Annotated in this window: 108 protein-coding genes, 3 tRNA genes, 2 pseudogenes and 1 riboswitch (2 of these 114 only partly in view); of the genes and pseudogenes, 55 read left to right on the forward strand and 58 right to left on the reverse strand. The window is 62.0% G+C overall.

Features of this window, described 5'->3' with window-relative positions; genetic code table 11:
- A protein-coding gene (locus tag ELX51_RS02455) for an ATP-binding protein (protein ID WP_164854716.1) crosses the window boundary here: on the forward strand, nt 1-535 show its 3' end. The gene continues 680 nt to the left of window position 1, outside the view; only the last 535 of its 1,215 coding nucleotides appear in the window; its start codon lies off the left edge, out of view; the stop codon is at nt 533-535.
- Between the two features lie 172 nt (nt 536-707).
- Here ELX51_RS02455 and ELX51_RS02460 read toward each other — a convergent pair whose 3' ends face one another.
- Nucleotides 708-1,283, reverse strand: a complete 576-nt coding sequence (locus ELX51_RS02460) for a GcrA family cell cycle regulator (RefSeq protein ID WP_127752020.1) — start codon at nt 1,281-1,283, stop codon at nt 708-710.
- A 372-nt stretch (nt 1,284-1,655) separates the two neighbouring features.
- Here ELX51_RS02460 and ELX51_RS02465 point away from each other — a divergent pair, with 372 nt between their 5' ends.
- From ELX51_RS02465 to ELX51_RS19895, 5 genes are all read left to right on the forward strand, one after another.
- On the forward strand, nt 1,656-2,855 hold the full coding sequence (locus tag ELX51_RS02465) for an aspartate aminotransferase family protein (RefSeq protein WP_127752021.1): 1,200 nt from the start codon (nt 1,656-1,658) through the stop codon (nt 2,853-2,855).
- Between the two features lie 40 nt (nt 2,856-2,895).
- Nucleotides 2,896-3,822: an ornithine carbamoyltransferase gene (gene argF / locus ELX51_RS02470; protein WP_127752022.1), complete on the forward strand. Its 927-nt coding sequence runs from the start codon at nt 2,896-2,898 to the stop codon at nt 3,820-3,822.
- A gap of 185 nt (nt 3,823-4,007) precedes the next feature.
- On the forward strand, nt 4,008-4,994 hold the full coding sequence (locus ELX51_RS02475; RefSeq protein ID WP_248305311.1) for an Hsp33 family molecular chaperone: 987 nt from the start codon (nt 4,008-4,010) through the stop codon (nt 4,992-4,994).
- 143 nt (nt 4,995-5,137) lie between these two features.
- Nucleotides 5,138-7,000 carry a glycosyltransferase gene (locus ELX51_RS02480; RefSeq protein ID WP_127752024.1) on the forward strand — a complete coding sequence of 621 codons (1,863 nt, stop codon included), beginning with the start codon at nt 5,138-5,140 and terminating at the stop codon, nt 6,998-7,000.
- A 197-nt stretch (nt 7,001-7,197) separates the two neighbouring features.
- Entirely contained in the window at nt 7,198-7,371 is a 174-nt protein-coding gene (locus ELX51_RS19895) for a hypothetical protein (protein WP_164854717.1), read from the forward strand.
- Between the two features lie 116 nt (nt 7,372-7,487).
- Here ELX51_RS19895 and ELX51_RS02485 read toward each other — a convergent pair whose 3' ends face one another.
- From ELX51_RS02485 to ELX51_RS02500, 4 genes are all read right to left on the reverse strand, one after another.
- Nucleotides 7,488-9,035: a tripartite tricarboxylate transporter permease gene (locus tag ELX51_RS02485; protein WP_127752025.1), complete on the reverse strand. Its 1,548-nt coding sequence runs from the start codon at nt 9,033-9,035 to the stop codon at nt 7,488-7,490.
- Nucleotides 9,036-9,050: 15 nt separating this feature from the next.
- Nucleotides 9,051-9,536, reverse strand: coding sequence for a tripartite tricarboxylate transporter TctB family protein (locus tag ELX51_RS02490; protein WP_127752026.1), 486 nt, complete (start codon nt 9,534-9,536; stop codon nt 9,051-9,053).
- Nucleotides 9,533-10,477: a tripartite tricarboxylate transporter substrate-binding protein gene (locus ELX51_RS02495; protein WP_127752027.1), complete on the reverse strand. Its 945-nt coding sequence runs from the start codon at nt 10,475-10,477 to the stop codon at nt 9,533-9,535. Before ELX51_RS02495 ends, ELX51_RS02490 begins: the two co-directional genes overlap by 4 nt.
- Nucleotides 10,478-10,632: 155 nt before the next feature.
- Nucleotides 10,633-11,268 carry an SGNH/GDSL hydrolase family protein gene (locus ELX51_RS02500; RefSeq protein ID WP_164854718.1) on the reverse strand — a complete coding sequence of 212 codons (636 nt, stop codon included), beginning with the start codon at nt 11,266-11,268 and terminating at the stop codon, nt 10,633-10,635.
- Between the two features lie 210 nt (nt 11,269-11,478).
- Between ELX51_RS02500 and ELX51_RS02505 the strand changes: the two genes are divergently transcribed.
- Both ELX51_RS02505 and ELX51_RS02510 read left to right on the forward strand, forming a co-directional pair.
- The gene (locus ELX51_RS02505; protein WP_127752029.1) at nt 11,479-11,697 is read left to right on the forward strand and encodes a hypothetical protein; all 219 of its coding nucleotides are present in this window, start codon (nt 11,479-11,481) and stop codon (nt 11,695-11,697) included.
- Nucleotides 11,698-11,827: 130 nt separating this feature from the next.
- Complete coding sequence (locus tag ELX51_RS02510; protein ID WP_127752030.1) at nt 11,828-12,973, forward strand: glycosyltransferase family 87 protein; 1,146 nt, start codon at nt 11,828-11,830, stop codon at nt 12,971-12,973.
- Here the strand turns inward: ELX51_RS02510 and ELX51_RS02515 are convergent.
- The 8 genes from ELX51_RS02515 to ELX51_RS02550 all read right to left on the reverse strand — a co-directional run bounded on the left by ELX51_RS02515 (nt 12,886) and on the right by ELX51_RS02550 (nt 22,109).
- Nucleotides 12,886-14,541, reverse strand: a complete 1,656-nt coding sequence (locus tag ELX51_RS02515; protein ID WP_206524688.1) for a hypothetical protein — start codon at nt 14,539-14,541, stop codon at nt 12,886-12,888. The genes ELX51_RS02510 and ELX51_RS02515 overlap by 88 nt on opposite strands.
- The gene (locus tag ELX51_RS02520; protein WP_127752031.1) at nt 14,538-16,073 is read right to left on the reverse strand and encodes a hypothetical protein; all 1,536 of its coding nucleotides are present in this window, start codon (nt 16,071-16,073) and stop codon (nt 14,538-14,540) included. Before ELX51_RS02520 ends, ELX51_RS02515 begins: the two co-directional genes overlap by 4 nt.
- Complete coding sequence (locus tag ELX51_RS02525; RefSeq protein WP_127752032.1) at nt 16,073-17,704, reverse strand: hypothetical protein; 1,632 nt, start codon at nt 17,702-17,704, stop codon at nt 16,073-16,075. Before ELX51_RS02525 ends, ELX51_RS02520 begins: the two co-directional genes overlap by 1 nt.
- 1 nt (nt 17,705) lies before the next feature.
- The gene (locus tag ELX51_RS02530) at nt 17,706-18,446 is read right to left on the reverse strand and encodes an SDR family oxidoreductase (protein WP_127752033.1); all 741 of its coding nucleotides are present in this window, start codon (nt 18,444-18,446) and stop codon (nt 17,706-17,708) included.
- A 4-nt stretch (nt 18,447-18,450) separates the two neighbouring features.
- Nucleotides 18,451-19,779, reverse strand: coding sequence for an FAD-binding oxidoreductase (locus ELX51_RS02535; protein WP_248305227.1), 1,329 nt, complete (start codon nt 19,777-19,779; stop codon nt 18,451-18,453).
- Nucleotides 19,776-20,174: a GtrA family protein gene (locus ELX51_RS02540; protein WP_127752035.1), complete on the reverse strand. Its 399-nt coding sequence runs from the start codon at nt 20,172-20,174 to the stop codon at nt 19,776-19,778. Before ELX51_RS02540 ends, ELX51_RS02535 begins: the two co-directional genes overlap by 4 nt.
- A 66-nt stretch (nt 20,175-20,240) precedes the next feature.
- Entirely contained in the window at nt 20,241-21,788 is a 1,548-nt protein-coding gene (locus ELX51_RS02545; protein WP_348983127.1) for a UbiA family prenyltransferase, read from the reverse strand.
- Between the two features lie 247 nt (nt 21,789-22,035).
- Nucleotides 22,036-22,109 (reverse strand) — tRNA-Gly (locus tag ELX51_RS02550).
- A 134-nt stretch (nt 22,110-22,243) separates the two neighbouring features.
- Here ELX51_RS02550 and ELX51_RS02555 point away from each other — a divergent pair.
- The gene (locus ELX51_RS02555) at nt 22,244-22,495 is read left to right on the forward strand and encodes a GlsB/YeaQ/YmgE family stress response membrane protein (protein ID WP_127752036.1); all 252 of its coding nucleotides are present in this window, start codon (nt 22,244-22,246) and stop codon (nt 22,493-22,495) included.
- Nucleotides 22,496-22,518: 23 nt separating this feature from the next.
- Nucleotides 22,519-23,049: a YidB family protein gene (locus ELX51_RS02560; RefSeq protein WP_127752037.1), complete on the forward strand. Its 531-nt coding sequence runs from the start codon at nt 22,519-22,521 to the stop codon at nt 23,047-23,049.
- Nucleotides 23,050-23,091: 42 nt separating this feature from the next.
- On the opposite strand, the gene ELX51_RS02565 is transcribed toward ELX51_RS02560, so the two are convergent.
- Entirely contained in the window at nt 23,092-24,201 is a 1,110-nt protein-coding gene (locus tag ELX51_RS02565; protein ID WP_127752038.1) for a 2'-deoxycytidine 5'-triphosphate deaminase, read from the reverse strand.
- A gap of 62 nt (nt 24,202-24,263) precedes the next feature.
- Nucleotides 24,264-24,340: riboswitch (SAM riboswitch) on the forward strand.
- A 35-nt stretch (nt 24,341-24,375) separates the two neighbouring features.
- Between ELX51_RS02565 and metZ the strand changes: the two genes are divergently transcribed.
- Together metZ and ELX51_RS02575 are read left to right on the forward strand one after the other, a co-directional pair.
- A complete protein-coding gene (gene metZ / locus ELX51_RS02570) occupies nt 24,376-25,581 on the forward strand; it encodes an O-succinylhomoserine sulfhydrylase (RefSeq protein ID WP_127752039.1) in 1,206 nt (401 codons plus the stop codon).
- Entirely contained in the window at nt 25,582-26,409 is an 828-nt protein-coding gene (locus ELX51_RS02575) for a transporter substrate-binding domain-containing protein (protein ID WP_127752040.1), read from the forward strand.
- Here ELX51_RS02575 and ELX51_RS02580 read toward each other — a convergent pair.
- Nucleotides 26,348-26,926, reverse strand: coding sequence for a hypothetical protein (locus tag ELX51_RS02580; protein WP_127752041.1), 579 nt, complete (start codon nt 26,924-26,926; stop codon nt 26,348-26,350). The genes ELX51_RS02575 and ELX51_RS02580 overlap by 62 nt on opposite strands.
- 138 nt (nt 26,927-27,064) lie before the next feature.
- Here ELX51_RS02580 and ELX51_RS02585 point away from each other — a divergent pair, with 138 nt between their 5' ends.
- Nucleotides 27,065-28,687 (forward strand): lysine--tRNA ligase, encoded by a 1,623-nt coding sequence (locus ELX51_RS02585; protein WP_127752042.1) that lies wholly within the window; start codon nt 27,065-27,067, stop codon nt 28,685-28,687.
- 79 nt (nt 28,688-28,766) lie between these two features.
- Here ELX51_RS02585 and ELX51_RS02590 read toward each other — a convergent pair whose 3' ends face one another.
- The gene (locus tag ELX51_RS02590; RefSeq protein ID WP_127752043.1) at nt 28,767-29,408 is read right to left on the reverse strand and encodes a helix-turn-helix transcriptional regulator; all 642 of its coding nucleotides are present in this window, start codon (nt 29,406-29,408) and stop codon (nt 28,767-28,769) included.
- 131 nt (nt 29,409-29,539) lie between these two features.
- Between ELX51_RS02590 and ELX51_RS02595 the strand changes: the two genes are divergently transcribed.
- Nucleotides 29,540-29,893 carry a DUF952 domain-containing protein gene (locus tag ELX51_RS02595; RefSeq protein ID WP_127752044.1) on the forward strand — a complete coding sequence of 118 codons (354 nt, stop codon included), beginning with the start codon at nt 29,540-29,542 and terminating at the stop codon, nt 29,891-29,893.
- Complete coding sequence (locus ELX51_RS02600) at nt 29,890-30,999, forward strand: quinone-dependent dihydroorotate dehydrogenase (protein ID WP_127752045.1); 1,110 nt, start codon at nt 29,890-29,892, stop codon at nt 30,997-30,999. The genes ELX51_RS02595 and ELX51_RS02600 overlap by 4 nt, the downstream gene beginning before the upstream one ends.
- Here the strand turns inward: ELX51_RS02600 and ELX51_RS02605 are convergent.
- The 3 genes from ELX51_RS02605 to ELX51_RS02615 form a co-directional block, all read right to left on the reverse strand.
- Nucleotides 30,996-32,351 carry an MATE family efflux transporter gene (locus ELX51_RS02605; RefSeq protein ID WP_127752046.1) on the reverse strand — a complete coding sequence of 452 codons (1,356 nt, stop codon included), beginning with the start codon at nt 32,349-32,351 and terminating at the stop codon, nt 30,996-30,998. The two genes, ELX51_RS02600 and ELX51_RS02605, sit on opposite strands and share 4 nt — an antisense overlap.
- Nucleotides 32,352-32,442: 91 nt before the next feature.
- On the reverse strand, nt 32,443-33,111 hold the full coding sequence (locus ELX51_RS02610; RefSeq protein ID WP_127752047.1) for a hypothetical protein: 669 nt from the start codon (nt 33,109-33,111) through the stop codon (nt 32,443-32,445).
- Nucleotides 33,108-33,455, reverse strand: coding sequence for a DUF6460 domain-containing protein (locus ELX51_RS02615; RefSeq protein WP_164854675.1), 348 nt, complete (start codon nt 33,453-33,455; stop codon nt 33,108-33,110). Before ELX51_RS02615 ends, ELX51_RS02610 begins: the two co-directional genes overlap by 4 nt.
- Before the next feature lie 24 nt (nt 33,456-33,479).
- Here ELX51_RS02615 and ELX51_RS02620 point away from each other — a divergent pair, with 24 nt between their 5' ends.
- Nucleotides 33,480-36,005 carry a ligase-associated DNA damage response DEXH box helicase gene (locus ELX51_RS02620; protein ID WP_248305228.1) on the forward strand — a complete coding sequence of 842 codons (2,526 nt, stop codon included), beginning with the start codon at nt 33,480-33,482 and terminating at the stop codon, nt 36,003-36,005.
- A gap of 44 nt (nt 36,006-36,049) precedes the next feature.
- Nucleotides 36,050-36,757, forward strand: coding sequence for a ligase-associated DNA damage response endonuclease PdeM (gene pdeM, locus ELX51_RS02625; protein ID WP_164854719.1), 708 nt, complete (start codon nt 36,050-36,052; stop codon nt 36,755-36,757).
- 1 nt (nt 36,758) lies between these two features.
- Here the strand turns inward: pdeM and ELX51_RS02630 are convergent, their stop codons facing one another.
- The 3 genes from ELX51_RS02630 to ELX51_RS02640 all read right to left on the reverse strand — a co-directional run bounded on the left by ELX51_RS02630 (nt 36,759) and on the right by ELX51_RS02640 (nt 42,175).
- On the reverse strand, nt 36,759-37,520 hold the full coding sequence (locus tag ELX51_RS02630) for a TIGR02186 family protein (RefSeq protein WP_127752051.1): 762 nt from the start codon (nt 37,518-37,520) through the stop codon (nt 36,759-36,761).
- A complete protein-coding gene (locus ELX51_RS02635; RefSeq protein WP_127752052.1) occupies nt 37,517-38,443 on the reverse strand; it encodes a sulfite exporter TauE/SafE family protein in 927 nt (308 codons plus the stop codon). Before ELX51_RS02635 ends, ELX51_RS02630 begins: the two co-directional genes overlap by 4 nt.
- Before the next feature lie 141 nt (nt 38,444-38,584).
- Nucleotides 38,585-42,175 carry a peptidoglycan-binding protein gene (locus ELX51_RS02640; protein ID WP_164854720.1) on the reverse strand — a complete coding sequence of 1,197 codons (3,591 nt, stop codon included), beginning with the start codon at nt 42,173-42,175 and terminating at the stop codon, nt 38,585-38,587.
- Between the two features lie 183 nt (nt 42,176-42,358).
- Between ELX51_RS02640 and ELX51_RS02645 the strand changes: the two genes are divergently transcribed.
- Entirely contained in the window at nt 42,359-43,030 is a 672-nt protein-coding gene (locus ELX51_RS02645; protein ID WP_127752054.1) for a response regulator transcription factor, read from the forward strand.
- Nucleotides 43,031-43,037: 7 nt separating this feature from the next.
- On the opposite strand, the gene ELX51_RS02650 is transcribed toward ELX51_RS02645, so the two are convergent.
- Complete coding sequence (locus ELX51_RS02650; RefSeq protein WP_127752055.1) at nt 43,038-44,660, reverse strand: PAS-domain containing protein; 1,623 nt, start codon at nt 44,658-44,660, stop codon at nt 43,038-43,040.
- Between the two features lie 131 nt (nt 44,661-44,791).
- On the opposite strand from ELX51_RS02650, the gene mscL reads away from it, so the two are divergent.
- Both mscL and ELX51_RS02660 read left to right on the forward strand, forming a co-directional pair.
- On the forward strand, nt 44,792-45,235 hold the full coding sequence (mscL, locus tag ELX51_RS02655; RefSeq protein ID WP_127755153.1) for a large conductance mechanosensitive channel protein MscL: 444 nt from the start codon (nt 44,792-44,794) through the stop codon (nt 45,233-45,235).
- 227 nt (nt 45,236-45,462) lie between these two features.
- Nucleotides 45,463-46,098, forward strand: a complete 636-nt coding sequence (locus tag ELX51_RS02660) for a LuxR C-terminal-related transcriptional regulator (protein WP_127752056.1) — start codon at nt 45,463-45,465, stop codon at nt 46,096-46,098.
- Nucleotides 46,099-46,253: 155 nt separating this feature from the next.
- Here the strand turns inward: ELX51_RS02660 and ELX51_RS02665 are convergent, their stop codons facing one another.
- From ELX51_RS02665 to hemA, 3 genes are all read right to left on the reverse strand, one after another.
- Nucleotides 46,254-46,814: a lipocalin family protein gene (locus ELX51_RS02665; protein ID WP_164854721.1), complete on the reverse strand. Its 561-nt coding sequence runs from the start codon at nt 46,812-46,814 to the stop codon at nt 46,254-46,256.
- Between the two features lie 133 nt (nt 46,815-46,947).
- Nucleotides 46,948-47,718 carry an NAD(P)-binding domain-containing protein gene (locus ELX51_RS02670; protein WP_282567571.1) on the reverse strand — a complete coding sequence of 257 codons (771 nt, stop codon included), beginning with the start codon at nt 47,716-47,718 and terminating at the stop codon, nt 46,948-46,950.
- A gap of 117 nt (nt 47,719-47,835) precedes the next feature.
- On the reverse strand, nt 47,836-49,116 hold the full coding sequence (hemA, locus tag ELX51_RS02675; protein ID WP_127752059.1) for a 5-aminolevulinate synthase: 1,281 nt from the start codon (nt 49,114-49,116) through the stop codon (nt 47,836-47,838).
- A 344-nt stretch (nt 49,117-49,460) separates the two neighbouring features.
- Between hemA and ELX51_RS02680 the strand changes: the two genes are divergently transcribed.
- The 3 genes from ELX51_RS02680 (at nt 49,461) to ELX51_RS02690 (ending at nt 52,296) form a co-directional block, all read left to right on the forward strand.
- The gene (locus tag ELX51_RS02680) at nt 49,461-50,789 is read left to right on the forward strand and encodes a hypothetical protein (RefSeq protein ID WP_127752060.1); all 1,329 of its coding nucleotides are present in this window, start codon (nt 49,461-49,463) and stop codon (nt 50,787-50,789) included.
- Entirely contained in the window at nt 50,782-51,552 is a 771-nt protein-coding gene (locus ELX51_RS02685; protein ID WP_127752061.1) for an SDR family oxidoreductase, read from the forward strand. Before ELX51_RS02680 ends, ELX51_RS02685 begins: the two co-directional genes overlap by 8 nt.
- A 78-nt stretch (nt 51,553-51,630) precedes the next feature.
- The gene (locus ELX51_RS02690) at nt 51,631-52,296 is read left to right on the forward strand and encodes an OmpA family protein (protein ID WP_127752062.1); all 666 of its coding nucleotides are present in this window, start codon (nt 51,631-51,633) and stop codon (nt 52,294-52,296) included.
- 42 nt (nt 52,297-52,338) lie between these two features.
- Here the strand turns inward: ELX51_RS02690 and ELX51_RS02695 are convergent, their stop codons facing one another.
- Entirely contained in the window at nt 52,339-52,638 is a 300-nt protein-coding gene (locus ELX51_RS02695) for a hypothetical protein (protein WP_127752063.1), read from the reverse strand.
- A gap of 147 nt (nt 52,639-52,785) precedes the next feature.
- Between ELX51_RS02695 and ELX51_RS02700 the strand changes: the two genes are divergently transcribed.
- Nucleotides 52,786-53,175, forward strand: a complete 390-nt coding sequence (locus ELX51_RS02700) for a PRC-barrel domain-containing protein (RefSeq protein ID WP_127752064.1) — start codon at nt 52,786-52,788, stop codon at nt 53,173-53,175.
- A 120-nt stretch (nt 53,176-53,295) separates the two neighbouring features.
- On the opposite strand, the pseudogene ELX51_RS20235 reads toward ELX51_RS02700, so the two are convergent.
- Nucleotides 53,296-53,403, reverse strand: a pseudogene (locus ELX51_RS20235) (DUF2934 domain-containing protein); the annotation flags it as partial.
- 319 nt (nt 53,404-53,722) lie between these two features.
- Between ELX51_RS20235 and ELX51_RS02710 the strand changes: the two are divergent.
- Nucleotides 53,723-55,405 carry an ABC transporter transmembrane domain-containing protein gene (locus ELX51_RS02710; RefSeq protein ID WP_248305229.1) on the forward strand — a complete coding sequence of 561 codons (1,683 nt, stop codon included), beginning with the start codon at nt 53,723-53,725 and terminating at the stop codon, nt 55,403-55,405.
- 122 nt (nt 55,406-55,527) lie between these two features.
- Nucleotides 55,528-57,900: a Wzz/FepE/Etk N-terminal domain-containing protein gene (locus ELX51_RS02715; RefSeq protein WP_164854722.1), complete on the forward strand. Its 2,373-nt coding sequence runs from the start codon at nt 55,528-55,530 to the stop codon at nt 57,898-57,900.
- Between the two features lie 27 nt (nt 57,901-57,927).
- On the opposite strand, the gene ELX51_RS02720 is transcribed toward ELX51_RS02715, so the two are convergent.
- Nucleotides 57,928-59,022, reverse strand: a complete 1,095-nt coding sequence (locus ELX51_RS02720) for a nucleotidyltransferase family protein (RefSeq protein ID WP_164854723.1) — start codon at nt 59,020-59,022, stop codon at nt 57,928-57,930.
- A gap of 373 nt (nt 59,023-59,395) precedes the next feature.
- Here ELX51_RS02720 and ELX51_RS02730 point away from each other — a divergent pair, with 373 nt between their 5' ends.
- From ELX51_RS02730 to ELX51_RS02760, 7 genes are all read left to right on the forward strand, one after another.
- Nucleotides 59,396-59,698 carry a PqqD family protein gene (locus ELX51_RS02730; RefSeq protein ID WP_164854724.1) on the forward strand — a complete coding sequence of 101 codons (303 nt, stop codon included), beginning with the start codon at nt 59,396-59,398 and terminating at the stop codon, nt 59,696-59,698.
- A gap of 16 nt (nt 59,699-59,714) precedes the next feature.
- Nucleotides 59,715-60,131 carry a lasso peptide biosynthesis B2 protein gene (locus tag ELX51_RS02735; RefSeq protein ID WP_164854725.1) on the forward strand — a complete coding sequence of 139 codons (417 nt, stop codon included), beginning with the start codon at nt 59,715-59,717 and terminating at the stop codon, nt 60,129-60,131.
- Nucleotides 60,128-61,996, forward strand: a complete 1,869-nt coding sequence (locus ELX51_RS02740) for an asparagine synthase-related protein (protein ID WP_127752071.1) — start codon at nt 60,128-60,130, stop codon at nt 61,994-61,996. Before ELX51_RS02735 ends, ELX51_RS02740 begins: the two co-directional genes overlap by 4 nt.
- Nucleotides 61,993-62,949 carry a serine kinase gene (locus tag ELX51_RS02745; protein WP_127752072.1) on the forward strand — a complete coding sequence of 319 codons (957 nt, stop codon included), beginning with the start codon at nt 61,993-61,995 and terminating at the stop codon, nt 62,947-62,949. The genes ELX51_RS02740 and ELX51_RS02745 overlap by 4 nt, the downstream gene beginning before the upstream one ends.
- A gap of 107 nt (nt 62,950-63,056) precedes the next feature.
- The gene (locus ELX51_RS02750) at nt 63,057-64,289 is read left to right on the forward strand and encodes a polysaccharide biosynthesis/export family protein (protein WP_248305312.1); all 1,233 of its coding nucleotides are present in this window, start codon (nt 63,057-63,059) and stop codon (nt 64,287-64,289) included.
- 23 nt (nt 64,290-64,312) lie between these two features.
- Complete coding sequence (locus ELX51_RS02755) at nt 64,313-65,083, forward strand: family 16 glycosylhydrolase (RefSeq protein WP_127752074.1); 771 nt, start codon at nt 64,313-64,315, stop codon at nt 65,081-65,083.
- Between the two features lie 11 nt (nt 65,084-65,094).
- A complete protein-coding gene (locus ELX51_RS02760; protein WP_248305230.1) occupies nt 65,095-66,102 on the forward strand; it encodes a glycosyltransferase family A protein in 1,008 nt (335 codons plus the stop codon).
- Here the strand turns inward: ELX51_RS02760 and ELX51_RS02765 are convergent.
- The 6 genes from ELX51_RS02765 to ELX51_RS02790 form a co-directional block, all read right to left on the reverse strand.
- Nucleotides 66,090-67,340, reverse strand: a complete 1,251-nt coding sequence (locus tag ELX51_RS02765) for an O-antigen ligase family protein (RefSeq protein ID WP_127752076.1) — start codon at nt 67,338-67,340, stop codon at nt 66,090-66,092. The two genes, ELX51_RS02760 and ELX51_RS02765, sit on opposite strands and share 13 nt — an antisense overlap.
- Nucleotides 67,341-67,349: 9 nt before the next feature.
- Nucleotides 67,350-68,327 (reverse strand): glycosyltransferase family 2 protein, encoded by a 978-nt coding sequence (locus ELX51_RS02770; protein ID WP_164854726.1) that lies wholly within the window; start codon nt 68,325-68,327, stop codon nt 67,350-67,352.
- A gap of 37 nt (nt 68,328-68,364) precedes the next feature.
- Nucleotides 68,365-69,030 carry a sugar transferase gene (locus tag ELX51_RS02775; RefSeq protein WP_127752078.1) on the reverse strand — a complete coding sequence of 222 codons (666 nt, stop codon included), beginning with the start codon at nt 69,028-69,030 and terminating at the stop codon, nt 68,365-68,367.
- Between the two features lie 354 nt (nt 69,031-69,384).
- The gene (locus ELX51_RS02780) at nt 69,385-70,323 is read right to left on the reverse strand and encodes a glycosyltransferase (protein ID WP_127752079.1); all 939 of its coding nucleotides are present in this window, start codon (nt 70,321-70,323) and stop codon (nt 69,385-69,387) included.
- The gene (locus ELX51_RS02785; protein ID WP_127752080.1) at nt 70,320-71,474 is read right to left on the reverse strand and encodes a glycosyl transferase family 1; all 1,155 of its coding nucleotides are present in this window, start codon (nt 71,472-71,474) and stop codon (nt 70,320-70,322) included. The genes ELX51_RS02780 and ELX51_RS02785 overlap by 4 nt, the downstream gene beginning before the upstream one ends.
- A 128-nt stretch (nt 71,475-71,602) precedes the next feature.
- Nucleotides 71,603-71,788 (reverse strand): DUF3606 domain-containing protein, encoded by a 186-nt coding sequence (locus ELX51_RS02790; protein ID WP_127752081.1) that lies wholly within the window; start codon nt 71,786-71,788, stop codon nt 71,603-71,605.
- Nucleotides 71,789-71,950: 162 nt separating this feature from the next.
- Between ELX51_RS02790 and ELX51_RS02795 the strand changes: the two genes are divergently transcribed.
- Entirely contained in the window at nt 71,951-72,625 is a 675-nt protein-coding gene (locus ELX51_RS02795; protein ID WP_127752082.1) for a dienelactone hydrolase family protein, read from the forward strand.
- Nucleotides 72,622-73,125, forward strand: coding sequence for a hypothetical protein (locus tag ELX51_RS02800; RefSeq protein ID WP_127752083.1), 504 nt, complete (start codon nt 72,622-72,624; stop codon nt 73,123-73,125). Before ELX51_RS02795 ends, ELX51_RS02800 begins: the two co-directional genes overlap by 4 nt.
- Before the next feature lie 226 nt (nt 73,126-73,351).
- On the opposite strand, the gene rnhA is transcribed toward ELX51_RS02800, so the two are convergent.
- The 3 genes from rnhA to ELX51_RS02815 form a co-directional block, all read right to left on the reverse strand.
- Nucleotides 73,352-73,948: a ribonuclease HI gene (gene rnhA, locus ELX51_RS02805; RefSeq protein ID WP_127752084.1), complete on the reverse strand. Its 597-nt coding sequence runs from the start codon at nt 73,946-73,948 to the stop codon at nt 73,352-73,354.
- Between the two features lie 141 nt (nt 73,949-74,089).
- Nucleotides 74,090-75,154: an AAA family ATPase gene (locus ELX51_RS02810; RefSeq protein ID WP_127752085.1), complete on the reverse strand. Its 1,065-nt coding sequence runs from the start codon at nt 75,152-75,154 to the stop codon at nt 74,090-74,092.
- 2 nt (nt 75,155-75,156) lie between these two features.
- Nucleotides 75,157-75,657, reverse strand: a complete 501-nt coding sequence (locus tag ELX51_RS02815; protein ID WP_127752086.1) for a hypothetical protein — start codon at nt 75,655-75,657, stop codon at nt 75,157-75,159.
- A 506-nt stretch (nt 75,658-76,163) separates the two neighbouring features.
- Here ELX51_RS02815 and ELX51_RS02820 point away from each other — a divergent pair.
- Nucleotides 76,164-77,573: a serine protease gene (locus ELX51_RS02820; protein WP_127752087.1), complete on the forward strand. Its 1,410-nt coding sequence runs from the start codon at nt 76,164-76,166 to the stop codon at nt 77,571-77,573.
- Nucleotides 77,574-77,634: 61 nt separating this feature from the next.
- Complete coding sequence (locus ELX51_RS02825; RefSeq protein ID WP_164854728.1) at nt 77,635-78,900, forward strand: DUF3883 domain-containing protein; 1,266 nt, start codon at nt 77,635-77,637, stop codon at nt 78,898-78,900.
- Here the strand turns inward: ELX51_RS02825 and ELX51_RS02830 are convergent.
- The 4 genes from ELX51_RS02830 to ELX51_RS02845 all read right to left on the reverse strand — a co-directional run bounded on the left by ELX51_RS02830 (nt 78,897) and on the right by ELX51_RS02845 (nt 85,680).
- Nucleotides 78,897-79,541 carry a recombinase family protein gene (locus ELX51_RS02830; RefSeq protein ID WP_127752089.1) on the reverse strand — a complete coding sequence of 215 codons (645 nt, stop codon included), beginning with the start codon at nt 79,539-79,541 and terminating at the stop codon, nt 78,897-78,899. The two genes, ELX51_RS02825 and ELX51_RS02830, sit on opposite strands and share 4 nt — an antisense overlap.
- 240 nt (nt 79,542-79,781) lie before the next feature.
- Nucleotides 79,782-83,681: a hypothetical protein gene (locus ELX51_RS02835; RefSeq protein WP_127752090.1), complete on the reverse strand. Its 3,900-nt coding sequence runs from the start codon at nt 83,679-83,681 to the stop codon at nt 79,782-79,784.
- Between the two features lie 140 nt (nt 83,682-83,821).
- Entirely contained in the window at nt 83,822-85,525 is a 1,704-nt protein-coding gene (locus tag ELX51_RS02840; protein WP_206524689.1) for a DUF6538 domain-containing protein, read from the reverse strand.
- 80 nt (nt 85,526-85,605) lie between these two features.
- A tRNA-Thr gene (locus tag ELX51_RS02845) sits at nt 85,606-85,680 on the reverse strand.
- A 397-nt stretch (nt 85,681-86,077) separates the two neighbouring features.
- Here ELX51_RS02845 and murA point away from each other — a divergent pair.
- The gene (gene murA, locus ELX51_RS02850) at nt 86,078-87,370 is read left to right on the forward strand and encodes a UDP-N-acetylglucosamine 1-carboxyvinyltransferase (RefSeq protein ID WP_127752091.1); all 1,293 of its coding nucleotides are present in this window, start codon (nt 86,078-86,080) and stop codon (nt 87,368-87,370) included.
- A 51-nt stretch (nt 87,371-87,421) separates the two neighbouring features.
- Here the strand turns inward: murA and ELX51_RS02855 are convergent, their stop codons facing one another.
- Nucleotides 87,422-87,925, reverse strand: a complete 504-nt coding sequence (locus ELX51_RS02855) for a hypothetical protein (protein ID WP_127752092.1) — start codon at nt 87,923-87,925, stop codon at nt 87,422-87,424.
- Nucleotides 87,926-88,100: 175 nt separating this feature from the next.
- On the opposite strand from ELX51_RS02855, the gene ELX51_RS02860 reads away from it, so the two are divergent.
- The 8 genes and pseudogenes from ELX51_RS02860 (at nt 88,101) to ELX51_RS02890 (ending at nt 92,140) form a co-directional block, all read left to right on the forward strand.
- Entirely contained in the window at nt 88,101-88,532 is a 432-nt protein-coding gene (locus ELX51_RS02860) for a DUF2948 family protein (RefSeq protein WP_127752093.1), read from the forward strand.
- 15 nt (nt 88,533-88,547) lie between these two features.
- Nucleotides 88,548-89,840 (forward strand): histidinol dehydrogenase, encoded by a 1,293-nt coding sequence (hisD, locus tag ELX51_RS02865; protein ID WP_127752094.1) that lies wholly within the window; start codon nt 88,548-88,550, stop codon nt 89,838-89,840.
- Nucleotides 89,841-89,848: 8 nt separating this feature from the next.
- Nucleotides 89,849-90,322, forward strand: a pseudogene (locus ELX51_RS20240) (UPF0262 family protein); the annotation flags it as partial.
- Nucleotides 90,320-90,808: an arsenate reductase ArsC gene (locus tag ELX51_RS20245; RefSeq protein WP_282567579.1), complete on the forward strand. Its 489-nt coding sequence runs from the start codon at nt 90,320-90,322 to the stop codon at nt 90,806-90,808. The pseudogene ELX51_RS20240 and the gene ELX51_RS20245, both read left to right, overlap by 3 nt.
- Before the next feature lie 76 nt (nt 90,809-90,884).
- Nucleotides 90,885-91,103: a translation initiation factor IF-1 gene (gene infA, locus ELX51_RS02875; RefSeq protein ID WP_127752095.1), complete on the forward strand. Its 219-nt coding sequence runs from the start codon at nt 90,885-90,887 to the stop codon at nt 91,101-91,103.
- Between the two features lie 9 nt (nt 91,104-91,112).
- Complete coding sequence (locus tag ELX51_RS02880; RefSeq protein WP_127752096.1) at nt 91,113-91,751, forward strand: Maf family nucleotide pyrophosphatase; 639 nt, start codon at nt 91,113-91,115, stop codon at nt 91,749-91,751.
- A complete protein-coding gene (yacG, locus tag ELX51_RS02885) occupies nt 91,751-91,957 on the forward strand; it encodes a DNA gyrase inhibitor YacG (protein WP_127752097.1) in 207 nt (68 codons plus the stop codon). Before ELX51_RS02880 ends, yacG begins: the two co-directional genes overlap by 1 nt.
- 107 nt (nt 91,958-92,064) lie before the next feature.
- A tRNA-Phe gene (locus ELX51_RS02890) sits at nt 92,065-92,140 on the forward strand.
- Nucleotides 92,141-92,495: 355 nt separating this feature from the next.
- Here the strand turns inward: ELX51_RS02890 and ELX51_RS02895 are convergent.
- From ELX51_RS02895 to ELX51_RS02905, 3 genes are all read right to left on the reverse strand, one after another.
- Nucleotides 92,496-93,083, reverse strand: a complete 588-nt coding sequence (locus ELX51_RS02895) for a DUF308 domain-containing protein (protein ID WP_127752098.1) — start codon at nt 93,081-93,083, stop codon at nt 92,496-92,498.
- A 776-nt stretch (nt 93,084-93,859) separates the two neighbouring features.
- Entirely contained in the window at nt 93,860-95,224 is a 1,365-nt protein-coding gene (locus tag ELX51_RS02900) for a HAMP domain-containing sensor histidine kinase (protein ID WP_127752099.1), read from the reverse strand.
- Nucleotides 95,224-95,892: a response regulator transcription factor gene (locus ELX51_RS02905; RefSeq protein ID WP_127752100.1), complete on the reverse strand. Its 669-nt coding sequence runs from the start codon at nt 95,890-95,892 to the stop codon at nt 95,224-95,226. The genes ELX51_RS02900 and ELX51_RS02905 overlap by 1 nt, the downstream gene beginning before the upstream one ends.
- A gap of 439 nt (nt 95,893-96,331) precedes the next feature.
- Here ELX51_RS02905 and ELX51_RS02910 point away from each other — a divergent pair, with 439 nt between their 5' ends.
- From ELX51_RS02910 to ELX51_RS02920, 3 genes are all read left to right on the forward strand, one after another.
- Complete coding sequence (locus ELX51_RS02910) at nt 96,332-96,712, forward strand: hypothetical protein (protein WP_127752101.1); 381 nt, start codon at nt 96,332-96,334, stop codon at nt 96,710-96,712.
- A 120-nt stretch (nt 96,713-96,832) separates the two neighbouring features.
- Nucleotides 96,833-98,233, forward strand: a complete 1,401-nt coding sequence (locus ELX51_RS02915) for an FAD-containing oxidoreductase (protein ID WP_127752102.1) — start codon at nt 96,833-96,835, stop codon at nt 98,231-98,233.
- Nucleotides 98,234-98,330: 97 nt separating this feature from the next.
- Nucleotides 98,331-98,756: an organic hydroperoxide resistance protein gene (locus tag ELX51_RS02920; protein WP_127752103.1), complete on the forward strand. Its 426-nt coding sequence runs from the start codon at nt 98,331-98,333 to the stop codon at nt 98,754-98,756.
- Between the two features lie 188 nt (nt 98,757-98,944).
- Here ELX51_RS02920 and ELX51_RS02925 read toward each other — a convergent pair whose 3' ends face one another.
- Genes ELX51_RS02925 through ELX51_RS02945 form a run of 5 tightly spaced genes read right to left on the reverse strand, consistent with a single transcriptional unit; the run spans nt 98,945 to nt 101,918 of the window.
- Nucleotides 98,945-99,730 (reverse strand): sulfite exporter TauE/SafE family protein, encoded by a 786-nt coding sequence (locus ELX51_RS02925; protein WP_127752104.1) that lies wholly within the window; start codon nt 99,728-99,730, stop codon nt 98,945-98,947.
- 13 nt (nt 99,731-99,743) lie between these two features.
- The gene (locus tag ELX51_RS02930) at nt 99,744-100,067 is read right to left on the reverse strand and encodes a TIGR01244 family sulfur transferase (RefSeq protein WP_127752105.1); all 324 of its coding nucleotides are present in this window, start codon (nt 100,065-100,067) and stop codon (nt 99,744-99,746) included.
- A gap of 4 nt (nt 100,068-100,071) precedes the next feature.
- Nucleotides 100,072-100,986: an MBL fold metallo-hydrolase gene (locus tag ELX51_RS02935; protein WP_127752106.1), complete on the reverse strand. Its 915-nt coding sequence runs from the start codon at nt 100,984-100,986 to the stop codon at nt 100,072-100,074.
- A gap of 24 nt (nt 100,987-101,010) precedes the next feature.
- The gene (locus ELX51_RS02940) at nt 101,011-101,448 is read right to left on the reverse strand and encodes a DUF6691 family protein (RefSeq protein ID WP_127752107.1); all 438 of its coding nucleotides are present in this window, start codon (nt 101,446-101,448) and stop codon (nt 101,011-101,013) included.
- The gene (locus ELX51_RS02945) at nt 101,448-101,918 is read right to left on the reverse strand and encodes a YeeE/YedE thiosulfate transporter family protein (RefSeq protein ID WP_348983128.1); all 471 of its coding nucleotides are present in this window, start codon (nt 101,916-101,918) and stop codon (nt 101,448-101,450) included. Before ELX51_RS02945 ends, ELX51_RS02940 begins: the two co-directional genes overlap by 1 nt.
- Nucleotides 101,919-101,994: 76 nt before the next feature.
- Here ELX51_RS02945 and ELX51_RS02950 point away from each other — a divergent pair, with 76 nt between their 5' ends.
- Nucleotides 101,995-102,309 carry a metalloregulator ArsR/SmtB family transcription factor gene (locus ELX51_RS02950; protein WP_127752108.1) on the forward strand — a complete coding sequence of 105 codons (315 nt, stop codon included), beginning with the start codon at nt 101,995-101,997 and terminating at the stop codon, nt 102,307-102,309.
- Nucleotides 102,310-102,562: 253 nt separating this feature from the next.
- On the opposite strand, the gene ELX51_RS02955 is transcribed toward ELX51_RS02950, so the two are convergent.
- Both ELX51_RS02955 and ELX51_RS02960 read right to left on the reverse strand, forming a co-directional pair.
- Nucleotides 102,563-103,177 (reverse strand): ferric reductase-like transmembrane domain-containing protein, encoded by a 615-nt coding sequence (locus ELX51_RS02955; protein WP_127752109.1) that lies wholly within the window; start codon nt 103,175-103,177, stop codon nt 102,563-102,565.
- A gap of 9 nt (nt 103,178-103,186) precedes the next feature.
- Nucleotides 103,187-103,675, reverse strand: a complete 489-nt coding sequence (locus ELX51_RS02960; protein ID WP_127752110.1) for a twin-arginine translocation pathway signal — start codon at nt 103,673-103,675, stop codon at nt 103,187-103,189.
- 453 nt (nt 103,676-104,128) lie between these two features.
- Between ELX51_RS02960 and ELX51_RS02965 the strand changes: the two genes are divergently transcribed.
- Entirely contained in the window at nt 104,129-104,401 is a 273-nt protein-coding gene (locus ELX51_RS02965) for a hypothetical protein (RefSeq protein ID WP_127752111.1), read from the forward strand.
- A gap of 10 nt (nt 104,402-104,411) precedes the next feature.
- Here the strand turns inward: ELX51_RS02965 and ELX51_RS02970 are convergent, their stop codons facing one another.
- Complete coding sequence (locus ELX51_RS02970) at nt 104,412-104,948, reverse strand: hypothetical protein (protein WP_127752112.1); 537 nt, start codon at nt 104,946-104,948, stop codon at nt 104,412-104,414.
- Nucleotides 104,949-105,123: 175 nt separating this feature from the next.
- Complete coding sequence (locus ELX51_RS02975) at nt 105,124-105,351, reverse strand: DUF2798 domain-containing protein (protein WP_127752113.1); 228 nt, start codon at nt 105,349-105,351, stop codon at nt 105,124-105,126.
- Between the two features lie 274 nt (nt 105,352-105,625).
- Here ELX51_RS02975 and ELX51_RS02980 point away from each other — a divergent pair, with 274 nt between their 5' ends.
- Nucleotides 105,626-106,651, forward strand: a complete 1,026-nt coding sequence (locus ELX51_RS02980) for an SDR family oxidoreductase (RefSeq protein ID WP_127752114.1) — start codon at nt 105,626-105,628, stop codon at nt 106,649-106,651.
- 65 nt (nt 106,652-106,716) lie between these two features.
- On the opposite strand, the gene ELX51_RS19910 is transcribed toward ELX51_RS02980, so the two are convergent.
- A complete protein-coding gene (locus ELX51_RS19910; RefSeq protein WP_164854731.1) occupies nt 106,717-108,015 on the reverse strand; it encodes a FecR family protein in 1,299 nt (432 codons plus the stop codon).
- Nucleotides 108,016-108,166: 151 nt separating this feature from the next.
- On the opposite strand from ELX51_RS19910, the gene ELX51_RS02995 reads away from it, so the two are divergent.
- Nucleotides 108,167-108,685 (forward strand): hypothetical protein, encoded by a 519-nt coding sequence (locus ELX51_RS02995; RefSeq protein WP_127752115.1) that lies wholly within the window; start codon nt 108,167-108,169, stop codon nt 108,683-108,685.
- Between the two features lie 85 nt (nt 108,686-108,770).
- On the opposite strand, the gene ELX51_RS03000 is transcribed toward ELX51_RS02995, so the two are convergent.
- Both ELX51_RS03000 and ELX51_RS03005 read right to left on the reverse strand, forming a co-directional pair.
- Complete coding sequence (locus ELX51_RS03000) at nt 108,771-110,615, reverse strand: pilus assembly protein TadG-related protein (RefSeq protein WP_164854732.1); 1,845 nt, start codon at nt 110,613-110,615, stop codon at nt 108,771-108,773.
- 66 nt (nt 110,616-110,681) lie between these two features.
- Nucleotides 110,682-111,293, reverse strand: a complete 612-nt coding sequence (locus tag ELX51_RS03005; RefSeq protein WP_127752117.1) for a L,D-transpeptidase — start codon at nt 111,291-111,293, stop codon at nt 110,682-110,684.
- 140 nt (nt 111,294-111,433) lie between these two features.
- Between ELX51_RS03005 and ELX51_RS03010 the strand changes: the two genes are divergently transcribed.
- Both ELX51_RS03010 and ELX51_RS03015 read left to right on the forward strand, forming a co-directional pair.
- Nucleotides 111,434-112,078 carry a DNA-3-methyladenine glycosylase I gene (locus tag ELX51_RS03010; protein WP_127755156.1) on the forward strand — a complete coding sequence of 215 codons (645 nt, stop codon included), beginning with the start codon at nt 111,434-111,436 and terminating at the stop codon, nt 112,076-112,078.
- Between the two features lie 311 nt (nt 112,079-112,389).
- On the forward strand, nt 112,390-112,424 hold the beginning of the coding sequence (locus ELX51_RS03015; protein WP_127752118.1) for a hypothetical protein. The gene runs 223 nt beyond the window's last position; 35 of the gene's 258 nt are visible here — the first part of the coding sequence; the start codon lies at nt 112,390-112,392; its stop codon lies beyond the right edge, outside the window.

Below are 112,424 nucleotides of genomic sequence, written 5' to 3' on the forward strand. Positions count from 1 at the left end.
CGATCGCATGAGCAAGCTTGTCGATGATCTCCTTTCGCTTTCACGCATCGAGATGCACCAGCATATCAGGCCAACGGCGACCATTGAACTCGCCGGCTTGTTGCGCGAAGTTCGCGACGGGCTGCAAACCCAGGCCGAAGCGGCCGGGCTCGACATCGTCCTCAGCCTGCCCGAAGGACCGGCCCAAACCATTGGCGATCGCGGTCAGCTCTACGAGGTGTTCGAGAACCTCATCGATAATGCGCTGAAATATGGCTCGGGCGGTAAAACGGTGGAGGTCGTCCTGCAGCCCGCCAACAAGCTTGGCTTTGCCCATATGGTCAGCGTTGTGGATCATGGGCCCGGCGTGCCGCCCGAGCATGTGCCGCGCCTGACCGAGCGCTTTTATCGCATCGATGCCGAAACCAGCCGCAAGCGGAAGGGCACCGGGCTTGGCCTGGCGATCGTCAAGCACATCGTCAGCCGCCATCGCGGACAACTCAGCATCCGCAGCGAATTGGGCCAAGGCATGCGGGTAGACGTGCTGCTGCCCTGACACCTGGCATGGTGTGAGGTCAATCCGCCTGAAATTGGGGCAGGGGCAGGTTCTGGCAAAGAGGGATTGAGGCTTTGGCCTCTGGGAGGCTGCGGTTACCAGGCAGCCTCAACCGCGCGCCAGGCCTTATCACCGGGCGCGGGCGCCGTTGCGCCCGCCGTCGCGACGCTGTTCAGCGGCGCTTCTTGTCGATCTGGTGGTAGGCCCGGCGCGAATGGAACTCGCAATAGGGGCCGCTTTCCTGGGCGTGGCCGCCGCAGAAGTAGAAATCCTTGGCCAGTGGGTCGCCGATTGGCCACTTGCAGGTCTGCTCGCTCAACTGCAGCAGGCTGAGGCGCTTGTCTTCGGGGATGAAGATTTCAGCCGCCGCGGGCGCCACATAAGGCTGGCTTTCCATTTCCGGGCTCACCGCCAGTGCGGTAGCGCCGATGGACTGGGGCCGGCTCGCCATCTGGCGCGGCTTGGAGGAAGCTGCCGCGGCCGTCATCGGGCTCGACGATCCAGTGGAAGGGGAAGACATCCGGCGCGGTGCCGGGCGGGGGGCTGGCCGTGAGCGGGCCGCCGTGTTGGTGGGCTTGGCGCGGGCCGACAGCTTGAGCCGGTGCACCTTACCGATCACCGCATTGCGGGTGACCCCTTCACCCAGTTCGCCAGCGATCTGGCTGGCGCTCAAACCTTCCATCCAAAGCTTCTTCAAGAGCTCCACGCGGTCGTCTGTCCAGCCTTGTGGCTGTGTCTCCGAAACCATTGTCAAAGCAGAATCCTTCATTGTCCCGCCAGAAGCTCCGGCAGTCGTGGTCGTCTACACTTCGTATGTCTAGCGGGTCCGCCACACGAGATATCGTGCTCCCGATAGGTCAGAGAGTACGCTATCGGCGGAATCGGGATCAAGAGTCCCCAGCCACTTTCCCCGGAAAATGAATGGTTAAGAAGGGGTAAAGAAAGCTTGAGTCAAATCAGGCACTTGCCGGCGGCCACATTGACTTTGGTGCGCGAAACGGCTCAATTGGCCGCGCGACGCGCTGCAGATTATGGCGCGTTTTTGATTTTTTCGGGGACGTAGTTGCAGAATTGCTGCGCTCCCGCCCATTGCTCGCCGACCAAGAAGGATTGCACCACCATGTCTGCGCTCTACGGCACCTATGCCCGCTCCGGTCTCGCCTTTGAGCGAGGCGAAGGCATGCGCCTGTATGACCAGAACGGCGTGGCCTATCTTGATTTCCATTCCGGCATCGCGGTCAATGCGCTGGGCCATGGCGATCCCCATCTGGTGGAAACGCTCAAGTCAGCGGCCGAGAAGGTGTGGCACACCTCCAATGTGTTCACTATTCCCGAGCAGGAGCGGCTGGGTCAACGGCTGGTTGAGGCCACATTCGCGGACTCTGTGTTCTTCACCAATTCGGGCGCCGAGGCCCTCGAATGCGCGATCAAGACCGCGCGGCATTACTTCTGGGCCAAGGGCGAAACCGATCGCTATGAGATCATCGCCTTTACCGGCTCTTTCCACGGCCGGACCCTGGGCACCATCGCCGCTGGCGGCAATCCCAACTATCTCGAAGGCTTCGGCCCGCCGGTCCCTGGCTTCAAGCACACCGCTCCCGGTGATCTGGCTGCGGTGGAGGCGCTGATCACGCCGCAGACCTGCGCCATTCTCATCGAGACGGTTCAAGGCGAAGGCGGCGTTTCTGCCATGACCCCTGAATTCATGCAGGGCTTGCGCCGGCTGTGCGATGAGCACGGCATGCTGCTCGTGCTCGACGAAGTGCAGTGCGGCTATGGCCGCACTGGCCGGTTCTTTGCCTTTGAGTGGAGCAACATTACGCCCGACATCGTCGCCGTAGCCAAGGCAATTGGCGGCGGCTTTCCGCTCGGCGCTTGTCTTGCCAGGGGTGATGTCGCGGCTTCCATGGTGCCTGGCACCCATGGCTCCACCTATGGCGGCAATCCCCTCGCCACGGCGGTGGGCAATGCCGTGCTCGACCGTATCCTTGAGCCCGGCTTCATCGAGCATGTCGACCAGATGGGCCAGCGCCTCGCTTGGCATCTGCAGCAACTGGCACAACGCTTTCCCGACCAGGTCCTGGAACTGCGCGGCAAGGGCCTCCTCGCCGGCATCAAGATCACCCCCCCGGTGCGCGACTTCGTCGAGCGCCTCCGGAGCGATCACCAGTTGCTAGCCATCGGCGCCGGCGAGAATGTGCTGCGCCTCCTGCCGCCACTGATCGTGACCGAGGCCGATATCGAAGAAGCGGTGGGCAAGATCGCTGCCGCCCTCGAGGCAATTGGGGCAGAAACACGCGTCGGCCTCGCTGCCGACTGACCCGCTGCATCGCAGCCAAGAACAACCGGACCCAGCTAACATGACCGGCGACACTAGACACTTTCTCAATATCGACGACTTCACCTATGCCGAACTGCGGGGCATGCTCAACGCCGCTGTTTCCCTTAAGGACCGACTCAAGCAGGGCGATCGCCCCCAGCTCCTCAAGGACAAGGTGCTGGCCATGATCTTCGAGCGCCAATCTACCCGCACCCGCGTGTCCTTTGATGTCGGCATGCGCCAGCTCGGGGGCGAAACCCTGATGCTCTCGGGCCAGGAAATGCAGCTGTCGCGCGAAGAAACGCTGCAGGACACTGCGCGGGTGATGAGCCGCTATGTCGATGCCATCATGATCCGCATCCTGTCCCATGCCGATCTGGTGGAACTGGCCGAAGGCTCGAGCGTACCCGTGATCAACGGCTTGACGCGCCGCGCCCATCCCTGCCAGATCATGGCTGACCTCATGACCTTTGAAGAGCATCGCGGTCCCATCAAGGGCGCCAAGATCGCCTGGGTGGGCGACAGCAACAATGTGCTCCATTCCTGGGTCAACGCCGCCGAACTGTTTGAATGCGAGCTGACCATCGCGGTGCCCGACGAGTATTGGCCCGAAAAAGACTTGATGGAAGACATCAAGAAGGCCGGTTCCTGGGTCAATCTCATCGAGGATCCCCGCGAGGCTGTCGCAGGCGCCGATCTGGTGATCACCGATACCTGGGTTTCCATGGGCGATACCGATGCTGCCGAGCGCCGCCGGGTCTTGAAACCTTACCGGGTGGACACCAATTTGATGGCGCAGGCAGACAAGAACGCCTTGTTCATGCACTGCCTGCCTGCCCACCGCGGCGACGAAGTGACCGACGACGTGATCGACGGTCCGCAGTCAGTTGTGTGGGACGAGGCTGAAAATCGCCTCCACGCGCAAAAAGCCATTCTGTGCTGGGCCTTTGGGGTCGAAACGAACTGAAATCGTGCTTCCGGCCGGGCCGGATTATGCGCAAAGCACTGTTCCGGTTCTCCATGGAGAACTGAGTTGCCGACCCGGAGGGTTGGTGGCGGTGACAACAGTGACCGGTTCGGGTTGACTGTCCTGGGTTTCCAGCCATGCGAAAGTTTAAGCCAATGACGGACACTGCTGCCACTGAGAACCTGATGTCATCCCTGGGGCTGGACCGGCCCGAAACCGGGGACGACGCCGTGGTGCCATTTACGCTCGACAAGCTCGATACGCGCGGCCGCTCCGTGCGCCTGGGCGATGCGCTCGACACCATCCTGTCGCGCCATGCCTATCCCGCTCCCGTCGCGCGCCTCCTGGGTGAAGCAGTGGTGCTGGCCGCCCTGATCGGCTCCTCGCTTAAATTTGAGGGCCGTTTCATTATGCAGACCCAGACCGATGGTCCAGTGAACCTGATCGTCGTCGATTTCGATGCGCCTGATGGCCTGCGCGGCTATGCGCGCTTTGACCGAGAAGCGCTCACCAAGGCTGCCGAAGAAGGCAAGCTCCAGCCCGGCCAGTTGCTGGGGCACGGTCATCTTGCCATGACCATCGACCAGGGCCCGCATACCGAGCGCTATCAGGGCATTGTTGCACTCGACGGGAACTCGCTCGAGGAAGTGGCGCATACCTACTTCATGCAGTCCGAGCAGATCCCCACCATGGTGCGCCTAGCGGTTGCCGAGTTCACCCGCAAGGGCGATCACCGCCCTCATTGGCGTGCCGGCGGCATGCTGATCCAGCATCTGCCCGAAACCGGCATGTCGGTGATGGCTGACCTGCCGGGCGATGGCAATTGGGACAATCCAGAGACTGCAGATCCTGACTTCGAGGAGCCGGACGGCTGGAACGAAGCCAAGACGTTGCTGACGACCCTTGAAGACGTGGAACTGGCTGATCCTGATCTTTCGCCCGAGCGGCTGCTGTTCCGACTTTACCATGAAACCGGAGTGCGCGTGTTCTCCCCGCTGCCCATGGTCGAGCGCTGCACCTGTTCTGCCGATCGCATCGAGGACATGCTGGCCAATAGTTTCTCCTCCGAGGAGCGTCAGGAGATGGCAGTAGACGGTGAGATCGAAGTGGTTTGTGAGTTCTGCTCGACCGCCTATCGCTTCAATCCGCACCAGTTTGACGCCAAGCACTAAGTATCCTTGAAGTATTTGGCTATTGCCGTCGCCCCTCAGGGGGTGGCGGCATTTTGCTGCGTAAACCTTTTTACGCAGATGCAGCTTGCGTTGCTTTGCTCCTGTGCCAGTATAAACCCCTAGGGGCTGGGGCGGCGACCGAGATGTCCGATGCTGTGGAACTGATCGGGCAGGTGCTCGGCAATGCCTGTTTAGATGCGAGCATGGCCCGGGCCATTCTCGAAACGGCGCTGGCGCGAGAGGTTGATCCGCTCCATTATTGCGCCACGGTGCTGGGCGTCAGCGACGCCGCGCTTATGGAGCGTGCCGCCGCCTGGATAGGGCTGGCCTTTTACCCCAAGGTGCCAAGCCATCTTGAAGGTCAGTTGCAACCGTTGCGCCTGGAGGCTCTTCGGGACGTCCGGCTGGTACGCCTCAAGGTGCTGGACCGAGATGTGGCGTTCTGCGCCCCCGATTTCCTAGGGCTTTTACGCCTCAAAGCCGCGCTGCGGCAGCATCCCGAACTAGCCCGTTATTTATGTCTAGTCCCCGAGCGTAGCTTGCGCAGCTACCTCGTGCGTGGTGCGGGCAGGGCGCTGATCGACAGCGCGCGGCAGAACCTGACCCGGCGCTGGCCGCGTGCGGCAGCCCAGCTGGAGCTGACCGCCGGTGCGCGCTCTGCCTTCGTGCTGGGTGTCGTGATGCTGGTGGCCTTAGTGCTGATGGCGCCCTATGTCAGTCAGCTCTACTTGTTGCCGTTCGCCATCCTGATGCTGGTGGTTCCCGCCCTGGTGCGGATCGCGGCTCTTGCGGTAACACCCCAAGAGCCGCCCCAATCAAGCGAACGAGGCAATGACGCCGATCTGCCGGTTTATTCCGTGCTGATCCCGCTCCGCGATGAAGCCGCGATGGTGCCGCAACTTGCCGAGGCGATGACTGCGCTCAACTATCCACCCGACAAGCTCGATATCATCTTCGTCGTGGAGGCCAGTTCGACCACAACCGTGGAGGCAGTGCAGGCGCAACTGCACCACCCCCAGTTTTCCCTCGTCGCCGTGCCTGACGCGGCGCCGCGGACCAAGCCAAAGGCGCTCGATTTCGCCCTCCCCCTGTGCCGGGGGGAGTTTGTGGTGATCTTTGACGCCGAGGATACACCTCATCCCGACCAGCTCTGGCGCGTCGCCCACCGCTTCCGCGATGCACCGCAGCTGCAATGCGTGCAAGCGCGGCTGGTGATCGACAATGGCACCGAGAACTGGCTGACGGCACTGTTTGCCGGCGAGTATGCGGGACTATTTACCGTTGTGTTGCCGGCGCTCTCGCGCTGGGGTCTGCCGATGCCACTGGGTGGCACCTCCAACCACTTTCGAGTTGATACCCTCCGAAGCATGGGCGGCTGGGACGCGTTCAATGTCACGGAGGATGCCGATCTCGGCATGCGGCTGGCGCGACTGCATCACGCGGTGGAAACCATCGATATCGGCACCGTGGAAGAAGCTCCCACACAGTTGGGCACCTGGATGGCTCAGCGCTCGCGTTGGATGAAAGGCTGGATGCAGACCTTCATCGTCCACAATCGCGATCCGAGACTCTTGCTGCGCCATGCCGGCCTTGGCCGAACGCTCGCCTTCGAGCTCATGATCCTGAGCATGATCATTGCGCCGCTCTTGCATGTGGGCCTGCTCGCAACCCTCCTCGCGCGTTGGCTGCTGGGGGCTTCGCCTTGGGCGAGCGGCTGGGATTTTTGGTCCCTGCTTTATCTGGGGATCTTCGCGCTCGGTTATGGCAGTGCGGTCGCGACCACTTGGGCGGGCTTGCGCCGCCTGGAGCGTGACGACCTGCTGCTGGTCCAACTCTTGTTGCCGTTCTACTGGCTCTTGTCGGCCGCCGCGACCTTGCGCGCTCTGCACGAACTCACCAATAGGCCATTCCATTGGAGCAAGACCAGGCACCGGCCGGTGTCCCGTAACCGGTTGCGGCTCCCCGCACCGGCACGAACCGGTTGGCAGTTGTTCGCGGGTCGGTAATGGAGCAATGCGCCTGGCGCATGTCTCGGCTTGAAGGGGTGCCAAATACGGCGGTTTAGCTGGGAGAGAGCTGGCAGGGCTGATCCCCGCGCATGGCTGGAATGCCCCTTTGGCTCTGGTACATCGGGTCCCTCGGGACCATCTTGGGGTCATGAAAGCGGCCCGGCGATGTGTCGGGCTTGAACGAGGACCCGATCATGAGCACCCTGCGCAGCAAGAATTTGTTTGCGACCCTTGGCACCATCGCCGACGTCTTTGGCAGCGCTGCTGCCGCAGCGGCGGCAGTCGAGGCAGGACGTCAGCCCAAGGCCCGGCACCTTCGTACGCTCGGCATCGATGAGGCCGCTTTCCGTTCTGTCGGCAAGTTCTAACCCGCAAGGGTCAGGGGCGCGCCTCCCTCCCGCGACCCGATGAATTGCCTGAGAACGTTGAAAAGCCCGGACGACCTTTGGTTGTCCGGGCGTTTTTGTTTGGCACTCTGTGCCGGTTAGTCCTCGTCGCTCGCTAGCTGGCTCAGCATCTGCCCGCGCCCGCGCCAGCGCAGATAAAAGGGCAGGGCGACTGCCAACAAGGCCACGACATAAAGCGTTATCGCGATGGGGGAGTGGAACAGCACCAGGGGATCCCCTTGGCTGATTGCCAATGCGCGCCGCAACTGCTGTTCCGCCATCGGCCCCAAGATGAGCCCGACCACCACGGGTGCGATCGGATAGCCAAAACGCCGCAGCAGATAGCCGAGGATCCCGAACGCCAATAACAGCAGCAACTCGAATGAATAGCTGATTGGCCCTAGCCGCCCGGATATGCCGCCATTGGCGCCGAGCGTTCCGAGCGTCGCAAACACCAAAATTCCACCATAGAGCCATGGCTTGGGAATGGTCAGCAGCCGCACCCACACGCCGATCAGCGGCAGGTTCAGCACGATCAACATGAAATTGGCGACAAGGAGGCTCGCGATCAGCGCCCACACCAGCGACGCGTTGCTGGTGAACAGGAGCGGCCCTGGCTGCAGCCCGAACTGCTGAAAACCAGCCAGCATGATTGCGGCCGTGGCGGTGGTAGGCAACCCGAGCGTCAACAGGGGAACGAGTGTGCCCGCCGCCGAGGCGTTGTTCGCCGCTTCCGGCCCGGCCACGCCTTCGATCGCGCCTTGGCCGAACTCTTCGGGTCGCTTGGCAAAGCTCTTTTCCGCGCTATAGGACAAAAAGCTCGCGACATCCGCCCCGCCTGCCGGCATGGCGCCTATGGGAAAGCCGATTGCGGTGCCGCGCAGCCACGGAATCCAGCTGCGCTTCCAGTCCTCCTTGGTCATCCAGACCGAACCTTTGACCGCGAGCACTTCTTCGTTCACCTGCGAGCGATCCGATGCGATCTTGAGGGTCTCGCCGATGGCGAACAAAGCCACGGCGAGCGTGGTCACCTCAATGCCGTCCAGGAGGTCGGGGATGCCGAAGGCGAGACGCGATTGCCCGGTCTGCAGGTCAATGCCGATCACCCCGAGCCCCAACCCGATAAAAAGCGCCGTCAGCCCCCGCAGCGCGCTGTCGCCAAAGGCCGCTGAGACAGTGATGAAGGCCAGCACCATCAGCGCGAAATACTCCGCTGGGCCGAAAGCCAGCGCAAATTTCACCACCCAGGGGGCGACAAAGGCCAGCGCCAATGTCGCGATCAGCCCCGCCACAAAGGAGCCGACGGCAGCCGTTGCCAGCGCCGGCCCGCCGCGACCCTTGCGCGCCATCTTGTTGCCCTCGAGCGCGGTGACGATCGAGGCACTTTCGCCAGGGGTGTTGAGGAGGATCGACGTGGTCGAGCCGCCATACATGCCGCCATAATAAATGCCGGCAAACATGATCAGCGATCCCGCAGGATCGAGCTTGTAGGTCACCGGCAGCAGCAGTGCGACGGTCAGCGCGGGGCCAATCCCTGGCAACACGCCCACAGCGGTGCCCAGCGTCACGCCAATCAGTGCATAAAGCAGGTTCTGCCACTGCAATGCGGCCAGCAGGCCCTCACCCAAAAGACCAAAAGTATCCATTACATCAGCTCTCGATCAGGGGATAAGGCGTTCCAGCGGCCCGGCAGGCAGCGACAACTGCAAGCCTTTGGCAAAGATGAACCAGACGATAAAGGCAAAGACGATGCCGATCGGGATGGTCTTCCAGAGTGGGCCGCGCCCGAATGCCTGGGCGGTGAAGGCAAACAGCACGCCGGTGGCGATGGAGAAACCCACAGTGGTCAGCAACAGCAACTGCGCCAAAAGGCCGCCAACGATCCAAAGGATCGGCACGTAATTGTCGCGGTCACGCGCAGGAAACTTGCCCCGCATGGCTTCAACCAGTGTCCCGGCTGAAAGCAGGAGCAGTCCACCGGCAATCACATAAGGGAACACGGTCGGTCCGACCTTGGCCTGAATGGGCGGGACGCGCATCTGGCTGGTCTGCCAGATGATCACCGCCGCAATCGCCGCAAGGACCGCCGCTATGACAAGCGCCGCCCCATCGGGGCGGCGCGAGAGATTGGGTTCGCCAGAGGTCATTGCACCAGGCCGATGTCTTTCAGGATGGCCTCGGTCGCTGCCGTATCGGCGGCAAGCTGGGCTGCGAACTCGCCACCGGCGAGATAGGTGTCGACCCAGCCCTTGGTTTCAAGCGTGGTCTTCCAGCTCTGCGAGTTCACCATCTTTTCGATGTCGGCGGTGATGGAGGCCTTCTGCTCGTCGGTGATACCGGGAGCGGCGGCAACCATGCGCCAGTTCTGCAGCGCCATGTCGATACCGGCTTCGCGCAGGGTTGGCGCATCGACGCCGGGGATGCGTTCGTCGCTCGATACAGCCAGCAGCCGCAATTCGCCAGCCGCGATCTGCGAAGCAAATTCGCTGTAGCCCGAAATGCCGACGGTGACCTGTCCGCCGAGGAGGGCTGCGAGAGCCTCGCCACCGCCGGAATAAGCGATGTAGTTGACGGCAGTCGGATCCACGCCCACGGTCTTGGCGATCAGCCCTGCCGTGATGTGATCGGCACCGCCCGCCGAGCCGCCGGCCCAGGACACCGAGCCCGGATCGGCCTTGAGCTTGGCAACCAGGTCATCCATGGTTTGCAAGTCCGATGCTGCCGGTACCACCACCACGACGGCCTCGCCGGTAAGGCGGGCAATGGGCGTCACCTGTTCCAAGGTCACAGGAGATGCATTGGTGAGAATGGCGCCGACCATCACATAGCCGCCCACGATCAGGGCGTTGGGATTGCCGGTCGACTGGTTGACAAACTGCGCCAGCCCGATCGTGCCACCGGCGCCGGGAACATTGGTGACCTGCACATTGCCCGAAATCCCGTCGGACTGCAGCGCTTCCTGCATGGCGCGCGCGGTCTGGTCCCAGCCACCGCCTGGGGCCGCGGGCGCCATGATGGTGTAATCGGCAGCAAAAGCTGGCACCGCAAGTGCGCCGGTGATCAGCGCAGCAAAAACCAGTTTGTTCATAAGTCCTCCAAAACAGAAAATCGGAACGTCCTTGCCTCATGCCTGCATGATGCCGCGTTCCGGTGCCGGACAGTTGCCGGCGTGCCTCCAATAGCGCATTTTCGGGCCTCGCGCGCAATTGCCATTCTGAGCGAGAAGGCTGCTTCCATGCCGCGCTAGCGGGCGCCACCATAAAATGCAGACGGTCCGGCAAAATCGTGGTTGCGCACGATCTGTGCCGTGGTCAACGCGATCTTGCCGGCGCCCGCCGCCGAGGGCTCGATGGCATTGGCATAATCGCCGGGAGCATCGAAGAGCACACGCAGGTCGATCACGGGCCAGCGGCGTCGAACCGCTTCGCGCGTGATGACGTCGTTGAGGAGGCCCAGCGCCAGATTGGACATGCGACGCTGCACGGGGTCATCAAACTGAACATCGTAGATGGTACACAGCGCGATTGGCAGCGGCAGGCCGGCCGCGGTGTCGAGCATTGCTCGATAGCCCTTCGCAAAGCCATCCCGCACCGGCTCGATCTTGCTCAAGGCCTGTGCAACCGATGTGGCCCGCTCCAGCAGCACGCCCGTATGGCGCAGCGCATCATTGCCGCCCGCGCTGACCACCAGATGCGTGGCACCACGGGGAACGCGGCCAAGTTGCTCGATGGTGCCGGCGATCAGTGCCCCATCGCGGGCCAGAAGACTGACTTGCGCGCTCGAGCCCACTTCCTGTTGCAACTGCTCCAGCACGGAGCCCGCGGGTTCCACATAAGCGCCGTTGTCAAGGATTGAGTCGCCGAGCAAGACCAGGTGCATGGTGGTTTTTATGCCGCGTGAGGTTGATCTATCCTCACCGACGCCACAGAGCGCCTTCCGTTCCCCGCGGTAAATGCGTATCAAGAGCATGTTCGCGACCAAGGACAACTCGGCTCAACGCTCCGCTGATCGCGGGGAATTGATTCCGGTTATAGCCGGGAGCCAATGTGGCTCTGGCGAGTTGAGTCTGCGCCAAAATGGAGGTTACTTGTGAACAGGAACGTAATAATCGGCATCATCGTCGTAGTCGTGGTGGTTATCATCGCGCTCTTCCTGATGAATAATTCCGGCACCAATACCGGAACGACGACCACTCCTGCCGAAACCACGGCACCTGCCGCACCGGCAACGACCACTACCCCTGCAGCACCCACGACCACGACCCCAGCTGCACCAGCAACTACCCCTGCCGCTCCCGCCACGCCATAATGGCACGCGGCTGACTCAAGCGAGGACCGCTTCGGGCTTGTGCCCTGAAGCGGTTCGTTCGCGTCGGTATATCTATTCGGGTTAGGATTATGCAGGTGTTCCGTTGATCCCGGTGCAGGCGCGCACGTCGATGACGTTTCCCTACCGTCTGCTGGCCTTGGCAGCGGCACTATGTTTAGTCGCGTTTTCCTTGTGGGCGATCTCGGGCGAACTTCGCCGCGTGCTTCCGCCCCACGGGCTCTGGGATTTCGGTGCCTTTGTTGCGTCCGGACGCGCGGCAGCCGAGGGCCTCAATCCCTATGGCGTTTATCCGCCTCTGACACCTCATGTGGTTTTTCCGGGCTTTCAAGCCTGGAACCCGAACTTGAATCCCCCCATTTCCGCGCTGCTGTTCCAGCTGTTCGATCTGGCCCCGCCCGAGCACTCGCTCTGGGTCTGGTCCTGGATTTCAGTCGCGCTTTATGCCGCCGCCGTGTTGCTGCTGGCGCAACGCTATGCGCCGGACTGGCGCGCTATCGTCCTCGTCGCCTGGGCCTTCGGGCTCGCCGGGTTTTGGGACACGCTTTACCTTGGGCAGATCTATGTGCCGCTGGTCCTGGCTGCGGTTGGCGCCTGGCTGCTGCTGGATCGTGACCAACCCATCTGGGCCGGTGTGTTGATCGGGCTCGTAATTGCCATGAAGCCCAACTTCCTCGTTTGGCCGGTGCTGCTGTTCCTGTCAGGGCAGCGCCTGCCCAGCCTGGTATCGGTCTTTACCGCCGCTCTTATCAGCGCCATTCCTCTCGCCATCTATGGGCCAGAAATTTATCGCCAATGGCTTGAGTTGGTGGTTTCTGATGGGGAACGGGCGTTTTTCCTCACCAATGCTTCGATCTCCGGGCTTGCCGCCCGTGCCGGCGTGCCCTTCCTGGGGACAGCGCTCAGCGCCGCACTGCTGCTCGCGCTCGCAGCCTGGGCGTGGTTCCGCCGGCCCGGCATCATGCAGGTCAGTGCCCTCGGGCTCCTCGCCGCAGTTCTGGCCTCGCCTTTGGGTTGGATCCACTACACCCTATTCTTGCTACCCGTGATCGTTGCTTATCGCCAGCATTGGGCGATGTGGATCGTGGCCGCGCTCCTGGTCGTCCCCGTTCCCAAGATTCTTGGCTATTTCGGCGCCGAGCCATGGCTGCAATTCACGCTGGGCTCGGCCTATGGCTGGGCGCTGGTGCTTTGCCTCGTCGTGCTGCTGTTCTCGGATGGCAGCACGGCAACCGGGCCTGCTCCGCGCCGCACATAAACGCGCCAGTGGCGGGTCTCGGTCGCCAGTTCAAAGTTCTGCGCGATATAGTCGGCATAGATCTCGCGCATGCCGTCCGCGGTCCAGTGCTCGATCGGCGTCTTTGGATCCATGATGATCTCGACGTCCGCCATGATCTCCGCGGCCGGTGGAAAATGGTCATGGTCAAGCGTTCGGCCCCAGTGGAACCAGGGGCTGTCGCCTTGGCTCACCGGTAGATCCAGTCCCGCTGCAAACGGGCTGACGAAGTCAAACACCAAGACATTCTGCAGCGGCCGGTCGAGGCTCTCCAACGCCAAGGCCCCATCCAGCAGAGTTTCATGGTAACGCACGAAGTTGCGGTAGGCGCCCTCCGACCAGAGGCGAACCAGCCGGACGCCGCCAAATTGGGGCAGGGGGGAAGGCTCGCCGGCACGACTGCTCGCCATGGCGGCATGGACGCCAAGCGAAAAGACATTTTGCACCGCCACCGGAAGCAGCAGCGTCGCAAGCAGCAGCGGTACGCCGGCGCCGCTCAGTGCGACGGGGTAGCGCTGGGAATTGGGCTCGCGCATCAGCAGTTCGGCAATCACCGCCGCACCGGCCCCGAGCGTCAGAATGCCGACGATCTGGAAGTTTTGCTCGATGATCAAAATGCCCGTCGAGGCGCAAAAGCCAACAAACAGCAGGTCGCGAAAACGGCGGCGCGCCAACAGCAGCAGGGCGGCGAATAGCGCAAACACCACCAGATCTGCCAGGTTGACCATCATGGTTTCGGCCAGCCGCTGTAGCTCAGGCAATCCACCACTGACCTCCTGGGCGAGCTGCAGATCAGCGACATGATTGAGAGTGCCGCCCCAGAGCAGCGCGATCGCGCCGATAGAGATGGCGCAAAGCCCCAGGGCGAGCGCCATGCGTCCTCGTTGTTGCCGATCGAGCAACATGAACACCAAAAAGGCGAAGCCCACGAGCCCGTAGCTCGCCTTGGTGTAAAGCATCAGCAACACCAGCAGTGCGGCACAAGCGGCATCCACCAGCGCCTGCTGCCGGCTATCATTGAATGGTCGCAGATACATCACCAGCAACAATCCGAGCGCCGACCAGCCGATCCGGTTGTAGAACATGGCAAAGGACAGGTCCGAGACTGCTTCACCTGGATTGACCGGGACGGCAGCTACGGCGAGCAGGAAGACGGCGGCGGCCATGCCGGTGATGGGGTGCATGCGGCTGGCGATCAGCGGTGCGCCGATGCAGGCCAATATCAGCACGACCAGCGCCATGCCCACCGGCATCGCTGCCCCCAAACTGCCGCTCAGCGCCAGTCCTGCCGCCGGCAGATAAAAGGCCAGCGGCCCAAGAGAGGTGTGGAAGTCCACATTGGGCACTTGCCCCAAGACAATCCGATGCGCGCCATCAAGGAAAATGTAGAGGTCGTTGACGTATTTATTCGTCGCCGTTTGCCCCGGCACGGCGAGCATGGCCGCAAACAACACGCCCAGGGCGAGCACTGCCCAGCCCAGCCGGCGCGCCGTTGTCATGGTGCCGGGCCACCGCGAAAGTGCTTGGGTGCTGGGGGACGCAAGCGTCATGCGGGTGCTCCTGGCTGGGGCGGGCGGACATAAACTCGCCAAAGCTCGGTTTGCCCGGCCAGGACGAAATTTTGGGCGATATAAGCACCGTAGAGCCCCTCAAGTTGCCCCACATTAATGCCGACTGTAGGCACCATCACCACCATCACATCGGCGAAGAGTTGTTCAGGCGGCACGAAGACCGCCGCGTTGATATTGCGCCCCCAATGCATCCAGGAAAGATCGCCCTTGGGCGGCGCCAGGTTGAGCCCGGCCGAGAACGGATTGGCGAAATCCAGCACCAGCACGCGTTCTGGCACAACGCCTGCTTGCGCCAGCGCATCTGCTCCCGCGCCAAAGGTGCCGATGTATTTTTCGGTGAAGCCCTGATCGCCGCGCGACCACAAGCGACCGAACCGCACCTGCTCCAGACCCGGCAGGCCCAGCGGTTCTCCCCACCCGGAAACGGCCATGGTGAAGTGAGACATCAAGGCGACTGTGTGGCTGCCAAGCCCCGGCAGCACCATGAACAGGAAAAGCAGCGGTGCGCCTGGGCTCAGTGCCAGCCTGCGGCCCCGCTGCTCGAGGTCGCGCAACAGGGTTTCGGCCGCCACCGCCGCGCCGGCGAACAAGGTGATGATGCCCCAGTTATGCGCATTCTGCATCAGGATCAGCAGCCCCGCGACCGAGCAGAAGATGTAAAACAGCAGGTCGCGCCAGCTGCGCGTCTGAGTGAGGGCTAGCCCCGCGAAAATCCCAAACACCAGCAGGTCGGACAAATTGCGCAGCAGCGCATAAACATAGCCCATGGGATCGCGCTGGCCGCTCACCCGGGCGGTTTCCAGCAGGTCCTGGAGGTAAAGCCAGCTGCCGCGCCAGAACAGCTCCACCACCGCCATGGCCACTGCAATCAGCAGCAGTGCTAGCGCCGCCCAGCGCCATTGCTGGCGGTCAAGCAGCATGAAAATCACGAAGGCGAGCGCTACGGGGGCATAGGTGATCTTGAGATAGATCAGGAGCACGACAAGGATCGCGGCGGTCGCCGCATCGAGCCAGATGCCGAGAGGGGGTTGCCGTCGCGGCCGCAGATACATCACCGCGAGCAGCGCCAGGGCAACCCAGCCGATGCGGTTGTAATACATCGCGAAGGTGATCGAGGAGAGCGAGTCCCCCAAATTAATCGGCGCCGCTAGCACGAGGACAAGGAAGGCGCCAAGCGCGAGGGCCAGCACCGGACGCAACCGGCTAACCAGCACATGCACCAGCAGCGGCACAAACAGCACGATCAGCAGCGCCATTCCGACGGGAAGTGCCCCGCCCAGTTGCCCCGAGATCCACAGCCCTGCCGCAGGGATATAATAGGCCAGCAGCCCAAGCGCGGTGTGGAAATCGCGATTGGGCACTTGCCCCCAGGCGACCCGATGCGCCCCATCAAGAAACAGAAGCAGGTCGTTCACATAGGCCGACGTGACCGTGCGGGCGGGCAGCGCCAGCAACAGCGCGCAAACCAGCGACAAGCCGGCAAGCACAGCCGCAGTGGCCCGGGCGCTCATCACGGCGCGAGCGGGGCAGGGGCGGCGGCAGCTGCCGGCATGCCGGTATCCGCCGGGTCGCGGCGGAACAGGCGCCAGTTGGGCGTTTGCGCCACCTGGGAATAGCTTTCGGTCACATAGGGCAGGTAGAGCTGGCCGACAGGTCCGCTTCCGCCCGCGCTGGTCCGCTCCATCACCACGGCCGCATCGGCAAAGAGGTCTTCCGGGGCTGGATGGAAGGTTTCGTTCAGCGTTGCATTCCAGCGCAGATCGAGCTTGTCGCCCGCCGGCGGTGGCAAGTTCAGCGCCAGCGAGAAGGGGTTGGGTGTGTTGAGGACCTGAACGGTTTGCGGTGGCTCCGGCAGGTTCTCCAGCGCGGCCAGCCCATCGGTGATGGTGCCGAGATACCAGGTGCTGCCATTGAAATCGCCATTGGTCCAGAGATTGGCCAGCCGCACGCCTTCGAGGCGCGGAATGGCCAGGGCCTGCCCGCCATTGACCAAGGCCGTGCCGGCATGCAGCAGCAGGGCAATCGAGCAATGCACGATGGTGGGCAGCAGCAAGGCCGCAAAGTAGAGCGTGACCCCGGGCGGGTTCACCACGGCCCCGGCCGGGCGACCAGCGCGCGCGGCCATGTTGCGCAACAGATATTCGGCCGCCACCGCTGCCCCCGCATGGAGGGTGAGGATGCCCCAGCGCTGCTCGTTCTGGTTGATGAGCCAGTAGCCGGCGACGGCGCAGAACAAAAAGAACAACAGGTCGCGCCAGTTGAACCGCCGCCAGAACAACAGGGCCACCAGCAGCCCAAACAGCAGATAATCGGCGAAATTGCCGAGCAGCAGATCAATGATGCTACCCTGCGTTCCGCGCCACCAGCCCCCGGTCTGCAACGCCATCAGCACGTCGCTGGCATAGCTGGCCGAGCCGTGCCACACCAGCTCGATTCCGCCAGCAACGAGCAGCGTAGCGAGCAGCGCCCCACCCGCCCAACGCCAACGGCCGGTGATCAGCATCAGCAGCAGGAACGCACCACCGACCATGCCATAGGTGGCGCGGGTATAAACCATCACCAAGACGAGGATCGTGGCGCAGGCAATATCGAGCGCCACGCCACGACCAACGGCTTCCTTGGGCTCGACATACATCACCAGCAGCAGCGCCAGGCACACCCAGCCGATGCGGTTATGAAAGAACAGGAACGACAGCGCGGTAACGCCTTCGCCCAAATGCATGGGCACGGCCAAGACCAGGAACAGAAAAGCGGCAAAGGGCAGGGCCAGCGCCAGATGCAGCCGCGAGCTCAGTACATGCGCCGCGATCGCAGCGACCACCACCAGCAGCAACCCCATGCCGATTGGCAGGGCGGCGCCATAGCTTCCGCTCAGGCCAAGCCCAAGAGCGGGCAGGTAATAAACGAGCGGCCCCAAAGCGGAATGGAAATCCCGGTTCGGCACCTGGCCCCAGGCAATGCGATGAGCGCCGTCGAGAATCGAAAACAGGTCCTCCAGCCCCCGGGTCGCGATCGTTTCCCCCGGCAAGGCGAGAACAAGCGCCAGCACAACGCCCAGCCCGAACATCAGCAGCGCCGGCGCACGCCAGCGGCTGCGCTCCCGTTCGAGCACACCCCGCGAATGGCTTGCGGCCGACACCATGCTAGAGCCGGAGCTTCTTGAATACCGGCTCGGGAATGGCGGTGATGATCATCATCACGTAGCGCCACATCCAGCGCACATAGATCACGTCGCGCGGGCGGCTGCCGTCCGCGGCAGCAAGGATGGCATTGCCCACCTCTTGCGGCTCGGCCGTCAGCGCTGGCGGCAGTTTCATGCCGGCAGTCATGCGGGTGCGCACAAAACCGGGCTTCACCGTAACGACCCGTACCTCGGTCTGTGACAGCCGGTTGCGCAGCCCCGACAGGAAGGCGGTGAACCCGGCTTTTGCCGCGCCATAAACATAGTTGGACCCGCGTCCGCGGTCGCCCGCCACCGAGCTGACGCCCACGATCGTGCCCGAGCCGCGCGCTTCGAACTTTTCGGCGAGCAACCCGAGCAGGAGTGCTGGCCCCTCGAAATTGGTCCGCAACACCACGGCGGCATGGTCGAGGTCGCTTTGGGCGCGCTCCTGCTCACCCATTTCGCCGACCACGCACACAACGGTGTCGGGCAGGGCCGGCAGGCCGGTGATGAAGCTCTCAAAGCTAGAACTGTCGGTCACATCCAGCATATGGAGCGAAACCGCGCCGCCGCTTCGTGCCGCGAGGTCGGCGCGGTTGCGCTCGGCGCTGGCCACATTGCGGGCGGTCAGCAGCACGGTCCAGCCCTGCGCGGCATAGGCGCCCGCCGTAGCATGGCCGATATCGGAAGTTGCGCCGATCAAAAGAAGCGTCTTGGACATTCGCCTATATACCTAGCCTGCTGGAAAGACGGGATTGCAACCGGCCCTCGGCTCCCACCGCGCGCCGCACCTGCCGGAACTCGTCCAGGCGCGGATAACCCGCTTCGAAGGTATCCCGTGACTGGCGCGCATCCTTGGTGAGATAAAGCCGACCGCCGGCGCGCACCACGATAGCATCGATCTCATCAAGAAGCGCGAAGATCTCGTCGGTGACCCGCACATCCAGCGCCAGCGTATAGCCCAGCATCGGGAACGACAGCGGGCCGGTGCCATCGCCCAGCTTTTTGAGCACGGCAAGGAACGAAGCCTTGCCCGAGCGCGAAAACCGCTCGAGAATTTCGCTTAGCACGGCATGGGCATTGGCGGGTGGCACCACGCATTGATGCTGCAGGAAGCCGCGCCGCCCATAGATGCGGTTCCACTGGTCCACGCCGTCCAGCGGAAAGAAATACGGATTGAAGTGCACCAAAGCCTGCTCGGTGCGTGACCCCGCGCGGAAGTAAACCTCGTTGAAGGCCCGGACCGAAGCCCGGTTCAGCGTCCAGCTGGGCAATTCCAGCGGCACGCCCAGTTTTGCCCGAGGGGCTGGGGCCAGCACACCACGTTCGGATTGCGCGGCGGCAAGTTGATCCCGGGTAGCATGTTCACCCACATAAACCAGCGAGCGGCCCAGCGCTGCGCCGCCAGCAATGCAGTCGATCCAGGCTACCGAGTATGTCGCCTCGCTCGATTCATCGAGGGCCTGCAGCGCGGCGCCAAGATCAGGGGCAACCACGGTGCGCTGGTCGATCCAGGCGGTTTCGATGGTGCGCAGTGTCATTGTCGCTTGCGCAATGATGCCCGTAAGCCCCATGCCGCCGATCGTAGCGAAGAACAGCTCACTATTGTTCTCGCGCGAACAATGAACGGTTTCGCCGCCTGGCACCACGAGATCAAGGCTCTGCAAATAAGCGCCAAAGCCACCATCGCGATGATGGTTCTTGCCGTGAATATCGGAGGCAATCATGCCGCCCACGGTCACGAGCTTGGTGCCCGGCACTACCGGTGGGAAAAACCCGCGTGGCACAAAGGTGTCGAGAATATCGGATAGCAGCACTCCGGCCTCGACCGTAAGATTGCCGCTGACCGGATCAAATTCTTTCATGCGATTGAGCCTGCGGCCGAGCACCGTCAGGGCTTCGCCCATGGCGGCGTCGCCATAGGCGCGGCCATTGCCCCGAGCCACCAGACCGGAGCCATCGCGCATGAGCCGCGCGAGGTCGTCCGGGCTCGCGGCAGCGACAACCCGGCCATCCAGGCTTGGATAGCGTCCCCAGCCGTCCAGGCGCATCAAGATGCCTCCGTCCGGAACACAAAGCGCCGGTCGAGCCAGTATTTGGCGACATAGCCGATAGCAAGGCCCAGCGCGCCGCCGGAGTATTTGGCCACGTCGGTCTGCCAGATGGACCAAGCGGCGATTTCAAAGCTCCAGAAAACGATAGTGGTAAAGACGCTGAACAGGCCGTAAAGGCCCACCTTGCGCACCTCCTCGCCGTGGGAGCTTGAGCTGTCAAAAAAGATCCAGTTCTTGTCCAGCACATATTTGGCGGCAAAGCCCGCCGCAGTTCCGGCCAGAATGGATAGCATCAGCGGCGCCCAGGGCAGCCCGGTGACGACCAGTTCCTGGACGCCAAAATTGATCAAGCTGGAAAGAATGGCGAACAGGACATAGCGAAAGGCAATGCTCATGCGGGCCTTGCCTCACGCGAACGCGGATAGGGAACAGGGTAGCAAATGGTTCAGGTCCTGCTTGTTCTAGAAGGCTGCCACGAAAAGAATGCCGGCGGTCGCCAGCGTCGCCACGCTGAGTCGATCCTTGAGGGCGAACACCACCGGGTCATCATGCATTTCCCCACGGCGCGCAACCAGCAAGGCCCGGCCAATCCAATAAGCCAGAATGGGCGCCACGAACCACAAGATTTCCGGGCGGCTGAAGGTGGTGACGACGCTTTCGCTCGAGGCATAAAGCAGGAACAGTGTGATGGCGTTGAGCGAAGCCGCTGCGGCGAGCGCCCCGACCATGTGGATGTCGTCGTTGCGATAATCGCGGCTGGTGGCGTCGGGCAGGTTGGCTTCGCGCCGGGCCTGAAGTTCTACATAGCGCTTGATCAGTGCGAGCGACAGGAACCAGGACATGGTGAAAGCCAGCAACCAGGGCGAGAGCACCACGGACAAAGCCACGGCACCGCCGACGACGCGCACGGAATAAAGGCCAGCGAGCGTGATCACATCGGCAATCATCTTGCGCTTGAGCAGGAAGGTATAAGCGCTGGTGAGAGCAAAATAGCCCAGCAGGACCCCAAGGAAGGGCAGGGAAACCCAGGCGCCCAGCGCCAGGGAGATGCCGAGCAGAACCGGGATAGCCAGCATGGCTTCCGAAAGCGGAACGGAGCCATTGGCGAGCGGGCGATGCCGCTTGCTGCGGTGGCCGCGGTCGTCCTGCAGGTCGATCAGGTCGTTGAGGATGTAAACGCTGGAGGCGCAAAGCGAAAAGGCAATTGCTGCCACGAGGACGTGCATGAATGCCCCCAGCTCAAACATCTGGCTGGTGATCAGAGGCACAAAGACGAGGCCGTTCTTGGCATATTGATGCACCCGCATCAGCTTGGCCCAGGCTTTCCAGCCCGCCCGCTCGTGGGTCAAGTGCTCAACATCGTCGCTGGAACTTGCCAGCGCCCGCCCAACCCGCGCTGGGGCCCGGATCGCCAGGGCCTTGGCGGCGTGTGGCCAGACATGCAGGTCGGCCGCATCATTGCCGATGTAATCGAAGCCCTTCTCCCCAAAAGCCTCCACCAGCTTGTGCGCCTTCACCTTGCCCGCGCAATTGGTCAACTCATCGGTTGCGAACCAGCCATCGAACAGCTCGAGGTGATCTGCCACGGCGCCAACCAGCACTTCATGGCTGGCTGAGGCCAGATAAACCGAACGCCCTTCGGCCCGCGCCTGGCGAATGCAACGCAGCACTTCCTCGTCATAGGGCAAAACGGCCGGGTCAAATACGGCCGTCGCCGCCAGGCGATGCTTCAGCGCCGCCTTGCCCTGCTTGAGCGCGGCGATCAGTTCCAGCAGCGCGAGGGGGCGCCGGGACAGTTCGGCGAACGCCGTCTCAATCAACAAGTCAGAGCGCAACAGGGTGCCATCGAGATCCACGACCAAAGGCCGAAGATGCTCGCTTTGCTTGAGAACGGCGATATTCCCATCGGAATCCACCGTTGCGTCCCGCAGATAGGCTGGCCGCTTGGGCCGGGCATTGCGTGCCGAGAACTTCAAGACTTCTGTTGCATGCTGTTCAAGTTCACTCACGTATCACCTGCTTGGGAAGAAGGGCCGAACCCCACCCGAAACCAGAGAAAGCCCGTGCGCGTTCCCTTCATTGGTCATCGATAATGTGAAGCAATGAAAGCGCGCCTTCGCCCCCCGAAAGCTGCATGGGAGCTATGTTCTTGTAAAAGGGCTGAAAAATGGCCGCAACAAGCGGCTTCAAGCATGATGAATCGCGGCTGAGTCATGTTCTCGGGCCCCGGCAAACAAACAAGCTGAATGGAAAAGTTGGAGCGGGTGAAGGGAATCGAACCCTCGTCGTAAGCTTGGGAAGCTTCTGCTCTACCATTGAGCTACACCCGCACTGGTTTCTAGATGCGCGAAACCTCCCGAGCCGTCAAGCGATTCCGCCCGCCTTAACCGTCAAACCTCCTGGCGGGGGAACCGCGCGGCAGTGGCGGCGTTGCTTGAGCACCATCTCTTTGGAGCACAGCGTCATGGGTATTATCTGGACCATCATCATCGGTTTCGTCGCCGGCATCATCGCCAAGTTTATCATGCCGGGCAACAATGAGCCTTCGGGCTTTGTCCTCACCACTATCCTCGGCATTGTTGGTGCCTTTGTCGCGACCTTCCTTGGTCAGGCGCTCGGCTGGTACCGCGCCGATGAAGGTGCAGGCTTTATTGGCGCAATCGTCGGCGCAGTAATCGTGCTGGCAATCTGGGGCTTTATCGCCCGTCGCCGCTAAGCGGCACCTGAAGGAGAAGCAAAATGAAACGTGGCCCTTCCATGATGGCCCTGTTGGGCTTGCTGGCGGTAGCCGGCTATCAAAACCGCGATAAACTCGGCGAACTGCTCGGCAACGCCGGTCGGCAGGGAGGGCTAGGGGGCCAGGGCGGTCAGGGTGGTCTTGGCGAACCCGGCCAAACCGGCGCCCAAGGCGGCGGCCTGGGCAATTTGGGCGGCATGCTCGGTGGCCTCCTGGGCGGGGGCGCCGCAGCAGGCGGTCTGGGCGGCATGCTGAGCGGCGGTCTCGGCGATCTGATGGATAGCTTCAATCAGTCGGGACGCGGCAACAAGGCTCAAAGCTGGGTTGGACCCGGCAACAACGAGCCGCTCGACACCAGCGATCTGGAAGAAACGCTGGGCGAGGACACAATCACCTCGCTCACCCAGCAAACCGGGCTTTCCCGCACCGAATTGCTGCAGCGCCTGAGCCAGACCCTGCCTGAAGCCGTCAACCACTTCACGCCTGACGGCCACATTCCCACCGAGGAAGAGGCTGCGCGCCTGATCACTTGAGGCGAACCTCAGCTATTGGTCTGCACTTCAAGCCCTTTCCGGTTACGGATAGGGCTTGAAGTGTTTCGACAGCTTGAGCGTCTGCGCCTGGTAGTTCGAGTTGAGCTCGGTGCCGTATAGGCGCTCCGGGCGCTCCGCCAGGCGTTCATAAACCAGCCGGCCAATGGTCTGCCGATGGCCCAAGAGAAATGGCACCTCCCGGCTGCGCACTTCGAGCACCGCCCGGCTACCCGTGCCCCCGGCGGGCGAATGGCCAAAGCCGGGGTCGAAGAACCCGGCGTAATGCACGCGAAATTCCCCCACCAGCGGATCAAACGGCACCATTTCGGCTGCATGGGTGGGCGGCACATGCACGGCTTCGTCGCTGACCAGGATATAGAATTCGTCGGGATCAAGGATCAGCTCATCGCTGCCGCGATTGTAGAGCGGGTCCCAGAAATCGAGCACGTCGAGCGCGCCCTTGCGATCCACATCCACCACTGCCGTATGCCGTTTGGACCGGAACCCAACCAACCCGTTGCGTCCCTCGCCCTTGAGGTCGATCGACAACGCCACCCCGTCACCCACCGGATGATCGCCGCCAAACACCAACTTTTCAAGGCCGTGCAGCTGCACATGCTCGGCCTGGGACAGCCGCGAGTCACCCACCCGAAAGCGCATCTGCGACAACCGCGAGCCGCTGCGCACCAGAATGGGAAAGGTGCGCGGGCTCACTTCCAGATAGAGCGGGCCGTGATAGCCTGCCGGCATCTGGTCAAAGCCGCGCGCGCGGTCCCCGATCACCCGGGTAAAAACATCGAGCCGTCCGGTCGAGCTCTTGGGGTTGGTTGAAGCGCTTACGCTTGGCGGCAAGGCCAGGCTTTCCTGCAGCGGCACGAGATAAACGCAGCCGCGCTCCAGCACCGCCCCGCCCGAAAGGTCAATCTCATGCAGCTTGAGCGCATCGATCCGCTCGGCCACCGAATGATCCGGGCCGGGCAAAAAGCTTGAGCGCACCCGATAAGCCACCGCTCCCAACCGCAGATCAAGGCTTGCCGGCTGCACCTGGTCGGCATCGAATGCCCGCTCGGTCCTGATGGCGCCTTGCGCATGCAAGGCCTCGATCAGCCGGGCTGGGAACACCCCCGATGGCCAGTCGCCCTGCTTGTCCATGCGCTTCTCCAAGTTCGCCGCCACCCCTAGCAACAATTGACGGCGGCGAGCAATTGCCTTTAGATGCGCGAAGTGGTGATTTGGCCGGCCGATTGCAGCCACTTAAAATAAGTCGCTAAAGGACCGTTTCACACCGGCCGCTTTCCTGCGCGCCGGTTTTTTGTTGAGATCACCATGTCCAAGACCGAGAACCCGCTATTCGATCCTGCGCGTAGGGCCCCCGAAACGCAGCTGGTCCATGGTGGCACTGAACGCTCGCCGGCGGGCGAAACCTCCGAGGCCCTGTATTTGAACTCGGGCTATGTTTATCCCAGTTCGGGCGCAGCCGAAGCGCGCTTCAAGGGTGACGATCCCGGCTATATCTATTCGCGCTTTTCCAATCCCACCGTCGAAATGTTCCAGAACCGCATCGCGCTGCTGGAAGGCGCCGAGGCGGCGCGCGGCACGGCAACGGGCATGGCTGCCGTGACCTTGGCGCTAATGAGCCAGTTGCGCGCGGGCGATCACGTCGTATCGGCGCGCGCCCTGTTCGGCTCCTGCCGCTATGTGGTGGAAGACTATTTGCCGCGCTGGGGCGTCAGCTCCACCTTGGTTGATGGCCGCGACTCCAACAATTTTGCCGCCGCCATGCAGCCTAATACCAAAGCGGTGTTTCTCGAGACGCCGACCAATCCCACGCTGGAACTGGTCGATATCGCTGCCGTGGCTGACATCGCCCATGCCCATGGCGCCGTGCTGATCGTCGACAATGTCTTTGCCACCCCCATCAACCAGTCGCCCCTGGCCCTGGGTGCCGACCTCGTCGTTTATTCCGCCACCAAGCATATCGATGGCCAGGGCCGCGTTATGGGTGGCGCCATTCTGGGCAGCCAAGAGCGGATCGGGGGCGATATCCATACTTTTATCCGCCAGACCGGTCCATCCATGAGCCCGTTCAACGCCTGGACGCTGCTTAAAGGACTGGAAACCCTGCCGATCCGGGTGCGCCAGTCCAATGCCTCGGCTGCGGCCATTGCCAATGCGCTGAGCGATCACCCCAAGATCAGCCGGGTGCTTTATCCGCACCATCCCGATCATCCCCAATACGAACTCGGCATGCGTCAGATGCGCGCTGGCTCCACCCTTGTCGCCTTCGAAGTCGAGGGCGGCCAGGAAGCGGCATTCCGCATGGCCGATGCATTGGCGGTGATCCTGATTTCCAACAATCTGGGTGACGCCAAGTCGATCATTACCCATCCGCGCACCACCACTCACCAGCGCTTGTCCGAAGAGGTCAAGCTTGAATCGGGGATCACCCCCGGCCTGCTGCGTCTTTCCGTGGGGCTAGAAGCAACTGAGGATCTGCTGGCCGATCTGCTTTACGGACTGGATCAGGTCTAGATGCGCGCCCCCGCGTTTCTGCGCCTGATCGTCCTGCTGGCGAGTGCGCTGGGTGGCGCAGCGTTGGCGCAGGCGCAGCCCTTGCCTTATCACGCCGATCCCAGCGCACGGGAAATCGCGCCTAGCCTCGCGCAGGTGCCGGCAATCCGCTTTCTCACCACGGCGGACTTCCCGCCGTTCAACTTCCGTGACGCCAGCGGCGAACTGATCGGCTTCAACATCGATCTGGCTCGGCGCATCTGCACCCAGGTCGATACCGCCTGCACCATCCAGGCCTGGCCCTGGGATCAGGCTGCCAATGCCTTGGCGGACAATCAGGGCGACGCCTTGATCGCCGGCCTCGCGCTTTCGCCCGAGAACGGCCAGCGTTTTGATTATTCCACCACTTACTTGGCCCTGCCAGGGCGCTTTGTGACCCGAGCCGCCGATATCGAGCAGTTCGATCCGGCCCAGCTTGCGGGCAAGACGGTGGCGGTGCGCCGCGGCAGCGCCCACGAAACCTTCATGACCCGCTACCTGCCGGGCGCCACCATCCAGGGCTTTGACAGCGAAGCGGCTGCCCTTGCCGCGGTAGCCGAGGGCACGGTCGACGCTTATTTCGGTGACGGCATGCGCGCATCCTTCTGGCTCAACGATAATCTGAGCTGCTGCGGTTTTGCCGGGCCCGCCTATTTCCGTCCGGCCCTGTTTGGGGAAGGCTTGGCCATCGCCGTTCCCGCCGGCAACGACGCCATCCGTCACGCCATTGATTGGGCGCTGGTGGAGCTCAAGGAAAGCGGTGCGCTGGACGAGCTTTATCTGCGCTGGTTCCCGGTCGGATTTTACTGAACAGGCGCCGCCAGCCGCCATCCCAGTATTTGAGGTCGATGAGCACGCGCCGGCTGACCGGCGCGCTCAGCACATGCAGGCGCAACACGAACGGCACCTCGCCCATGAACAGGGCCGTCGCGCGATGATTGCCGTCCAGCAGCAGCAAGCGCCCCGCACCCAGATCATAAGCCGGTGCGTCAACGGTGATCGGACCCGCCTCTTGGGCAAAGCGATCGCGATAGGCGATAAAGGCTTGCCGGTTAGCCACCGGGAACTCACCCAGCCGCGCCGCAATATCGCCGATGCGCATTGGCCGCGCGAATACGTTCTTCATCGACACCTCCACCTGCCGCTGCGTAGCGCGGTAGGCGGTGAACACGTCGCCAAGAGCCGCGCGGTCGGTGATCTCCTGCACCCCGACTGTCGCTGTTCCCGGCGCAATCCGCTCATAATGCAGGCGCAGTTGAATGCCGGGAAACCGCTCGGCAAAGCCGGCAAGAGCATCGGGCCGCGTTGCTGCCTCTTCAGAAATCATTAACGAAACGGCCTTTTTCCTTGTCTCTGCGCCGGCGACCCTAGGCAGTTGGCGGGCGGGCGGCAAGCGCCAGCACAATTGACGCAAGGGGCAGGGGATGCAACACACGCTCAAACCTCCTCCGAAAGGCCTGTTGCATTGTCGCCCGCTCCGCTGCCCGAACTCGATCCTGCGTTTTTTGACGCTGCCCAAACCGCCCGCGCCTGGCCGTTTGAGGAAGCCCGCAAGCTCGTCGCGCGGCTCGAAAAAACCGGGAAGAAGGAAGCCCTGTTCGAAACCGGCTATGGTCCCTCGGGCCTGCCCCATATCGGCACCTTCGGCGAAGTGGCCCGTACCACGATGGTGCGCACGGCATTCCGCCTGCTCACCCGCGACCAGGTGCCCACCCGGCTCCTCTGCTTCTCCGATGACATGGACGGCATGCGCAAGATCCCGGAAACCGTCCCCTCCAAGGAGGCGATGGAGCCGCATCTGCAAAAGCCGCTGACCTCCGTGCCGGACCCTTGGACCAACGAGCACAACAGCTTCGGCGATCACAACAACGCCATGCTCCGGCGTTTTCTTGACACTTTCGGCTTCGACTACGAGTTCGCCAGCGCTACCGACTACTACAAGTCCGGCCGCTTCGACACGGTGCTGCGCCTCGCCGCCGAACGCTACGACGACATCATGGCGGTGATGCTGCCGACGCTGGGTGCCGAGCGGCAGGCAACCTACTCGCCCTTTTTGCCGATCTCGCCCATCTCCGGCCGCGTGCTCTACGTGCCGATGAAGGAGGTCAATGCCAAGGACGGCACTGTCACCTTCACCGACGAAGATGGCCGCGACACCACGGTTCCGGTCACTGGCGGCCACGTAAAGCTGCAGTGGAAGCCCGATTTCGGCATGCGCTGGGCCGCCCTGGGCGTCGATTTCGAGATGTTCGGCAAGGATCACCAAACCAACCAGCACATCTACGACAAGATCTGCGCCATTCTCGGCGGCACCCCGCCCGAGCACTATGTCTACGAGCTCTTTCTCGATTCCGAGGGCCAGAAGATCTCCAAGTCCAAGGGCAACGGGCTCACCATCGATGAATGGCTGACCTATGCGTCAACTGAGAGTCTGGGGCTCTACATGTTCCTCAAGCCGCGTGTTGCCAAGCGCTTGCACTTCGACGTCATCCCGCGCCAGGTCGACGACTATTACTCCCATGTTGCGGCCTACCAGGAGCAGGACGCCGCTGCCCGGCTCGAGAACCCGGCGTTCCACGTCCATTACGGCGACGTGCCGAACCCGGACGTGCCGCTGAGCTTTGCGCTGCTGCTCAACCTGGTCGCCACCGCCAATGCCCAGGACACCAAGGTGATGTGGGGCTTCATCTCGCGCTACATCCCCGGCGCGAGCCCCGTTACCCATCCCGAGCTCGACAAGCTCGCCGGCTATGCGGTGCGCTACTTCAACGACCGTGTTAAGCCGTTCAAGACCTACCGCGCGCCTACCGATCACGAGCGCGCCGCGCTTGAGGACCTGCGCACCCAGCTCGAGGCCTATGCCGGCTCGACCGATGCCGAGGCGCTGCAGAACCTGGTCTACGAAATCGGCAAGGCCCACAAGTTCGAGCCGCTGCGCGACTGGTTCAAGGCTATCTACCAGGTGCTGCTCGGCGAGGATCAAGGCCCGCGCTTCGGCTCCTTCATCGCCCTGTACGGCGTGGGGGAAACGCGCAGGCTCATCGAGGACGCCCTCGAAGGCAAGCTGCTGAACTCATCCGCCGCCTGACCTGACTGGACGAGATTCGTCCGCCACATCCGGCTGTCACCCCGGCTCTGAGCCGGGGGGCATCACCATCGGGGCCGCCTTATTGGCTGGCCCAGATGATCCGCGCGATCCATTCAATATCGGCGGTGTTGATCAAGCGCGGCTCATAGGCGGGATTGACTGAATGCAGCTCGATCTGCTTGGCCGTTTGCCGCGCGAGGATCTTGGCCATCACTTCGCCATCGCGCGTCTTGACCACGACCCGGTCGCCCCGCCGCACCTGCTCGGTAGGCGACACCACGATCCGGTCGCCTTCGCGATACAGCGGCTCCATGGAGTCGCCCTGCACCTCAAGCGCATAGATCCCGGCTTCTCCAGGGGTGGGCAGGGCAATCTCCTCCCAGCCCTGACCGGCCGGGAAACCCGCGCTGTCGAAAAACCCGCCTGAACCGGCCTGCGCCAAGCCCAGCAGTGGCACAGTAGGGGCTGATCCACGCTCGGGCATCTGCATAAAAGCCCCGGTCCCGGCCAGGAACGTATCGAAACCCTCGCCCGTCGCTTCGAGGATCTTGGCGAGGCTTTCCGTGGAGGGCCAGCGCTCCCGTCCGTCCTTGCTCACGCGCTTGGATACGTTGAACGCCGTGGCATCGAGCCCCGCAAGCTTGGCCAGCGCCGAAACCGACAGCCGTTGCCGCCGCGCTAGGGCGTCAATTCCATCCCAAACGGCTCGATGTGACAACATGGGCAGGCAACTCACAGCAGCAAGGAAACTTGTCTCGCCTAGGCAATTAGTCCTATTTTTCTACACATCTTCCCGCCCCCTGTAAAGCGCCCCGCTTGCCCCATCCGCAAAGTGGTGATTAGGGTCGCGCCATGACCACGCCCGCTCTTATTTACAAGATCGCCACCGAGGCTGCATTCGCGCCTTATCGTGCCGCGCCTGCATTTCCCGGCATGCCGATCGACGCTGCCGATGGCTACATGCATTTTTCCACCGCCGCGCAACTGCCTGAAACCCTGCGCCTCCACTTCGCCGGGCAGTCTGACCTGGTGCTCCTAGCGGTGCGCACGGCCGATCTGGCGCAACTGCTCGTCTGGGAGCCTTCGCGCGGCGGCCAGCTCTTCCCCCATCTTTATGCTGATCTACCCACAACGGCCATTGTCTGGGAAGCGCCGCTTGCTGTTGCGGCTGACGGCACCTGCATCTTGCCCGAGGCCGTGCAATGATCTTCTCGGCTCTTTCACCATTGCTGCGTCTCGCGCCGGTTCAGGAGCTGACGCGCGACGCCTTGCTCAAGCTCGATGCGGAAACCGCCCACCTCGCCACGATCAAGGCGCTGCGGCTGGGTCTTGGCCCCGAACAGGCCCAGGCTGATCCGCCCGAGCTACGCACCACTTTGTGCGGGCTTGAGTTAAGCAATCCCGTGGGCATGGCGGCCGGCTTTGACAAGAATGCCGAAGTGGCACGTCCCCTGGCCCTGATGGGTTTTGGCATGGTCGAGATCGGCACCGTCACCCCGCGTCCGCAAGCGGGCAATCCCAAGCCGCGTCTGTTCCGCCTGCCCGAGGGCGAGGGCGTCATCAACCGCATGGGCTTCAACAATGAAGGCCACGAAGCGGTCTTCGCCCGCCTCAAGGACGCCCGCGTTCCCGCTGTCCTTGGCATCAATATCGGCGCCAACAAGGACAGCGCCGATTTCGTCGCCGATTACGTTCTGGGCGTGCAGCGCTTCGCCGATCTCGCCGATTACCTGACCGTCAATATCTCCTCGCCCAACACCCCTGGCCTGCGTGATCTACAAAGCGACGAGGCCCTGCGCCGCCTCCTGGGTGAAGTGCTGCACGCCCGCGCCAAAAGCCGCGTCCGGGTTCCCGTTTTCCTCAAGATCGCCCCCGATCTCGACGAGGCTGCGCTCGACGCCATCGCCAAAGTGGTGCTGGCCACCGATCTCGATGGCCTCATTGTCTCCAACACCACGCTCAGCCGCGACACTGTGCAGGGCCAAGCCAACGCCACCGAGGCGGGCGGGCTTTCGGGCAAGCCCTTGTTCAACCGCGCTACGCAACGCCTGGCCCAAACGCGCCAGCGTGTCGGCGATTTGCCCATCATCGGGGTCGGTGGCATTCATTCGCCGCAAACGGCTCTCGCCAAGTTCGAAGCGGGTGCCAATGCCGTCCAGCTTTATTCCGCGCTGGTGTTTGGCGGTCTGGACCTGCTCGACCGCATCAAGCAGGGCCTTGCCGCTGCCGTGCGCGCCCAGGGCAAAACCAATATAAGCGAGCTCGTCGGCACCCGTGTCGAGCACTGGGCTGGCGACGCCACCACCCCCTAGGCGGCGAACAAGCCGGCCTTGCGCCGCTCCAACGCCCACCAGTAAATCGCTCCGCGCGCCAAAAACCAGCAATGGAGCGCGGCCCACAATCCCCAATTGCCCCACAAGGGCTGCAGCACGGCGACTGCGGCCAAAAACACCACCAGCGACGCCACCATGCCATTGCGCATCAGCACATTGAGCGTCGTGCCCACCAGAATGCCGTCAAACACCACGGCCGGCATGAAGGTGACGGCGCAGAGCGCCGCCACGGGCAGGTAGAGCAGGGCATGCTGCTGCACTTCCGCATTGGTCGTCATGAGGCCAATGATCCAGGGTCCGCCGGCGAACCAGGCCAGGCCCAGCCCCGCCGCCAGCATGAAACCCCAGGCAAAGCTGAGCCGATAAGCCTGATCAAAGGCTGGCCGCCAATTGGCGCCGAGTGCTTTGCCGCTCAATTGCTCGGCCGCCTGCGCGATGCCATCCAGAAAATACCCGGCCACCATGAGGAGGTTCAGCAACAAGGCATTGCCTGATAGCGCCACCTCGCCCATGCGCGTGCCCTGCGCCGCAAACCACGCATAGGCGCCCATCAGCGCCATGGACCGGATCATCAGATCCCGGCTCAGGCCGAACATGCGCTTCAGGCCCTTCGGATCGAGCAGCTCGGTCAGTGGCACAAGGTGAGCGATCCGGCCCAAGCCGCCGAAATGGCGCACCAGCAGCCCCAGCCCAAGCAGGGCCGCGACCGCTTGGCCGATCACCGTGGCCCAGGCCGCGCCCGGCACGCCCCAGCCCAAGCCATGCACGAACCAGATGCTGAGTACGATATCGATGCCATGGAGCAGCATTTGCAGCATCATGCCGGTGGTGGCCTGCGCCCGGCCGTAAAACCACCCCAGCAGCGCATAGTTCAACAGCGCAAAGGGCGCCGCCCAGATGCGAACGGCAAAATACTCGCCCATTGCAGCGGATACTCCCGCTTCGGGGGCAAGCAAGCGATTGCTCAGCCACAAGATTGGTCCGGCGAAGGCGATCATCGCGATGCCGATCAGCACCGCGAGCATGATGGCCCGGCTGGCATGCACCAGCCCACCATTGGCCTCACGCGCGCCAACCGCCTGGGCGGTCAACCCGGCCGTGCCGATGCGCAGGAAATAAGCCAAGGAAAACAGCACATCGAACAGCAGTGCGGCCAGAACCAGCCCGCCCAGCAGGCTCGCATCGCCCAGCCGCCCGATTACCGTGATATCAACCAGCCCCACAATGGGCTCGGTGATAAAGGCCAGGCTCGCGGGCAGGGCGATTTTCCACACATCACCATGCCGCACCACGAATGGATATTGCGGCCGCAGCGGCGTGGTCGTGGTCATCGATCAACTCGGGGGAAAAGCAGGGGAGGGGCAACAGCCCCCAGCTTATAACGGCATTTCGCAGCGCTGCCAGTGGCTGTTCAGCACAGTTTCAGCTTTCGGTATCGAGTTCGATGATCACATCGGCGCGGTCGCGCGACTCCCAAACCAGGTCATAATTGGGCAGGTCATTGCGCGCTATATGGGCGCGATTGCGCTCCTCGGTGAACAGCCCTTCGGCTGCGTGGCGCCGCAGCAAACGCTGTTCCACCCGTTCACGCGGCACGTTGATGAAGACGCAATAGTCGAGCAGCGACTTGACGCCGGCCCATGGCCCCTGCGTCAGCAGCAGGTAGTTACCCTCGACAATCAGCACCCGCACTTCCGGGCCAATTGCGAAGGCATCCTCCACCACATCCTCGATCTTGCGCGAATAACCGGGTCCGCTGATCGTCTCCGTGGCCCTTTTGAGCTGGTGGAGGAAATCCACAAAGGCTTCCCCCTCAAAAGTGTGCGGCGCACCCTTGCGCTCGGTCTGTCCCAGCGCTTCGAGCTTGGCATGGCGCATGTGAAACCCGTCCATGGGCACAAGGGCCGCAATCCCGGGATGGGTTGCGTTGATCATGGTCACGAGTTCTGCCGCCAGCGTCGATTTGCCGACGCCGGGGCCCCCGGTGATCCCCACCGCGATGCGGGCATGCTTCTGGCTCATCAGCTCGAGAATATGGGGCACCAACCGCCCCAGCGCCTCGCCCGGGGTGAGATGGAGCGTCGCGGTCATCGGCGCTTGCCCGTCAAGCGCAGCAGCAGCCAGATTGGGATCACCAGTGCTGCGCCCGTCAGCACATAATTGAGCGTGGTCCGCGCCACCCCGGCACTGTCGCGCAGCGTTTCGCGGACCAGTTCAACGGCACCCCGGAAGATCTCGGTGGCATCAACCCCGAATACCGACATGAAAAAGCCTGCCACCAGCGATAACAGGATCAACCGCAGGATCACGCCACCGGGACGGCCGCCCATGAAGCGCTCCAGCCAGGAGCGGTGATCAACCAATTCATCGCGATCCTCGATCATGCCGCCAACCTCGCTTCTGTGCCGCCTCGTCACCATATAGGCTGTTTGCATCTTGCCCAAGACCTTGGCGTGTCTGTGACCGAACTCCTCCCGCAACTGCCCCCTGTGATCACCGATTGGTTCGCCAGCAAAGGATGGGCGCCGCGCGCCCATCAGCTGGCGGTGCTGGAGAGCTGGAATGCCAGTGCCTCGGCGCTGCTGATTGCGCCGACCGGGGCCGGCAAGACGCTGGCCGGTTTTCTCCCCACGCTTGCCGACCTGATTGCCGAGCCTCGCCCGGGCTTGCACACGCTCTATATTTCCCCGCTCAAGGCCCTCGCGGTGGACGTCGCTCGCAATCTGGAAACCCCGATTGCGGAAATGGGCCTGCCGATCAGGGTTGAGACCCGGACCGGCGACACGCCCGCGTCGCGCCGCGCCCGCCAGCGCACCAATCCGCCCCAAATCCTGCTCACCACCCCCGAACAGATCGCCCTGCTGCTCAGCCACCCTCAGGCCGAGCTGCTGTTTGGCTCGGTGCGTCGTATCGTGCTCGATGAGCTCCATGCCCTGGTCACCTCCAAGCGCGGCGAATTGCTGTCGCTGGCCATTGCCCGGCTGGCGCGGATGGCGCCCGATATGCGCATCACTGCGCTCAGCGCCACGGTCGCGCGACCCGATCTCCTGCGCGACTGGATCGCCCAGCCACTCCCAGAAGCGCCTACGCATCTGCTGACGGCTGGCGGTGGCGCCCCGCCCGAGCTGGCGATCCTTCAGACCGAAGAACGGCTGCCTTGGGCAGGGCACTCAGCGGCCTATGCCCATCGTGAACTCTACGAGACCATCAAACAGCACCGCACTACGCTCCTTTTCGTCAATACCCGCTCCCAGGCCGAGGCCTTATTCCAAGGCCTCTGGGCGCAGAACGAGGACCTGCTGCCCATCGCCCTCCACCACGGCTCGCTTTCGGTCGAGCAGCGCCGCAAGGTGGAAGCGGCTATGTCTGCAGGTGTCCTTAAGGCCGTGGTCTGCACCTCGACGCTTGATCTCGGCATCGACTGGGGCGATGTGGATCTCGTCGTGCAGGTTGGCGCGCCCAAAGGCTCGTCGCGCATGCTCCAGCGCATCGGCCGCGCCAATCACCGGCTCGATGACCCGTCCAAGGCTCTGCTGGTCCCCTCCAACCGCTTTGAAGTGCTGGAATGCGAAGCGGCGGTGGAAGCTGTCTCGGAGAACCATCAGGATAGTGAGGACCCGACCTCGGGCGCCTATGATGTTCTCGCCCAGCACATCCTGGGCATGGCCTGTGCCGAGCCCTTCCACCCCGATGAGCTCTTTGCCGAGATTTGTCGCGCTTGGCCTTATCGCGATCTGGCGCGCTCTCAGTTCGATCGCATTCTCGACTTTGTCGCCACCGGTGGCTATGCGCTGCGCGCCTATGAGCGCTATGCCCGGTTGAAGCTCATGCCCGACGGGCGCTGGCGCATCGCCCATCCCCAGGTCGCCCAGCAATATCGGCTCAATATCGGCACCATTGTTGAAGAGCCCATGGTCAAGGTGCGCCTCGTTCGGGGCCGCGGCTTCAAGCGCGGCGCCACAACTGGCCCAATCGGCTATGGTGGCCGCGTGCTGGGGGAAATGGAGGAATACTTTTTTGGCACCCTGCTGCTGGGAGACACCTTCATGTTCGGCGGTGAAATCGTCGCCTTCGAGGGCATGAAGGACAACGAGGCCTATGTGAGCCGGGCCCAGTCCACCGATCCCAAGATCCCCTCCTATATGGGCGGCCGCTTTCCCCTCTCTACCTACCTCGCCGATCGGGTGCGCCGCTTGCTCGATGATCCCCATGAATGGTCCAAGCTCCCCGATCAGGTCAGCGACTGGCTGCGCCTGCAGGAGGAAGTCTCGGTGCTGCCCCGCTCGGATAGTCTCTTGGTTGAAACCTTCGCGCGCGGCAGCCAGAACTTCATGGTCTGCTACCCCTTTGAAGGCCGGCTCGCCCACCAGACCTTGGGCATGCTGCTGACGCGCCGGCTGGAACGCGCCCGTGCGCGACCGCTTGGTTTTGTCGCCTCCGAATATGCGCTGGCGATCTGGGGTCTCGGTGATCTCTCCGCGCTGATCCGCACCGATCGACTTTCGCTCGACGAACTCTTTGCCGAAGACATGCTGGGCGAAGACCTCGAGGATTGGCTCGATGAATCCGCTTTGATGAAGCGCACCTTCCGCAACTGCGCCATCATTGCCGGGCTGATCGAACGCCGCCATCCCGGCAAGGAGAAAACGGGGCGGCAGCTCACCATGTCCTCCGATCTCATCTATGACGTGCTTTACCAGCACGAGCCAGACCACATCCTGATCCAAGCCACCCGCCGCGATGCCGCCCGCGGCCTGCTCGATATCGAGCGCCTTGGTCAGATGCTGCGCCGCATCCGCCAGCACATCGTCCACAAGCCGCTCCATCGCGTTTCCCCGCTGGCCGTTCCAATTCTCCTCGATATCGGCCGTGAGCCGATTTATGGGGAAGGGCGCGAATCAGCTATGGCAGATGCCGCCGATGAGTTGATGCGCGAGGCCATGAGTGGCCCCGAAGGACAACAGCGCTCCGGCGAAGCAGTTTAATACAGACGGCCCGGAGAGTTGCGCTCCAAGGGCAAGGACAAGCTTTGAGCCAAGTCTTATCTACAGCCGAGATCACGGAGACCCCGGTCTTGCGCTTTGCCGGAAACTTGTTTGAGCCGCTGCCGTCAGGCGCCCTTTATTGGCACGCCCAAAGGACGCTTTTGGTCGCTGACCTGCATCTGGAAAAACTCAGCTCCTATGCCCGCCATGGCCAGATGCTGCCGCCCTATGACACGGGGGTCACGCTCGCCAAGTTGGAACGGGACCTGCGCCGCACGGGCGCGACCCGCCTTATTGCCCTGGGCGACAGCTTCCACCGCGACGAAGGCTCGCGCACCCTCAACGACGGCGATCGTGCTCGGCTCGATGGCATGACCGACATGGCCGAATGGCTCTGGCTTTCCGGCAACCACGATCCCGCGCCCCACGCTCTGGGCGGGCGCTGCCTGCCCCATCTCGATCTGGCGGGCCTGCACCTGACGCACGAGCCACGTCGCGACCGGCCCGGCCTCATTGCCGGCCATCTCCACCCGGGCGCGCATCTGCACATGGCCGGCCGGACCACGCGTCGCCCGTGCTTTGTGCACGACAACCGGCTGCTGATCCTGCCCGCCTATGGCGCAGCTACGGGGTCGCTCAATATCCTCTCGCCCGCCTTTGTCGGCCTCTTCCATTGGCCAGCGCTCGAAGTCACCATGCTGGGCAAGGACCGGCTGTATCCGGTCAGTCCCAGGCGCTTGGTGCGCGGCTAAGCTAGCGCCGGAAGATCACCCCACCCGCCCAGCCGGTGAACAGAGCCAGCACGACGCAGATCAGCCCGTAAGCCAACGGATACTGCTTGGAGGTGATCGCCAGAAATCGCTCGAACCCGATCTTGCGCACGGCAAAGCCCTCGGATTTGCGTGCGATCACCTCGCCATTCTGGAACACATAAGTGAGCGCCAGGTAAGGTCCGGGCGGCGCATTGCTGGGCAGGGTCAGCCGCGCGGAATAGAAGTTCTCGGTCGGAAAGTTGATGGCGTTCTCATCCACCCCAAACAAGCCCTGCTCGGTCATCAGGCGCACCAGTTCGCGCCCGAACACCGCGGTTTTCCACCAGCCCGCATCATTGGGCGTGAGCGTATAGGCTTCGGGTAGGATCTTTTCGGCCGTCAGCGTCGTCAGATTGGTGATGTCGCGCAGCCGCCCGCTCGAAAGCACATGGAAGTAGCTGGGGAAGTTGGGAAACACCACCTGGTCGGTGTTGAGCCAGATCCCCAGATTATGCGTTTTCTGCCGCGCCACCCGGTTCTGGGTCGGCCCGACCACCACCACCACCACATGGAACGGCCCAGGCACCGTCAACTGGCTCGAGCCCACATCAGGCGCGATGGTGCCAAAAAACGTCATCCGCTCGCCCGAAAAGCTCGAGGTGATATCCACCGTATCGCTGGAGAGCTGGGACACCAGCCGCGCGCCCTGCGCCGGTATGGCGAGAAGCAAAGCGGCGACGAGCCAGAGCACCAGCCGGATCATTGCAGTGACCCAATCACGGCCATGCTGAACGGATCGGCCGGGGTCAGCACCAACGACAGGCCAAAGCGGATTGCGACAGCAAGCACCAAGAGCGCCAGCAGTCCGCGCAGCTGTTCGCCCCGCAACTGCTTGCCGGCCGAAGCGCCGAACTGTGCCCCCACCACGCCCCCCACCATCAGGCAGAAGGCGAGGAGAATATCGACGCTCTGGCTCTGCACGGCATGCAGCACCGTCGTCACCGACATCATCGCCACCACCTGCAACGAGGAGGTGCCGATCACCACATTGCCCGGCACCCGCAGCAGATAAACCAGCGCCGGAACCATGATAAAGCCGCCGCCAATACCGAGCAGCGAGCCGACAAAGCCGATAAACAGTCCGATCACCAGCACCGGCAGCACGCTGATATAAAGGCGCGACTTCTTGAACCGCACGCGCCAGGGCAGGCCGTGCATCCAATTATGTTGGTTGGCCTGCCGCTCCCGCACCACCACGCCCGACCGCCGCCGCAGGATGGCCCGGCTCGATTCGATCAGCATCATGATCCCGATCGAGCCAAGCAGCACCAGAAAGCCCAGCGAGATCACGAGGTCCAGCTGCCCCGCCGCGCTCAAGAACGAGAACATCGCCACGCCCGCAAAGGCGCCGAGCACGCTCGACAAGATGAGATACATCGCCAGATGCAAATCGATCCCGCCCCGTCGATAATGACTGAGGGCTCCCGAGGTGGACGCGGCCACCACCTGGCCGGTTACCGAGGCTACGGCAACAGGCGCCGGCACGCCCGAAAAGATGAGGAGCGGGGTGAGGAGAAATCCGCCGCCCACGCCGAACATGCCCGACAGAAAGCCGACCGCCCCTCCGATCCCCACGAGAAAGAAGAGGTTCATGGAAAGTTCGGCGATCGGCAGATAAACCTGCAAGATCCAAATCCATCCAGGGCGGCCGCCCGCTGGCAGGCCTGCCAAAAAACGCGGCAGGGTCCCGGCAGTGTTTTGCACCCCCGGAACCCGCAATGCTTGATGGGCTTACGTGCCCATCCCGCTCGTGTCAAACGGCTCGGGTCAGGCCGGCTGGCTGCCCAGCACCGCGAGCAGCCGCGGATTGATGGCGCCGCTCTCGCTCATGCCCGTGCCCCGCTCGAAGGCCTTGATTGCTTCGGCTGTCTTGGGGCCAGCCATCCCGTCGGGTGTGCCCACATCAAAGCCGAGTTTCGCGAGGGCCTGCTGCACCTTGGCCACAACATCGGTCTTGGTGATGGTTTCGCCCGCTTCGAAGTTGGCCAGCCAGGTCCCGATCGGAGCATAGTTCGCCGCCAGATCGATGGGCTGGGCCCGCCAGGCCGCAATCTCGTCACCCACGGTCTGGACGGCCTCGGCCGTCAAAGACTTGGCCACGTCATCGCGCGCTTTGGTCGCATCCGCATCGCCACTGCGCGCCGCCAGCGAGAACCACTTGAACGACTGCTCGAGATTCTGCTCGACGCCCAGGCCACGGGCAAAAAGCATGCCGAGGTTGAACTGGCTGTCGGTCATTCCCAGCATTGCCGCTTTTTCGAACCATTCGGCGGCTAGCTCGAACTGCTGCTCGCCCATTTGCCCGCCAGCATAAAGCGCCGCCAGATTGTGCATGGCCATGCGATTGCCGGCCTCGGCGCCGCGCTGATACCAGAGCTTGGCGACTTCGAGGTCCTTGTCGACGCCGTTGCCGGCCTCATAAAGATTGCCCAGCCGATACTGCGCCGGGCCAAAACCCTGAGCTGCCGAGCGCTCATACCAGATGGCGGCTTCGGCATAGTCCTGGGCGATTGCCTGGCCTTCGGTATAGATCGCAGCCACTTCGAACTGGGCCTTGGCATCGCCATCGGCAGCCGCCTGGCGCAACTCGATCGGACCGATCGCCTCGGGTGGCAAGCCAAAGCTCTGCACCGGCGCGCTGGTATCGGGAGTGCTTCCCGTCACCAGCCCGGCCGGCTCGCCTGCGGCAGGATCAAGCGGCAGGTAAGCCATGGCCGCCGCAACGGCGTCTTCGGTCAGGGCCTCGGGCAGGGCGGCAGCGTCGCTCGACTTGCTGAAGCTGGTCGTGGCCGCGGGGTTGATGGAGCCCGTGGCGGTATCGTCGATCATGTCGATCACGCGCGGACCGGTGGAAACGTCGATCCCGTCCTCTGCGGGCGCAGGCTCGCCCGTAGGTGGAACTGCAGGCTCGGCCACGGGCTCTTCCGAAGTGCTTTGCACCACGGCCGCGGCGGCAGGCGGCGCTGCCTCTTCCATGCGCTGCATCACCAGGTTGAGCGCCAGCATCGATACGGCTGCAAGCGTGGCGGCCAGTAGAATGGGGCGGCGATGACGCAGCAGGAAGCTTTGCCGCGCCGGCTCGGCTTCGGAACCGTCCGCATCAAGATCAAGCACGGGCTCTGGCGCGGGATCCGCTGCAAGGCGCGTCTTGCGCTCCTTCTTGGGCTTTTCGCGCTTGATTGGCTTTTCGGCTACCGCAACCTCATCGGGTGCAGCTTTGGTGTCGGGCGCAAGTGCTGTCTCATCGGTAGCAGCGGGCCGGACGCGGGCAAGTGCCCGGCCAATCAGCGAGCCGCCAGCAGCAATGCCGGTGGGCTGTTCCACCTTGGCCCGCTGGGCGCGGCGAGCGGCCGCCACAAACGTGCTGGTGCTGCTCTGGCTGGGGGTCGCCTGCACCGACGGGGCTGCCGGTTGGGGCGCCGGAGGCGCTTCAAACGGATCCACCGTGTCGCTGCCAAAGCTCGACTGGGGCCGCGGTGGCGGCTCCACCGTGCTTGGGTCAAAGCTGGGGCGTGCATCAGCCATTGCCGCCGTGGCGCCAGGCTGGGGCGGGCGGCCGACTGGCCGGGTGATCGGGCCGAAATCCTTGAAGCCCGGATCAAGCAGTGGCGCTTCATCGGCCGGGTTTGCCGGCATGGAGTCGCCCTTGGATTGGGCAAGTGCGGTCAGCATGGCTTCAAGGCCCGCCATCTCGGCGGCAGCCTTGGTGGGCTTGCTGGCTTCTCGCGCCGGAGTGGCCGTGGCGTCGGTCTGGGCCGCTTCCCGCTCCCGCAACGTGGCTTCAAGCCGCGCCAAGCGTTCGGCCGTGTCCTTGCCGGCGGTGTTGAACAAGGCCGTCATGCGCCCTTCAAGGGCCGAAAGATTCTCCTCGCTCAGGCCCGGGGCGGCTGTTGGGGCAACGCCGGCCACAGCCTGCGAGGTCTTTTCTGCGACCAGATTGGCGAGGGCTTCGATATCGGGTTCGCGTCCAGCCCGCTTGATCAGGCCCCCAATACGGTCCTCAATGCTCTTGAGGCTTTCAGGGCCGAACATGGCCACAGGTGCCGGAGCCTTGCGGGTCACGGCATCGCTGGTGCGCTCAGCAACCAGGTTCGCCAGCGCCTCCAGATCGGGCGCATCGGCTTCCTTGGCCGAGTAAAGGCTCGCCAGGCTATTGAGCTGGGCGCCGGTCTCGTCCATGCGCTCCATCAACAGCTTGAGCTGGTTCTCGACCTGCGAATTGTCGGGTACCGGGGCGGGGTTCGCAGCAAGGTCCGTCAGCACTTCGAGCTGGCTCTCGATGCGCGAGAACCGTGGCTCCATGCCGGCAATCACCGCCTGACGCAGCGTCGAGATATCATCCTTGAGCCCATCGATATCGTCGTTGCGCGCATCAAACGCCCCAATCCGGGCCGCAAGGGCATCAACCTTGGCGACGAGCTTGCCGGGCTGGGCTTCCCGCTCCTTGATTGCCTTGGTGAAGGCGGCCATTTCGGCGGTCAGCCGTTCAAAATCGCCCGATCCCAGCGCCACGTTCTTTTCGATCGCGTCGATGCGGTCATAAACATTGCGGACGCTGTTTTCGATCGCGTCCATCGTGGGCGCCAGCGCTTCGACGCCGGCGGGACGGGGTTGCTGCGCGCGTCGATCCTCGCGCACAATTTCCCGCTCCATCTGCTCGGCCTGCAACTGGGCAAGCTTGCCCACCGTCGCCGACACATCGTCGAGCCTGGTGTTGATAGCGGAAAGATCAACCTGGGGCGCTTCCCCGATCAGGCGCGCCAGGCTCCCGATCTGGGCTTCGAGCCGCTTGACCTGCCCGGTTTCCCCGACGGCGCCAGCCAGCAGTTCCACTACATGGGTGAGTTGTTCGACCTGGCTGGCAACTTCGCGCACATTGCCATGGCCATCGCGCTGCGCTTTGAGTTCGCCTTCCAGCCGCGCCAGCCGGTTTGATAGACCGCCCACCAGCCCGCTCAGTTCGCGGAATTCAGGCATGTCATTGGCTTGTCGGCGCAGGGCTGCTGCGGGCGCCGACATCTGCCGGCCGCGAATCTCGGCGATAGCCAGCGTCAGCGCATCGGTAGCCTCGGCGGCCTGGTCGTCCTCACGATCGGTGAAGCGATCAACAGCCCGCTTGACGGTCTTGAGCGCCTCGCTGCGGCGGATCGCCGGCTGAGGTACTTCCACCTGGCCACGCAGGCTCCGTACGCGCTCGGCCAATCCGTCGAGGGCGGGATTGGCCTGCTCTGCTTGCACATAGCGGCCTTCCACCTGATCGAGCAGGGCCACCAGTTCTCCGCGCAGCGCCTGCCACTCGCCCGGTTTGGATGGCGATGCTGTCTCGGCCGGTACGGATTTGGAAGAGGCGCGGGCCATTGGTGTCCCCTGATGGGTGTCGGCGGAGCCCTCGCGATGCAACACGAAGGTAGGGACCCTCATTTGCCGAAAACATGGTAAACATCCCGTTAAGCATTGTTGCATTTTGCCGATGCTGGCGAGCTCTGGTGCGGCTAAGTGCCGGTGAGTGCTTGTCGGCAAGCTCCAGGAGGACCACCATTCATGACGCGCCGCCGCATCATCATCGTTGATGACCACCCGCTGTTTCGCGCCGCATTGCGGCAGACGCTGTCCGGGGGAGATGCCACGGTCAGCGTCGAGGAAGCGGGTGACCTTGCCAGCCTCAGCGCCGCGCTCGATGCCGATCGGGATTGCGACCTCGTGCTTCTTGACCTCAACATGCCCGGTGTTCGCGGTTTTTCCGGCCTGCTGCTCTTGCGGGCGCAATATCCCGAAATTCCCGTGATGATCATTTCCGCCGTGGAAGACGCGGTGGTCGTGCGCCGCGCCTTTGAGCTGGGGGCCGCGGGCTATCTGCACAAATCGGTAGGCCCCACGGAAATCCGCCGCGCCATCGAAACCGTGTTGTCGGGCGAAGTGTTCGTGCCGGAAGGGGTAAGCCTTGGAGTGGAGGACGCCAACTCCGCCCTGATGCGGCGCCTCGCGACCCTCACACCCCAGCAGGTGCGCGTGTTGATGATGCTCAGCGACGGGCTGATGAACAAGCAGATCGCCTATGAACTCTCCATTTCCGAAGCCACGGTGAAGGCCCACGTTTCGGCCATCCTGCAAAAGCTGGACGTGGACAGCCGCACCCAGGCGGTGATCGCCGCTTCGCGGATCGAGGACGGCCAGTTCGAAGCCTTGTTCGCCACCGGCGCAGAAAAGGCCTAAGCAGCGCTCAGCCGGTGCGTTTGACCGGCCGGCCGGTCTGGCTGGCCAGCCCCGTGATCGCCGCCCGCAAGGCCGCGGGCTTGACCGGCTTGGTAACGACGGCCACCCCGCGCTCCTCGGCCAGCGTGCGCACTGCCGGGCTCCGGTCGGCAGTTACCAGCGCCGCCGGCAGGTGCCCGCCCAGATTGTGGCGCAGCCACTCGATGGCATCGAGCCCCGAAGTCTGGTCCAGATGGTAATCCATCAGCACCAGGTCGGGGTACCAGCCTTCCAGCAGCCGCTCCCGGTCGATCTGCTTGAGCGACAAGGCCGAGCGCACATCGCAGCCCCAATGGGTGAGCAGGCCCTCCATTGCCTCAAGGATCGAGCGCTCATTGTCGACGCATAGCACTTTGAGGTTGAGCACGCCAAAGGCGGGTTCCGCCGGCGCTAGGTCATTGCCCTTGGCCGGCGTCACTGCCCTTGCGGTGGGCAAAAACAGCGAAAACCGCGAGCCTCGCCCGATCTGACTATCCAACTCCAGCGTCAAGCCCATGGCCGCCACCAGCCTCTGCACGATTGATAATCCCAGCCCCAACCCCTGCGCCATGCGTGCGCCGCGTTCCAGCCGCGAGAACTCGGCAAACACCAGCCGGTGTTGATCCCGGGCAAAGCCGATCCCGGTATCCACCACATCGAGCCGCATTCTTTGCCCCCGCCGCCGCAACCCCACCAGCACCTTGCCGCCCGGCGGGGTATATTTGATCGCGTTGGAAACGAGGTTCTGCACAATGCGCCCCACCAGCGTGCGATCCACCAGCACCGCGCTCTTGGTGGGCAGGATACGCAGCGAAATCGAGCGCTCCCGCGCCATCGGCCCGAACTCGACCTCGAGCCGCTTGAGCAGATCATTGCCGTTCACCGGCATGGGCGCTGGCCGCAGCACGCCGCTATCGATCCGTGAAATATCGAGCAGCGCCCCCATGATGTCTTCCACCGCTGTCAGCGATGCCTCGATCGAGTTGGCGAGATCGGCCAGGCCAGTCAGCTTGGCGCGCTCCATCAGCGTGGCGGTATAAAGCCGCGCCGCATTGAGCGGCTGCAACAGATCGTGGCTCGCGGCGGCCAGGAACCGCGTCTTGTCGTGATTTGCCGCATCCGCTTTGGCGCGGGCAATTTCGAGTTCGGCATTGACCCGCGTCAGCGCCGCCGTGCGCTCCTCCACCCGGGCTTCCAGCGACTGGTTCATGCGCTCGAGCGAACCTTCGGTGTCCTCGCGCGCCGTCACATCGGCCACGCTGATCACGAGGCCTCCATCGGGCAGCCGGCTCGACTGGAATTCCAGCATTTGCCCACCGATCCCGGTGCGCTGGCTCACCGTCGTGGGTGCTGCCGTCAACGCATTGATGCGCTCGATGGCAAGGCGCGCGGCGTCCCCCGGCCCGAAATCCCCCCGATCACCCTGCCAGATCGCAAGGTCGAACAATGGCGTGCCGGGCCGCATCAGCTCTTCTGGCAGCATCAAAAGCGTGCTGTAGCGCTGGTTGGAAAACACCAGCCGCAACGCATTGTTGAACACCGCAATGCCCTGGGGCACGAAATCCAGCGCCTGTCTGAGGCTCGCTTCAGCGGTGAAAAGGCTCGATTGCATCTGAAAATCCTGGTGACCGGCTGGACTATCGACCTCCGCGGTCTGCCTCGCAAGCTCAACTCTTGGCCCATTGCTTTGCCCGGCTGCTTGGAGGATGAATGATGCGCTCGATCAGCCAAGAGGATACTCAAATGCTCAAGGAATTTCGCGACTTCGCCATGCGGGGTAATATGATCGATCTCGCCGTCGGTGTGATCATCGGCGCCGCTTTCGGGGCTATTGTCTCGTCTATAGTTGACGACATCTTTATGCCGATTATAGGATTGTTGGTCGGCGGCATCGATTTCTCCAATTTGTTTATTGTTCTTTCCAATCCCGACGGCGTTCCTGTTCCCTCAATTGAAGCTGCCCGCGCCGCTGGAGTTGCAACCCTCAATATCGGCCTGTTCATCAATGCCGTGGTCAAGTTCCTCATCATCGCTTTCGCGCTGTTTCTCGTGGTCAAGGTGATCAACCGCCTCAAGCGGGAGGAGGCTACCGACCCCGGCCCGGCCGAGCCGACCCGGCAAGAAGTTCTGCTCACCGAAATCCGGGACGCGCTGCGGCAAAGCCCGGTCCAGCCGACGGGAAAATAGGAATAAAAACCATTGACTTGACCTGATCTAGGCCGATATACCTATATTGGCCTAGGTAGTTCCTCCTACGTGTTCCCCTTATCGGACTGCATCTACACTTAGTTCAAATTACCCGGGTGATGACCGAGCAGCATCTTCAGTCAAGGCCAAAGTTCAGGCTAAGATTAAGTCGCCCTCAGGTCGGAGAGCATCGATCGTGCGACGCAGCCTATCAAGGACGAGGCAGGATGAGCGAACACCCTTATTACCATTCCTTTTTGAACCGTGACCGACTGATCCATATTGTTGATGCCGACCCGGCCGTGTGCGAAGCACTAAGCGTGCTGTTCCGGCTGGAAGGTTTTCAAACAACTTTCTCGCTGGACGCCGCCCATTTCGCCGCCGCCATGGAGCGTCGGCGTCCTGATGCCGTGGTGCTCAATTTCGAACTCGGCGACCAAAGCGGCCTGGGCTTGCTGCAGCGCATCAAGGCGGCACGCCACAGCACGCCGGTGTTCATGCTCGCCCAAACCTCGCAGGTCGATGCCATTGTCACGGCAATGAAGCTTGGCGCCTCCGATGTGGTCACCAAGCCCATCAACAGCGATTATCTGCTTAGTGCCGTGCGGGCGGCCATGCGCCACGAAGCTCATCTTGGCGGCGGCCAGCAGTCGGGCCGCCCGGTGGAAGTGCGCGGCTTTTCCCAGCTGACGCCGCGCGAGCGCGAAGTGCTGCAGCTGATTTCCAATGGCCGCTCCAACAAGGAAGCCGGCCGCCAGCTCGGAATTTCGCCGCGCACCATCGAAGTGCATCGCGCCCGGGTGATGGAAAAGCTGGGCGCCCGCAACACGGCCGACCTCATGCGCATCGTGCTCACGAGCTGAGCTAGCGATTTTGCTTAAGCCGGAGCGTGACATCCCGCTCCAGCCCCGGGGCGTGGAGGGGACCACAGTCCGCCTCGTGGGACATCCGGTCCCCCGCCGGGCCATGGTGAGCGAACCCACCACCGATGCGGGTTTTCAATGCCCCGGGGGCGAACTTATTCGGCTGCCGGATCATAGCTTTGGGGGGGCTGAGCGGTATCCGAAAGCTGCGCCAGGTCCACGCCGACCTCGCTTAAGGCTTCCTCAGCTTCCTTGCGCTCTTTCGCACTCAATTCGGGCTCGCGCGCCAGGATCCAGCCGGTATTGCCCTCTGGCGAATAAACCGCCGCCCAGGGATATTGCCCGCCGTCTTCCTCGCCAACTGCCGCCACGACATAGTTGACGCCTGGAGCGCCGCTATCTTCGCCAAACTCCACCGAGAACGTGTTGAAGTTGCCATTGACCACTTCAGCCGTACCAACCACGCCCTGCTCATCGCCTGAAGCACGATCGCAGCGGTTGATTACCTCGACGCTGGTTTCATCAAGCAGACTATAGGTGGCCGTCACGCCACCCTCGCAGTCCTCCTGGTAGGGCGTGGGCGTGCGCGCAATCTCGTACCAAAGGCCGGTATAAGACTGCGGGTTGATTTCCAGCGCTGTTGTGGTGCCAGCTTCCTGGGCCGAGGCAGGAGCCGCTGCGATCAATGCTGCAACAAGGGCGATGGGCAAACGCATATCGTTCTCCATTTCTGCTGTTGCGGGGTCAACAGCAATGGAGAGCCGGGGTTCCGGTCCTGGCTTATTCGTGAGGGCACCAGCGCCATCAGCCTTTGCCACAATGGGGACCAGGCCTTCGTTGCGGCCCTGATCATGGAGCGTTGGCCTCCCGGTTGGCCGCAATGACTTGCGCATGGGTGGGGTTGGCGCCCAGCTTGGCAAATTGTTCCGGCAGCCGGTCGCGCTTGGCCGTTGCGGCACCCTGTTTGGCGGCCGCCAATGCGCGGATGGTCTCTTCTGCATTCCAGTCACAGCAATAAGCAGGGGTGGACGGCTGCTGCCGCCAGCTATCGTCAAGTGAGCCGGCATCGACCGGATCAAAGCCCACTTCGTCCACAATGCTCATGGCGATGCGCTTTTGGGCATCGTCGTCGCCGGCCACGGCTATCGCCAGCCTGTCGGGTGCCCCCCGTGGCCGACCCAGATCTTTCAATGAATCCGCCAGGATGTTGTTGAACGCCTTGATCACCGGCCGCCCAAGCTGTTGGGAAACCCAAACGCTTTCCGTCATGCCGTTGTCGATCGCCGCAATGTGAGGGTCACGCATGTCAGGATAGTAGTTGCCGGTGTCGATCACCGGCACCGAGGCAGGCACGCCCGCAATCTCTGCGGCAAGCTTGGTTACGGCCGGAAAGGGGACCGAAAGGATCACCACCTCAGCGTCGGCAACAGCCCCAGCTGCATCGGCGGCAATGGCGCCAATCTCGTCGGCGAATGCCTTCACCGCGTCCGCACCTTTTGAGTTTGCCACCCGAACCTCGTGGCCATTTTGGGCAAGCTTGCGCGCCAGCGTGCTGCCGATATGGCCAATGCCGATAATGCCGATTTTCATGATGGGTGCTCCAGCTCGAGGCCCCCTCACTTGGGGAGCGCTGCCGGCTGTCACAAGGACCCGCCTTGTAGTCGGCTTTAAACGACAATGCCCCGGCGCGGTCGCCGGGGCACGTTATCAAAGATTGCCTGGATACGCTTGGGCCCCTTAGCCGCCGCTGGTCGGCAGCGTTAGATTGCCCGAGGTTAGCTTGCTCGCCGTGATGGCGGCATCGGCCGGCTCGCGCGGTAGCTCGAGGCTTGTCCAGACGCTGACCAGCGCGTGGCGCAGTGCAAAGATCATCTCGTCGGTATGGAGCGGGGTCGGGGTGATCCGCAGCCGCTCGGTCCCTTTGGGGACGGTGGGGTAGTTGATGGGCTGGATATAGATATTATGTTTGTCGAGCAGCATGTCGCTGGCCGCCTTGCACTGGCGTGCATCGCCCACCATCACCGGCACGATATGGGTTTCGGTTTCCATCACCGGCAGGCCCGCATCGCTGAGCATTGCCTTGAGCAGCCGCGCCTGGCGCTGCTGCATGGCGCGCTCGGTCTGGGATGCCTTGAGGTGCTCGATGGATGCCCGCGCTGCGGCGCAAAGGGCCGGGGGCAGGGCGGTGGTGAAGATGAATTCGGGTGCATAGGAGCGCACCGCATCGATGATCGACTTGTTGGCGGCGATATAGCCGCCCATCACGCCAAAGCCCTTGGCCAGGGTGCCCTCGATGATGTCGATCCGGTCCATCAGCCCGTCGCGCTCGGCAATGCCGCCGCCGCGCGCGCCATACATGCCGACGGCATGCACTTCATCGATATAGGTCAGCGCGCCGAATTCCTCGGCCAGATCGCAGATCGCCTCGATCGGCGCGATGTCGCCATCCATCGAATAAACCGACTCAAAGCAAATGAGCTTGGGGCGCTTGCGGTCGGTCGCGGCCAGCAATTCGCGCAGATGCGCCACATCATTGTGCCGGAAGATGTGCTTTTGCATCCCCGACTGGCGCACGCCCTGGATCATCGAGGCATGGTTGAGCTGGTCCGAAAAGATCACGCAATCGGGCAGGAGCCGGGCAATGGTGGAGATCGCTGCTTCGTTGGACACAAAGCCCGAGGTAAAGACCAGCGCGCCTTCCTTGCGGTGCAGGTCGGCGAGCGAACGCTCAAGCTCGACCAGCGGCCGGTTGGTGCCCGAAATATTGCGCGTGCCGCCGGCGCCGACCCCGAGCCGACCCGCAGTTTCCTGCATGGCGCCGATCACGGCCTCATGCTGGCCCATGCCCAGATAGTCATTGGAGCACCAGATGGTGATTTCACGCGCATTGTCGGCTTCATCGCGAAAGATCGCCTTGGGAAAGCGTCCGGCAATCCGCTCCAGATCGGCAAACACTCGGTAGCGCTTTTCCGCTCGCAACGAGTCCACCGCATCTTCGAAGATTCCGCGATAGTCCATCCCACTGTCCTTCTGCATTGATGCCGGCAGGCCGATCCGCTGCTGCCCGATAGATTTAGGAGCACGCCGCGACCATGGGTATGAGCCAATTCGACGCGCACCCGACCGCTAACTCGTTCCAACGCCACGAGTCCGGGTGCCAAGATAAGACCTATTCTAAACTAAGCGCGGTCCATCTGCCAATGCACCAGCGCACTTTGCTTGACCAAATATGAGCTTGGTCCCCCAATAATCCCGACAACTTATCGGGGGTTAACTGCGCAACAGCAGTGCAGTTGAAGCCTGCCTTGCGAGCGTTTACAACAACAGCAACAGCACCCGAACGGGTATTGGGGGGAACAGGGGTGAGCGACTTTCCAGAAACGAGCGCCGCCGGCAAAGGCCCGGCAATGCTCGATTGGGCAGCGGCCGCGGTGCGCAAGGATCCGCAGGCGCTGTTCACCAATTTCCAGTGGTTCTTATACAACTCCAAGAACACTGTTTATTTCACGGCCTACTCGAAAACGGCGTTCACCAAGGAAAGCCTGGCCAACTTTGTTGCCGAAATGGTGTCTCTGGCACCCCAGCTGACCCATGGCTTCAAGGGTGCCTTGCCCGGACAGCCTTTTCCCCAGCACCTGTTGGACGCCATTACTTCGGTGATCGAGGTCGACAGCTTCGAGGGTTATCCCGATAAATGGCTGGGCAAGGGGCTCGATATTTTCGAGCGGCAGGACCTGCCGCTGTTTCGCGTTTATGCTGCCACGTTGCGCGGGGGCCCTGATGGGCAGGGCCATGCTTCCATGGTCCTGGTGCGATCGAGCCATGCGCTGCTGGAAGGACATGATTCGTCCCTGTTGACGCGTTCCCAATCCATTGCCCGTACCCCCGAAGCGGCCAAGCCCAAGCAGAAGCTGCCCTTCAAGCGCCGGATGGGTCTGGCCGTGGGTTCGGTGATGGGTGCCACGCTGCAGCTTTATTACGCCAACAAGAGCGATGTGCCGGTCAAGAACATCCAGTTCCGCTCATTGGCTATCACCCGTAGCCGCATCCGCGCCCTTGCCAACCGCATCGGCGTGCGCCAGCGCGCGTTGATGTTCGGGCTGATCACCCAGGCCCTCAATGTCGCCGAAAAGGGTCCCGAGGCCAAGGTCATCACCGCCGCCTATACCATGCTGGACAACTCCGAACGCAGCGAGGTCGATGACGACCAGTTCCGCGTCCGCGCCCTCATGGCCGGCTTTGCCGTAAAACCTGATTTCATCGACTATGTCCGTGGGATCGATGCGACCCTGAGTGAAATCGAAGCGCGCGATACAACGACCTACCAATTCATCCTGATGGGCATGTTCGCGCTGCATCGGCGCATTTCTCGCCTGCTGCCCTTTCTTTATGGCGACAAGTTCTTTCGCTTCAGCCGCACCACCGACGTGGTGCTGACCTTGGTGCCGCCGCACCGCATGTATGGCAACATGACTCGTGATCTGGTGGAGCCCGTTTATGTCGGCTCGTTCCACCCGAGCGCCAATCTCTGCACCTTTGTGCCCAATCGCCAATATATCACGCTGAACTTCGCCATGGAGCAGCGCTATATCGACCGGGTTGATGATATCGTGACGCTTCTCGAGACCACCGAGGTCCGCTCAATTCACCCGGCCCCAATTCCTGCAGAAAGCCATACCAGCCTTGACTGAATATAGCCGTTATCCAAGCCTAGCCGGCACTCCCGTCGTGATCTCTGGCGGTGCCTCGGGCATCGGCGAATGCCTCGTGCGCAGTTTTGCCGCCCAAGGCGCCAAAGTCGGCTTTGTCGATATTGCACAAACCGTCGGCGACAGCCTTGCTGCCGAACTCGTGGCCGCCGGCCATCAGGTGCGCTTCACCCCTTGCGATGTCACCGATACCGCCGCCTACCAGGCCGCCATTGCGGGCTTTGCCGAAGCCCATGGGGATGCCCTGGTGCTGGTCAACAATGCCGCCCACGATCAGCGTCACAACTGGAGCGAAGTGACCCCGCAATACTGGGACGATCGCATGGGGGTCAATCTCAAGCACAGCTTCTTTGCCATCCAGGCCGTCGCCCCCGGCATGCAGGCGGCCGGTCGCGGCTCGATCATCAACACCGGCTCGATCAGCTGGATGATCATGTCACCCAGCATCCCTGTTTATGAAACCGCCAAGGCCGCCACCCATGGCCTTACCCGCGCCATGGCGCGCGAACTGGGCAAGTCCGGCATTCGCGTCAACACCGTTGTGCCCGGCTGGGTGATGACCGAGCGCCAGCTCACCCACTGGATCGACCCAGCGGCTGAACAACTGATCGATGCCAGCCAGGCCCTTGCCGGCCGGGTGTATCCCGAAGACATCGCTCGCATGGTTTTGTTTCTCGCCAGCGAGGACAGCGCCATGATCTCGGCGCAACAATTCCTCGTCGATGGCGGCTGGGCCAACACCTGACAGCTTTCGTTCATTACCCGTTCACCATGATGACATAATCAGGGCGCACCGACGGCCAAATCCATCAGGGGTGACTCGATGAAGTCCAAGCTACTCGTTGCCGGCCTTGCCGCCCTGGCGCTCAGCGCCTGCTCCAGCATCAATCCATATACTGGCGAATCCCAGCTCTCCAACACCGCCGGCGGCGCCCTTCTGGGCACGGGCGGTGGCGCCATCACCGGCGCTCTTGTCGGCGCTGCCGTGGGCGGGGACCCACGCGTGGGCGCCCTGATCGGCGCCGGCGTGGGCGGTCTCGCCGGCGCTGCCATTGGCGATTACATGGACGACCAGGAAGCCGAACTGCGCGCCCAATTGCAGGGCACTGGCGTGTCGGTGACCCGCGTTGGCCAGCAGATCATCCTCAACATGCCTTCCAACATCACCTTCGCCACCGACCAGGCGAGCGTGCAGCCCCAGTTCAACCAGACCCTGGTTTCTGTCGCGCTGGTGCTCAAGAAGTTCGACCAGACCATCGTCGACGTCTATGGCCACACGGACTCGCAGGGTGACGACAACTACAATCTAAGCCTGTCGCAGCGCCGTGCCGTAGCGGTTGCTACCATCCTGGCCAATCAGGGCATCGACCAGCGGCGCTTCTTCATTGAAGGCAAGGGAGAAACCAGCCCGATCGCCTCCAACGCCGCCGAATCCGGCCGCGCCCAGAACCGTCGCGTAGAGATCCAGATTTCGCCGATAAATCGCTGATCTGATCGGGCGGCGAGCGCGGCCAGCCGCGCTTGCCCCATTCTATGGCGTTGGCGCCACTGGTTCCACCACCGGTTCGGACACTGGCGAGCCCGGCTGCACGTCGGTCCCAGGCGCCCCATTAAACAACTGCATCAGCAGCAGCATCGCAATCACCACTGCAAGCCCGATCAGCCCATAAAGCCACCAATTGGTGGGCCCAGTAGCGCCGACGCTCGCTTCGTCCCCCGCCGCGACTTTCAGCGCCGAGTCCTCGGGCACCACGATGGGCGAGCCATTTTCATCAATCAGCGTGTCTACTTCGGCCACGGTGCGCGTCGGCTTGTTGGGAACAGTCGCCATAGCTTTTCTCCCTTGATCCCGGGCGAGTGCGCCCTCGTCTGCAAGAAGCAATGCGGGGAAGCGGCACCGGTTCCTCCATCCTTGCCCCTCGGAACGGGGCAATGCAGGAGACGTTGTACCTGCCAGCGGCAACAAGGGAGCAGGGTAATGGCTTATGAACAAGCTTCCGGGCAGGACGTCTATGTCAAGGAAACGCACGACCTGATCGGTTCAGACAAGGTCGAGGGCACCAAGGTGTTCGACCGATCCGGCGAGCATATTGGCTCGATCGAGCGGCTCATGCTGGAAAAGCGCAGCGGCAAGGTCAGCTATGCCGTACTAAAGTTCGGCGGCTTCCTCGGGATCGGCGACGAGCATTACCCGCTGCCTTGGTCCAAGCTCGAGTATGATGAAGCCCTAGGCGGCTACCGGGTGGATATCACGCGCGAGCAACTGGAAGGGGCGCCCCGCTACGACCGCGACGATGACGCTTATTGGAGCGCCGACAACGGCTTGCGGCTCTACGAGTATTACGGGGTGCCGCCCTACCGGAGTTAGAAACGGCGGCCGGCATTCAATCGCCGGCCTCAAGCCTCAAGCCGCCTTTTTCGCCCGCGGCTTGGCCGTGCCCGTCTTTTTTACCGCTGGTGACTTGGCTTTCGGTGCCGACATGGCTGCTCCCGCCAATTCCTCGGCTGCGGCAAACCAGAACCGCTGGTCCTGACCCTCTGGGCGGCCGGCCGCTTCCCAAAGTGCGTAAGCGCGGTCCTTGATCTGAGTGTGCATAGTTTGCTCCTTGCAAGATGCTGTCCGGGCAGACTGGCTAAGCAGGGTTAAAGCAAGGTGAACGCCACGCTCGTGCTTGAGGCGCGCTCCGTCTCCAGCAGGCAGTAGTTGCCCCGGCTTGACCCTCTCCCACGCCGCGCATCTCAATGCGCCAGGCCGTCCCGTGGCTCAGCAAGAGATCGGCTCGGATCCATGTTTAAAAGCTGGTGGGTGCAAGGTGCAAGGTGCAAGGGGAGGAGGCGGCAAGGCGGCCGTGGCACGGCTAGAGCCACTGCGTCACCTGTTGCCATATCTTCTGCGCTACCCGGTTCGGCTTTGCTTGACCCTCACCTTCTTGGTGTTGTCGACGTCGGCGTCCTTGTTCATCCCCCTGTTTTTCGGGCGTATGATCGACACCGGCTTTGTGGCAAGGGACCTGGGTACGGTGGGCCATCATGCCTGGATCATCGGACTATTCGGGGCCGCCGCCGCCCTTGCCAATGGCATTCGCTTTTATCACATAGCCTATATCGGCGAGCGCATCGTCGCCGATATCCGTTTGTCCGTGTTCACCCATCTCCTGAGCCTCGATCCCGCCTTCTTCGATCGCCACCGCGTGGGTGATCTCGCATCTCGCCTTAATGGCGATGTGTCGACCATCAAAGCCGCAATCACCGCCACAGCGTCAACCGCGCTGCGGGCTCTGGTCACCATGGCCGGGGCGTTCCTGTTCATGCTGACTACGAATGTGTTCCTCACAGTCGCCGTGGTCATGGCGGCGCCGTTCATCATGCTGCCGCTGCTGCTCATGGCGCGCCGCTTGCGCAGCATGTCTCGGCGCAGCCAGGACGCGCTAGCTGATCTTGCGGCCCGCTCCACCGAAGTGCTGAGTGCCATGCGCACGGTGAAATCCTTTACCCGCGAGCGTGAGGAGGTTGGCCGTTATCAGGCAATCGGGGAGGGCAGTTTTCGCTCCGAAATCGGACGGCTCAAGTCGCGCGCGGTAATGATGTCGCTGCTGATGCTGCTGTCGAGTACCGCGATGATCTTCGTGATCTGGTGGGGCGCCCAGGCGGTCTTCCATGGGCTGGCCAGCACAGGAGAACTGACTCAATTTCTGCTTTATGCCTGGATGGGGGCAGGGGCGCTCGCCACCCTATCGGAGGTGGCCGGGTCGCTCCATGTGGTCGCCGGTTCAACCGAGCGCGTGGTGGAAATCCTGAGCACCCCCGCAACAATCGCCACCCCCGCTGCGCCCGAGGCCTTGCCCGCAGACGGCACGGGAGTCATCGCGTTCCGCAACGTCACTTTTCGCTACCAGCCAGACGATCCGGAACCTGTGCTTGACCGCCTGAGCTTTGAGGCCAAGAGCGGCCAGACCATCGCCCTGGTGGGATCCTCCGGCGCGGGCAAGTCCACCATCTTTTCGCTTCTGCAGCGATTTTATGACGTCGAGAGCGGCGCGATTCTCGTCGACGGCGTGGATGTGCGGCGGGCGGATCTGCATCAGTTGCGCCGCCGAATTGCGGTGGTGGAGCAAGAGCCCACCATCTTCTCCGGCACCGTCGAGGACAATGTCCGCTTCGGCGACACGCAGGCCAGCCGGGATGCGGTGGTTGCTGCTTGCGAGATGGCGCTGGCGCACGAATTCATCACCGCGATGCCGCTGGGCTATGACACGCCAGTTGGCGAGCGTGGCGTGACCTTATCAGGCGGGCAGCGCCAGCGCCTGGCCATTGCCCGCGCCGTGCTGAAAAACGCGCCGATCCTGCTGCTCGACGAAGCCACCAGCGCCCTCGACTCCAACAGTGAGCGGCTGGTGCAGACGGCCATTTCCCGGCTGCGCAGTGGGCGCACGACCCTCGTGATCGCTCACCGCCTTGCCACTATCCGCACAGCCGATACCATCCTGGTGATCAGCCGTGGCCGGATCGTCGACCAGGGCTCGCATGACGAACTGATGGGCCGCGATGGGCCATACGCCGACCTCGCCCGCCTGCAGTTCAGTTTGGCAGTTGCCTGAACCGCAGGCCTTCGGCGTGAGCCTCGCCTAAGTAGTCTTCACAACTCTGCCGTCAAAGACCGCGTTCATCATTGGCGTTACAACAGTCCTGCTGAAGGTTGCAGATGCAGGAGCCGGCCATATTGAAGGACACCCAATCCAGCAGCCATTGGTCTGCCGGCTCCGCCCGCCACCGCAATCTCGAACTGGTCAATACCGTGCGGCGCCCTGAGCTCGACGATGAGCTCTCATCCGATATTCGCTTCATCGATATTGGCAAGATCCTGATGGCGCTCCGCCGCCAAATGCCAGTTGTGCTCGCCGCAGCACTGCTTGGCGCCTGCTTTGGCGTTGGTTACCTCATGCTCGCGCCGCGCAGCTATGTTTCGGTCAGCCAGATCATGATCGACCCCCGGGTAGGCGCCGTGATCAATGACGAAGAGAGCACATCCTCGCTGGCGGGTGGCGAGACTGACATCCTCAATCAACTTGAGGTCCTGCGATCCACCAGGCTTGCGGGCGAAGTCGCGCGTGGCGAAAACTTCGGTTCGGACCAGACCTTCCTCAACCCGCCGCCTTCATTTACCGGCCGCGTGCGCGGCATGATCGGCGATCTCGTCGGAATGCTGCTGAACCGGCCGCCAGTGGAGCCGGAGCGCCTGACCGAACTCCCCGACGACATGGTCGCCGGCCTGCTGCGCCGAAACGTTCTCGTAGAGCGGGTCGGCCGCAGCTATGTGATCAGCCTGGGCTATCGTTCGCCAGACCCGGAGCTTGCCCATCGGATTGCCTCTGCTTACGCCGACGCTTTCGTGCAGGACCAGCTCAACACCAATCTCGATGCATCACGGACCGCGGCGGACTGGCTGCAGCAACGCTTGACCGAGCTGAGCGTCAGCCAGCAAGAAGCCAGCCGTGCCGTCGAGGAGTTTCGTCGGAGCGCCGACCTTTCTCTTGCCGATAGCGACAATCTCGTCACCCAGCGCTCCGAAACGCTAACCCAGCAACTGGTCTTGGCCCAAGCCAATACGGCGCAAATGCGGGCACAGGCAGAGCAACTGCAAGTAACTCTGGCGGGTGGTCCTGAAGGGCTGGCCGGGCAGTCGCGAGTGCTATCCGACGGCAGCCTTGATGCTGGCAATGTCGCAGAGCTGCTCAGCCGCCAGAACACTATCACGGCCCGGATCGCCGAGATCACCAGCAATTTCGGACTCGATCATCCCCAGATCGCTGCCCTCGAGACTGAGCTCCGTTCCGTGAGGAATGAGATTTTCAATCGGCTGCGTGACAGGCTCGACTATTATCGTGACCAGGTCGCGGTTGCCGAACGACGCGAGGCGGAACTGCGTAACAATCTGGCGGCGGAAAGCGCGCTGGCTTCGCAGTCCAACCAGGACCGCGTGCAACTCAACGAATTGCAGCAACGCGCCGAAGCCCTCAATCTCTTGTATAATTCTTTCCTGTCCCGCTACGAAGAACTTCTGCAGCGCCAGTCATTTCCGATTCCGACGGCCCGCATCATCAGCCCTGCCGAAATGCCACTGGCTGCCTCCAGTCCTAACTTGCTGTTCTCGCTGATCGGCGCGACCATGGGGGGCCTGTTCATCGGCGCGCTGCTCGCCTTTCTGCGCGAAATCCGAGACCGCTCCTTCCGCATCGGCGAACAAATCACCAGCGAACTTGGGCTACGGTTTGTTGGCTATCTGCCCTGTCTACGTGGGCGGCGCAGCAAGGCAGGTGAGGGCCAGACGGGCACGATTTTCAAGGAGGCCTCTGTTTACCGCGCCGCTCACCAATTGATCCTCCGCCAGAAGCCGTCCGCACCCACTTCCGCCTTTGCCGAAACTCTGCGTTCGGGCAAGCTGGCGCTGGATGCGGCAGCCCCGAACAACAATCAGGTCGTCGGCATCGTTTCGGCGCTCCCGGGCGAAGGCAAGACCACTGTCGCGATAGCCTTTGCCGAAATGCTCTCTGCCGGAGGCTCGCGGGTCGTGCTGCTGGATGCCGATCTTCGGCATCAGGGCGCAAGTAGGCTCCTCGCGCCCGGGGTACGTCCAGGCTTGCTCCAGATCGCTGAAGGCGCGGACTGGCGCAGCCTGATTTGCATTGAGGACGCAACCGGTCTCTCAGTGCTTCCGGCAGGGGGCGCCGGTGCCAACGCGAAGAACCGGGAGTTCCTGGGCTCACCATCCATGCTGCAGTTGATTGGTGAGCTCCGCAAGGAGTTTGATTATGTAGTCATCGACCTGCCGCCCTTGGCGCCGGTGGTTGACGCCAACGTCGTCCTGCCCTGGACCGATGCCTTCCTGCTGGTGGTGCAGTGGGGTAAGACCCCGCGCCGACTGGTGCGTTCGTTGCTCGAGAAGGACTCGGTGCTGGCCGCCCATATTCAGGGCGCGCTGCTCAACAAGGTCAACTTTGCAGATCTACCCAGCTTCAGTGCGCCAGATGGGTCGGAACGGTATCTCAGCACCTTCAAGAACTATTACCGTGAGCCAGCGCGGGGTAAAGCGTAGGCCGCTTTGGCCAATGCTGCCAAAGCGTTAGTTCTGCTCCGGCAGACGCCGACCTTCAAACAGGCGCAATGCCGCTTCCGATGCGAGGGCCCGGGCCACCTCCTTGGCGTATTGCGTCCGCTGACCGAGGCACAGCTCCCACAGCACGTCCCGTCGCATGGGCCAGACCAGCTCAGGGTCATCCGGGGTAAGGATCATGCGGGTCAGCGTTTCGTCGGAGATGTTCGCCAGGACGGGTGGTCCTCGGTCAAGTGGTTGATTATCCTTGGCAAAAAGCGCCGTTACGGCGCGTAGCGCTAGGAGCGCCGTGCCGCCCAGACCCTGGTCGGCGGCCGTGGCGAGGAACCGGGCAGGGGCCGCTAGATCGCCCTGCAACAGCACGAAAAGATCGCATACATGAGCGGCGGTGGCTTCGCGGTTGTAAAGCCCCTTGGCGATGCTGATGGCTGAGATCAGAGGAATGTTGTGCCGGGAAAGGCAGGGGAGCTGCGTTCCTGAGAACTCGATTTCATCAATCATTTCAAGATATTGACTGGCGCGTCGAGGGGCGGGGGAGCCGGGTTGTTGGAGGCGGTAGTGCAGGTCGATGGTAGTGGGAAAGGCTCCGGTCTTGACCAGATGCTCTTCGCCAAGGAACAGGCGCCACCAGAGCGAGGTGGAAGCTGATCTATAGTTTAATGCTTCCAATGACTTGGCTGCGGCGCGATGATGGCGGCGGGGGAGCAGCACGTCGATATCCGCAACCGGGCGGGTGAAAAAATCACCGTGAACCAGGCGCTGCTGCAGCGGCCCCTTCATGTAGATGAACGGAGTCTGAACGGCTTCGAGCGTGGCAAAAACCGCTAGGCTTTCGCGTAGCAGCGTCGAGTTGATCTGGAAGGTCCTGAACTTGTAGGCGGCAACGGCGGCCCGCTCGCTCGGGCTCAATCGGTGGCGCAGCGGCTCGCTGATGTAAAGCAGGATCTTGTTGGCGATGGCGATGCGCAAGACTCCGCTGCAATCGCCGGCATAACCGGGCGCGGGACCATCTGGTGCGCCAGGGGCAAAGTGCTGGCGCAGCGCGTGGACCACGGTTTGTAGCTCGGCGCGAATTGGCGGGCCCCGCTGGATAGCTGACAGCAAGTAGATAGCTGTTGTTTGCCCGCGAGAGAACTCGAATCAGCGCCAATCTTCCGTATACGTGTCTCTACCTAGTAGTTAATGACGCGTTGACTTGTTGTGACCCAAATGAGCAGGATCAGTTGTGTTGCAGCAAGCGCACAAGGTTCAACTGTTCTGGCTGGAGATTGACATGACGAAACTCACTTATACTGCGCCGCGGCTGGTCCGCCACGGTTCTATTGAAGCCGTAACCAAGGGTGCATCTACGGGTAGCGCACTGGACGCGACTTTTCCCACAGGCACCCCCTTTGGCGACCTTACCTTCTCGTAAACGCGTATTCGCTGCTGGGTCGTCGCATTCGGCAGCGAACATTGCCCTTGGCAGGAGCGGGGTTTGACCCAAGAGCTGAACCAGGCCCCCAGCGGCACCCTGACCTTCCGTGCCGTTAACGGCGATGCTGTGCTGACCACGGCACTGGGCGACGGCCTTGCGCTGCTGGATCTGAGAGCCAACGAATATTTCACGCTCAACGGCGTGGGAGCGCTGCTGTGGCGCCGGTTGCAGGCGCCGCAAAGCAAGGCTGAACTGATCCAGGCGGTGCAGGCCGAATACGACGTCGATGCGGCGAGCTGTGCCGGGGATGTCGATCTGATGTTGGATGACCTGATTGCAGCCAAGCTTGTGGATGTTCGCTAGATCACTGCTGTTCCGATTGAGACGGTTGCGCGCCGCGGACTACCGTCTGCTGGCGGAGGCCATCATCCTGTTGCTCCAGGTTCGCCTTGGTCTCAGCTTTTCCTCGTTGCAACAGCTGCAGCACAAGTTTCTCGGCCCTGATCGGCAAGAGTCGGCGGCGAGGGCGGATGTGCCACGCATCGCCCGGGTCGTTCGCAACGCGGCGCGACTTGTTCCCGGAGCCAGTTGCCTGACCCAGGGGCTGGCCTACCAGATCCTGCTGCACCGGCGCGGCGTTCCTTCCGAACTCAAGATCGGCGTCCGGCACAACGAGCGGGGCGAATTTGCCGCCCATGCCTGGGTAAGCGTCGCCGGGCAGGTGCAGCTCGGGGGTTCGCGGCAACAAGTCGCCGCTTTCGCTCCAATCGCACAATTCGGCGCTGGCAGAAAATGAGCGGCATTGCGGGCCTCCTGCTGGCCAAGCATAGCCGGGTGGCACGTCCCGAGTGGCTGGATCGCCAAAGCCGAGCCTTGCATATGCGCGGGCCCGACGGGCAGGGGAGTTGGAGCGGGGGCCGGGTTTATCTCAGGCACGCACATCGCCACAGCACGGGCTTTGTTGAAAGCAACTTGGCGGCGCCCGAGGCGGGGATCGTCGGGCTTGCCGATATCCGGCTCGACAACCGGGCGGAACTTGCCGACCTGCTCGGTGCCGATGAGCGCGGCGCCAGCGATCTTGCGCTGGTGATCCTGGCTTATCGCCACTGGGGGCCCGATTGCTGCAGCCGCTTGCTCGGGGATTTCGCCTTCGCCCTTTGGGACAAGGGGTCACAGACCCTGTTCTGTGCGCGAGACCAATGGGGTGTGAAGCCGCTGTTTTACGCGCAAAGTGGCGCCGGGTTTTCCTTCGGTTCCGATCCTGGAGCCCTGATCTGCGACGACGACGGGGTCAACGAGCATCGCGTCGCCAGCTTCATTGCCGGTTTTGTGGATGATCCCGCCGCCACCGCCTTGAGCCAGGTCCGGCGCCTGCTGCCCGGCCATTGGCTGCAGCTCAAGGACGGCGAACTGGTGACGCGGCGCTATTGGAGAGCGCAGGCAGCTCCCGACGCAGGTCTTTCACCTCCTGAAGCCGTCCGCGACCTGTTGCAGCAAGCCGTCCGGGCTCGGCTGCGCGGCGCGCCGGCGATGGGGGCCATGTTGAGCGGCGGCCTCGATTCATCTTCGGTCGTGGCGACTGCGGCACGCCTGCGCCCGGGCGTGAGCCTGCGCACCCTGTCGTTCGACTATCCCGCCACGCCCGAGCTCAGCGAGCGCCGCTACGTCGATGCCGTGCTCGCCGCTTATCCGCTCCAGCCGAGTTTTGTTCCCTTCGACGATCTGGCACCCTTGCAGGGGGTTTCCCGACTGGCGCTTCGTGATGCGGATCTGCTGTTTGCCCCAGGCACGGGCAAGATGCTGCGCTTGTTCAAAACCGCAAAGGAACTGGGCGCCACCGTGCTGCTGGACGGCCATGGTGGCGACGAGGTGATCTCCCATGGTTATGGCCGGCTGGCGGAACTGGCGCAGGCGGGTCGGTGGGGTGCACTCTATGGTGAGTTGCGTGGCGTTGCGGCGACGTTCAACGATAGTCCCAGTCGCGTGTTCCTGCGCTATTTTGCGGCTTATGGGCCGGGGCGCCGGCTGGCGGGGAGGGCGCAGAGGCTTTGGTCGGCATTGCGGCCGCCCGAGACCGGTGCCGTGGGGCCCACCGCCTTTGTCGCGGCCGACTTGGCGAAGCGCATCTGCCTTGCCGATCGCTATGCCGAGTGGCGGCAGGCGCTGCGGACCGCCCATGCGGATGAGGACAGCCTGCACCGCTGGAACGTGTCGTCGCCTGCGGTGGGGCAAAGTTTTGAGGCGCTGGATCGCGCCGCCACGCTTGCCGGGGTGGAACTGCGCTTTCCCTTCTTTGACCGCCGCCTGGTGTGCTACGCGCTGAGCCTGCCACCGAGCGAAATCCTGCGCGATGGGTGGTCGCGCAGCGTGCTGCGCCGCGCCATGCAGGACATCCTGCCGCCGCAGGTGCAGTGGCGGCGTGACAAGACCGATTTCAGCTCCGAACTGCGGCTTGGCCTCGTCAAGCATCATGGAGGGGAGCTCGACGCGTTGGACGGCGACAGCTTCGGGGTTAGCCTGTTCCTGAACATGGACCAAGTGCGGTCGGCTATTGCGCGGCTCCGTGCCGACCCGCTCCGGCTCGACGCTGGTGAGCTTTTCGGGCTGTGGCGCGCATTGTTCCTGTCGCTTTGGCTGCAGAACCGGGCGGCTACCTCATGAGCGGATCTGCTCTCGAGCCGGGCTTTCGCTATCGCCTGTTTGGACTGACGGTGTTGTCCGAGATCGAGATGCCGCAGCTGCCCGCTGCGCCGGTCGGCAGGGTCGACCTCACGATCAGCCGGACCGCGATAGATCATCCGCGGCGTCGCGAGCCGGGTGTGGTGGCCGAGTTCGGGCCGGCAATGCAGTACCTGGCTTGGGAAACGGTCGGTGCGTTTCGCATCCGCAGGGCCGACCTGATCGAGGTCGATCCCAATGCGGGGGTAAGCGATGCCCTGGTGGCATTGCCGCTTTTGGGTTCGGTGATGGCAACGCTGCTGCATCGGCGCGGCCTGCTGGTGCTGCATGCCAGCGCCGCCACGCTCGGTGGGCACGGCATTGCCTTGCTGGGCGACAAGGGCGCCGGCAAGTCGACCACCGCCGCAGCCCTGGTCGCCGCCGGCTATGCGCTGCTTTCCGATGATGTGGTGGCGCTGGCCTTTACCGGCGGCAACCGGATCGAAATCCTGCCAGCCTACGGCCAACTCAAGCTTTGGGATAAAGCCGTTGCAGGCCTGGCGCCGCTACCCTTGCGCGAGCAGGGCCAGCTGCACCCGGCGATTGCCAAGTCGCAATATGGCCTTGCGACAGGATTCTCGGCCGAAGCAGCGCCGCTCAGCCGCCTTTATGTGCTCGGGCGCGGTGACACGGCGGGGGTGACAATGGTGGAGCCCGGCGAAGGGCTCGCGGCGCTGCTGCGCTACGCTTACATGGCGCGCTTTGGCGAAGCAGGGTTTGGCCCCAGCATGGCGGCCTTTTTCGGGCGCGCTGCTGCCCTCGCCAGCGCTGGCAAGGTGCGCATACTGCAGGTTCCCGAGGGCGTGCAGCGCATCGGGCAAGCAATTGCGGCACTGGAGCATGATCTGGATCTTAGACCTGCGGGTGAGCTGCGCGCTAATATTGGCGCGATGTAAGTATAAGTCCGGTGCTGTGCTGGGTCGGTGCTTCTGGTAGGCCAGATTGGTGTTGCAACAATGAGGCGCGCAGCTGTGGCGACAAGGAAATTATTCCGGTGACGACCATGCCGCTGAACAGCCGCAGCTTTGCTCGAACGGCGCTGCTTGCCGTAATTTTGGCGCTGACGAGTTCGGTGCAGGCCAAGGCCGGCGATTATCGGCTTAGTGTCTCGGATCGCATTGCCATCAAGGTGGTGGAGTGGTTGCCCAGCGCCGGCGAATTCCGGGAATGGACCGCGCTCGCCGGAGAAGCGTCGATCGGCCCCAACGGCTCGGTGCCGGTGCCGTTTCTGGGCGAGGCTGCGGCGGCGGGAAAGTCGCCGGCCGAACTGGGCGGGGAGATCAGCAAGGGGCTGCAGCAGGTTTTCGGGCTCAATATCGCGCCCGATGTCACCGTCGGGATCATCGCCTATGCCCCGGTTTTTGTGACCGGCGATGTGCAGGCGCCAGGGCAGTTTCCCTTCACGCCGGGGCTCAATGTCATCAAGGCGGTAAGCCTCGCAGGCGGCGAGCGCATTTCTGCCGATGCCTTGCTGCGCGGTGAGCGGGATCTGATCAGCGCTAGTGGCAGCGCGGAAGTGGCCCGCGGCAAGCTGCACCGCCTGCTGGCGCGGCGCGCGCGCCTCACCGCCGAACTGGATGGGGAAAGCCAGGTGCCGGTCCCGTCCGAACTGAGCGCGGTGGCGGATGGGGCCGCCGTGGTGGCGGTAGAGCAGGCGATCCTACGCGCCAATGCCAGCCGGGCGCAGGCGCAGGCGGCATCGCTGCGCGAGCTGATCAACCTGCTCAATCGCGAGCTGACAACGCTGGCGCAAAAGCAGGCGACGGTGGAGCGGCAACTCGAGATTGCCCGCCGTGAGCTGGGCAATATCAAGTCACTGGCCAGCGATGGCCTTGCCGCCAATACGCGGGTGTCGGCCATTGAGCAGAATGTGGCGGAACTCGAAACCCGGCTGCTCGATATTGGCACCGCCATTCTGCGCGCCCAGCAAAGCATCAGCGATACCGACCGAAACCTTGCCGCGCTTGACAATGATCGCACGGCCGAGCTCACGGCTGAGCTGCAGCAGGTGGATGGGCAGATCGACGAGCTCAATGTGCAGCTTAATACCCAGCAAGCGCTGATCACGGACGCCATAATTTTGGGCGCCGCGCTGCAGGCCGAAGGGGATGAGCTGGTCGCTTATAGCTATTCCATTGTTCGGGCCGGCAGCGAAACCGCGGGCACCGAGACCAGTGAACTGCAGCCCGGCGACGTGATCCGGGTCACCCGCTCCATCAGGGTTGCGAGCCCATGACGCATCAATTCGGAGGTGGCACCATGCCTGCCCACACGCTGACGGTGATGTTGCTGGCCTCCTGTTTTGCCCTTGGCGGCGTTCACGCCGAGGAGCGCGAGCTGGGCGGGAGCTTTTTCGATGATTTCGACAGGCTGGACTCGGAGCGCTGGTTCGCCTCCGATGGCTGGAGCAATGGCAATCACCAAAGCTGCGGCTGGTCCAAGAACGAGATCGCGGTAACCGGGGGCGTGCTGCAGGTGGGGTTTTCCCGCAATCCGGCCGCCAACCGGCTCTATCGCTGCGGGGAACTGCAAAGCCATGCCCGGTTCAGCTATGGCACCTATGAAGCCCGGCTCAAGACCCCGCCGGAGGCGCCGGGGCTGAACGCGGCCTTTTTCACCTATGGCGGCCCGCCCATCGGCGAGGTGCATGACGAGATCGACTTCGAGATCCTGCTCAAGGACCCCGCGCGGGTGCAGGCCGGTGGCTATGTCGGTGGCAAGGGCGTGGAACTGGCCACCCCGCTGCTGCCGCAGCCGGCCGACAAGGCGTTTATCGATTATGCCTTTGTGTGGGAGCCAGGGCGGGTGCGCTATTACGTCAACGGCGCGCCGGTGCATGAATTAGGGGAGCCGGCACCGACCCCCGAGCATCAGCAAAAGCTTTACTTCAGTCTGTGGTCTACCGAAACGCTGAGCGACTGGATGGGCAAGTTCCAGGACCCCGGCGCTCCCCTGACCATGGAAGTGGACTGGGTTGGCTATACGGCCCCTGGGGAGCGCTGCTTGTTCCCCCAATCGATCACCTGCTGAGGTGCTTGCCCGTGAGCGACAGCACGCCTGAGGCCAATGCGAGCCAGCGGGGCGGGGGCCTGGCCGGCGGCGTCTGCGTGATCATTGCGGCCAAGGATGCTGCCGCAACCATCGGGCGCGCGGTGCGCTCGGCACTGGCGGAGCCGGAAGTGCGGCGCGTCGTCGTGGTGGATGATGGCTCACGCGATGCCACTGGTGAACTCGCCCGGCGGGAAGGGGCGGGGACGGATCGGGTTACGGTATTGCGGCTCGAGCAGAACCGGGGGCCGGCTTATGCCCGCAACCTCGCCATCCAGAGCAGCGACGAACCGTTCATTGCCATTCTGGATGCCGATGACGCCTTTTTGCCCGGCCGCTTCGAGCGCCTGGCGCAGTTCAAAGGGGCGTGGGATCTGCTGGCCGACGACATCGCCTTTGTGGCCGATCCTGAGGTCGTCCTCCCCGAACGTTCGATAGGCGAGCCGTTCTATCTAGGTCTGGCGGCGTTCGTGGCCGGCAATCTGGCGCGGGCGGGGGTGAACCGGGGTGAGTACGGGTTCCTCAAGCCTGTGCTGCGGCGCGAAACGCTGCTGCGCAGCGGCGGCCTCTACAACCCCGCGCTGCGGCTGGGTGAAGATTATGACCTTTATGCTCGTTTGCTGGCCCGCGGCGCCCGCTTTGCGGTGGTGCGTTCTTGCGGGTATCGGGCGCTGGTGCGAGCCGATAGCTTGAGTGGGCGCCATCGCACCGTTGATCTGCAGCAATTGGTTGAGGTGGACGCGGCGCTGCTGCGCGATCCCAACCTGCCGCAAGCGGCCCGCAGCGCCCTGCTCGTGCATCTGCGCCAAACGCGGGCCAAGTTCGAGCTCCGCCGCTTTCTCGATACCCGGCGGCAGCAGGGCCTTGCGGCAGCCTGCCGCCAACTGGGGTTGAGCGGGCCCGCCTGGGCGGCGGTGGCCGGTGGCATTGTTCGCGACAAACTTGCGACCGGGCAACCGCCGCGTGAGCCGGTGAGGCAGGGGGTGCGTTACCTGCTGTAACGCAGAGGGCTGCGGCGGGGAATTTGAGACGCGGCGCGCATGGCGTAAACCAGGGCCAGCAGCACCACCACGGTTTGGAAGCTGAACTGGTAGAACACCTGCACCTCAACCATGGAGGTGCAAAGGATCATGGTCAGGTAACCGGCAAAGAACGCATTGGCGGCAGAGGGAGCGCGCAGGCTCCAGCGCAGGGTGAGGATGAAGGCCGTTGTCAGCAGCACCACCTGGAGGGCGACGCCGACAATGCCGATCTCGACGGCATTGGACAGATAGGTGTTGTGGAAATTGAAGCCACTGCGGCTGCCGATGCCGAACTGGGCCCACAAGGCTTCGGCAGGCGCAAAGCCATGCAGCCAGAAGGCCCGAAAACCCATGCCGAACCATGGCCGTTGGCTGATGAAATCGAGCGCAACCGCCCAAAGCTCGGTGCGGCCGGTCAGGGTAACGTCCTTGCCCGAACTCTCGAGCACGAGCTGCATGATCTCGTTCCAGTATGCGGCGATCAGCAGGGACATGGCGGCAGCGAGCATGAGGAGGGCGGCGGCAAGCACCACCCGGTGCGTCGGAGCGAACCAGCGCATGAGCTGCACAATCATGATCAAGGCTGCTCCCGGCAAAACCACGATGATGGCCCCGGCCGATTGGGCCAGCACGATCAGCGGCAAAGCGAGCAGCAGCCCGGCAAGCCCGCTCCAGCGTTCCAGTGCTGAGCCGGCCCGGTCGCCCAGGGTGGCGAGGGACGCCAGGAGGAAGACGGACACCGCAGCGGCAAAGGCATTCTTGCTGCCAAAAATGCCGACCCAGGCGCCGATATCGGCGCGCACGCGGCCAAACAACACGCTGGCGATCATGGTGAGGAACATCACGACAAAGATCGCACGCAGGGCAGAGCGCGGCGGCACCCGAACGGCAATGGTGATGGCAATGATGACCGTCAACCAAAGCTGGATGGCACCGCGAAAGGAGTCCGGGGGCGCTTCGGACCACAAGGTCGATGCCAGGCAATAAAGCGGCAGCAGCAGAATAAGCCAGAAGCGCAGGAGGCCCTGGATGTTGTGCCGCAGATTGCTGAGCACCAACACGGCGCCGCAGCCAAGGAACAGGAGGATGGCCCGGCTACCCAGCAGCGGATCGAGTTGCAGGGCGCCGAGGCAGATCGCGCTCAACAGGGCGGCGAGATTGAGGCGCATCTGCCAGCCAAGGCTGAAAGCGCGAGGGGAATGGACTGCGAGCGTCATGGCGACAACTCAACCGAATAGGACGACCGGGTGTCCCCTTCGGGCGAGCCGTTCGCGCACAGAAACAGCGAGGCGGCGGATGAGAGCGGGCCGGCGCAGCACCGCATTGGCGGCAGTGCCGAACCGGCGCTGTTTGAGTGCTTCGACCAAGTGTTCATAGGCCAGTTGCTCGCTCAAGATCTGGCGCCGGTGCTCGAAGGCAGCCCGGATGCCGGGAGATGTTGCAGCGTAAACTCGCGCAAGGTCATCATGGCTCTGCAGCATGGCGCGCGCAGTATTGGTCGACAGCCGATGCGAGAGCGACGCGCTATGCCGCCGGTAATGATAAAAGCTCTGCGGCGTGACGCAAAGCCTTGCACCCTCCAGCACCAGGCGCAGCAGCAGTTCGTAGTCCTCCCCAATGCGCAGCTGTTCGTTGTAGCGCGCGGTTTTGGCGAACTGGCGCCGTATCATCGGCTTGAGATAGCCGAACTGGACGCTGGCTCCGCGCGCCGCCGCGCGTTCCGTGATCAGCATTTCGGGCGTGATGGTGGTTGGTTCCGACAGTTCCAGGCCGCCGAGCAAGCGGTGATGCGGCGCCGCTCCCTCCATAAAGAAAGCCAGGTCGTCGGCGACAATGTCGGCCTGAAAGGCACGGGCCAGGTGCAGCAATTGCGCCAGTCGGTCGGGCTCGATCAGGTCATCGGCATCCACAACGGCAACCCATTCGCCCCGTGCTGCGTCGAGACCCGCATTGCGTGCGGCTGCCGGCCCGCAATTCTGTGGTAGGGCAAGCAGCCTGAGGCGAGCATCGCTCGCGGCAAGGGAGCGGATGATCTCGACGCTGTTGTCACGCGAGGCATCATCCACCACGATTAGTTCCAGCTTGGCATGACTCTGGCCGAGCACCGATTGGATCGCGGCGGCCAGAAAGGGTGCGCCGCAGTGATTGGCCATGACGACGCTGACCAGCGGCTCACACCCCGATTGCACAAGGTGCCCGGTCACCGGAGGTCCCGCCCCATGGGCCGGAGACCACCGAAACTCACCGGCTGCCCTTGCGCACGAGCACGACGACGAGCGTGCGCAGCAAAATGCTGAGATCGTTGGGCATCGACCAGGTGTGGACATAGTGCTCGTCGAGCGCCACGCGGCTGTTATAGTCCAGATCGCTGCGGCCGCTGACCTGCCAAAGCCCGGTGATCCCCGGCCTGGCGCTCCAATAGGCCGAGATCGCGTCGGCATAACGGGGCACTTCGGCCTGAACGATCGGCCGCGGGCCGACAAGGCTCATCTCGCCCTTGAGCACATTGATCAGTTGCGGCAGCTCATCGAGGCTGGTGATCCGCAGGAATTGACCGAGGGGCGTGATGCGGGGGTCAGCGCAAAGCTTTTGGCTGGCGTTCCATTCGGCTCGGGCCCCCGGCGAGGCCTCCAGATGGCGGGCAAGCACCTCGGAGGAGTTGACCACCATGGAGCGGAATTTGAGACAGCGGAAGCGCCGCCCCTTATAGCCGATCCGCTCATGGGCGAACAACACGGGACCAGGATCCCAGGTGGCGATCATCATTGCAATGATGAGCATGGCCGGCAGCGCCAGGAACAGCAGGATGGCGGCCGCGCCTATATCGAAACTGCGCTTCAGCTTGCCCCCGCGCGGCAGTTCCGAGAACGACGAAATTCGGGAAACATCAGAATTGACCAGCGACATTCGTGCCTTGCCTCAACCATACCGACGCGACCCCAGTCCGGATTGCTTCCGTGGCGTGCTCCACCGGCGGCCCATCTCGCCCAAGGCGGAATGAACGCGCTGTTGGCACCAGGCAGAAAGTAATCCTCGAAGACAGGGTGATATGCGTCCCAAGCCGCGAGTTAACAAAACATGAATGAGGAAGATAAACAATGCCCAGAACGCATACGGTCTATGCGTAATTCTGGTCAACCAAGTTCATTACGTTGTTTTCTGAGCATGAATAGTACAACTACTTACAGTATTGGTGGAGTTGCGGATACTTTAACTGAGTAAAGGCGAGCGGGTGAGAAGAGGGTCTCGCATTGGCCTTCTTCAGGCGCCGTAGTGACGGGCCTGCCTGGTGCCGAAAAGGCCTCCCACGACGCCGAGATGCAGCACGCCCCGAAGCAGGTTCTTGCGCCAAGCTATGGGCGACCACGCTGTTGCGAGGGTCAGTCCCAAGCACAACGCCGCCTTGGCGCTGGCGAGCGCTACCGCTCGCGGCCGGTTCTCGCCGGTTGCGAGCAGCCGCGCTCCATAGGTCTGCCCGGAGCGAAAGCGGCGCCGGACGAGCCAGCCGAGGCCGGTGCGGCTTGCCGGAACAGGCTCATAAACCCAGGCCTCGGGCGCAAAGGCAATGTGGCCGCCCGCGTCGGTGAGGCGGTAAAAGAACTCGGTATCTTCGCCACCCGTTTGCCCCAAGCCCAGGTCAAAGCGCATCGGTTTGACGGCAGCGGTGCAGCGCAGCAGGACATTGCAAGTGTAGCCGGTGCGGATCCCGCCCCCGGTTTGAACCGGCAGGGTGGAATGAAAATCACCCACGCGCTGCCAGGCGGGCACCGAAGGCTCGTAAAGCGCTCGCACCGGGCCTAGCACCGCATCGGCCTGGCTCTGCCGGGCAGTGTCCAGAAGCGCTTTCAACCAGCCCGGCGAGACCAGTTCATCATCATCCACAAAGGCCACGAAATCGGCATCGGCATGCTCGAGGCAGGAATTGCGCGCTAGCGAGATATTGGCCGAGGGGACATGAAGGTAGAGCAGGGAAAAGGGAAAACCTGCGCGCTGCGCCTCCACCAGGGACGCTGCCGATGCGACCGCATCATTGTCGGCGACCAGCACGCGGATCTGGGCGCCGGTAGCATCGATCGCGGCGATCGAACCCAGTGTTAGGGCCAGGTGCGGCCGCCGGAAGGTGCAAACACAAATATCGACACTTGTTGAAGCGGCTGGCGGGCTGTCGACAGCGGGGACTTGTGCAACAGCCTCGCTCACGCCAACGCCCCCGCTGCCTGCGTCTCGGCGCTGCCAAGGCTCGCTAGCCTCGCTACCAGCGCGCGGCAGTCCTCGGCTCCATGGGCGAACTGGGTTGGCTCCGCCTGCGCAACAGCAGCGGCCAGCCTCTCCATCCGCTCGGGCGTCAGTTGCGCCACCATATTGTCGAGGGTCGCGGCTGCAATATCGGGCACAACTACGCCGAGGCCGTGACGCTGGAGATAACCGGCCGTTTCCGTGCCGGCCACGGCAATGGGAATGGCGCCAAACCGGCAGCCTTCATAAAGCCGGTTGGGCAGCAGCCAGGCCGAGTTCTGGCCTTCCTCGAAGAAATCGATCGTCCAGCTTGCATCCACCTCGGCATAAATCTGGGGCAGCTCGGCAGCACTGTAGGGCCCAAGAAAGCGCAGATGGGGGTGCCCGGCAATCTGCGCGAAGAAATCGCGAAATTCGCTCAGCGCGGGCCGGCCGCGAAGCACGACCTCCACCCTGCCGTTGCAGCGATCGCTTAGGGCGGCGAGCGCATCCAGCGAGCGCTGGCAGCGTAGCGCACCGAACCAGCCGATCCTGATCACCCCATTCGGGCGCATTGTACGCGGGGCTGGGGGGATGGCGCCCTGGGTCAGCAGCACCTTGTTTTCGAGGAGCAGGGAGGGAAGACTGCTCTGCGCATCGAAATAATGGCGCAGAAAGCCGGGAGAACTCGTGATCAGCAGCGCTGCAGTGCTCGACCAGTGCCGCTCCGCCGCGCGCAAGCTGCGCCCGAGCCAGTCCTGGCGCAGCAGCAAACGATGGATGTCGAGGCATTCATAAACCAGCTGGGGCTGCCGGGCCCATCGGTTTTGCAGCCGCCGCGCCAAGGGCAGCATTTCGAGATTGCGGGCAATGATCAGGTCCGGCCTGGGCCAGTTCGCCAAGCGGCTGGTGATCCGCAGCAAGCCGCGGAGGACGGCTGCGATGCGTTGCGTAAACCGGGCGTCAAAAGTGTGCCCGAGGCAAACGCAATGCCGCACATGGAGCTCGGGCACTACCGCGCCGCCGCGCAGAAAGCCGGCAACGGAAACCGTTGCGCCGCCCGCGCGCAACATGGCAATGCGGCGTGCCACCGCCGGATCGGCCAGGTTGGGAACGAGATAAACGATGCTCGGCATGGCGCGGTCTCCCGCAGCAGCACTATTGCAGGCAGCGCTCCGCACAAGCGTTCAAACGCTTAGGGAGTGCTCCGAATAGTGGCGCGGGAGGTCGGGTCCTTGCCCTTGGTGCGGCCCTTCTAGCGGGGCTAGTTGCCCTTTTCGAGCTTCTGCTCGACCTTTTTGCGGCTATTGCCGACTTCCTGAACGGCTTCCTTCACTTCCTCTTGGGAAACGCCTTCCTTGCGGGCTTCATAACGAACCTCATGGTCCTGCCCGCCAGCAACGCGTGCCCGGTCCTGGGCGCGCCCACGCGCGGTGTGTTGGTTTGACATTGCAGCCTCCTTGCTCCGTTAACCCTCTTAACGCGAGGGGGGCCCCATGTTTCCACGCCAGCAACGAAGGGCTCCAATCGCCGGCTCACGCGTTGAGTGCAACAACGCCGCCGGCTGCATCTGGCCGACATTGCGCCACGGGCGAGGCAAGGGAGTGATATTGTGGGCCAAACCATTGAACTGACGGCGAGCGACGGCGCGCGCATTGCGGGTTACCGGGCTGATCCCGAAGGGCCCGCCAAAGGCGGCGTCGTAGTGATCCAGGAGATCTTTGGCCTCAACCATCATATCCGCGCCGTGTGCGACCGCTTTGCGGCGCAGGGTTACCTTGCCGTGGCACCGGCCATGCAGGATCGCTGGGCCCCCGGCTTCGAGGTCAACGATTACGGCCCCGAGCAATTCGCCAAGTCGCGGGCCTTCTTTGGCAACTTCCGCCCGGAGCAGGGTCTTGCCGATGTGGCCGCCGCCGTTGAGGTGGCAAAGGAAGCGGGCAAGGTCGGCATCACCGGCTATTGCTTTGGCGGCATGGTGACCTGGCGCGCCGCGCATGCGGGGCTCGGGCTTGCCGCGGCCTCCGGTTTTTATGGCGGCGGCATCCCCAATTACATTGATCTGGCGCCCACCATCCCCATCGAAATGCATTTTGGCGATCGCGACACCGGCATCCCTCTCGAGCAAATCGAGCAGTTGCGCGCCCGCTATCCGCAGGTGCCGGTATATTTGTATCCAGCGGGGCACGGCTTTTTCAACGATGAGCGGCAGTCCAGCTATGACGCGGCCAGCGCCGCAACGGCGTGGCAGCGAACGCTGGATTTTTTTGCGCAGCATTTGCAGTGAGCAACGGGGGCGCCATACCCGCGCCGAGTGGAGCGCGGGAGCAGCTCGCCGCCCACTGGCACCTGCTGCAGCGCGACTTCGCCGCAAGCCAATGCGCACGTCTGTCGCTGCGCAAGGCCTGGCTCGTCGCGGTGCTGCTCGATCATGTGCCCGACCGGATCTGGGACGCCTGCATCGAGGCGGGCGCGCCATTGCCCCATGGCGCCCCCGATCTTCCCTCTTATCGCGCCTGGCTGCGCTCCAGCGCGCCGGCCTTGGCCGATATTTTCGCCCTGGTGCCGCTACAGCCGGACGGCCCACGCCTCGAACTGCTCCCGGTCGCCGTGCCGGCCGAAGCGGTCGAGGTGCTCCCGGTCGAGGACTTCATGATCAGCCTCTACAACAACAATTACATCCAGCAGCTGATGCTCACGACGGCCGCCGGTGCCATCCCGGCCCATGACCGGCTCGCAGCCGCCATGGAAAGCCTCGGCAAGGAACTGGACTTGGTCCGCCCCTGATTCGGAAGCGGCACGAGCCAGGGCGAAGATCTGTTATCTAGGGAAGAAAACTGGTGCTGCCGGACAGGATTGAATTTTGTTTCAGGTCCGGACGGTCGCTGATTTCATTGACGAAAATCGGCCGCAGTTGGTCTTGTGTGTACCAATTCTGTGTACCTGTGGCAAGCCCAGTAAAACGGAGCGAGCAAGACCCCCAGCACAATGCTGAGGGCCTTCAATCGCACTTCTAGGAATTAGCGAGGGAGGAGGAGTGGGTGCCTCCTAAGCTGGGCCAGTACGCAGCGGGCTCATCTCCCCCATAGTTCTCTCCGGTCGGGAGATCGAACCGGGCGGAAGGGCGCTCAGCGGCTTGTCTAGCTAGGGCATCGGCCCGATTGTTGATTGGGTCCTTGGCGTGCCCCCGCACCCACTCCCAAGTGACCTCCAGGCCGCAACATTCCTGAGCAAGCTGCTGCCAAAGTTCGGCGTTCTCCACAGGCTTTCCATCAGCCTTACGCCAGCCCCGCCGCTTCCAGCCGGGGAGCCACTCGGTCATCCCCTTGATGAGCAGGTTGCTGTCGCTGCGCAAGGTGATCGGTGGGAGTGGCCCGTCCATGAGGTACTCGATCTTCATGGCCCGCAGGGTCGAGATCGCAGCCTGCATTTCCATCCGGTTGTTGGTGGTCCTGCCGGGGTCGCCGCCGCAAAGCTCTCGCTCGTTGACTATGCGGTCGCCTTTGATCCACTGGACGACAGCGCCCCATCCTCCTGGGCCAGGATTTCCGACGCATGATCCATCTGTGTAGATCAGCAGGCGTGTGGCGGTACTCATCGTGTTTGTCATGTAGTTATGCCCCGGTTTGCTCCAGGGTTCCTCTTGTCGATGTTGATGATGGGTTTCCAGTTTCTCGCCTATAGAGAGAGGAAACAGGAAACGGCATTGGCGAAGGAGGGCAAAGCCCCCCTCCTGAGTATCGTCGGGGTGCTAGAAGTCGCTGTTGTCTGGGTCTTCAAGGCCACCCTCAAGGTCCACCTCGATGCCCTTAGCGGTGTCTTCCCGGAGCTGCTTCGCCTTAGCAAGGTAGCCCTTCAGTCCATCTGCAGTGACATCACCACGAGCCATGAGATGCTGTACCCGTTTGCTGATGGTGCCCTTGGTCACGCCGAGAGCCGTGGCGACCTCCTGCTGCGAGGTGCAGCGGAGCGACTGGAAAGCGTTGAGTGTCTGAACCAACGTATCCTGCTGGTCATCTTCAACGCTCCAGCCGGTTTCCTCTAAGGTCCACGTCTGGGGCGCAATGCTGCTGTCACCCTTAGCCCTATACTTGGAGAAGGTGGCTACAAACGAAGCCTTCCCAGGGGTGGAGACGGAGGGTTTCTTGAGGCCTAGGATCACCTCGAAGGTGGTGTTCAGGGCTGTGGACCCCCGTGGCTCAGCACCATCTTTCCGGGAATGGTGGACCAGGATAGTGGTGACGCCCGCCTGCTTCATGCGCAACAGGAAGGACTGGACCGTCCTGAAGGCCGAGGCATCGTTCTCGTCCTGCAATCCATCAGCGACAGTCGAGAGGTTGTCGATGATCAGGACTTCAAATCCACCCTTCTGGCACCGCTCGAGCAAAGCCATTTGGTGGTCCTGCCGTGTGATGTCGTAGAACTCACTATCGGGTGCTTGGGCTTGCCTGGGGATGATCTGCAGATTGGCCAGGGCCACTTCCCTGTCCACTCGATTCACCGCCCCGCAGCGCAAGAGCATGAGAAAACGCTCCTGTAGATCCATCTGGTTCATCTCGCCGTCCACCATCAGAACCTTGCGGGGCTGGGGCGCTGACCACTCCCACACCTTACCGCCCCCTGCGATAGCGAGCGCTAGCGACATGGTGAGCATGGTTTTGCCGACACCCGAAGCCGCCCAAATGAGACAGCTCTCCCCAGTACGAAACCATGGAGACAGAACTGCCTCCCGTGGTGGGAAGTGAGTGGCGAACAGAGCGCCGAGGGAAACCGCCTGAAGATCGCCGCAGGCTGGCTGAATGTGCACTATCGCCATGGTCAGTGCCCCTTCTCACGAAGTGTAGGAGTCCCCAGGAGCAGCGTTAGCGCTTCCTCATCACGATAGCGGCGGAGTTGCTTGTCCTCCAGCACCTTGGCAGCGATGTGCCCCCCGAAGGCAGGCAGACCGGTCTCCAGCAGGATGGTCGCTAGAGACCGCATGGTCTTGGCTGAGGTGTCCCGGTAGTAGTTCTTCGGCTTCCCTTTCACATGGTCCCAGCCAATACCGACGCTCAAGGAGGGGGCATAGCTGCGGAAGGTTCGAGCAAGTTGAAAGCCGAATGCATCGGCAGTGCCGACAAAGCGGCTGGGCTGTAGGTCATGGAGGTAGCCCACGGCCATCATGGCGATGATCACCTCACGGCGGTCGTCCCGATAACAGACCTTCTGGACCACCTCATAGGCTTCCCGGAGGTGCTTCTGAGAGGGATGCCCGTTGGCATAAGCCTGGAGGTAGAGATCGGCATCGCGCACAAGGTTGTCTAGGCGGCTCTCCAGCATGTCCCATACGGCTCGCCTAGAGCGGGTGCTGAGCCAGGCCTGAATGGCCTTCGTGCGGATGTTTAGTTCGGTCTTTCGAATGGGCTTCTGGGTGGGGTGCCCGTGGCGGCGCTGGTGCTTCTGGTGAGTGTTGCACAGTGCGGAGTATTGAGTGCGCGGTCGGCTGCACCCGAGGATTGAACAGATAGTTGTTCCTTTAAGTTGTGTGGAGATCGAAGTGGCACCCCTCCCAGAGGGCACGTATTCCCGTCGTTTTAATCGATAGGGGGGTCGGAGGTGTGAGCTATCTAGCGTGCACTCGATTTGTCCGCGTGACGGTACGTCGTCGTTAGGTCTGGGAGCGGATATCCGTGGGAGGATACAATCAGGGTCGTACTTCGATGTACGGGGCGGCTGGAGCTAGAGCCCTCGGGGGGGGGTAATCGCTGCAATTAGCCATTCGGAGTGAGGGGTCTTGCCCACCGTAAGCTACCGTTGCACCCTAAAGATGATCTTGGGGCCCGATCATGAAGCAACATCTCAAGCTGTTCACTGCAGTTGCCGCGCTGTCCTTTTGCACTTCAACCGTTCGCGCCGATTTGGAGCAAAGCTCAGTCTGGTTCATGGGGTTAAGTGACGACGAGCGGCTGTTGCTTCAATCCCGTCTGATTCTGACCGGGCACTATTCTGCACTTGCAGACGGCGAGTTTGGGCAGATGACGTATGAGGCGCTTTTGGCCATGCAACGTGAGCTGGGCGAGCGTCAGACGGGGGTTCTTACCAGGGCAGCCCAAGATGCGCTAACCGAGGCCTCCGCTGCGATCTATCAGGGGCTCGGCATGAACATTGTGTCTGACGAGCGGGGGCTCATAACCCTGATTGTCCCACAACTGCTGCTCACCGATCAGCGACCAACTAAGAGGGGAACTGCATATGGCAGCCCTGATGGATCGCTTCGCTTAGAGACCATACGAAAGCCTCTCAGCGAGCAGAGCTTTGCGGATCTCTACAAGGCGCTTAGCGCAACAAATGCCAGCAGGAGGGTGACCTACAGAGTATTTGATGAGTCCAGGTTCGTTGTTTCAGGTCGAACCGGCCCACGCTCGTTCTACGTCCATTTCACCCAAACTTCTACCGATAGCGTGGGTTACTCCGTGGAGTGGTCGGACGAGGAAACAAGACGCGGTACTATGCTCGCCACTTTCCTCGCTTCTTACTCGTATCCAACCGCGCTCTACGAAGAGCTGGACACAGAAAGCTACGAGGTCACTAAACCGGAATTATCGAACAAGCCTTCCAGCCCTCCTACGGGCAGTCTCTCGGCGGGATCAGGTTTTTTTGTTAATCAAGAGGGGCTGATCGTCACCAACAATCATGTAGTTGAGGGTTGTGCTGTGGTGACCGTGCCCGGGTATGGCGCTGCCCGGGTCATCACCGCTGACGCCGAGTTGGATCTGGCTGCCATCAAAGTTGATGGGGTGCCCGTTAGCTGGGCTGCAATCCGCACTTCGCCGGTGGAGCTTGGCGAAGATGTAGTGCTGCTCGGTTATCCTTTAGCAGACCTGATGGGCTCTTCACTTAGCGTCGGGACGGGCATCGTCTCCTCAGAGACAGGCGTGGGCGGCAGTGGTGAGTGGTTCACCAGCAACGTTGGGCTTCAGCCCGGAAATAGCGGCGGCCCGATCTTGGATGCGTACGGTGCAGTGGTCGGTGTTGCAGTCGCAAAGCTGGACGATGGAATGATGATGGCTGACTCCGGCAATGTTGCTCCGAATTTCGGCTTTGCCATCAAGAGTTCCGAGGTCCTGAGCTTCCTCAGTATCTTCAGAACAACGACCATTAACGAGGATCAGGATGCCGATGCCGGCGTCCCGTCTGTGCGAGAGATTGTCCGAGCAGCAAAGGAATATACGGTTCAAGTACTTTGTCGCGGCTAACGGCTTGCTCTCCCTAGGCCACTTATGTACCAGCCCGGTTAAAGCAAGCCTGGGGGGTTTAATGCCGCTGCTGATGACTTGGAAGCCGGAGGGTTGGCCGCACGACAATGTTCTCCGAATGCTAAAGGAGCTTGAGGATAAAGACAGTGTGGTCGAACCCTGGAAGGTGGCAGCGTTCAAAAAGGTCTTGAATAGGGATCGTGTCTGGCTCTTGAAACAGGGCAAGGGCATGCGAGGTATCTTCGGCGTCGGGGAAATAGCGGGCTCTCCGACGATGAGAACCTTTCAGCCGAACGAACGGGCCATGATGGTGCCTGTAAAGGTTACAAGGCTTGTCGATCCCTTGAAGGAGGTGTTGATCCCTCTGGAGAGGCTCCAAGAAGTATTGCGTGAGCAGCAAATCAACACGCAATCCAGCGGTATCCTTGTTGATCCTGATCAATCTGAACGGCTTGAGGAACTACTGCGGGAGCAGGACCAGGCTGTAGGAGGCGACTGGAGTCATTTAGAGGTGGAGGCCGTGGTAGCCGATTACTTCTCAATGCTGGGTGCTGAATTATCTGGGGTTGCGTACTCAAAGACTGACCACAGGCGGGCCCTCATGCAAACTGTGCGGAGAACCCCGGGATCAATTGAGCGCAAGCATCAAAACATAAGCGCCGTTCTGCATAAATTGGGCTTCCCTTGGATCGCTGGGTACAAGCCCCTGGGCAACTTCCAAGCGGCCCTGGCCGAGCAAGTGATCGCACAAATCCGACCGATTAAGACCCAGTTGGATGCCACAGTAGTGGTGCCCCGGCCGCTGGACAGAAGGTTGAATGAGGTGTTTGTGGCGCCTCCAGCAGTACCAGCAACCTCGAGAGAGACTGATTTAGATTCGTTGGTTCCCAAGCACTACGATACTGCAAAGAGGGATCAGAGAAATCGAGAACTGGGCGCCGCGGGAGAGGGGTTTGTGTTTGAGCTGGAAAAGCAACGTCTACTGCAGAAAGGCCGACTAGATCTGGCGGAGCAGGTTCAGTGGATTTCCCGAGATAAGGGAGACGGCGTAGGGTACGACATCAAGTCATTTGACGACGACGGCGCTCATACGTTCATTGAGGTGAAGACGACCCGGGGGCCGATCACTGCCGCTTTCTATCTTTCGGAGCGAGAGCGTGCCGTAGCAGCAATGAAGGGTGCTACCTACAGGCTTTACAGGGTATTCAACTGGGGACCTGAACCAAGCATCTTTGTTCTGGACGGTCCGCTCGAGAAGACGCTGCGTTTGCGGCCCACTGCTTATAGGGCGACGATTGGTGGCGGCAGCGCGGTAGAAACTGCCTAGCTGCCCTGGGCTTCCCAGCTGGCCAAAGAGCCTAGCGCTTTTGACGGTTCTGCCTTTATCCTCAGGACCGTCTGTCTGCTAAGCCCGGTCGTACGCGCAATCTCACTGGTTCCGGCAGTGCCTTTGGCCAGCATCTCCATAGCTAACTCAAGGGCTCCACGGTCATAGCTCGGCTTTCGGCCTAGGTACACGTTACCGTCGGCCTTTGCGGCTTCGATACCGGCCCGCTGACTAGCCTTCGTAGCTTCGTGTTGCGCCTGGGCTGTAGCGGCCATGAAGCCTATCAGGGCGTCCCGCACCGCCATCTGGATGGGATCCTTTGTGGCACCGTCAAAGGTCATGTTGTTGATCACGGTCCGCACCACCACGCCGCGGCGCATAAACTCCTTGATGGTGTCAGTAACGTCCACGTAGTTGCGCCCCAGGCGATCAACCCAACGCACCACCAAGGTGTCCCCCTGCCGTAGCATGTCAAATAGTCTCCGTCCTTCCGGACGTTCACGAAGCGTGGTGGTGGCACCAGAGACGCCATGATCAGCGACCACCTCATCTATGCTGAAGCCAGCTTGTTCGGCTTGGGTAAGCTGGTGGGAGAGGGTCTGATCTGCGGTGGAGACACGAGCATAAAGGATGGTAGACACGACATACCTACTGTCCGTAAGGATGGAGTCCGTTAGACAGCATGTCCGTAAAGTGGTGTCAACCCGTACGGACATAGCTTTCCCCCAATAGAAGCCAGTCCGTTGAGGTATACTTCTACGGACGACGGACGACGGGCGACGGACAACGGCGAGCGGCCTGTCCCTAGTACGGGTGCCGCTCGAAGACCGCCGTGGTGCCTTGGAGGGTGGGGACGGGGAGGGGGGCTACAAGCTCTGAGCCTACTTAGATACCCGCGCCAATTTTTCTTCCAAAACTTCCGGTGACTCCCAGATCTCCGGGTCCGATGCACTGACCGGGGCCCTCTCTATCTCACGCCATCCCGCTACCACATGCGTTAGTGCTGTCCGAACGTGGAAAAGATTGCGCGAGGCCTCTACAACCCTGTCGAGTATTGCTATTGCCCCCGCCTCCATCGTCTCGAACCCTGGCTCCAAACGCTCTGCTACCAGCAAGGCAAACGACGCCATTCCGCTGGCCTTAAACAGACGCTCCATGTGCTCAGCTTCCCTCTGCCAGATACTCGAATCATCCATTGCTGCGAGGTAGAAACCCAAAGCGGCCAAGCGGATGTGATCTGATAAGGCCGCCTCCTGGTAGATTTCGAAGAGCTGTTCTGGACGAGCCTCATAAAGGTTCAGAATCGAGGCGATCCGACGTGGCTTCTCGGATTTGCGTTTGAAGGATGGGCTAGCGAGCTCTGATGCGGCCAAGTCTAGCAACAGGGGAAGAAGCGAGGCTTCTTGAGGTAAATCCAGCTTGAACGGCATCAGTTCGCGGTAATATCTACCTAGACTGGGCCGGTAGTGAGAAAGGTTGACACCGCGGGCTCTAATTTCTGCAATCACATCAGCAAGCTCCGGCTCTGGTGAACCGAAGAATGGAACGCTCCACGGACCTACGGTCTGTTCTTTCATTCCTTCACGAAACGCCTCGAGTCCTTCAGGGGTGCCGAGGAACGCTCTTATTTGTCTGCTAGAAGATTGTACATGGGCGCCAGCCGCGAAATTAAACGCAACCAGTGGCATCTGCTTGACGAAAGACAGGTAATCAGGGTTCTTCGGATTGTCAGTGGTAAGGTATGAGTGGCTGCCGTCTAAGTTCGGCCTGACGAAATTGCTGACCCCGCAGGAGTCACAATTTTTCTTCCAACTATTGAGGTCGAAATGGTCAGTAACTACTGGGGGCAGTTCCACGAAATCATCAAAGTGGCCAGCGGTTAAGTCGTTGAGGATCTTATTTCCTCCCGGACGCTTCAGGATCACAGCAATTGACGCGGCCATCAGAGTGAAGAGGCCGCCTAGGCCGAGGATTTGGGACCAGTCTGCATCGCTTAGAGCCTCCCAAGTGCCATCGATCCCGCCCTCGCGGGCATAGATCTCAAGTATGCCCCACTTAAGTTTAGACGTTCCTCTTGACCGGCTCGGGGTATCCCGCATGGCAGATAAGATGGCCTGGCAAGCTAGCTCGGATAGCCCTGTATTACGAAGCGCCGCAGTTGACACATCCGACTTTGCAAACTGATCAAGGATGTCTCGGTCTCTTAGAAGTATCTCTCGCCAGCTAACGTGGGAGAGACGGTGAACGAACTCCTTCGCGAACCACGCCGGCCATGGCGGCGCCAGGCGGCTCCAGGTAACATCTGACGTTTGAGTTAGGAACTGGCAGAAATAGTCTGTTGAGACGCTCTCGAGCCTTTCTCTTACCGCATCAAGATTTGGGTGTGTCTCTTCAACCAATTCCAGCAACAATTTAGTTGCACCTAGTGCCTCAGCTTCAGCTTGTCCAAGAAATGTCTCTATAACGAAATCAGTCAGCCAACGCCTCGTGTGGGCGGGGGTAACGTTGGCGAGGTATCGATCCGCATCGGTGACCGCCAAGAGGGGCGCCAGGCATGTCCTGAATTGCGCTCGAACTTTCCTGTCGTCTTCGAGTACCCCCTCTTTTGCTAGGCGGGCAGTGATAATTCCACCCATAGCAAGTCTTCGCCTTATCGATCGCCCTGGTGGATCAGCGAATTCATCAATTAGTCTTAGAGATTGCACAGCTACGGCAAGCTCACCTTTGCGATCGGTGCTGACTAAAGCGCTGAGCAAGAAATGCGTTACCTCCCGCCAGTGGGAGTCGCCGACAATAATTGAGAATCGTTCGCTGAGTTGATCAATATCCACTCCCTCATAGATGTACTCTGCGGCAAAGAACTCCTGTAGCGGGCGTATATCAAACCTAACAAATTCGCCGTTCTCGGGGGTACTAACAAGTACTAGCCGATCGGTCGTCGCCTCCATCAAGACCGCGACCGTTTCCTCGATGTCGTGCTCCTGGATGGAGATCACAGAGCTCCGAACTACATTCTGGAACTCAGCTCTTGTGAGCGAGGTTTGAGCGCCCTCGCTTGTCTCGGCTCTCTTGTGCAACTCGAAGCCGAGGCGGTTGTGGAGCACCTTCAACAGCTTATCGCCTTCACGCAAAACGGCGTTTAGACGACGGTCAGGGAGGTCTCGATTAGCTTCGCGGCGCTTGATTACTCGATAAAAGGTGGTGAACAACTCCCACCGCTTTTCCGGAGGGCGCCCACCGTCTCGCACTACCACTGCCATAATGTGGGACTGCAATGGGGTAGTCATAATCTCCCGTACCGCAGGTGATTCCAGCGCCTGGCTCAGGGTGTGGATATATCGGTCCGCTTCTTCCCTCGATCTGTCTACTTCCAGCACGGGAGTGGCACATTGAAGTGCTTCCTCTGGCAAAAGAGGAGCCAGCTCGGCCACGGTAGCGCCCAGTTGGTTGAACTGGCCTGAATAGCCCTGCGGTCTAGAGGTGCAGACTATGAGGGCGTCGCAATCGCATTCGACCAGTACATCATTTACGAAGTAGGTTATTGCCTCGGCAACTGCGTCTTTGACATCTCCCGGGACCTCATCGAGCCCGTCAAGTATCATAAGCCAGCGCCCGCCCCCGAACGCCTTCTTCAGGGTACCGGCGTGCACCATCTGAGCTAAGCTGGAGCCGATTACTTCTACGAGGTAGGCAAGAATTTCTGGTGACTGGCCAGGCTGCCGCTGCCCAAACCACTGGGCGAACTGTCTCAGTTCAATGGTGACAGGTATGCGCGGAAGCTCCGGAAACGTCCCGAGCTTGCTCGCTGCTTCGCGCACCCTGGTCGCTAAACGCTTGACGGGAGTGGCAACTGATATTTCACGAGAAAGGATGAGAGCCGCGCGGTTAATCTGCGCGAGATATTGCGTGACAGTTGATTTTCCCTGGCCCGGTCCGCCTTTGATAAACCAGACTCGACTTCTTTGCGGAGCCTCCATCCATCCGTTTAGATGGTCGCCATAATTGTCGACGTCGGAATTTCTGTATGGCCTGGCGGCGGCGAAATTGATACTTGCCGCTATCGGTGTCGTCCTGCGGGCGTCGGCGTGCAACCATGGTAGGTCAGTGAATAGTTGGTCAATTCCCGGACGTGTGTCCTGCGCGGAGCCTGCCTGTTCAAGCTTTGTATGTTGTTGCGAGACGAACTGCGTTGCAACGAGGTATCGAACTATTTCCTTAACTGACGCACGGTCTTCGGAGATGCTGTCATAAAGCCTCGTAAGAACCTGGCCTGGGGTAAGGAACTCTGCGTAGTAAGATGAGATCTCCGGCCTGGATGCAAGGTAGGTTAGGATCTTCTGCCCGCCCCATATATCAAACCGCTTAGCTAGTTTTGCGTTAGCCTTCTTGACCAAGGCGCGGGCCTTGTCGAAGCTACCCGTTTTCGCCACGGCTGTCGGATCTATGTTGGTAGCGATGATCCACACATCTGGCCACTCTCTGTCCGAACCAGCCCTCTCGAACTCTTCGAGCTCGGCCTCAATCTGCTGTATCAGCCATTTCTGGGGATCGCCTGCTGACGTCGGAGCTCTGAATTTTGATTGAAGATACCAGGTCCCGGACCACCTGTCAGTCTGACTCGGGTACGGTGCCGTCCCCTCAAAAAGTCCATCCCTGCCACCGTCTGGCCCGGGACCAAATCCTGTATGTCCCGCGCCTAGAACAGACATGGCAACTGAGTTCACCAGGTGTTCGAAAGTTGTCGGCGACAGCCTTGAGAGTTCAATAGATGGAATCGGCATATGTTTTACCCGTTTTGATTAAATTGTTCAATTTGCACGGGTTAGGCAACGGGAATTCATAGCAAGGCCGATTGCGCGGCAGTAATCAATCGGCGGGTAAGGAAGCGTAGCCGGTGCCAAGTGCTTCCATGCTAAACACGCTATGTGCGGTTGTGTTTGTGAGAAGCGCTATTAGAGGCTGCTCCGATGGCGAGCGGGCGCACTTTCGTGGTAATGGGTCGCCAGCCGGTGTCCTCAACTTCAAACCTGGGAAGTTTATTGATTTCGGCATTCAGCACTGAGGGTGGCCAGTCGCCGTAGGTCTCACGGGCGTCTGTCTGGGATCGGCTGCCCATCATGTAGTCGCGGGCTTCCTTGTCCATCTTGGCGCTCCGGCTGAGGGTAGTGAACGTATGTCGCCAGGCATGGTTTGGCCGGTTCAGCGGTGCCGCAATTCCAACCTCATTCTTGATCCAGTCCGACACCCGGGCAGCGCTATCCTTTGACCGGTGGTTCTTTGGAGCTCCTAGTTCGGTACCTTCAGGGTAGGGCGTGTAAAAGGCGGGACCATCGCCGATCTGTTTAAGCATCTCCAACAGTCCCATCTCAAGGAGATGCTCATGGATGCCTACTGCCCAAGCGTTTTTTCCCTTCGTGCTGCCATCATCAGGGGTGACGAGCAGGTATGGCACCCCATCATCAGCCCTTAAATTCCGCCCCTGAAATTGCGTTACTTCGCTAACCCTCATCCCTGTGTAAGCGCAAATCCAAGGCACCCAGAAGATCGCCCGTTGGTAAGGGATAGAAAGATCCTTAGAAGTGCCTCTGAACGTTGCGCGAAGGATAGTGTGGGCTTCATCGATAGTGTAGCCTTTGGACCTATTGATGACTGGAGGGTCCCGCTCGTCTCGGATACCATCAGCTACGTTGACCAACAGGTCAAATTCCTTCACGCCGTGGTTCAAAGCTACCTTGAGGCTGGTTAGGTACTGGTCATTGATGGTCTTCTTTGCAAGACCGCGCTCTATCAAGTTGTCACGCCAGCGCCGCACATCAGTCTTCATGATGCGCTTGGCGTCGTCATGGCCGGTCAACTTCACGAAGTCCCGAAGGCAGCTTCGATATTTTTCGAAGGTGTCGGGTCGCTTTGATTGCGTCTTTTGCTTGTGGTCGATGAGCGCGAACAGGGACAATGCAGTAGCAGGGCGTGGGCTGTGCTGAGTCGATTCAACGAGGGGGTACTTGTCACCCCGAGCGTCCAGTCGAAAGTCACCCCCCGTCCTTTTGGTCAGCAACTCGGCGGCATCCCGCAAGGCACGCTCAAAGTGCTCCAACAACTTGCGGCGAGTTTTCTCCGTCACCTTGAGCTTTTGACGCCTGAGGGTGGCATCAACAAATCCGCCGAAGCGGCTCTCCATTGCCTTGTAGTACCTTTGTTCCTCGGTGCCGATGAAGGGATAGGTGGTTTCGCCATTCGCCGCCCTAGAGTTTTCTTCAAGCAATCGGGCCCAGATATCTGGATCACCAGGATCATCTTCCAGCAATTCAAATGCTCGGAAGGCCTCGCCCGCTAGCGCCACTACTTCTTTAAGTGTCAGATCCTTCGGCGCACTATCGAGCATCGTCCATACGGCTTGAAACTGCCCAAGCGCCTCTGCCGCCCGGATCTTGGCTTCTGCAGGGCTCTTGGTGCCCAAGGAGACTTTGATGGATTCGCCCAGCTTGAGCCGGGAGCTCACTCCAGCGATCGTCACCTCAACGATCTCGCCCTTAGCAAGAGGCAGCAGCTTGGCTGGAACTCGTTGACGAAGCCAATAGACGCCGGTGCGGGGATGCTTAGTTGGACTAGCCATTGAAAGACTCACGTGTACCACCTCTGTGTACCAACAGATGCGGCAGAATCATCAATCAAATCAAATAGCTGAACCCGAACAGCGGGTTAAACTGGTGCTGCCGGACAGGATTGAACTGTCGGCCTCCCCCTTACCAAGGGGGTGCTCTACCACTGAGCTACGGCAGCATTGGGTGGTTGCGGGGCAGTGCCCGGCGACCGCGGCTCTACTGCCATAGGCCTTGGCTCGACGCAAGGCTAAAAAGCTTTTATAGGCAAGCTTCACTCGTGTTGATCACCATGACCAAATCCACCCAAGCCCTCCAACGTGAGCAAAGATTGGCCGCAAAGCTGCGTGAGAATCTCAAGCGCCGCAAAGGTCAGGCCAAGGCTCGGGCCGATGCGGACACGCAGGCGCCCCCTTCTGCGCCGGCAACACCGCCGGTCAAGGATCCGTAAACCATTTTCAGGCGAACTATCTTGCCTGTTTCCACCGGTGCCGGCCCACAGGCTCTCGCTTCGAGGCCCGGGCAGGCACCACGCTCGCTTCCCGGGGTTTGCGCCCCACACCCAGGATTTCTCCCAAATGGATCGCATTCGTCTGGTCGGCGGCAATGAACTGCGGGGCGAAATCCCCATCTCGGGCGCGAAAAACGCCGCCTTGCCGCTGATGATCGCCTCGCTGCTGACCGATGAGCCGCTGGTGCTGCAAAATGTGCCGCGCCTGGCCGACGTCAAGCAACTCGAGCGTATTCTCGAGAATCACGGCGTCGATATTGCCGTGCATGGCCGCCGCCGCGGCGAGGAAGACGCTGTTGGCCAGCGCATGACGTTCCTCGCGGCAGATATCGTCGACACCACGGCCCCCTACGACCTCGTCAGCAAGATGCGCGCGAGCTTCTGGGTGATCGGCCCCTTGCTGGCCCGCTGCCACGAAGCGCGGGTTTCACTGCCCGGCGGCTGCGCGATCGGCACGCGCCCCGTGGATTTGTTCCTGTTCGGGCTCAAGCAGCTTGGCGCCAGCATCGATATCGACGACGGCTATGTGGTCGCCCGCGCCCCCAAGGGTGGCCTACGCGGTGCGCATATCGTTTTTCCCAAGGTTTCGGTTGGCGCCACCCACACCATCCTGATGGCAGCCACGCTCGCCAAGGGCACGACGGTGATCGAAAATGCCGCCCAGGAACCCGAGATCACCAATGTCGCCGAGTGCCTCGTCGCCATGGGCGCTGACATCACCGGCATCGGCACCCGCACGCTGACCGTGGTCGGCGTCGACAAACTCCATGGCGCCACCGTGGATGTGATTCCTGACCGAATCGAAACCGGCACCTTTGCCATGGCCACCGCAATGACGGGCGGCGATGTGCTGCTGCGCGGCGCCCGCGCCGAGCACCTGCAGTCAGCCTTGGGCATTCTGGGCCAGACCGGCTCGGAGATCATCATCGAGGACAAGGGCATTCGCGTGCGCCGCAACGGCAACGGCATTCAGCCGGTGGATGTGGAAACCGATCCTTTCCCGGGTTTTCCGACCGATCTGCAGGCCCAGTTCATGGCGCTGATGACCATGTCCACCGGCGTATCCAAGATCCGCGAAACCATCTTTGAAAATCGCTACATGCATGTGGCCGAGCTCGCCCGCTTTGGCGCCGATATCCATGTCGATGGGCAGGTGGCCACCATCACCGGCAAATCCCAGCTCAAGGGTGCCCAGGTCATGGCGACCGATCTGCGCGCTTCGGTGTCGCTGGTGATCGCCGGGCTCGCCGCGCGCGGCGAAACCGTGGTGAACCGCATTTACCATCTGGACCGGGGTTTCGAACGCCTCGAAGACAAGCTCAGCCGCTGCGGCGCCGAGATCGAGCGCATCGCGGGCTAACTGACGAGGGCCGGTTCTGTTGTGAACCGGCCCTATTTCTTGGCAAGTGCCTCAGCGGCAGGAGGTCACATCCACCAGGGCGTCCCGCTCGCGCGGGCCAACAACGCTCACGAGCTCGATCCGGAATGGCTTGCCAGATAGGGCAATCGCCGTAGCGCGGTGATTGCCGTCGAGGATGAAGTGCTCGCTTGGCGCGAACCGGTAGGTCGGCAGTTCAAGCTGGAGTGGCCCCGGGCTGCTTGCCCACTGCGCCACGAAATACTCGACGCTCGCCCGGTGCTCGGCCGGTATGCGGGCGAAGTTCTCCACCACATCGCCCATCCGCATCTGCTGCGAGGCGAGCCAGTGCAGGAAATGCGGCATGATCCGCCCGAGGCTCTTGCGGAAAAATGTATGAAAGCCGAGCAGTTCCTGGCGATTGGTCAAAATCCGACGCTCAATGGGCCAGCGTTCGGCGGCGAATCGCTCCCAGTTCAGCCCAACCGTGATGTCGGGAAACTGCTCCCGGTAATCTGCGGCGGTCAACTCGGGAGGGGGGAGCAGTGTTTGAGTCATAGTCGATTTGTATTTGTGACAATAACGTGAAGCAAGAGCTCTGCCGCGCCCAGGCAATGCTCCGGGCCAGCACAGCTTTTCTGAGGGTGGTGACATTGCCCGCGAGGGGGCAAGCTTGTAGATCAGCTAAAGGGTGCCCAGATAGGCGTATTCCCACCCATACAAGGCTTGCCCCATGACCGATCTGAAGCTCCTCGCGCTTGATAGCGAAGATCTGGAAGTGATTTCCGCCCATGTGCAGGATGCCGTGGTGCGGGTCGGCGACATGGGCTATGCCCGCGCCGATCGCCGCTTCGCCCTGCTGATGAACCGCTTCGATTGGGAAAGTGCCGATGCCCGCGGCAAGGGCTTGCGCAAGCGTGCCGGCCTGCACTTCGATAGGGTCAGCCATGTGGCAATTGCCGGTTTTGATCCCAATGCGCGCGATGGCGTCCTGGAATTGCTCGCCGTCACCTTTTCGGTTACCGACGATCCCGCTGGAATTGTCGAACTCAGCTTTGCCGGCGGTGGCACGGTGCGACTGACGGTGGAGTGCCTTGAGGCCCGGCTGGCTGATCTCGGCGCCGCCTGGGCGGCCGCTGCCAAGCCAGCCCACAGTCTCGAGTAACCATAAGGCCGCCTGATGCCCCTTCGCCTAAACACTGTCCAATCCGATTTTGAAGCGCAATTTGCCGCCCTGCTCGGTGGGAAGCGCGAAGCCTCGGTCGAGGTGGGCGATGTTGTTGCCGGCATCATTCGCGATGTGCGCACTTCAGGCGATGCGGCCGTGGTGGAGCTGACCAATCGCTTCGACAAGGCGGGCGTGACCGCCCAGACCCTGCGCTTCACCCCCGAAGAAATCGACGCTGCCGCGGCCCAGGTGAGCGCCGATGTGGTGGCGGCGCTGCAAACCGCCCATGACCGAATTCGCTCGCATCACGAAAAGCAGTTGCCGCAGGATCATGTCTATACCGACGCGTTGGGCGTAACGCTCGGCAGCCGCTGGACCGCCGTGGATGCCGTGGGCATCTATGTGCCGGGTGGCTTGGCCTCCTATCCTTCCTCGGTGCTGATGAACGCCGTACCGGCGCGGGTGGCGGGCGTCGACCGCATCGCCATGGTAGTGCCCACGCCCAACGGGCAGCTGAGCCCCTCCATTCTGGCGGCAGCGCGCATTGCCGGGGTGTCCGAGATTTATCGTGTTGGCGGTGCCCAGGCCGTGGCCGCTTTGGCCTATGGCACGCCAACCATCGCCCGGGTCGACAAGGTCGTGGGTCCCGGCAATGCTTATGTCGCGGCGGCCAAGCGCCAGGTTTTCGGGCAGGTCGGCATCGACATGATCGCCGGCCCGTCCGAAGTGCTGGTGATCGCCGACGGCTCCGCCAATCCCGCTTGGATAGCGGCCGATCTTATTGCCCAGGCCGAGCATGGCGGCGGTGCCCAATCCATTCTCGTCACCACCGAGCCGGCCTTGGCCGACGCGGTTGCGAGCGAAGTGGATCGCCAGCTTTCCTTGCTGCCCAAAGAGGGCCTGGCGCGTGAAGGCTGGGACGAATTTGGCGCCATCATCGTCGTGCGTTCGCTCGGCGAAGCCGTGGAACTGGCCAACCGCATCGCTTCCGAGCATGTGGAACTGGCCGTCGACGATCCTCAGGCGCTGGTGCCCCGCATCCGCCATGCCGGCGCGCTGTTCCTGGGCCATCACACCCCCGAAGCCATTGGCGATTATGTCGGTGGCTCCAACCATGTGCTGCCCACCGCCCGCTCTGCTCGCTTTGCCTCGGGGCTGGGGGTGCTCGACTTCATGAAGCGCACCTCGATCCTGGGCTGCACGCCGGGTTCGCTCGCGACGCTCGCCGACCCCGCCATCACCATTGCCAATGTGGAAGCACTCGAAGGACACGGGCGCTCCATCGCTATTCGGCTAAACCGTTGAGCATTTCGATGGAGCTACGATCGGCAAGCGCGGAAACGGACCGCCTCGTGACGGTCACGCTCGATCCCAACACCATCACCTCGATCAATCCCGACGAGGTGCATGAATGGCGCATTGCCATCTATGACCTCCTCGAAGACAACAGCTTCCGCCCCGCCCGGGTGGATGCTGTTGGCCCCTTTGCGCTGCATATGTCGATCATCGGCAATTACATTGTGCTCGATGTGCGCCATCCCGAAACCTTCCAGCCCATTGCGGCCCATTACCTGTCGCTGACCCCGTTCCGCAGCCTGATTCGCGATTATTTCCGCATTCGCGACAGCTATTACGAGGCGATCCGCTCGGCCCAGCCCTTCCAGATCGAAACCGTCGACATGGCGCGTCGCGGCATGCATGACGAGGCCGCCGAACTGCTGCGCACCCGGCTGCGCAACAAGCTGATTCTCGATCTGCCCACCGCGCGGCGCCTTTTTACCCTGGTGTGCGCCGTCCAGCCCTATGCCAGCCGGATCGACCAGCGCAAAAGTGAGCTGCCGAGCGTTTTGTTCGTATGCTCGATGAACTCGGTACGCTCACCGATTGCCGCCGCGCTCGCGCGCCAGCTGTTCCCCGGGCGCCTGCTGGCCCGCTCGGTCGGGGTGAATGGCGGGGTGGCCGACCAGTTCGTCCATGAGGTCATGGCCGAAATCGGCATTGATATGTCGGTGCACACGCCCCATATCCTGGATGAACTCGTCGCCAACCGCTTCGACCTCGTTGTCACCCTTTCGGATGACGCCCCCGGGGCCGTGGAGCGCAAGGGCCTTGAGGCCAATGAGGTCCAACATTGGCCCCTGGCTGATCCCTCCAGTGTGGAAGGCAATCGCGAGACAGTTCTTGGGGCCTATCGCGAGCTTCGCGACAGCCTGCGCCGGCGCGTGCGCGAGCAATTGGAGCCACTGGTTTCCGGTGGTTCACAAGTCCCTTGAATTCCGTTAGGTTGCGCGCAATTTCAGGACCCCGGCCGGCAGAACCTGCCCGCTGGGTTTCTTTTCAGGAGTTTTCATGGCGAAAGAAGAAGTCCTTGAGTTTCAAGGCACCGTAGTAGAGCTGCTTCCCAACGCGACCTTCCGGGTCAAGCTGGAAAACGATCACGAGATCATTGCGCACACTTCGGGTCGTATGCGCAAGAACCGCATTCGCGTGCTCACCGGGGACAAGGTGTTGTGTGAAATGACCCCTTATGACCTCACCAAAGGCCGCCTGACTTTCCGCTTCCGGTAAGGCCATTTGATGGCCACCCGTCCGGAACTCATTCTGGCATCTGCCTCGCCCCGGCGTTTGGCTCTGCTCAATCAGATCGGCATCGAGCCTGAGCACCTGGTGCCCACCCATGTCGATGAAACCCCCGAGAAGGCCGAGTTGCCGCGCAAGCTGGCAGCCCGTTTGGCTGATCTCAAGGCACTGACTGCCCAGCACAAGGCCCGCACGGCCGGCTTTGGCGGCGAAGCCCTGGTGCTGGCCGCCGATACGGTGGTGGCGGTGGGCCGGCGCGTCCTGCCCAAGGCCGAAACCATGGAAGAGGCTGCCAATTGCCTCAGCCTCTTGTCGGGCCGCTCGCATCGCGTCTTTACCGCGATCACGGTGCTAACCCCCAGCGGGGCCAAGCGGCAGCGTATCGTGGAAACGCGCCTGCGCTTCAAGCGCCTGTCGGTGCGCGAAATGGAGGCCTATCTCGCCAGTGCCGAATGGCAGGGCAAGGCGGGCGGCTATGCCATCCAAGGCATTGCCGGGGCCTTCGTGATCAAGCTGTCGGGTTCCTATACCGGCGTCGTCGGCTTGCCCCTGACCGAGACCGCCGCGCTGCTGGCCGGCGAGGGCTATCCCGTGCAGTTCAACTGGCTCAACAAATCCAGCCATTCAGGCGTGTGATGGCCCGGTTACCCACAACCAAGCCCTGTCCCATCTGCGGCAAGCCGCCGGTGGAAAAATTCCGCCCCTTCTGCTCGGCGCGCTGCGCCGACGTGGATCTCAACCGCTGGTTTACCGGCGCTTACGCCATTCCGGCCGAGCCCATTGGCGATGGGGAAGGGGGCGCTGGCGTGCCCGACGGTAGCGAGGAAGACGACGAGTTCTAAGCCCAAGATACGATTTGGTTTTCCACACGCTGCTTTGGCTCTTGCACCGGCAAAACCGATCTCCTATAAGGCCCTCGGCTTCAGCCAAGGCGGTTCACCCCGCCACTGCCCGGGTAGCTCAGTTGGTAGAGCAGCGGATTGAAAATCCGCGTGTCACTGGTTCGATTCCGGTCCCGGGCACCACTATTTCTTGTTCGGTTGCAGCAGTTCAATGAGGGTTTTGCCATGAGGGCAGTACCTTCAGTGTCCATGCGTGTTGCGCTGCGCTCCCCAGCATTTCCGGGCTTTTCTCGACAGCCTCTGCGAATCCATCCGACATGCAATGCGGCATGGCGCGGACGCACAAAGCCCTGCAGCACATTCCTAAGTCTGACCTGGCCGCCTGGTGTGATCCGGACACGCCAGCTTGCATCCCCGCTTTGATGACAGCAACAGAACAAAGGCCAGGCCGGCCAGCGCTGAACCTATCAGCGCCGAGGCTGACACCCCTGCTCATATGCGTTCAAGGGGGCGGCTGATCGCCGCCCCGATGCACGGTTCAGTTGGGTACTGCTGCGTGCGCACGAGTGCTCTGGATCGTCAGCCATATGGCTGAGAGCAGGAAGTAGAAGGCGCCAAACGCAGCATAGGGAACAATTGCAGTGATGTCCGGCGGGGTGTCAGCACCCGCCATGACGACGAAGGCCACGCCTGCCAGTGCAGACTGCGCGCCGCTCAGGATCATCACCCACTGTGCCCCTGCCGTTCTCCACCGCCGAGCAGCGGTAACGAGTTGGAACAACCCTGAAAGTGCTGCCCAGATTCCGAAGACAACGAGCACAGTGTTCATGCTCATGCCCAAGGCAAATGCAACAGCCGCCGCCGTAAATCCGCTAACGGCGAGGTTCAGGGTCTGGCTCAGATTGGATCGGAGGCCGCCATTTTTTTGTGCATCGAGATAGTTCGCTAGGGCATCCCATGCCGGGTAGGCGACAAGCAAAATGGCAGCCACGGCAGCGTTGCTTCGGCCAATGATCAGTGCTGCCGCGATCCAGCCGATCGAAACTGCTGCTCGGGTGAAGTAGTAGCTCCGGAGCCAGTCGGTGGGGGAGGGGATTGGGGACTTGGAGGTCGAAAGATCAGTCATGATATGTCTCGATTGTTGTTTGCTGAAAGGTGGGGCGGAAAGGTGAGTGTTCTCGACCAGGTTTTCGGGTGAACGACCGGCGTTCTTTGCCGAGCCTCGAGGCCGAGCGAGGGCGGCCGGCGACCTGGATGCAGGCTGACGAACGCAGAACTTATTTGCGCCAGCGACGCAGAAGCTGGTTCCTTCGGGGACCGCCATGCTTGGACGTGAGTAGCGCTGCCCATACGTCAACTGGCTCAGCTCTGGGCCAATCTGTTCCACAATGGGAGGGAAGGCCTGTCCGGGACAGCCAGCAATGATCAGCTAGTGAACTGATCGTGGAGCAAGTTTGCTCCGGGTGTCAGGCATTTATAAAGATAGCGGGGAAGAGAATACTTCATCTTGGATGTTCCTTGCTGTTGAACATCATCACCTTACGGCCCAACGATTGCCCCAACATTGTGGAACCAGATGAGGTAAGGTTTGGCGTCTTGTTTTTCTAACTTTGATTAGCCCTGCGCCAGATGATGATTTCTGACGTGCAGTGGTGCGGGCCTCTGGCAGCAACAAGGGTGTCCGGGTCGCGGCAGCCCAGGTCAGGCTGGACTGCTTCGGCGACGAGCCTGTATCGTTCAACCAAGGCTGATCGATAGCCAAACCCCAAGGGGTTCAACCCGGCCTGATGGTGCCCTTCACCTGTGCGTCGCCGTTTAAAGGGGGGCAGAGCCGCTCGACTTCCCGGGGGTGAACGGATCTTCCGCCTGGAAGCTGTTGCGCCTGCACCAGTTCCGCGTTGATCAGGCGCTCTGTGCAACCTGAGTGGGGATCACGGGAAGCGATATTTCGAACAGCGCACCGCCTCCAGGGGCGTCACCTACGGTGATTTTCCCTTTGTGCCTTAGCACGATATCCTTGACGAGGTTCAGGCCAAGTCCCGCACCTTGGTCCAGCGGAACGACGCGGCAGAACGGCTCGAAAATTGCCTCCCTGTTTTCAACCGCTATGCCCGGTCCTGTGTCAGCGACCGTCAGCGAACCTTTGCGGCATACCGCTACCCGGATGTTCGTTTTCCGACCGCCATGGATCACGGCATTCTGGATTAGATTGATCAGGGCCCGCGAGAGCGAGGCCGCGTCCGCGGCGACAGTGACGCTCTCGACCTCGGTATCAAAGGAGATCTCATCGCCTGCTGCAATGGCGAGAGGGGCCATGTCGGCCGTGACTTGCGCCGCCAGGTCAACGAGATCCACCGGCTGCAAGATTGTAAGGTCAGCGTCGAAACGCTCCAGATCAAGCAATTGATTGGCCAGATTGGCCAGGCGCGCCACATCCAGCATCAGTCTGCTGCGCTGCTCGTCGTGCGGCAGTAATTCGATACGGGTCTGCAAGATCGCCACTGGCGTTCGCAGTTCATGTGCCGCATCGGCCAAAAACCGTTGCCGGCGCTCAATGCCGTCATCAAGGCGCTGCAAGGCAGCATTCACAGCACGCACCAGCGAATGCAATTCATCGGGCACATGTTGGAAGGAGAGACGCATGCCGCGCTGGGCAATGTCGATCTGTTCAGCTTCTGCTGCCGCCTTGTTTACACCCCGGAACTGCAGCCTTACGATTAGGGGAATGACCAGAAAGGACACTGCAGTTAGCAGTGCCAGCAGTTGCAAGTACATCGGGCCGCCGGCGGCTGCAAACACTGCCCGGAGCGGTGTATCCGGTCCCCCCGCGGTTGCCACCCAAAGCAAACCTGCGGGGCTGTCCTGGCGCCGCACGATCGTGGCGGGCTGCCCTGGAACATCCATGTCGCCGATGTCAGCCGAATGCAACCGGGTGAGACCGGCAATCAATGGCGCCATCCATTCAGGGATGTCGCCCATCTGGACCGAGGTGCCGCTTGCATCGGCAGCATAAAACCACATTCCCGGGTGTTCAGCCGTCAATCGGATAAGATCCTCGCTGGGGACCAAATCCAGTTGACCGGGGCCCCGGCGCTGGACAGACTCAGCAAAGGACTGGATGACACTGTCATCCAGCCCTTGCTCTGAACTCATCAAGTTCGTCATCGGGATCGATGCAGCAAAGATGAATGCGACCAACGCAATGGCTTGCACCAGGACCAGGTAGATGGTCAGCCTTGCGCGCAGGGAACCCAGCCGCCAGTTCATCAAGATATCACCCTCAAAAGATATCCCAGTCCGCGGATCGCGTGAATCTCAACTCCGGCGCCGCTGATTTTGTTACGCAAGCGCGAGATGTGGGAGTCGAGGGTATTGGACGAGATCTCGTCATCATAGCCATAGACCGCTTCTTCCAGCGCGCTGCGAGACACGGTTCGTCCCGAGCGCCGAACAAGGATCTCCAGAGCCAGCAGTTCACGACGGGTAAGGTCAAGTGGCTGCCCCGCGACTTCCGCCTGACGGTCCGTCAAGTTGAATCTGAGCAGACCGACATTGATCGCAGTCTCACCGAACTGAGCTGGGCGTCGCATCACCGCACGCAATCTGGCCATCAACTCGTCGATCAAGAACGGCTTGGGTAAATAGTCATCGGCCCCCGTATCAAGTCCGGCAACCCGTTGCTCTGCCGATCCCATGGCCGACAGGACAATGACCGGCAAGCCCGGGCGCTCGCGCCTGATCAGAGGGATCAATTTCAATCCCTCCCCATCGGGCAGCTTGCGGTCCAGCAACACGGCGTCATGTACTCCGCTGCGGCATGCTTCCTCTGCAATCTCCAGAGTGGAGGCGTGATCCACTACAATGTCATGCCGGCTCAGCGCGGCGGACAGTGCTGTGGCCATGTCCAGTTCATCTTCGACCAGCAGGATGCGCATGAATTTACTCTTTTGTTTGTACGCTCAACTGTCAATCCTGCGGCTGCGTGATCCGGTGCAGGGTGGGCACTGGGCAGGTCAGTGGAGACAGGAACGAAGCAATGGCGCCGGCACGCGGGATGCCAAGGTTTTCGCTGTCCCCGTCCTTGGACATCCCTATCTGGCGATCCAACCATTGCCCGAACATTGCGGCGCGCACTCTCTTGAACTGTTCGTGGTGACTTGCTGCATCTGGTGGCGCACCGATTTCGCGCCCTGGCCACCCCATCGGAGATGACCTCCGCTGTGAGTTGAACGGCGAAGTCACGCATACGACGCCGTGGGCCTGTCGCAAGCACAGCGACGTGGAAGCGAATAGTTTCGGGAAAGAAATCTCGACAATGTTCGCGCAATGAACAGAGATCAAGTTCGGGGTGTTCAAAACGAAAGGAACACCGAAATGAAATCTCTCTCCTCCGCCGAAGTTATTGCACTTACCCTCGCCTTTCTTGTTGCGTCCCCAACTGCATTTGCAGCGGAAAGCCTGATCTCGGATCGCGCGCTGGACGGCCGGCCCATCTCCGAGATCACCGCCACACTGGCCTCCCGGGGAATTATTGCCACCGAGATCGAAAAATGGGGCAGCGACATCCGCGTTTATGCCCACGGGCCTGACGGGTCCGGACGTGTGTTGATCCTCGACAAGGACACGCTCCGCCCGCTCAACGCCCCCACTGAGGTTGGTACGAACCTGGATGTAGGCCAGACGCGACCCGCTGCCCGACCGGCCAGCAACGCGTATCGTGTGCCACAGTCGCTATCGGAAAATACCGAAGAGTGAATACCCATCCGATCCGGGGCGCCACAAGCCCCGGATCCTATGTGCTTTGCACCCGAAAGCGTCCGCCATTCATCCCGGCAACGTCGCCACTCCCGCGCGGCGCTCCTAAAGAGAACTATCATGTCAATTGATTACTCAAGGGCCGATGTTGTGCGCCCGTTCGATGCCATCATCATTGGTGCTGGCCAGGCTGGGCCCTCGCTGGCGTCCCGGCTGGCTGCAGCGGGCATGACCGTTGCGATCATTGAGCGCGACCAAGTGGGTGGAACCTGCGTGAACACCGGTTGCAAGCCGACCAAGACCCTTGTTGCCAGCGCCTATGCAATCCACATGGCAAGGCGGGGCGCCGACTACGGGTTCTCCCGGTCCGACGTCGTCGTCGACATGGCTGCCGTGGCGGCACGCGCCCGCAAGGTCATCCTGGACTCGCGGCAAGGAAACGAAGACTGGCTTGCCAGCATGCCCAATGTCGAGTTGATCCGCGGCCACGCGCGCTTCGAAGCAACCAACATCGTCGTGGTGAACGGAGCCAGGCTCACCGCCCCGCGCATCTTCATCAATGTCGGCGGACGGGCGGTTATTCCAGATTTGCCCGGGCTCCATGATGTGCCGTTTCTAACCAATAGCGAGATCGTCGCCCTCGAAACCGTTCCTCAGCACCTAATCGTGGTCGGGGGCAGCTATATCGGGCTGGAGTTCGCGCAGATGTATCGCCGCTTCGGTGCGCAGGTCACGATCATCGAACGATCGGATCGGCTGATACCGCGCGAGGATCGGGACATTTCCCAAGCTGTCGAGGAGATCCTCCAAGCCGAAGGCATTTCCGTGCGGACCGGTGCCAATTGCATCGGCTTTCAACGGCATGGGGACGGCGTCGCGGTGTCGGTGGATTGCGAGGCTGACGCCTCTCCGGTGATTGGCAGTCACGTGCTGATCGCGGCTGGGCGCCGGCCCAATACAGATGACCTCGGGCTCGAGGCAGCGGGCGTGCTCACCGACGAACGCGGTTACATCACGGTCGACGACCACCTCCAGACCAGTGTGCCCGGAATATGGACGCTGGGGGACTGCAACGGGCGGGGCGCCTTCACCCATACCGCCTACAACGACTTCGAGATCGTTGCCGCCAATCTGCTTGACGGAGATGACCGGAGGGTCAGCAGCCGGGTGCCCGGTTATGCCCTCTATATAGATCCCCCATTGGCGCGGGTGGGGATGAGTGAGGCTGAGGCGGCCCGGACCGGCAGACGGCTCCTCTTCTCCAAGCGCGCAATGACCCGCGTTGGCCGCGCCGTGGAAAAAGGGGAAATCCAAGGCTTCATGAAGATCGTCGCCGACGCCGACACACAGCGCATCCTGGGCGCGGCAATCCTGGGCACAGGCGGCGACGAGGCCATCCATGGCATTCTCGACATGATGAACGCCGACCAGCCTCTCGATAGCTTGCGGTGGGCGGTGCCTATTCATCCCACCGTTTCAGAACTGATCCCGACTCTGCTGCTCGACCTGGCAGAGCCCTGAATTCGTCTCGCCAGCTGCGAAACGATGCCGACACGCACAGTGTCGAAGTGAGCGCCCACGAGATGTGGGCCACAAACACCCCCAAAAGGAGACTATGATGTCTGTTGATGTAAAGTATAAGACCTCCGCAACTGCGACCGGTGGACGCGATGGCAAGGCCCGCACCGAGGACGGCCGGGTCGACGTTTTGTTGAGCACACCCAGGGAACTGGGCGGACCGGGCGGTGAAGGCACCAACCCGGAGCAATTATTCGCCACCGGCTATTCGGCTTGCTTCCTGGGGGCCCTGAAAGTGGCGGCCCAGCAACTCAAGGTAAAAGTGCCGGCCGAGGCCAGCGTAACGGCCACAGTCGGGATCGGTCCCCGCTCGGAGGGCGGTTTCGGCATCACTGCCGATCTGGTTGTGGCTTTGCCAGGTCTTGATCGTGACGTGGCATCCACGCTCGTGCACACGGCGCACCAGATCTGCCCCTACTCCAACGCCACCCGCAACAACATCGATGTGGGCCTCTCGGTGGCTTGAGCAAGGGCTTAGGAGAGCCTGCTGATCCTTTTGCTTGTCGGCAGTCCGGTGCAAAGGAAAGTCCTTCTTGCCGGTTTCCCAACAGGGAAACGGGCAAGTCGGTTTCACTCCATGATGAGGGCAGTTCGGCGATGGTCAAACCAGAATCAGGACCTCGGTCTCGAACCTGTACATGGTTGGCCTCCTCTTTAGATGAAGGCGGTAACGGTCTGGGCGGCCATGTAAATGGCGACGGCCACGATCAGACCGGCGAAAGCGGTGTTCAGCAGCCCCTTCTTGCTGGCCATTAAACCAGCAAGCCGCGCGCCAGCCAGTCCACCGACCACCCCGCCACCGATAAACACGGCAGCCAGTGGCCAATCGACCAGGCCCGAAAAGGCGTAGCTCAAGGCAGTGGTGAGCCCGAAGGCGGTGACGGCGACGAGCGATGATCCGATGGCATTGAGGATCGGCATGCCGGTCGAGGCCACAAGACCCGGAACGATCAGGAAGCCGCCGCCGATACCGAAGAAGCCGGAAAAGGCGCCGGTGAGACCGCCATAGCCCAGCACCTTGGGTGCCTTCTCTCGATTGCAGGTGGCGCCAGGTATCCCGGGATCACCCCGCCCGCGGAACATCAGCACGCCTACCACCAGCATGAGGATGGCGAACAGGAACAGCAGCTTGTCGCCGTCCATGGCCTTGCCCAGCGTGGAGCCAAGGAAGGCCCCGGCAATGCCAGCGACGGTGTACATGAGGGCGCAGCGCCAGATCACGTTGCCCTTGCGGGCATGGGTGACAAGGTTGGTGGCAGCGTTGGTGGCGACCGCAAAAGCACTCGTTCCGATGGCCACGTGTGCGACAGGAACCCCCACGACATAGACCATGAGCGGCACAGCCAGAATGGAGCCACCGCCGCCGAACAGGCCGAGGGTGAAGCCCACCAGGCTGCCCGATAGGGCACCAAGCAGGTATTGCAGGGGTTCGAGAAACATCGTCGTCTTTCAGTTACAAAGTGGCAGCGTAGAGGCTGCCGGCGCGCCCACCGGAGCGGCAGTAGCCCAGGATGGGCCCGTCGGTTTCGGCCTTGGCCTGTTCAAAGCGGATGAGCTGACCTTCGGTGAGTTGACCTGACACGGGGATGTGGAATGCCTTGACACCGAACCGCTCGGCGACCTCAGCGATCTGCGCAAAGGATGGCTGATCAGGGTCTTCGTTATCCGGGCGGGCGCAGACGATGGCTTTGTACCCCGCCTCAGCGATGAGCCTGACATCATCAGGCTGGATCTGGGGGGACTGGGCGAACTGGTCGTCGATCTTGTTGATTGCCATGGTGTTACTCCTTGGAGGTGGAGAGCCCATTGATGGGCACTTTGAGGTAAGTCTTGCCGTCATCATCGGCTGGGGGAAGCTGTCCCGCCCGCATGTTGACTTGCAGGGATGGGATGATCAGCTTTGGCATGGAGAGGGTGCTGTCCCGCTCTTCCCGCATCTTGACGAATTCGTCTTCGGACGTGCCGTGGCCGACATGGATGTTGTGATCACGTTGCTCCGCAATTGTGGTTTCCCACTGAATGTCGCGACCGTTCGGCCCATAGTCGTGGCACATGAAGAGCCGCATCTCGCCTGGCAAGGTCAGCAGCCGCTGTATTGACTGGTAGAGTGTACGAGCGTTACCACCGGGAAAGTCGGCACGGGCCGAGCCGCCATCAGGCATGAACAGGGTGTCGCCAACGAATACGGCGTTGCCGATCACATGCACCATGTCTGCCGGCGTATGGCCTGGCGTGAACAGCGTATGGGCGGTCATGGTGCCGATCTGATAGCTGTCGCCATCCTTGAACAGGCGGTCGAACTGCGACCCATCACGCTGGAACTCTGTTCCTTCGTTGAAGATCTTGCCAAAGGTGTCCTGGACCACGCAGATCTGGTCGCCGATCCCGAGCTTGCCGCCTAGCTTGGCCTGGATATAGGGCGCAGCTGATAGGTGATCGGCATGGACGTGGGTTTCGATCAGCCATTCCAGCTTCCAGCCCTTGTCCTGGATGTGCGCGATGATCTTGTCGGCGCCCTCATAGGCAATGTTGCCAGAGGCGTAGTCGAAGTCCATGACGGAATCGATCACGGCACAGGCGTCGGAATGGGGATCCTTGACGATGTAGCTGATGGTGTTGGTCGGCTCGTCGAAGAACGCCACAACTTCCGGTTTCACGCCCAGATCGGGTGCAAATGGAATGGGTTGGGTAGACATGGAATCTCCTTACCAGTTCGAAGGTCAGGCCAAGGCTTGACGGCGGGTGAAAGCCGCCTTGAGCGCATTGGCACCGAGGATGCCGCCGATCATTGCGGCCACGAAAATGAACGGTCTCGGCTCGCCCGTACCTAGTGCAGGGATGGCGCCGCCGGGGCAGAATCCGGCAATGCCCCAGCCGACGCCGAACAGGGCCGAGCCTGCGATAAGCGGCACGTCCAGATCTCGTTTGGTTGGCAAATGGAACTTGCGATCGAACGTCGGAGCGGGGCGCTGCAACACGAACCGGTATCCGACGAAGGTAACGACCAGGGCCGACCCCATGACCAGAAACAGGCTGGGGTCCCAGGTGCCGAACACGTCAAAGAAGTTGAGCACCTTGGCCGGGTTGGCCATCCCGGAGATCGCAATGCCAAGGCCGAAAACAAGGCCGATCGCCGCTGCAGAAACAACGCGGAGCATCAGAAGCCCCCCAGGACATGACGGACGATAAAGACGGTCATGAAGGTCGTCACCATAAAGGTCAGGGTGGCGACAACGGAGCGGGTCGAGAGCCGGGCCATGCCACAAACGCCCTGGCCCGACGTGCAGCCGCCTCCGAAGGTCACGCCGACGCCGACCAGAAGGCCACCAAAAATAATGGCCCAAGCAGGAAGCTCTGCCTGCAGCGGCAAGGACGTGCCCGTGAGCAGTAGGACAAGAAGGGGGGCAGCAATGGCACCCAACAGGAAGGCGAGGCGCCAGTCCCAGTCACCTTTTGGCAAGATCACGCCAGTCAGGATCCCGGTCATGCCAGCCACCCTGCCGTGAAAAGCCATGAGGGCAACGGCGGCAATTCCAATCAATGAGCCACCGAGAAGTGCTTGGATGGGTGTAAATGATGTTTCCATATGCCTATGTGCGGTTCGCTGCGGCGCGTCAGGAATGAGCACCTGATCGTCGAAATGTATTGCCCGATATATTCGAATATTCTAATATGTCAATCACGCAGCCCGAAGAAGTCCCCTGATGCACATAACCGATCTTGAACCCCGTGCCGAAGAAGCGGCCCAATTGCTGACCGCCATGGCCAATCCGAAGCGACTACTGATCCTTTGCAATCTTCTTGAGCAGGAGCGCAGCGTAGGCGAGCTGATCAAGATTGTAGGGCTGGAGCAGTCGCCGCTGTCCCAGCACCTGTCGAAGTTGCGGGCATTGGGGTTGGTCAAGACGCGTCGCGATGGTCAGACCATCTTCTACCGTCTTGCTTCAGAGCCAGTCACACGAGTGCTGACGACGCTTTATGAAATTTACTGCCGGTCAAGCGAACCAGCGGGTGATTGAGCTAGATGCTCTGGGGTTATGTACAGTCAGCTTTGGGGATAGTTATTCGAGAAGCCGCCCGTCCTCTTTCCACCCCAAGGAAGCCGTTCCGGCGCGCCAGACCAGAACAGCGGCTTTCAGGAGCTTGATTGGACTGGCTGAGCGGTCGAAATGGGGCGCATTACGGATCGACCGCTGCCGGCCGCTAGCGATCTGCTTCGGTCAGGGCCGCTTCTGCCCATATTCTCCCCTTTGAAGCGGCCGCGGAACTAACCTAGCTCCGTCCTTTGCTCAGTGCGCGCCGTCGCGCACGCAGCCACGGGGCTGCGGCCGCAGCCACGGTCCCCACAATGGCTAGACCGCAGAGCACGGCCTTCGAGATCGTCTCCATTGTGCCCTCGATCAACATTGCGTGGATCACGCCGGCAAGCACGACGATGCTGACGAGGCCGGTGTGACTGAGGCGCCAGACGGGCGGCGAAAGGCGGCGCTGGAAGATCGCGAGCAGCGCGGCTGCGAAAAGCGCCCACATGCCGGCGACCCCCCAGACGGAAAACGGAGTCGGCGAGCGCAAGAACAGCGCGTCTTCTATGTCGGGCGGGCTGGTGATCCACAGCCCGGCGACGTGGACGATCACCGCAGCGACCAAGACGATACCCCCTACACGATGTACACGACGACCGCGCAACAGGGGCAGGCCGGGGAGCCAGCCAGCAGCGAGCAGCGGCTGCACCAGCGCAACGCACAGCGCCACCACGCCTGCCAAGCCGGCGGTGATATAGACCGGGTCGCGCCACGCCAGGTATTCGCTTGTCGCGGCAAAGGTCAGCGGCACGACGATGGCGAGCGTCAGGCCGGCCCAGATCAGTAGCGCCTGGGCCAGCCGCATCGCGTCGGGTCAGGCAGACTGCAGGACAAAGTGTGCCGTAAGGCTGGTGTCCTTCGCGCTAGACAGCAGGGGGCGCAGGAATACGGTCTCGTACTCGCCGCTGTCATAGGCGAGGTGCGCATGCGCCTGGCCCAGCGCTGGGACGATCTGCGGCATTTCGAGCCGGAACGCGCCGTTTGCGTCAGACAGCGTGGCGCCGTGGCTGTGCCAGTCACGCTCGCTGCCTTCCGTGGTATGAGCCCAGATCTGAATGCGCTGGCCCGCGAGTGGGGCGCCGTCGCTGGCGCGGAGCACCGTGCCTGACATCCAGAAGCCGCCGCTGCCGATGCGTTCAACTATTGGCGCGCCGGGCATATAGTTGTTGGCGCCGCCACGCATGGAGGGCGTCGCAGGAAGGCCAGCGGCGCGAGCGGGCATTGTGAGGCCTGCAAGCCCGGCCACCGCAAACGCGGCGCCCGCGCACAGCAAGGTTCGGCGCTGGAAGAGGGTGTCAGACATGCCGATCTCCTTCTCGAGTTCAATGATGAACCACGTAGAACTTAGCGCCGTTTCAGCCGCCGACCAATCGAGGCGGCAAGCAAGTGCGGGCACGGTTTCGTGATGGAATGCAGCTGAGCAATGGTGCGACCTTTGGCGAGCGCCCCGACAGCTGTAGTGTCGCAATAGCGATTGATCACGTCCGCATCGTCGAGCAATCCGATCAACGTCCCTTGGTTGGTGAGGTGCAAATCCTCGATCTGGCGCCGGAGGTTGGCTGCAACGGCGGGGTCGTGGGTTTGCCGACAATCTGTGCCTGCCAGGAAAGGTCGCGGATCTTTGCCAGGGCGGTGACGAGGATCTCATGGTCCTTGCGCGGCCCGGAGACCGACCGACCCGATGCTATACGCACTGCCGTCTTTCTCGACACTTTGTGCCATTCATGGCAGATGGGGGCCAGCAAGAGGAGTGGCGATGCACGTCTATGTTTTCAGCGGCCAGGGATCGATCATCGGCTATTCCCCCGATCTGTCCGGGGCCAATCTGCCTGAACGGTTTGGGCCATGGGCCATGACCCGTGCACTCGACATGGTGGCGGGGGAAACCCAGCGGCCTTCCGTGGATACCGAGGCTTGCCTGAGCGACATCGAGGCGGTCGGCTATCATCTCACCGAGCGGGGCCAGAGGATCACTGCCGACCAGGATTCGGTCCGCACCACCGCACCCGTGCGCCGCACCTCGGCTTAGGCGCAAGTCGCTAGGCTTCGAGCTTGCCACCCACCGGTAGATAGGGGCTGCGAAAACCCATGGCCATCCATGCCCCCAACAGCTTCGCAAAGAACGACACGGACTGATGCTTGCGATTGGGCACGTCGCCGGGAAGCACCGAGGGATCGGGCAGGTCGGAGGTCATGGTGCGCATCTCCACCGGCGGCAGCGCCTCTTGGGGCCAAAGGCCAGCGTAAAGGCTGAACCAGTGCCCGCCCTTGAAATCAAGAAACACCGGCGTGTTGCAGCATGTTGCCACGACGCGCCGCGTGCCCGCGTCGGGCGACAGGCGGAATTCGCGTAAACCATCGAGCCCGCCCAGGAACGTGACCCGGTCCTTGCGGTAAAGAACGAACCTGGTGGTGCCGTGTTCGCCCAGGATCGGCGCCGCGCCCTCCAGTTGTTCGAGCCGGGCCCCGGCTTGCCGGCAACTGCTGCAGCAGCATTCGGTGCTGATGATGGGTGCGCCGCTCAGCACGAGGCGCACCTGGCCGCAGCGACACCCGATCTCGTTGATTTCCTTCATTGCCGGCTTCTCCCTTTCTCCTCTGGCCCGCCACGCTATGAAGCACAGGACGTTACCGGGGCGGTGATTCCGACACGGCAGCGGCAAGCTTTGCCGGGGCAGGGCCGGGTGACGCCAGCCAAGGCTGACGCCGCCCTTGTTTGCCCCAGCAAATGGCTTTTCGAGGGAAAACCAATCAGGCGGTAGGGTGAACCAGGCGATGGGCAATGGCAAAGCCGATGCGGCCGGTGAACAGCGTCAGCACAAAGGCGATGGGCCAGGCGGTGATGAACTGGCGTGGCCAGGCCTGCAGCCACTCGGCGGTCGGCCCCATCACCAGCAAGCCCATGATGCCGGACATGGAAAGGGCCATCATGAAGGTGATGCAGAGCTGGGCTACGAGGAGGGTCTTCTTGTCGGTCATTGCGGTTCTCTCAAAGGAGGACGGCACATGACGAAAGCTCGCTTCCGCCAGGCACCATCCCGATATGGGTTGATGCCGTGGGTTCGCTGGAGCGACTGTATCCCGCTTGCGCAGGGGCCGGAATAACCACACCGGCCTCACAATTTTTTCGACTCGAAAAGTTTACCGCAAAACGCGCCTGGCCGCAAACCGCCAGCTCACCGTCTTGTGCGGCTTCTTGACTGAACCAGGGTCGAACGCGGGCGTTAGCTGGCATTCCATTCAAAGGTGCACAATGCCTGCCAAGCTCAAACCTCTTAGCCAGCAGGTGATTGTGATCACCGGTGCGACCAGCGGCAATGGCCTGGCTACGGCCGAGCAGGCGGTGCGCCGCGGCGCCAAAGTCGTGCTCGCTGCCCGCAGTGCCGATGACCTGGAGCGGGTGGCGGTCCGCCTGCGAGCTGGGGGAGGGGAGGTCGCGATCTGCCCGGCCGATATGGCCGACGATGCTGCGGCCGAGCGCATCGCGCAAGCGGCCATCGACAGCTTCGGTGGCTTTGACACCTGGGTCAACAATGCGGCGGCGGCCACTTATGGAACCATGGAACAGGTGACGCTCGCGGATCATCGCCAGGTATTCGAGGTGAACTATTTCGGCGTGCTGATGGGCTCGCTGGTCGCGGCGCGCCATCTGCGCGCTAAGGGAGGCGCGATCATCAATCTAGGCTCAGTGCTGTCGGACCGCACCATGATCTTGCAGGGTCCGTATTCAGCCTCCAAACACGCCGTGCAGGCGGCGACGGACGCCCTGCGCATGGAACTGGAGGAGGAGGGGGCGCCCATTTCGGTCACCCTGATCAAGCCCGGCGCCATTCATACGCCGTTCCCCGAACATGCCCGCAATTATCTCGATGCGCCCCCGCGCCTGCCGCCGGTGCTTTACGATCCCGAGCTCGTCGCGGACGCGATCCTGTTTGCCGCCGAGCATCCGCGGCGCCAGTTGTATGTCGGGGGGGCCGGTTTCCTGATTACGCTGGCCGGACGGCTGGCACCGCGTTTGACGGATCGTTTGCTGGAGGGTGTAGGGCGGCCGCTGCAGATTGCGCCCGGGGAGCCGGGCGACCCAAGCCTGCGCGACAATCTCTATCAGCCTCGTCCGGACGGCAAGCGCGAGGGCAACCAAAACTTCCATGTGCGCCGCCACAGCACTTTGCTCGCGGCGCAAAAGCATCCCCTGGCTGCCACGCTGATCGCCGGGTTGGTGGGCGCGGTGGTTCTCAGCGCCCTGCAAGGGAGCGGGGGCAAGTCCCGGCACAGCTAAAGCGCTCCCCGCCAGGCAAGGCGGGCAAAAGCTGTCGATGCCGGCAGCTTTTTGCTTGCTGGCGATTAATCCTTCTTGCCGTTGTTGGCACCGGGCCCGTTGCCGTTGTTGGAGCCAGGGCCGCTTTCGCCTCTGCCAGGCCCCTTGTCGTCGTGATCGTGGTTGTGCCCAGGCCCCGCCCCGGGCCCGGGCCCCGGCCCCGGGGCACCGCCGGGATTGCCGCCATTACCGTTGCCGTTCCCGTTATTGCCCTTGCCGTTGCCGTGATCATCCTTGTCAGGCTTGTCGGGGCCATTCCCATGGCCGTTCCCGTTATTGCCTGGTCCGGGACCGCCATTGCCGGGGCCGCCATTACCGTTGCCTTGGCCCCCGCCGTTGTTTCCGCCGTTGCCGTTGCCGTAACCCTGGCCATTGCCATTGCCATTGCCATTGCCATTGCCATTGTTGCCGTTCCCGGCTCCGCCGTTTCCGTTTCCGTTTCCGTTTCCGTTTCCGTTTCCGTTTCCGGTTCCGTTTCCGTTTCCGTTATTGCCACCGTTGCCGCTGTTGCCAGAACCGTTCCCGCTGTTGCCAGAACCATTGCCGCCGTTGCCGGCACCATTGCCGCCGTTCCCCGCACCGTTGTTCCCGTTGTTCCCGCCACCATTGCCGGTGCTGCCCCCGTTATTGTCGGATGGCGTCGTGCCGGGCCGTCCTGGATCGGGTTGAGTGCCGCCGTCTGATTGGGGGTTCGACTCGCTCGCTGTTGTGGAGATGCTGGGCGGCTCTGCGGGAGCGCTGGATGGAGTGGCGGTCGGCTGGGTGACGATCTCGCCGACCTCGGGGCCGACCGAAGCGGACTCGCCGGCTGCAACGCTGGCAACCTGCCCGCTATCATTGTCGCTGACCGAAACCTCGCCGCGCTCCACATCGACGCGCGATGCGGTGTCGCTGGTTTGCACGGAAAAGCGGGTGCCCTTGACTACGGCCGCGAGGTAAGGTGTTTCCACCGCGAAGTGCTCGACATTGCGCACTTCGGCTTCCACGCCAACTTCGCCGAAATACTGGCGCACAGTAGTATAGGGCAACGCGCCGGCAGCCGCGTCAAAGATCTGAACCTGGGTGCCCGGGCTTAGGTCAAGCCGCTCTTTGCCGCGCGTAAAGGTAACCCGCCCATCGGTAGCGGTCTGGATGGGTCGGTTGTCGGGCACCACGTCGCCGCGTTGCAACTGCACCCATTGGCCGTTTTCAAGCGCGAACACCCCGCCGCGCAGCCGCTCGGCGACCCAATCGTCCGCCAAGCTTACACTTGTGGCCAAAGCAAAGGCGGCAACAGTCAGGAGGCCGGTATGCATGAACCGGCGGGATAAACTTGGGGAACGCATGAAAACACTCCAGAATTCATGGTAATAATGCCAGTGGAGTACCAGTAAACCCTTAAGATGTTCGGCAAAGTGGCGGCCAGCTGCGCGCGATGTTTTAAGGCGATGTTAACCACGTTTGGTGCCAAGTGCGTCGATCACCGGAGCGCTTCGCATGAATCCCAAGACCCTTGCCCTGCTTGCCTGCATCTCGCTGGCGGCTGTTCCAACCGTCGCGCAGGGCGCCGAGGCCTTTGCGCAGCTCGATGTGCCGGCGCTGCCGACCGAGTACGAAGTGGCAGTCGACTGGAGCGGCTTTTACGCCGGTGTTCTGGGTCAGGCCGTGGTCAGCCCAGACTCCACTGGCGGCATCGCCGCCGCTCTCGGCTATAGCTGGGCCGCTGGTGAACTGATCCTGAGCGGTGAAGCGGGCATAGCCAGGTTTGGCGACGGCAGCGTCGATCTCTTCGCCCTGGCCCGCGCCGGCTTTCTTCCAAGCGAAACCCTGATGATCTTTGCCCTTGCTGACCTCGGCACCAACTCGGACACGGATGCCTTTGCCGGCCTCGGCGCCGGCGCCGAACTGGCGCTGTCCGCCAATTTTTCGCTGCGTGGGCAGTATGAGTACCGCACCGATCTCTCGTCGGACGATGCCAGCCACCTCGCCGCCTTCGGCTTTGCGTATCGGTTCTAGTCCGCGTCCCACACCCACGGCCCCGATCGAAAAATGCCTCCCTTCCCCGGCGAGCCATTTTTGCATGTAGCTCGTGGGAGCAGCCCTATCTGGCCAGCCGCAACTGCGCCAGCTGCGCGGCGATGCGCCGGAACACGTCCTTGAGCTCGGCCGGGGTCTGGGGAAAATAGGCATATCCCTCCCCAGAGGAGCAATTGGTCAGCACGTTGGTTGCTTGTGCATTGGGTGAGCTGAGGCCGATCGTAAACACCTTCATGTCGGCCGCCTTGGCCGTTGCACAAGTGGCTAGGGTCTTGGCATCCATCGCACTGATCATCTTCGCCTCAGTGTTAAAGGCGGCATATTCATTCTCGTTATTGGGGATGCCATCGGTGTCGGCGAGCCGGCCATCCTTGCGAAAGCCCCAGGTAATATAGGCATTCGTACCGTTGTCGGATCTATCATAGGCGAGCCAATCAGGGTCATTGGAGCCGTCGGTCATGATGATCAGGTTCTTGGAGACCGCGGCATTGGTATTGAGTAGTCCCTCTGTAAGCGGCTCGCTTGGCGATAGCGCATGCACCCCCCACATTGCACCCTGCTGGATATTGGTGCTGCCATCGGCTCGCATTCCCGCGATGCGATTTAGCACCGCTGCAGGGGAGTGACTGAGGGGCAGAACAGCAACTTCCGGGCAGAGGGCGTTCGGCCCGCTGCCGCGAGAGTCTGTCACCGTGGTACCATTGTACTTGCACAGCCGCTCCTGCAGCTCGCGCCGGCTCAGCGGGCTGAACGTTGAAACGGTCGTCATCACTCCATTGGTAATGGCGCTCTGCGTTTCCTCCGCTTGGGTCCAGTTGGTGCCGATACAGCTGCTTGAGGGTGCCGTGGTCGTATTGCCTACCTGGCGACTGTAGGTGGTTGTGGTTGTTCCGTTACAGTAGGCGTAGCCAAATAGGCTGCGGCAATCGGTCTGTCGGACAGTGCGAATGCATTGGTTGATCTCGCAGCGCCCCGAAGTGATGCTCAAATTGCCAAGGTCGGATAGATAATCATTGCCGCCAAACCGGTTGGTATCGGGCGAGAACATCGGCAGGAACTTGGTTTGCGCCGAATTGGGTGCCACATCCGTCGTGTCATTTGGCGCCTGGCGGGCTTCCACGCAGCCGCGCCACGGCACTTTGGTTTGCTCAAACAGCTTCTTGCGGTCTACCAGCCCGGTAAAAACATTGCTGTCATCGTCGTCGCTGTCGAAGTTCAGCTTTGCAAGTGGCGATTGCCCCGACCAATCGAGCCAGGCCGCATTCGAGAACTGCGGGCCCACATTGACCATGATGGTGAAGGGCACAATGCTGATGGCCACGTTCGGCGCGGGATTGCGGGTGTCGAGGGGCGCGCAGGCGTCGTTTACCTTGTCATAAAACAGGATATTGGTGGCACAGGTCGCCGCTTCCTTGAGATATTCCATGCGCCGGCTTTGGCCCATGGAGCCCGAGTTATCCAGCACCATCGCCACTTCCAGCTCAAGCATCTGCCTGGTGGCTTCAGAAACGATCCGCGCTTCCAGCGAGGGAACCCCCACGAGCTGCACAAAGGCGGTGGGCACTTTGATATGCGCTTGCAAGAACAGGGTGCCGCTCGCCGGATCAGTCCGAACCGTCTCGATGCTTGCTTCCACCCGGGCATCGCCAATGCGTTCTAGCAGCAGCGCCTCGGCCTTGGTCTCGATATCCGCCCTGTTGATCGGAACCTTGAAGATCTCGCCCTGCAGCGCGAGTGCCGCCGCATCGAGGGCCAGCTGGCCGCGGTTGCGGGTCTGCTCCAGCGTCACATAATCCACCACGGCCCCGCCCATGGCCACCAGCACAATGGCCATCAAGCCAAAGATCACGGCAAAGACCCCGCGCTCGTCGGAGCCGAAATTGCGGAGCAGGCAAAGCAAGCGAGGCATGGCGGGCGCACCCATGGCTAGAGGCCCCGGTGGCGAGGCCCCGCCATTTTGCGTGACAAACCCTTACTAAAGCACAATCACCTTCGTGCGCAGCTGCACCCGCTCATACAGGTCAACCACATCGTCATTGGTCATGCGGATACAGCCCGAGGACACGTTCTGCCCGATGGTCCAGGGCTCATTGGTGCCGTGGATGCGATACAGGGTGGAGCCCAGGTAAAGGGCGCGGGCGCCCAGCGGGTTGTTGATGCCCCCTTCCATGTGGCGAGGCAGGTCTGGCCGGCGCTTGAGCATGGCTGCTGGCGGCGTCCAGCTTGGCCATTCTGCCTTGCGGCTCACCCGGTGCGTGCCGCGCCACTCAAAGCCGCTCTTGGCCACCCCGATGCCATAGCGCAGCGCCTGGCCATCGCCGAGGATGTAATACAGGAAGTGCTCGGAGGTATCGATGATGATGGTCCCGGCGCGCTCCTTGGTCGTGACCTGCACCACGGTGCGTTGAAACTGCGCGGGAATGCGATTGCTGGATCGCACCATCACGACTTCCGGGGGTGGGCTGTAGCCACCTGTCACGCCCGGAGGGGGCAGGAACCGCCAACCCGGAGGCAGGGCCTGCGCCGGCAGCGACACTGAAAGGCAAAGCATCAGCGCCAGGGCGCTTTTGAGGTAAGGTGAACCCATAGCAACAGCTCCAATCCGTTTATTGCCGGCCAATATGGCGATAAATACCCAAAGCCTGATAAACCCAGAACGTTAATGGCCACCAAGCTGCCACAATTCGCTTTGGCTAAAACTGAACCAAGAACCGTGTTGTGACAACCATGCCTGAAGCATTGCCGGAGATTAACCGGTGTCCGTGGGCGGGCGCCGACCCGCTTTATCAGCATTACCACGATGCCGAGTGGGGCCGCCCCGTCACCGATGACCGGCGCTTGTTTGAAAAGATCTGCCTGGAGGGCTTCCAATCCGGCCTGTCCTGGATCACCATCCTGCGCAAACGCGAGCGTTTTCGCGCGGTGTTCCATGATTTCGACATCGCCCGCGTTGCGGCGATGACGCTCGAAGACCTGGAAACCCTGCTGCTTGACCCCGGCATCATCCGCCACCGTGGCAAGATCAACGCCACGGTTAACAATGCCCGCTGCGCCTTGCAACTGATCGAGGAGTTCGGCTCGCTCGCCGCCTATTTCTGGCGCTTCGAGCCAGCCCCCGACCAGCGTCCCACCGACCTGAGTTGGGACGCCTTGCGTCTCGTTGCGCAAACCGATGCGTCGCGCGCCTTGTCCAAGGACCTCCGCAAGCGCGGCTTCAACTTTGTCGGCCCGACCACCTGCTACGCCTTCATGCAGGCCATGGGCCTCGTTAATGATCACGTCCACACTTGCTTTTGCCGTGCCGAAGTCGAGGCCGCGCGGGCAAGCCTGGTGCGCCCCAGCCTGCTTGTTGCTCGGGCGCAACAGCCCTGACCTTCTGCGACAACCTGCCGCATTCCCGCTTGCTCCTCGCGAGCTCGTGAGCTACACGAGCGGGGTCCAGCAACGCCATTCGGGAGGCACCAGCAATGACAGTTTGCATCCGCCTACGCCGCCGAATGAATTCCATGCAGCTCCGACACCGAGGCTAAGCCCTCCGTTTCCCCCCTGCCGGCACTCGTGCCACTGGACATCATCCAGCCTCCACATCGGTGATGCGCGTAAATCGGGTCGTTTGCGGCCAGGATTCCGCTCATCACCACCATCCAACAGAAGGCCGGCGCCTAATCGCGTCCAGAACTGCCATGTCACATCAGTTTGACGGGCGCAGCATTGTGCT

This window comes from Devosia sp. 1566 (assembly GCF_004005995.1).
GTDB lineage: Bacteria > Pseudomonadota > Alphaproteobacteria > Rhizobiales > Devosiaceae > Devosia.

What these genes read in the sequence shown, in the direction of transcription:
- ELX51_RS02960 (WP_127752110.1), bottom strand. Translation starts at nt 103,675, where the DNA reads ATGTCTGACACCCTCTTCCAGCGCCGAACCTTGCTGTGCGCGGGCGCC.
- ELX51_RS02745 (WP_127752072.1), top strand. Translation starts at nt 61,993, where the DNA reads ATGAGCGGATCTGCTCTCGAGCCGGGCTTTCGCTATCGCCTGTTTGGA.
- murA (WP_127752091.1), top strand. Translation starts at nt 86,078, where the DNA reads ATGGATCGCATTCGTCTGGTCGGCGGCAATGAACTGCGGGGCGAAATC.
- ELX51_RS02610 (WP_127752047.1), bottom strand. Translation starts at nt 33,111, where the DNA reads ATGACCGCGACGCTCCATCTCACCCCGGGCGAGGCGCTGGGGCGGTTG.
- ELX51_RS02700 (WP_127752064.1), top strand. Translation starts at nt 52,786, where the DNA reads ATGGCTTATGAACAAGCTTCCGGGCAGGACGTCTATGTCAAGGAAACG.
- ELX51_RS02935 (WP_127752106.1), bottom strand. Translation starts at nt 100,986, where the DNA reads ATGTCTACCCAACCCATTCCATTTGCACCCGATCTGGGCGTGAAACCG.
- ELX51_RS02975 (WP_127752113.1), bottom strand. Translation starts at nt 105,351, where the DNA reads ATGACCGACAAGAAGACCCTCCTCGTAGCCCAGCTCTGCATCACCTTC.
- ELX51_RS02695 (WP_127752063.1), bottom strand. Translation starts at nt 52,638, where the DNA reads ATGGCGACTGTTCCCAACAAGCCGACGCGCACCGTGGCCGAAGTAGAC.
- ELX51_RS02460 (WP_127752020.1), bottom strand. Translation starts at nt 1,283, where the DNA reads ATGGTTTCGGAGACACAGCCACAAGGCTGGACAGACGACCGCGTGGAG.
- ELX51_RS02740 (WP_127752071.1), top strand. Translation starts at nt 60,128, where the DNA reads ATGAGCGGCATTGCGGGCCTCCTGCTGGCCAAGCATAGCCGGGTGGCA.
- ELX51_RS02525 (WP_127752032.1), bottom strand. Translation starts at nt 17,704, where the DNA reads ATGGTGTCGGCCGCAAGCCATTCGCGGGGTGTGCTCGAACGGGAGCGC.
- ELX51_RS19910 (WP_164854731.1), bottom strand. Translation starts at nt 108,015, where the DNA reads ATGCGTTCCCCAAGTTTATCCCGCCGGTTCATGCATACCGGCCTCCTG.
- ELX51_RS02600 (WP_127752045.1), top strand. Translation starts at nt 29,890, where the DNA reads ATGATCTTCTCGGCTCTTTCACCATTGCTGCGTCTCGCGCCGGTTCAG.
- mscL (WP_127755153.1), top strand. Translation starts at nt 44,792, where the DNA reads ATGCTCAAGGAATTTCGCGACTTCGCCATGCGGGGTAATATGATCGAT.
- ELX51_RS02640 (WP_164854720.1), bottom strand. Translation starts at nt 42,175, where the DNA reads ATGGCCCGCGCCTCTTCCAAATCCGTACCGGCCGAGACAGCATCGCCA.
- ELX51_RS02880 (WP_127752096.1), top strand. Translation starts at nt 91,113, where the DNA reads ATGGCCACCCGTCCGGAACTCATTCTGGCATCTGCCTCGCCCCGGCGT.
- ELX51_RS02815 (WP_127752086.1), bottom strand. Translation starts at nt 75,657, where the DNA reads ATGCTGGAGAGCCGCCTAGACAACCTTGTGCGCGATGCCGATCTCTAC.
- ELX51_RS02825 (WP_164854728.1), top strand. Translation starts at nt 77,635, where the DNA reads ATGCCGCTGCTGATGACTTGGAAGCCGGAGGGTTGGCCGCACGACAAT.
- ELX51_RS02565 (WP_127752038.1), bottom strand. Translation starts at nt 24,201, where the DNA reads ATGGACAAGCAGGGCGACTGGCCATCGGGGGTGTTCCCAGCCCGGCTG.
- ELX51_RS02590 (WP_127752043.1), bottom strand. Translation starts at nt 29,408, where the DNA reads ATGTTGTCACATCGAGCCGTTTGGGATGGAATTGACGCCCTAGCGCGG.
- ELX51_RS02965 (WP_127752111.1), top strand. Translation starts at nt 104,129, where the DNA reads ATGCACGTCTATGTTTTCAGCGGCCAGGGATCGATCATCGGCTATTCC.
- ELX51_RS02750 (WP_248305312.1), top strand. Translation starts at nt 63,057, where the DNA reads ATGCCGCTGAACAGCCGCAGCTTTGCTCGAACGGCGCTGCTTGCCGTA.
- ELX51_RS03005 (WP_127752117.1), bottom strand. Translation starts at nt 111,293, where the DNA reads ATGGGTTCACCTTACCTCAAAAGCGCCCTGGCGCTGATGCTTTGCCTT.
- ELX51_RS02645 (WP_127752054.1), top strand. Translation starts at nt 42,359, where the DNA reads ATGACGCGCCGCCGCATCATCATCGTTGATGACCACCCGCTGTTTCGC.
- ELX51_RS02860 (WP_127752093.1), top strand. Translation starts at nt 88,101, where the DNA reads ATGACCGATCTGAAGCTCCTCGCGCTTGATAGCGAAGATCTGGAAGTG.
- ELX51_RS02820 (WP_127752087.1), top strand. Translation starts at nt 76,164, where the DNA reads ATGAAGCAACATCTCAAGCTGTTCACTGCAGTTGCCGCGCTGTCCTTT.
- ELX51_RS02855 (WP_127752092.1), bottom strand. Translation starts at nt 87,925, where the DNA reads ATGACTCAAACACTGCTCCCCCCTCCCGAGTTGACCGCCGCAGATTAC.
- ELX51_RS02595 (WP_127752044.1), top strand. Translation starts at nt 29,540, where the DNA reads ATGACCACGCCCGCTCTTATTTACAAGATCGCCACCGAGGCTGCATTC.
- ELX51_RS02520 (WP_127752031.1), bottom strand. Translation starts at nt 16,073, where the DNA reads ATGAGCGCCCGGGCCACTGCGGCTGTGCTTGCCGGCTTGTCGCTGGTT.
- ELX51_RS02660 (WP_127752056.1), top strand. Translation starts at nt 45,463, where the DNA reads ATGAGCGAACACCCTTATTACCATTCCTTTTTGAACCGTGACCGACTG.
- metZ (WP_127752039.1), top strand. Translation starts at nt 24,376, where the DNA reads ATGTCCAAGACCGAGAACCCGCTATTCGATCCTGCGCGTAGGGCCCCC.
- ELX51_RS02905 (WP_127752100.1), bottom strand. Translation starts at nt 95,892, where the DNA reads ATGCGCATCCTGCTGGTCGAAGATGAACTGGACATGGCCACAGCACTG.
- ELX51_RS02970 (WP_127752112.1), bottom strand. Translation starts at nt 104,948, where the DNA reads ATGAAGGAAATCAACGAGATCGGGTGTCGCTGCGGCCAGGTGCGCCTC.
- ELX51_RS02920 (WP_127752103.1), top strand. Translation starts at nt 98,331, where the DNA reads ATGTCTGTTGATGTAAAGTATAAGACCTCCGCAACTGCGACCGGTGGA.
- ELX51_RS02755 (WP_127752074.1), top strand. Translation starts at nt 64,313, where the DNA reads ATGCCTGCCCACACGCTGACGGTGATGTTGCTGGCCTCCTGTTTTGCC.
- ELX51_RS02690 (WP_127752062.1), top strand. Translation starts at nt 51,631, where the DNA reads ATGAAGTCCAAGCTACTCGTTGCCGGCCTTGCCGCCCTGGCGCTCAGC.
- ELX51_RS02930 (WP_127752105.1), bottom strand. Translation starts at nt 100,067, where the DNA reads ATGGCAATCAACAAGATCGACGACCAGTTCGCCCAGTCCCCCCAGATC.
- ELX51_RS02775 (WP_127752078.1), bottom strand. Translation starts at nt 69,030, where the DNA reads ATGTCGCTGGTCAATTCTGATGTTTCCCGAATTTCGTCGTTCTCGGAA.
- hemA (WP_127752059.1), bottom strand. Translation starts at nt 49,116, where the DNA reads ATGGACTATCGCGGAATCTTCGAAGATGCGGTGGACTCGTTGCGAGCG.
- yacG (WP_127752097.1), top strand. Translation starts at nt 91,751, where the DNA reads ATGGCCCGGTTACCCACAACCAAGCCCTGTCCCATCTGCGGCAAGCCG.
- ELX51_RS02575 (WP_127752040.1), top strand. Translation starts at nt 25,582, where the DNA reads ATGCGCGCCCCCGCGTTTCTGCGCCTGATCGTCCTGCTGGCGAGTGCG.
- argF (WP_127752022.1), top strand. Translation starts at nt 2,896, where the DNA reads ATGACCGGCGACACTAGACACTTTCTCAATATCGACGACTTCACCTAT.
- ELX51_RS02495 (WP_127752027.1), bottom strand. Translation starts at nt 10,477, where the DNA reads ATGAACAAACTGGTTTTTGCTGCGCTGATCACCGGCGCACTTGCGGTG.
- ELX51_RS02810 (WP_127752085.1), bottom strand. Translation starts at nt 75,154, where the DNA reads ATGGCGATAGTGCACATTCAGCCAGCCTGCGGCGATCTTCAGGCGGTT.
- ELX51_RS02765 (WP_127752076.1), bottom strand. Translation starts at nt 67,340, where the DNA reads ATGACGCTCGCAGTCCATTCCCCTCGCGCTTTCAGCCTTGGCTGGCAG.
- ELX51_RS02490 (WP_127752026.1), bottom strand. Translation starts at nt 9,536, where the DNA reads ATGACCTCTGGCGAACCCAATCTCTCGCGCCGCCCCGATGGGGCGGCG.
- ELX51_RS02995 (WP_127752115.1), top strand. Translation starts at nt 108,167, where the DNA reads ATGAATCCCAAGACCCTTGCCCTGCTTGCCTGCATCTCGCTGGCGGCT.
- ELX51_RS03000 (WP_164854732.1), bottom strand. Translation starts at nt 110,615, where the DNA reads ATGCCTCGCTTGCTTTGCCTGCTCCGCAATTTCGGCTCCGACGAGCGC.
- ELX51_RS02615 (WP_164854675.1), bottom strand. Translation starts at nt 33,455, where the DNA reads ATGCAAACAGCCTATATGGTGACGAGGCGGCACAGAAGCGAGGTTGGC.
- ELX51_RS02510 (WP_127752030.1), top strand. Translation starts at nt 11,828, where the DNA reads ATGACGTTTCCCTACCGTCTGCTGGCCTTGGCAGCGGCACTATGTTTA.
- ELX51_RS02480 (WP_127752024.1), top strand. Translation starts at nt 5,138, where the DNA reads ATGTCCGATGCTGTGGAACTGATCGGGCAGGTGCTCGGCAATGCCTGT.
- ELX51_RS19895 (WP_164854717.1), top strand. Translation starts at nt 7,198, where the DNA reads ATGAGCACCCTGCGCAGCAAGAATTTGTTTGCGACCCTTGGCACCATC.
- ELX51_RS03010 (WP_127755156.1), top strand. Translation starts at nt 111,434, where the DNA reads ATGCCTGAAGCATTGCCGGAGATTAACCGGTGTCCGTGGGCGGGCGCC.
- rnhA (WP_127752084.1), bottom strand. Translation starts at nt 73,948, where the DNA reads ATGACAAACACGATGAGTACCGCCACACGCCTGCTGATCTACACAGAT.
- ELX51_RS02560 (WP_127752037.1), top strand. Translation starts at nt 22,519, where the DNA reads ATGAAACGTGGCCCTTCCATGATGGCCCTGTTGGGCTTGCTGGCGGTA.
- ELX51_RS02915 (WP_127752102.1), top strand. Translation starts at nt 96,833, where the DNA reads ATGTCAATTGATTACTCAAGGGCCGATGTTGTGCGCCCGTTCGATGCC.
- ELX51_RS02835 (WP_127752090.1), bottom strand. Translation starts at nt 83,681, where the DNA reads ATGCCGATTCCATCTATTGAACTCTCAAGGCTGTCGCCGACAACTTTC.
- ELX51_RS02475 (WP_248305311.1), top strand. Translation starts at nt 4,008, where the DNA reads ATGTCATCCCTGGGGCTGGACCGGCCCGAAACCGGGGACGACGCCGTG.
- ELX51_RS02910 (WP_127752101.1), top strand. Translation starts at nt 96,332, where the DNA reads ATGAAATCTCTCTCCTCCGCCGAAGTTATTGCACTTACCCTCGCCTTT.
- ELX51_RS02530 (WP_127752033.1), bottom strand. Translation starts at nt 18,446, where the DNA reads ATGTCCAAGACGCTTCTTTTGATCGGCGCAACTTCCGATATCGGCCAT.
- ELX51_RS02785 (WP_127752080.1), bottom strand. Translation starts at nt 71,474, where the DNA reads ATGCCGAGCATCGTTTATCTCGTTCCCAACCTGGCCGATCCGGCGGTG.
- infA (WP_127752095.1), top strand. Translation starts at nt 90,885, where the DNA reads ATGGCGAAAGAAGAAGTCCTTGAGTTTCAAGGCACCGTAGTAGAGCTG.
- hisD (WP_127752094.1), top strand. Translation starts at nt 88,548, where the DNA reads ATGCCCCTTCGCCTAAACACTGTCCAATCCGATTTTGAAGCGCAATTT.
- ELX51_RS02650 (WP_127752055.1), bottom strand. Translation starts at nt 44,660, where the DNA reads ATGCAATCGAGCCTTTTCACCGCTGAAGCGAGCCTCAGACAGGCGCTG.
- ELX51_RS02900 (WP_127752099.1), bottom strand. Translation starts at nt 95,224, where the DNA reads ATGAACTGGCGGCTGGGTTCCCTGCGCGCAAGGCTGACCATCTACCTG.
- ELX51_RS02790 (WP_127752081.1), bottom strand. Translation starts at nt 71,788, where the DNA reads ATGTCAAACCAACACACCGCGCGTGGGCGCGCCCAGGACCGGGCACGC.
- ELX51_RS02580 (WP_127752041.1), bottom strand. Translation starts at nt 26,926, where the DNA reads ATGATTTCTGAAGAGGCAGCAACGCGGCCCGATGCTCTTGCCGGCTTT.
- ELX51_RS02950 (WP_127752108.1), top strand. Translation starts at nt 101,995, where the DNA reads ATGCACATAACCGATCTTGAACCCCGTGCCGAAGAAGCGGCCCAATTG.
- ELX51_RS02515 (WP_206524688.1), bottom strand. Translation starts at nt 14,541, where the DNA reads ATGACGCTTGCGTCCCCCAGCACCCAAGCACTTTCGCGGTGGCCCGGC.
- ELX51_RS02500 (WP_164854718.1), bottom strand. Translation starts at nt 11,268, where the DNA reads ATGCACCTGGTCTTGCTCGGCGACTCAATCCTTGACAACGGCGCTTAT.
- ELX51_RS02895 (WP_127752098.1), bottom strand. Translation starts at nt 93,083, where the DNA reads ATGACTGATCTTTCGACCTCCAAGTCCCCAATCCCCTCCCCCACCGAC.
- ELX51_RS02665 (WP_164854721.1), bottom strand. Translation starts at nt 46,814, where the DNA reads ATGCGTTTGCCCATCGCCCTTGTTGCAGCATTGATCGCAGCGGCTCCT.
- ELX51_RS02980 (WP_127752114.1), top strand. Translation starts at nt 105,626, where the DNA reads ATGCCTGCCAAGCTCAAACCTCTTAGCCAGCAGGTGATTGTGATCACC.
- ELX51_RS02555 (WP_127752036.1), top strand. Translation starts at nt 22,244, where the DNA reads ATGGGTATTATCTGGACCATCATCATCGGTTTCGTCGCCGGCATCATC.
- ELX51_RS02540 (WP_127752035.1), bottom strand. Translation starts at nt 20,174, where the DNA reads ATGAGCATTGCCTTTCGCTATGTCCTGTTCGCCATTCTTTCCAGCTTG.
- ELX51_RS02465 (WP_127752021.1), top strand. Translation starts at nt 1,656, where the DNA reads ATGTCTGCGCTCTACGGCACCTATGCCCGCTCCGGTCTCGCCTTTGAG.
- ELX51_RS02925 (WP_127752104.1), bottom strand. Translation starts at nt 99,730, where the DNA reads ATGTTTCTCGAACCCCTGCAATACCTGCTTGGTGCCCTATCGGGCAGC.
- ELX51_RS02485 (WP_127752025.1), bottom strand. Translation starts at nt 9,035, where the DNA reads ATGGATACTTTTGGTCTTTTGGGTGAGGGCCTGCTGGCCGCATTGCAG.
- ELX51_RS02955 (WP_127752109.1), bottom strand. Translation starts at nt 103,177, where the DNA reads ATGCGGCTGGCCCAGGCGCTACTGATCTGGGCCGGCCTGACGCTCGCC.
- ELX51_RS02605 (WP_127752046.1), bottom strand. Translation starts at nt 32,351, where the DNA reads ATGACCACGACCACGCCGCTGCGGCCGCAATATCCATTCGTGGTGCGG.
- ELX51_RS02940 (WP_127752107.1), bottom strand. Translation starts at nt 101,448, where the DNA reads ATGCTCCGCGTTGTTTCTGCAGCGGCGATCGGCCTTGTTTTCGGCCTT.
- ELX51_RS02630 (WP_127752051.1), bottom strand. Translation starts at nt 37,520, where the DNA reads ATGATCCGGCTGGTGCTCTGGCTCGTCGCCGCTTTGCTTCTCGCCATA.